Source organism: Pseudomonas sp. NPDC087185, from assembly GCF_044744955.1.
Classification (GTDB): Bacteria; Pseudomonadota; Gammaproteobacteria; order Pseudomonadales; family Pseudomonadaceae; genus Aquipseudomonas.
The window spans coordinates 565,061-677,329 of record NZ_JBIUZK010000003.1 but is presented as its reverse complement, the minus strand read 5'-3'; the positions used below and the strand labels follow the sequence as shown (position 1 = coordinate 677,329).

General features: G+C 63.8%; 104 protein-coding genes (2 of these 104 only partly in view). 53 read left to right on the top strand and 51 right to left on the bottom strand.

Annotation, left to right across the window (positions count from 1 at the left end; all coding sequences use genetic code 11):
- The 3 genes from ACIPIJ_RS13380 to ACIPIJ_RS13370 all read right to left on the bottom strand — a co-directional run.
- On the bottom strand, window positions 1–743 hold the 5' portion of the coding sequence (locus ACIPIJ_RS13380; protein ID WP_401077196.1) for a hydroxymethylglutaryl-CoA lyase. Its footprint begins 157 nt before the window's first position; the window shows 743 of its 900 coding nt (coding positions 1–743); the start codon lies at window positions 741–743; the stop codon falls past the left edge of the window.
- Window positions 744–763: 20 nt separating this feature from the next.
- On the bottom strand, window positions 764–1,162 hold the full coding sequence (locus ACIPIJ_RS13375; protein ID WP_346613064.1) for a MerR family DNA-binding transcriptional regulator: 399 nt from the start codon (window positions 1,160–1,162) through the stop codon (window positions 764–766).
- A gap of 80 nt (window positions 1,163–1,242) precedes the next feature.
- A complete protein-coding gene (locus ACIPIJ_RS13370) occupies window positions 1,243–2,121 on the bottom strand; it encodes a helix-turn-helix domain-containing protein (protein ID WP_401077195.1) in 879 nt (292 codons plus the stop codon).
- Window positions 2,122–2,252: 131 nt separating this feature from the next.
- Here ACIPIJ_RS13370 and pobA point away from each other — a divergent pair, with 131 nt between their 5' ends.
- Complete coding sequence (gene pobA / locus ACIPIJ_RS13365; protein ID WP_401077194.1) at window positions 2,253–3,440, top strand: 4-hydroxybenzoate 3-monooxygenase; 1,188 nt, start codon at window positions 2,253–2,255, stop codon at window positions 3,438–3,440.
- Here the strand turns inward: pobA and ACIPIJ_RS13360 are convergent.
- A complete protein-coding gene (locus ACIPIJ_RS13360; protein ID WP_401077192.1) occupies window positions 3,437–4,087 on the bottom strand; it encodes an ankyrin repeat domain-containing protein in 651 nt (216 codons plus the stop codon). The genes pobA and ACIPIJ_RS13360 overlap by 4 nt on opposite strands.
- 117 nt (window positions 4,088–4,204) lie before the next feature.
- Here ACIPIJ_RS13360 and ggt point away from each other — a divergent pair, with 117 nt between their 5' ends.
- The 3 genes from ggt (at window position 4,205) to ACIPIJ_RS13345 (ending at window position 7,960) form a co-directional block, all read left to right on the top strand.
- Window positions 4,205–6,004, top strand: a complete 1,800-nt coding sequence (ggt, locus tag ACIPIJ_RS13355; RefSeq protein ID WP_401077190.1) for a gamma-glutamyltransferase — start codon at window positions 4,205–4,207, stop codon at window positions 6,002–6,004.
- Between the two features lie 35 nt (window positions 6,005–6,039).
- Complete coding sequence (locus tag ACIPIJ_RS13350) at window positions 6,040–6,921, top strand: LysR substrate-binding domain-containing protein (RefSeq protein ID WP_401077188.1); 882 nt, start codon at window positions 6,040–6,042, stop codon at window positions 6,919–6,921.
- 379 nt (window positions 6,922–7,300) lie between these two features.
- On the top strand, window positions 7,301–7,960 hold the full coding sequence (locus ACIPIJ_RS13345) for a hypothetical protein (RefSeq protein ID WP_401077186.1): 660 nt from the start codon (window positions 7,301–7,303) through the stop codon (window positions 7,958–7,960).
- 22 nt (window positions 7,961–7,982) lie between these two features.
- On the opposite strand, the gene ACIPIJ_RS13340 is transcribed toward ACIPIJ_RS13345, so the two are convergent.
- The 3 genes from ACIPIJ_RS13340 to ACIPIJ_RS13330 form a co-directional block, all read right to left on the bottom strand.
- Window positions 7,983–8,702, bottom strand: a complete 720-nt coding sequence (locus ACIPIJ_RS13340; protein ID WP_401077185.1) for a TorF family putative porin — start codon at window positions 8,700–8,702, stop codon at window positions 7,983–7,985.
- Window positions 8,703–8,780: 78 nt separating this feature from the next.
- Window positions 8,781–9,158, bottom strand: coding sequence for a VOC family protein (locus tag ACIPIJ_RS13335; RefSeq protein WP_401077183.1), 378 nt, complete (start codon window positions 9,156–9,158; stop codon window positions 8,781–8,783).
- 75 nt (window positions 9,159–9,233) lie between these two features.
- Window positions 9,234–9,485, bottom strand: a complete 252-nt coding sequence (locus tag ACIPIJ_RS13330; protein WP_401077181.1) for a hypothetical protein — start codon at window positions 9,483–9,485, stop codon at window positions 9,234–9,236.
- Window positions 9,486–9,666: 181 nt separating this feature from the next.
- On the opposite strand from ACIPIJ_RS13330, the gene ACIPIJ_RS13325 reads away from it, so the two are divergent.
- Together ACIPIJ_RS13325 and ACIPIJ_RS13320 are read left to right on the top strand one after the other, a co-directional pair.
- Window positions 9,667–11,022, top strand: coding sequence for a DUF3300 domain-containing protein (locus ACIPIJ_RS13325; protein WP_401077179.1), 1,356 nt, complete (start codon window positions 9,667–9,669; stop codon window positions 11,020–11,022).
- Window positions 11,019–11,915 carry a DUF2950 domain-containing protein gene (locus ACIPIJ_RS13320; protein ID WP_401077177.1) on the top strand — a complete coding sequence of 299 codons (897 nt, stop codon included), beginning with the start codon at window positions 11,019–11,021 and terminating at the stop codon, window positions 11,913–11,915. Before ACIPIJ_RS13325 ends, ACIPIJ_RS13320 begins: the two co-directional genes overlap by 4 nt.
- A 5-nt stretch (window positions 11,916–11,920) precedes the next feature.
- Here the strand turns inward: ACIPIJ_RS13320 and ACIPIJ_RS13315 are convergent, their stop codons facing one another.
- Complete coding sequence (locus ACIPIJ_RS13315; protein WP_401077176.1) at window positions 11,921–12,775, bottom strand: LysR family transcriptional regulator; 855 nt, start codon at window positions 12,773–12,775, stop codon at window positions 11,921–11,923.
- 94 nt (window positions 12,776–12,869) lie between these two features.
- Between ACIPIJ_RS13315 and ACIPIJ_RS13310 the strand changes: the two genes are divergently transcribed.
- The 5 genes from ACIPIJ_RS13310 to ACIPIJ_RS13290 all read left to right on the top strand — a co-directional run bounded on the left by ACIPIJ_RS13310 (window position 12,870) and on the right by ACIPIJ_RS13290 (window position 18,197).
- Complete coding sequence (locus ACIPIJ_RS13310; RefSeq protein WP_401077174.1) at window positions 12,870–13,301, top strand: multidrug/biocide efflux PACE transporter; 432 nt, start codon at window positions 12,870–12,872, stop codon at window positions 13,299–13,301.
- An 88-nt stretch (window positions 13,302–13,389) separates the two neighbouring features.
- Window positions 13,390–14,283 (top strand): PA4780 family RIO1-like protein kinase, encoded by an 894-nt coding sequence (locus tag ACIPIJ_RS13305; protein WP_401077172.1) that lies wholly within the window; start codon window positions 13,390–13,392, stop codon window positions 14,281–14,283.
- A gap of 220 nt (window positions 14,284–14,503) precedes the next feature.
- Window positions 14,504–15,478 (top strand): porphobilinogen synthase, encoded by a 975-nt coding sequence (gene hemB / locus ACIPIJ_RS13300; protein WP_401077170.1) that lies wholly within the window; start codon window positions 14,504–14,506, stop codon window positions 15,476–15,478.
- 314 nt (window positions 15,479–15,792) lie between these two features.
- Window positions 15,793–17,295: a glycine betaine/L-proline transporter ProP gene (gene proP / locus ACIPIJ_RS13295; protein WP_401077169.1), complete on the top strand. Its 1,503-nt coding sequence runs from the start codon at window positions 15,793–15,795 to the stop codon at window positions 17,293–17,295.
- Between the two features lie 197 nt (window positions 17,296–17,492).
- Complete coding sequence (locus ACIPIJ_RS13290; RefSeq protein WP_401077167.1) at window positions 17,493–18,197, top strand: SDR family oxidoreductase; 705 nt, start codon at window positions 17,493–17,495, stop codon at window positions 18,195–18,197.
- Here ACIPIJ_RS13290 and ACIPIJ_RS13285 read toward each other — a convergent pair whose 3' ends face one another.
- The 4 genes from ACIPIJ_RS13285 to ACIPIJ_RS13270 form a co-directional block, all read right to left on the bottom strand.
- Entirely contained in the window at window positions 18,198–18,815 is a 618-nt protein-coding gene (locus tag ACIPIJ_RS13285; RefSeq protein WP_401077165.1) for a riboflavin synthase subunit alpha, read from the bottom strand. It abuts the gene before it with no gap.
- Window positions 18,816–18,990: 175 nt separating this feature from the next.
- The gene (locus ACIPIJ_RS13280) at window positions 18,991–21,975 is read right to left on the bottom strand and encodes an autotransporter domain-containing protein (RefSeq protein ID WP_401077163.1); all 2,985 of its coding nucleotides are present in this window, start codon (window positions 21,973–21,975) and stop codon (window positions 18,991–18,993) included.
- A 114-nt stretch (window positions 21,976–22,089) separates the two neighbouring features.
- Complete coding sequence (treS, locus tag ACIPIJ_RS13275) at window positions 22,090–24,156, bottom strand: maltose alpha-D-glucosyltransferase (protein ID WP_401077161.1); 2,067 nt, start codon at window positions 24,154–24,156, stop codon at window positions 22,090–22,092.
- A 131-nt stretch (window positions 24,157–24,287) separates the two neighbouring features.
- Window positions 24,288–25,205, bottom strand: a complete 918-nt coding sequence (locus ACIPIJ_RS13270; protein WP_401077159.1) for a LysR family transcriptional regulator — start codon at window positions 25,203–25,205, stop codon at window positions 24,288–24,290.
- A 119-nt stretch (window positions 25,206–25,324) separates the two neighbouring features.
- Here ACIPIJ_RS13270 and ACIPIJ_RS13265 point away from each other — a divergent pair, with 119 nt between their 5' ends.
- The 3 genes from ACIPIJ_RS13265 (at window position 25,325) to ACIPIJ_RS13255 (ending at window position 28,031) form a co-directional block, all read left to right on the top strand.
- The gene (locus ACIPIJ_RS13265; protein WP_401077157.1) at window positions 25,325–26,083 is read left to right on the top strand and encodes a 5-oxoprolinase subunit PxpA; all 759 of its coding nucleotides are present in this window, start codon (window positions 25,325–25,327) and stop codon (window positions 26,081–26,083) included.
- A gap of 92 nt (window positions 26,084–26,175) precedes the next feature.
- Window positions 26,176–27,063 carry an allophanate hydrolase subunit 1 gene (locus ACIPIJ_RS13260; RefSeq protein ID WP_401077155.1) on the top strand — a complete coding sequence of 296 codons (888 nt, stop codon included), beginning with the start codon at window positions 26,176–26,178 and terminating at the stop codon, window positions 27,061–27,063.
- Entirely contained in the window at window positions 27,060–28,031 is a 972-nt protein-coding gene (locus tag ACIPIJ_RS13255; protein ID WP_401077153.1) for a biotin-dependent carboxyltransferase family protein, read from the top strand. The genes ACIPIJ_RS13260 and ACIPIJ_RS13255 overlap by 4 nt, the downstream gene beginning before the upstream one ends.
- A 107-nt stretch (window positions 28,032–28,138) precedes the next feature.
- Here ACIPIJ_RS13255 and ACIPIJ_RS13250 read toward each other — a convergent pair whose 3' ends face one another.
- From ACIPIJ_RS13250 to ACIPIJ_RS13240, 3 genes are all read right to left on the bottom strand, one after another.
- Entirely contained in the window at window positions 28,139–30,253 is a 2,115-nt protein-coding gene (locus tag ACIPIJ_RS13250) for a TonB-dependent siderophore receptor (protein WP_401077570.1), read from the bottom strand.
- 226 nt (window positions 30,254–30,479) lie between these two features.
- A complete protein-coding gene (locus ACIPIJ_RS13245) occupies window positions 30,480–31,322 on the bottom strand; it encodes a TIGR03915 family putative DNA repair protein (protein WP_401077151.1) in 843 nt (280 codons plus the stop codon).
- On the bottom strand, window positions 31,313–32,533 hold the full coding sequence (locus ACIPIJ_RS13240) for a putative DNA modification/repair radical SAM protein (RefSeq protein WP_401077149.1): 1,221 nt from the start codon (window positions 32,531–32,533) through the stop codon (window positions 31,313–31,315). The genes ACIPIJ_RS13245 and ACIPIJ_RS13240 overlap by 10 nt, the downstream gene beginning before the upstream one ends.
- 159 nt (window positions 32,534–32,692) lie before the next feature.
- Between ACIPIJ_RS13240 and mqo the strand changes: the two genes are divergently transcribed.
- Complete coding sequence (mqo, locus tag ACIPIJ_RS13235) at window positions 32,693–34,273, top strand: malate dehydrogenase (quinone) (RefSeq protein WP_401077147.1); 1,581 nt, start codon at window positions 32,693–32,695, stop codon at window positions 34,271–34,273.
- 204 nt (window positions 34,274–34,477) lie between these two features.
- Entirely contained in the window at window positions 34,478–35,524 is a 1,047-nt protein-coding gene (locus ACIPIJ_RS13230; protein ID WP_401077145.1) for a class I SAM-dependent methyltransferase, read from the top strand.
- A gap of 53 nt (window positions 35,525–35,577) precedes the next feature.
- Here the strand turns inward: ACIPIJ_RS13230 and ACIPIJ_RS13225 are convergent, their stop codons facing one another.
- Both ACIPIJ_RS13225 and nspC read right to left on the bottom strand, forming a co-directional pair.
- Complete coding sequence (locus tag ACIPIJ_RS13225; RefSeq protein ID WP_401077144.1) at window positions 35,578–36,822, bottom strand: saccharopine dehydrogenase family protein; 1,245 nt, start codon at window positions 36,820–36,822, stop codon at window positions 35,578–35,580.
- Between the two features lie 32 nt (window positions 36,823–36,854).
- On the bottom strand, window positions 36,855–37,952 hold the full coding sequence (nspC, locus tag ACIPIJ_RS13220; protein ID WP_401077142.1) for a carboxynorspermidine decarboxylase: 1,098 nt from the start codon (window positions 37,950–37,952) through the stop codon (window positions 36,855–36,857).
- A gap of 236 nt (window positions 37,953–38,188) precedes the next feature.
- On the opposite strand from nspC, the gene ACIPIJ_RS13215 reads away from it, so the two are divergent.
- Window positions 38,189–38,647, top strand: a complete 459-nt coding sequence (locus ACIPIJ_RS13215) for a metallophosphoesterase family protein (RefSeq protein WP_401077140.1) — start codon at window positions 38,189–38,191, stop codon at window positions 38,645–38,647.
- A 52-nt stretch (window positions 38,648–38,699) separates the two neighbouring features.
- On the opposite strand, the gene ACIPIJ_RS13210 is transcribed toward ACIPIJ_RS13215, so the two are convergent.
- The 6 genes from ACIPIJ_RS13210 to ACIPIJ_RS13185 all read right to left on the bottom strand — a co-directional run bounded on the left by ACIPIJ_RS13210 (window position 38,700) and on the right by ACIPIJ_RS13185 (window position 46,432).
- Entirely contained in the window at window positions 38,700–39,617 is a 918-nt protein-coding gene (locus ACIPIJ_RS13210) for a pyridoxal-phosphate dependent enzyme (RefSeq protein ID WP_401077138.1), read from the bottom strand.
- A 141-nt stretch (window positions 39,618–39,758) separates the two neighbouring features.
- Window positions 39,759–41,462 carry an amidase gene (locus tag ACIPIJ_RS13205; protein ID WP_401077136.1) on the bottom strand — a complete coding sequence of 568 codons (1,704 nt, stop codon included), beginning with the start codon at window positions 41,460–41,462 and terminating at the stop codon, window positions 39,759–39,761.
- A gap of 138 nt (window positions 41,463–41,600) precedes the next feature.
- Window positions 41,601–42,440, bottom strand: coding sequence for a glutathione-dependent disulfide-bond oxidoreductase (gene yghU / locus ACIPIJ_RS13200; protein WP_401077134.1), 840 nt, complete (start codon window positions 42,438–42,440; stop codon window positions 41,601–41,603).
- 155 nt (window positions 42,441–42,595) lie between these two features.
- Window positions 42,596–43,801 carry an NAD(P)/FAD-dependent oxidoreductase gene (locus ACIPIJ_RS13195; RefSeq protein ID WP_401077132.1) on the bottom strand — a complete coding sequence of 402 codons (1,206 nt, stop codon included), beginning with the start codon at window positions 43,799–43,801 and terminating at the stop codon, window positions 42,596–42,598.
- 83 nt (window positions 43,802–43,884) lie between these two features.
- Entirely contained in the window at window positions 43,885–44,940 is a 1,056-nt protein-coding gene (locus tag ACIPIJ_RS13190) for a GlxA family transcriptional regulator (protein WP_401077130.1), read from the bottom strand.
- 94 nt (window positions 44,941–45,034) lie between these two features.
- A complete protein-coding gene (locus tag ACIPIJ_RS13185; protein ID WP_401077129.1) occupies window positions 45,035–46,432 on the bottom strand; it encodes a purine-cytosine permease family protein in 1,398 nt (465 codons plus the stop codon).
- A gap of 233 nt (window positions 46,433–46,665) precedes the next feature.
- Here ACIPIJ_RS13185 and ACIPIJ_RS13180 point away from each other — a divergent pair, with 233 nt between their 5' ends.
- The 4 genes from ACIPIJ_RS13180 to ACIPIJ_RS13165 all read left to right on the top strand — a co-directional run bounded on the left by ACIPIJ_RS13180 (window position 46,666) and on the right by ACIPIJ_RS13165 (window position 48,699).
- Complete coding sequence (locus tag ACIPIJ_RS13180; RefSeq protein ID WP_401077127.1) at window positions 46,666–47,553, top strand: EamA family transporter; 888 nt, start codon at window positions 46,666–46,668, stop codon at window positions 47,551–47,553.
- A 52-nt stretch (window positions 47,554–47,605) separates the two neighbouring features.
- The gene (locus tag ACIPIJ_RS13175) at window positions 47,606–47,926 is read left to right on the top strand and encodes a YbjQ family protein (RefSeq protein WP_401077125.1); all 321 of its coding nucleotides are present in this window, start codon (window positions 47,606–47,608) and stop codon (window positions 47,924–47,926) included.
- 140 nt (window positions 47,927–48,066) lie between these two features.
- On the top strand, window positions 48,067–48,255 hold the full coding sequence (locus tag ACIPIJ_RS13170) for a hypothetical protein (protein WP_401077123.1): 189 nt from the start codon (window positions 48,067–48,069) through the stop codon (window positions 48,253–48,255).
- Window positions 48,256–48,399: 144 nt separating this feature from the next.
- Window positions 48,400–48,699, top strand: coding sequence for a hypothetical protein (locus ACIPIJ_RS13165; protein WP_401077122.1), 300 nt, complete (start codon window positions 48,400–48,402; stop codon window positions 48,697–48,699).
- A gap of 57 nt (window positions 48,700–48,756) precedes the next feature.
- Here ACIPIJ_RS13165 and ACIPIJ_RS13160 read toward each other — a convergent pair whose 3' ends face one another.
- Together ACIPIJ_RS13160 and ampC are read right to left on the bottom strand one after the other, a co-directional pair.
- Window positions 48,757–49,089, bottom strand: coding sequence for a hypothetical protein (locus tag ACIPIJ_RS13160; protein WP_400803356.1), 333 nt, complete (start codon window positions 49,087–49,089; stop codon window positions 48,757–48,759).
- A 300-nt stretch (window positions 49,090–49,389) separates the two neighbouring features.
- Window positions 49,390–50,538, bottom strand: a complete 1,149-nt coding sequence (gene ampC, locus ACIPIJ_RS13155; RefSeq protein WP_401077120.1) for a class C beta-lactamase — start codon at window positions 50,536–50,538, stop codon at window positions 49,390–49,392.
- A gap of 119 nt (window positions 50,539–50,657) precedes the next feature.
- On the opposite strand from ampC, the gene ACIPIJ_RS13150 reads away from it, so the two are divergent.
- Window positions 50,658–51,650: a bile acid:sodium symporter family protein gene (locus tag ACIPIJ_RS13150; RefSeq protein ID WP_401077118.1), complete on the top strand. Its 993-nt coding sequence runs from the start codon at window positions 50,658–50,660 to the stop codon at window positions 51,648–51,650.
- Between the two features lie 61 nt (window positions 51,651–51,711).
- Here the strand turns inward: ACIPIJ_RS13150 and ACIPIJ_RS13145 are convergent, their stop codons facing one another.
- Together ACIPIJ_RS13145 and ACIPIJ_RS13140 are read right to left on the bottom strand one after the other, a co-directional pair.
- Window positions 51,712–52,305 carry a DUF4157 domain-containing protein gene (locus ACIPIJ_RS13145; RefSeq protein WP_401077117.1) on the bottom strand — a complete coding sequence of 198 codons (594 nt, stop codon included), beginning with the start codon at window positions 52,303–52,305 and terminating at the stop codon, window positions 51,712–51,714.
- Window positions 52,292–52,855, bottom strand: a complete 564-nt coding sequence (locus ACIPIJ_RS13140) for a TetR/AcrR family transcriptional regulator (protein ID WP_401077115.1) — start codon at window positions 52,853–52,855, stop codon at window positions 52,292–52,294. The genes ACIPIJ_RS13145 and ACIPIJ_RS13140 overlap by 14 nt, the downstream gene beginning before the upstream one ends.
- A gap of 88 nt (window positions 52,856–52,943) precedes the next feature.
- On the opposite strand from ACIPIJ_RS13140, the gene ACIPIJ_RS13135 reads away from it, so the two are divergent.
- Both ACIPIJ_RS13135 and ACIPIJ_RS13130 read left to right on the top strand, forming a co-directional pair.
- Window positions 52,944–53,675 (top strand): SDR family oxidoreductase, encoded by a 732-nt coding sequence (locus ACIPIJ_RS13135; RefSeq protein WP_401077113.1) that lies wholly within the window; start codon window positions 52,944–52,946, stop codon window positions 53,673–53,675.
- A gap of 28 nt (window positions 53,676–53,703) precedes the next feature.
- Window positions 53,704–54,297 (top strand): 2-hydroxychromene-2-carboxylate isomerase, encoded by a 594-nt coding sequence (locus ACIPIJ_RS13130; protein WP_401077111.1) that lies wholly within the window; start codon window positions 53,704–53,706, stop codon window positions 54,295–54,297.
- 69 nt (window positions 54,298–54,366) lie between these two features.
- Here the strand turns inward: ACIPIJ_RS13130 and ACIPIJ_RS13125 are convergent, their stop codons facing one another.
- From ACIPIJ_RS13125 to ACIPIJ_RS13110, 4 genes are all read right to left on the bottom strand, one after another.
- Window positions 54,367–54,912, bottom strand: a complete 546-nt coding sequence (locus ACIPIJ_RS13125) for a cupin domain-containing protein (protein ID WP_401077109.1) — start codon at window positions 54,910–54,912, stop codon at window positions 54,367–54,369.
- Between the two features lie 76 nt (window positions 54,913–54,988).
- A complete protein-coding gene (locus ACIPIJ_RS13120; protein ID WP_401077108.1) occupies window positions 54,989–56,194 on the bottom strand; it encodes an MFS transporter in 1,206 nt (401 codons plus the stop codon).
- An 86-nt stretch (window positions 56,195–56,280) separates the two neighbouring features.
- A complete protein-coding gene (locus ACIPIJ_RS13115; RefSeq protein WP_401077106.1) occupies window positions 56,281–56,814 on the bottom strand; it encodes a cytochrome b in 534 nt (177 codons plus the stop codon).
- Window positions 56,811–57,857: a catalase family peroxidase gene (locus tag ACIPIJ_RS13110; RefSeq protein WP_401077105.1), complete on the bottom strand. Its 1,047-nt coding sequence runs from the start codon at window positions 57,855–57,857 to the stop codon at window positions 56,811–56,813. The genes ACIPIJ_RS13115 and ACIPIJ_RS13110 overlap by 4 nt, the downstream gene beginning before the upstream one ends.
- A gap of 130 nt (window positions 57,858–57,987) precedes the next feature.
- Between ACIPIJ_RS13110 and ACIPIJ_RS13105 the strand changes: the two genes are divergently transcribed.
- Window positions 57,988–58,509, top strand: a complete 522-nt coding sequence (locus ACIPIJ_RS13105) for a sigma-70 family RNA polymerase sigma factor (RefSeq protein ID WP_401077103.1) — start codon at window positions 57,988–57,990, stop codon at window positions 58,507–58,509.
- Window positions 58,506–59,258 carry an anti-sigma factor family protein gene (locus tag ACIPIJ_RS13100; protein ID WP_401077101.1) on the top strand — a complete coding sequence of 251 codons (753 nt, stop codon included), beginning with the start codon at window positions 58,506–58,508 and terminating at the stop codon, window positions 59,256–59,258. Before ACIPIJ_RS13105 ends, ACIPIJ_RS13100 begins: the two co-directional genes overlap by 4 nt.
- A gap of 194 nt (window positions 59,259–59,452) precedes the next feature.
- Here the strand turns inward: ACIPIJ_RS13100 and xthA are convergent, their stop codons facing one another.
- The gene (gene xthA, locus ACIPIJ_RS13095; RefSeq protein ID WP_401077099.1) at window positions 59,453–60,265 is read right to left on the bottom strand and encodes an exodeoxyribonuclease III; all 813 of its coding nucleotides are present in this window, start codon (window positions 60,263–60,265) and stop codon (window positions 59,453–59,455) included.
- Between the two features lie 163 nt (window positions 60,266–60,428).
- Here xthA and ACIPIJ_RS13090 point away from each other — a divergent pair, with 163 nt between their 5' ends.
- Genes ACIPIJ_RS13090 through ACIPIJ_RS13080 form a run of 3 tightly spaced genes read left to right on the top strand, consistent with a single transcriptional unit; the run spans window position 60,429 to window position 66,536 of the window.
- Complete coding sequence (locus ACIPIJ_RS13090) at window positions 60,429–61,079, top strand: GNAT family N-acetyltransferase (RefSeq protein ID WP_401077097.1); 651 nt, start codon at window positions 60,429–60,431, stop codon at window positions 61,077–61,079.
- 43 nt (window positions 61,080–61,122) lie between these two features.
- Window positions 61,123–62,865, top strand: a complete 1,743-nt coding sequence (locus ACIPIJ_RS13085; protein WP_401077569.1) for an autotransporter assembly complex family protein — start codon at window positions 61,123–61,125, stop codon at window positions 62,863–62,865.
- Window positions 62,862–66,536, top strand: a complete 3,675-nt coding sequence (locus ACIPIJ_RS13080; protein WP_401077095.1) for a translocation/assembly module TamB domain-containing protein — start codon at window positions 62,862–62,864, stop codon at window positions 66,534–66,536. The genes ACIPIJ_RS13085 and ACIPIJ_RS13080 overlap by 4 nt, the downstream gene beginning before the upstream one ends.
- A 65-nt stretch (window positions 66,537–66,601) precedes the next feature.
- On the opposite strand, the gene ACIPIJ_RS13075 is transcribed toward ACIPIJ_RS13080, so the two are convergent.
- Window positions 66,602–66,982, bottom strand: a complete 381-nt coding sequence (locus ACIPIJ_RS13075; protein ID WP_401077093.1) for a Mor transcription activator family protein — start codon at window positions 66,980–66,982, stop codon at window positions 66,602–66,604.
- Window positions 66,983–67,514: 532 nt separating this feature from the next.
- Between ACIPIJ_RS13075 and ACIPIJ_RS13070 the strand changes: the two genes are divergently transcribed.
- Window positions 67,515–67,703, top strand: a complete 189-nt coding sequence (locus tag ACIPIJ_RS13070; protein WP_401077092.1) for a hypothetical protein — start codon at window positions 67,515–67,517, stop codon at window positions 67,701–67,703.
- Window positions 67,704–67,739: 36 nt separating this feature from the next.
- Here ACIPIJ_RS13070 and ACIPIJ_RS13065 read toward each other — a convergent pair whose 3' ends face one another.
- Window positions 67,740–68,114 (bottom strand): fe2+ zn2+ uptake regulation protein, encoded by a 375-nt coding sequence (locus ACIPIJ_RS13065; RefSeq protein ID WP_401077091.1) that lies wholly within the window; start codon window positions 68,112–68,114, stop codon window positions 67,740–67,742.
- A 198-nt stretch (window positions 68,115–68,312) separates the two neighbouring features.
- On the opposite strand from ACIPIJ_RS13065, the gene ACIPIJ_RS13060 reads away from it, so the two are divergent.
- Entirely contained in the window at window positions 68,313–70,625 is a 2,313-nt protein-coding gene (locus tag ACIPIJ_RS13060; protein ID WP_401077089.1) for an acylase, read from the top strand.
- A gap of 131 nt (window positions 70,626–70,756) precedes the next feature.
- Here the strand turns inward: ACIPIJ_RS13060 and ACIPIJ_RS13055 are convergent, their stop codons facing one another.
- Both ACIPIJ_RS13055 and ACIPIJ_RS13050 read right to left on the bottom strand, forming a co-directional pair.
- Window positions 70,757–71,479: a UDP-2,3-diacylglucosamine diphosphatase gene (locus ACIPIJ_RS13055; RefSeq protein WP_401077088.1), complete on the bottom strand. Its 723-nt coding sequence runs from the start codon at window positions 71,477–71,479 to the stop codon at window positions 70,757–70,759.
- Entirely contained in the window at window positions 71,476–71,979 is a 504-nt protein-coding gene (locus ACIPIJ_RS13050) for a peptidylprolyl isomerase (protein ID WP_401077087.1), read from the bottom strand. Before ACIPIJ_RS13050 ends, ACIPIJ_RS13055 begins: the two co-directional genes overlap by 4 nt.
- Before the next feature lie 248 nt (window positions 71,980–72,227).
- On the opposite strand from ACIPIJ_RS13050, the gene ACIPIJ_RS13045 reads away from it, so the two are divergent.
- Complete coding sequence (locus ACIPIJ_RS13045; protein ID WP_401077085.1) at window positions 72,228–73,931, top strand: glutamine--tRNA ligase/YqeY domain fusion protein; 1,704 nt, start codon at window positions 72,228–72,230, stop codon at window positions 73,929–73,931.
- Window positions 73,932–73,940: 9 nt separating this feature from the next.
- Window positions 73,941–75,323: a cysteine--tRNA ligase gene (gene cysS, locus ACIPIJ_RS13040; RefSeq protein WP_401077083.1), complete on the top strand. Its 1,383-nt coding sequence runs from the start codon at window positions 73,941–73,943 to the stop codon at window positions 75,321–75,323.
- Between the two features lie 35 nt (window positions 75,324–75,358).
- Here cysS and ACIPIJ_RS13035 read toward each other — a convergent pair whose 3' ends face one another.
- The 5 genes from ACIPIJ_RS13035 to ACIPIJ_RS13015 form a co-directional block, all read right to left on the bottom strand.
- A complete protein-coding gene (locus ACIPIJ_RS13035) occupies window positions 75,359–76,750 on the bottom strand; it encodes a sensor histidine kinase (protein WP_401077081.1) in 1,392 nt (463 codons plus the stop codon).
- Window positions 76,728–77,408, bottom strand: a complete 681-nt coding sequence (locus ACIPIJ_RS13030; RefSeq protein WP_400803408.1) for a response regulator transcription factor — start codon at window positions 77,406–77,408, stop codon at window positions 76,728–76,730. Before ACIPIJ_RS13030 ends, ACIPIJ_RS13035 begins: the two co-directional genes overlap by 23 nt.
- A 147-nt stretch (window positions 77,409–77,555) precedes the next feature.
- Window positions 77,556–78,575 (bottom strand): branched-chain amino acid aminotransferase, encoded by a 1,020-nt coding sequence (locus ACIPIJ_RS13025; RefSeq protein ID WP_401077080.1) that lies wholly within the window; start codon window positions 78,573–78,575, stop codon window positions 77,556–77,558.
- 144 nt (window positions 78,576–78,719) lie between these two features.
- A complete protein-coding gene (locus tag ACIPIJ_RS13020; protein WP_401077078.1) occupies window positions 78,720–79,079 on the bottom strand; it encodes a hypothetical protein in 360 nt (119 codons plus the stop codon).
- The gene (locus ACIPIJ_RS13015; RefSeq protein WP_401077076.1) at window positions 79,076–79,453 is read right to left on the bottom strand and encodes a glyoxalase superfamily protein; all 378 of its coding nucleotides are present in this window, start codon (window positions 79,451–79,453) and stop codon (window positions 79,076–79,078) included. The genes ACIPIJ_RS13020 and ACIPIJ_RS13015 overlap by 4 nt, the downstream gene beginning before the upstream one ends.
- A gap of 329 nt (window positions 79,454–79,782) precedes the next feature.
- Here ACIPIJ_RS13015 and ACIPIJ_RS13010 point away from each other — a divergent pair, with 329 nt between their 5' ends.
- Genes ACIPIJ_RS13010 through ureG form a run of 8 tightly spaced genes read left to right on the top strand, consistent with a single transcriptional unit; the run spans window position 79,783 to window position 85,342 of the window.
- Window positions 79,783–80,616 carry an urease accessory protein UreD gene (locus ACIPIJ_RS13010; protein WP_401077074.1) on the top strand — a complete coding sequence of 278 codons (834 nt, stop codon included), beginning with the start codon at window positions 79,783–79,785 and terminating at the stop codon, window positions 80,614–80,616.
- Window positions 80,617–80,625: 9 nt separating this feature from the next.
- The gene (locus ACIPIJ_RS13005) at window positions 80,626–80,928 is read left to right on the top strand and encodes an urease subunit gamma (RefSeq protein WP_012314275.1); all 303 of its coding nucleotides are present in this window, start codon (window positions 80,626–80,628) and stop codon (window positions 80,926–80,928) included.
- A gap of 19 nt (window positions 80,929–80,947) precedes the next feature.
- The gene (locus tag ACIPIJ_RS13000) at window positions 80,948–81,265 is read left to right on the top strand and encodes an urease subunit beta (protein WP_401077568.1); all 318 of its coding nucleotides are present in this window, start codon (window positions 80,948–80,950) and stop codon (window positions 81,263–81,265) included.
- The gene (gene ureC / locus ACIPIJ_RS12995) at window positions 81,262–82,965 is read left to right on the top strand and encodes an urease subunit alpha (RefSeq protein ID WP_401077072.1); all 1,704 of its coding nucleotides are present in this window, start codon (window positions 81,262–81,264) and stop codon (window positions 82,963–82,965) included. The genes ACIPIJ_RS13000 and ureC overlap by 4 nt, the downstream gene beginning before the upstream one ends.
- Window positions 82,966–82,975: 10 nt before the next feature.
- Window positions 82,976–83,467 carry an urease accessory protein UreE gene (gene ureE, locus ACIPIJ_RS12990; RefSeq protein ID WP_401077070.1) on the top strand — a complete coding sequence of 164 codons (492 nt, stop codon included), beginning with the start codon at window positions 82,976–82,978 and terminating at the stop codon, window positions 83,465–83,467.
- 20 nt (window positions 83,468–83,487) lie between these two features.
- Window positions 83,488–84,033 (top strand): HupE/UreJ family protein, encoded by a 546-nt coding sequence (locus ACIPIJ_RS12985; protein ID WP_401077068.1) that lies wholly within the window; start codon window positions 83,488–83,490, stop codon window positions 84,031–84,033.
- Window positions 84,033–84,707, top strand: coding sequence for an urease accessory protein UreF (locus tag ACIPIJ_RS12980; RefSeq protein WP_401077067.1), 675 nt, complete (start codon window positions 84,033–84,035; stop codon window positions 84,705–84,707). The genes ACIPIJ_RS12985 and ACIPIJ_RS12980 overlap by 1 nt, the downstream gene beginning before the upstream one ends.
- Before the next feature lie 11 nt (window positions 84,708–84,718).
- The gene (gene ureG, locus ACIPIJ_RS12975; protein WP_008093751.1) at window positions 84,719–85,342 is read left to right on the top strand and encodes an urease accessory protein UreG; all 624 of its coding nucleotides are present in this window, start codon (window positions 84,719–84,721) and stop codon (window positions 85,340–85,342) included.
- A gap of 5 nt (window positions 85,343–85,347) precedes the next feature.
- On the opposite strand, the gene ACIPIJ_RS12970 is transcribed toward ureG, so the two are convergent.
- Window positions 85,348–86,076 (bottom strand): DUF899 domain-containing protein, encoded by a 729-nt coding sequence (locus ACIPIJ_RS12970; RefSeq protein WP_401077065.1) that lies wholly within the window; start codon window positions 86,074–86,076, stop codon window positions 85,348–85,350.
- 174 nt (window positions 86,077–86,250) lie between these two features.
- Window positions 86,251–86,910 carry an HAD family hydrolase gene (locus ACIPIJ_RS12965; RefSeq protein WP_401077064.1) on the bottom strand — a complete coding sequence of 220 codons (660 nt, stop codon included), beginning with the start codon at window positions 86,908–86,910 and terminating at the stop codon, window positions 86,251–86,253.
- Between the two features lie 94 nt (window positions 86,911–87,004).
- On the opposite strand from ACIPIJ_RS12965, the gene lexA reads away from it, so the two are divergent.
- The 4 genes from lexA to ACIPIJ_RS12945 are packed head-to-tail and all read left to right on the top strand — an operon-like array spanning window position 87,005 to window position 92,744.
- Window positions 87,005–87,622: a transcriptional repressor LexA gene (lexA, locus tag ACIPIJ_RS12960; protein ID WP_401077062.1), complete on the top strand. Its 618-nt coding sequence runs from the start codon at window positions 87,005–87,007 to the stop codon at window positions 87,620–87,622.
- Complete coding sequence (imuA, locus tag ACIPIJ_RS12955; protein WP_401077061.1) at window positions 87,622–88,242, top strand: translesion DNA synthesis-associated protein ImuA; 621 nt, start codon at window positions 87,622–87,624, stop codon at window positions 88,240–88,242. Before lexA ends, imuA begins: the two co-directional genes overlap by 1 nt.
- 6 nt (window positions 88,243–88,248) lie before the next feature.
- Entirely contained in the window at window positions 88,249–89,667 is a 1,419-nt protein-coding gene (locus ACIPIJ_RS12950; protein ID WP_401077059.1) for a Y-family DNA polymerase, read from the top strand.
- On the top strand, window positions 89,664–92,744 hold the full coding sequence (locus tag ACIPIJ_RS12945) for an error-prone DNA polymerase (RefSeq protein ID WP_401077057.1): 3,081 nt from the start codon (window positions 89,664–89,666) through the stop codon (window positions 92,742–92,744). The genes ACIPIJ_RS12950 and ACIPIJ_RS12945 overlap by 4 nt, the downstream gene beginning before the upstream one ends.
- Before the next feature lie 51 nt (window positions 92,745–92,795).
- Here the strand turns inward: ACIPIJ_RS12945 and ACIPIJ_RS12940 are convergent, their stop codons facing one another.
- The gene (locus tag ACIPIJ_RS12940; protein ID WP_401077056.1) at window positions 92,796–93,617 is read right to left on the bottom strand and encodes an aldo/keto reductase; all 822 of its coding nucleotides are present in this window, start codon (window positions 93,615–93,617) and stop codon (window positions 92,796–92,798) included.
- The gene (locus ACIPIJ_RS12935) at window positions 93,605–94,510 is read right to left on the bottom strand and encodes a LysR family transcriptional regulator (RefSeq protein ID WP_401077054.1); all 906 of its coding nucleotides are present in this window, start codon (window positions 94,508–94,510) and stop codon (window positions 93,605–93,607) included. Before ACIPIJ_RS12935 ends, ACIPIJ_RS12940 begins: the two co-directional genes overlap by 13 nt.
- Before the next feature lie 138 nt (window positions 94,511–94,648).
- Here ACIPIJ_RS12935 and ACIPIJ_RS12930 point away from each other — a divergent pair, with 138 nt between their 5' ends.
- The 5 genes from ACIPIJ_RS12930 (at window position 94,649) to ACIPIJ_RS12910 (ending at window position 100,939) form a co-directional block, all read left to right on the top strand.
- Window positions 94,649–95,347, top strand: a complete 699-nt coding sequence (locus ACIPIJ_RS12930; RefSeq protein WP_401077052.1) for a CoA transferase subunit A — start codon at window positions 94,649–94,651, stop codon at window positions 95,345–95,347.
- Between the two features lie 35 nt (window positions 95,348–95,382).
- A complete protein-coding gene (locus tag ACIPIJ_RS12925) occupies window positions 95,383–96,039 on the top strand; it encodes a CoA transferase subunit B (protein WP_401077051.1) in 657 nt (218 codons plus the stop codon).
- A 151-nt stretch (window positions 96,040–96,190) separates the two neighbouring features.
- Window positions 96,191–97,609 carry a short-chain fatty acid transporter gene (locus tag ACIPIJ_RS12920; RefSeq protein ID WP_401077049.1) on the top strand — a complete coding sequence of 473 codons (1,419 nt, stop codon included), beginning with the start codon at window positions 96,191–96,193 and terminating at the stop codon, window positions 97,607–97,609.
- Window positions 97,610–97,768: 159 nt separating this feature from the next.
- Entirely contained in the window at window positions 97,769–99,976 is a 2,208-nt protein-coding gene (locus tag ACIPIJ_RS12915; protein WP_401077047.1) for a TonB-dependent siderophore receptor, read from the top strand.
- Window positions 99,977–100,159: 183 nt separating this feature from the next.
- Window positions 100,160–100,939, top strand: a complete 780-nt coding sequence (locus ACIPIJ_RS12910; RefSeq protein WP_401077045.1) for a helix-turn-helix domain-containing protein — start codon at window positions 100,160–100,162, stop codon at window positions 100,937–100,939.
- Here ACIPIJ_RS12910 and ACIPIJ_RS12905 read toward each other — a convergent pair.
- The gene (locus ACIPIJ_RS12905; protein ID WP_401077043.1) at window positions 100,924–101,505 is read right to left on the bottom strand and encodes a LysE family translocator; all 582 of its coding nucleotides are present in this window, start codon (window positions 101,503–101,505) and stop codon (window positions 100,924–100,926) included. The two genes, ACIPIJ_RS12910 and ACIPIJ_RS12905, sit on opposite strands and share 16 nt — an antisense overlap.
- A gap of 259 nt (window positions 101,506–101,764) precedes the next feature.
- On the opposite strand from ACIPIJ_RS12905, the gene ACIPIJ_RS12900 reads away from it, so the two are divergent.
- Window positions 101,765–103,336 carry a TerC family protein gene (locus ACIPIJ_RS12900; protein ID WP_401077041.1) on the top strand — a complete coding sequence of 524 codons (1,572 nt, stop codon included), beginning with the start codon at window positions 101,765–101,767 and terminating at the stop codon, window positions 103,334–103,336.
- Here ACIPIJ_RS12900 and rarD read toward each other — a convergent pair.
- Both rarD and ACIPIJ_RS12890 read right to left on the bottom strand, forming a co-directional pair.
- Window positions 103,299–104,186 (bottom strand): EamA family transporter RarD, encoded by an 888-nt coding sequence (rarD, locus tag ACIPIJ_RS12895; protein ID WP_401077040.1) that lies wholly within the window; start codon window positions 104,184–104,186, stop codon window positions 103,299–103,301. The genes ACIPIJ_RS12900 and rarD overlap by 38 nt on opposite strands.
- A gap of 32 nt (window positions 104,187–104,218) precedes the next feature.
- A complete protein-coding gene (locus ACIPIJ_RS12890) occupies window positions 104,219–105,805 on the bottom strand; it encodes an EAL domain-containing protein (protein ID WP_401077039.1) in 1,587 nt (528 codons plus the stop codon).
- A gap of 301 nt (window positions 105,806–106,106) precedes the next feature.
- On the opposite strand from ACIPIJ_RS12890, the gene hppD reads away from it, so the two are divergent.
- A complete protein-coding gene (gene hppD, locus ACIPIJ_RS12885; protein ID WP_401077038.1) occupies window positions 106,107–107,183 on the top strand; it encodes a 4-hydroxyphenylpyruvate dioxygenase in 1,077 nt (358 codons plus the stop codon).
- A gap of 90 nt (window positions 107,184–107,273) precedes the next feature.
- Here the strand turns inward: hppD and ACIPIJ_RS12880 are convergent, their stop codons facing one another.
- A complete protein-coding gene (locus tag ACIPIJ_RS12880; RefSeq protein ID WP_401077036.1) occupies window positions 107,274–107,954 on the bottom strand; it encodes a type 1 glutamine amidotransferase domain-containing protein in 681 nt (226 codons plus the stop codon).
- Between the two features lie 336 nt (window positions 107,955–108,290).
- Between ACIPIJ_RS12880 and ACIPIJ_RS12875 the strand changes: the two genes are divergently transcribed.
- Window positions 108,291–110,279, top strand: a complete 1,989-nt coding sequence (locus ACIPIJ_RS12875) for a response regulator (RefSeq protein ID WP_401077034.1) — start codon at window positions 108,291–108,293, stop codon at window positions 110,277–110,279.
- A gap of 6 nt (window positions 110,280–110,285) precedes the next feature.
- Here the strand turns inward: ACIPIJ_RS12875 and ACIPIJ_RS12870 are convergent, their stop codons facing one another.
- Complete coding sequence (locus tag ACIPIJ_RS12870; protein WP_401077032.1) at window positions 110,286–111,887, bottom strand: response regulator; 1,602 nt, start codon at window positions 111,885–111,887, stop codon at window positions 110,286–110,288.
- Window positions 111,888–111,981: 94 nt separating this feature from the next.
- Window positions 111,982–112,269, bottom strand: partial view of a tetratricopeptide repeat protein gene (locus tag ACIPIJ_RS12865; RefSeq protein WP_401077030.1) — the final stretch only. The gene runs 768 nt beyond the window's last position; 288 of the gene's 1,056 nt are visible here — the last part of the coding sequence; the start codon falls outside the window, past its right edge; it ends in the stop codon at window positions 111,982–111,984.

Genomic DNA, 112,269 nt, shown 5'->3' with positions numbered 1-112,269 from the left:
CCCGTGGCGCCTTTGGCGTAAGGGCAGCCCCCAAGCCCGGCTACCGAGCTGTCGAACACGCTGATGCCTTCGAGCAGGCTGGCGTAGACATTGGCCAACGCCTGGCCGTAGGTGTCATGGAAGTGGCCGGCCAGTTGCGCGCGCGGCACCAGGGTGGAAACCACGTCGAACAGCCGGCGGGTATCGCCTGCAGTGCCCGTGCCGATGGTGTCGCCCAGCGACACCTCGTAGCAGCCCATGTCATGTAGCGCCTTGGCCACCGGCGCGACCTGTACGGCACTGACCTTACCTTCATAAGGGCAGCCCAGTACGCAGGAGACGTACCCGCGTACCCGCACTCCGTGGTTGCGCGCGGCGTCCATGATGGGCTCGAAGCGCTTGAGGCTGTCGCTGATCGAGCAGTTGATGTTGCGCTGGGAAAATGCCTCGGAGGCGGCAGCGAATACGGCCACTTCCTTCACCCCGGCCGCCAGTGCGTCCTCGAAGCCACGCAGGTTCGGCGCCAAGGCGGCATAGGTAACACCTGGGCGCTGCTGGATGGCGGCGAACACGTCGGCAGAACCGGCCATCTGCGGCACCCATTTGGGCGAGACGAAACTGCCCACTTCGATGTAGGCCAGGCCAGCGTCGGTCAGGTCGTCGACCAGCCGCACCTTGTCGGCGACACTGATGGGCTGGGCTTCGTTCTGCAGGCCGTCGCGGGGGCCGACTTCGACCAGGCGGACTTTTTCGGGCAAAGGCATGGCGGGAATCCTGTGGCGGGTCAACGGTTGTCGTTATTGTTCAAGGTGGCGGCCAGGGCCTGTTCGCAGCGTTCCTGGGCGGTGTCCAGTTCCAGTTGCATCTGGTGGATGTCGAGCATCTGCTGCTCAAGCTGGGCGCGGCGCTCGGCAATTTTGCCCAGCATGCTGTTGAGCTGCTTGAGGTTGCCGCTGGTGGGGTCGTACAGCTCGATCAGCTCTCGGCATTCGGCCAACGAGAAGCCAATGCGCTTGCCGCGCAGGATCAGCTTCAGGCTGACCTTGTCGCGTGCCGAGTAGATGCGCTCCAGGCCACGGCGCTCCGGGCTGAGCAGGCCCTGTTCCTCATAGAAGCGGATAGCGCGGGTAGTGATGTCCAGCTCGCGGGACAGGTCGGAGATACTGTAGGTCTGGCTGCTCATGCTTGGGCTCGGCGTGGGGTATGGGGGTATCCTGAATGCAGGTTGACGTAAACGTCAAGATGGGCGGCGAACGCGATGCCTCAATCAGGCTGCACCGAGCGTCGATAACCATTGGGCGTCTGCCCGCTCAAGCGCTTGAAGAACCGCGCAAAGTAGGTCGGGTCACTGAACCCCAGGCTGTCCGACAGTTGCCCGATGCTCATGCGCGTGTAGATAAGGTTGCGCCGCGCCTCCAGCAGCAACCGCTGGTGCACCACCTGCAGCGCGGTCTGCCCGCTCAGTGCCCGGCACAGCTGGTTGAGCTGCAGGCTCGGGATGTTCAGCCGTGCGGCGAATGCCTCTACCGACAGGTGTTCACGGAAATGCGCTTCGACCAGGCGCAGGTACTGCCCCAGCAACTGGCGGTCGCGTTCGTCGCGGTTTCGCGGTGCCTGGCCCAGTTGCTGGCGACGGCTGATCCACACCATCAGCGCCGTCACCAGGGCCTCGAGCAGAGGCGCCCGTGCTGGTGCATGGCCCTGGTACTCCTGCTGCAGCGTCTCGATCAGTTGGCGCAGGCGCAGGCGGTCCTTGCCCAACGGGTAGCACGCCGCCTTGGCCAGCACGCCCAGTGGCGCGCCAAGGCGCTGCTCCAGGTCGGCCACCAGCGCCGTGCCGAAGGTCAGCACATGCCCCTGGATATCGGCGCTGAAGCGAAAGCCATGCACGGTCAGTGGCGGCACCACCTGGATCGCGGCTTCGCTGATGGCGCTGCGCACGCCTTCGATCTCCACCTGGGCCTGGCCACGTTGCACATACAGGAGTTGGAACAACTCGGCGTGCTGGTGCGGCTTGATCTCCCAATGGTGCAAGCGGCTACGCGCCGGGATCGATTCGCAATGCAGCAGGTCGGTGCCGGGCCAGGCCTGGTTTTCGCCGTACAGCTGGAACAACGGTACGCCGGGGAGGGTGGATTTCATGCGCGGAAGGCCTGTCCGTTAATCGAACGGTTTTTGTAAAAGTGCAGGTTTTGCATGGGATATCACACTTAATTGCACGGTGCCGACAGTAAAAATGCAAGTGCGAACCCTAATAGCACGAGACAACAACAATGAAAACTCAGGTTGCAATCATCGGGGCAGGTCCGTCCGGCCTGCTCCTCGGCCAACTGCTGTACAAGGCCGGTATCGAATCCGTGATTCTTGAACGCCAGACTCCTGAATACGTGCTCGGCCGTATTCGCGCCGGCGTGCTCGAACAAGGCACGGTCGACCTGCTGCGCGAAGCGGGCGTTGCCGAGCGCATGGACCGTGAAGGGCTGGTCCACGAAGGCGTCGAATTGCTGGTCGGTGGCCGCCGTCAGCGCCTGGACCTCAAGGGCCTGACCGGCGGCAAGACGGTCATGGTCTACGGCCAGACCGAAGTCACCCGCGACCTGATGCAGGCACGCGCGGCCAGCGGCGCGCCGATCATCTACGCCGCCAGCAATGTTCAGCCGCACGAACTGAAGGGCGAGCGGCCCTACGTCACCTACGACAAGGACGGGCAGACTCACCGCCTGGACTGCGACTACATCGCCGGTTGCGACGGCTTCCACGGCGTTTCCCGGCAGAGCATTCCCGAGGGAGTGCTCAAGCAGTACGAGCGCGTCTACCCCTTCGGCTGGCTGGGCCTGCTGTCCGACACGCCGCCGGTCAACCATGAATTGATCTACGCCCACCATGAGCGGGGTTTCGTGCTGTGCAGCCAGCGCTCGCAGACGCGCAGCCGCTACTACTTGCAGGTGCCGCTCGAAGAGCGTGTGGAAGACTGGTCCGACGAGCGCTTCTGGGGCGAGCTCAAAGCCCGTTTGCCCGAGGATGTGGCGGCGCGCCTGGTGACCGGCCCGGCGCTGGAAAAAAGCATTGCGCCGCTGCGTAGCCAGGTGGTCGAGCCGATGCAGTACGGCAATCTGTTCCTGGTCGGCGACGCTGCCCATATCGTCCCGCCCACCGGTGCCAAGGGGTTGAACCTGGCAGCCTCGGATGTCAATTACCTGTACCGGATTCTGGTCAAGGTGTACCGCGAGGGGCGTACCGATCTGCTGCAGCAATATTCACCGCTGGCGTTGCGCCGGGTGTGGAAGGGCGAGCGTTTCAGCTGGTTCATGACCCAGCTCCTGCATGATTTTGGCGGGCACAAGGATGCCTGGGACCAGAAGATGCAGGAGGCGGACCGGGAGTACTTCCTGTCGTCCGAAGCGGGGCTGGTGAATATTGCCGAGAATTATGTGGGGTTGCCGTTCGAGGACATGGCTTAACGCGCCAGCAAGGCCACCATTTCCCGATAACCGCGCTGGCGTGCATGCTCCAGTGCGGTGACCCCGTCCTTGTCGGCGATCTGCCGGTCCGCGCCCGCCGCCAGCAGGCGCCGCACGATCTCCACATGCCGCGGCCCACCATCGCCGAGGATCACGGCTTCAAGCAGCGCGGTCCAGTGCAGGCGGTTGAGGTGGTTGACGTCCACCCCTGCATCGATCAGCAATTGCACAGTTTCGACATGCCCGCGCTCGGCAGCGGGGATCAACGCCGTGCCGCCGTAGCGGTTGGTGCTCTTGAGGTCGGCGCCATGGCTCAGGGTCAGTCGCAGGATGTCATTCAGGCCACGGGCACCGGCATACAGGTAAGGGCTGTCGTCGATGTTGTCCTTGGCGTTCACATCGGCACCGGCCTCGATCAGCGCTCTGGCCGCTGCAACCTGGTTGCCATGGGTCGCCACCAGCAGTGCCGTGCGGCCCTGGTCATCGCGTTTGTCCAACGCGCCACCTTGCTCGAGCAGCTGTTGCAGGGCCGGGACGTCATCATGCGCGGCGGCAGTGTGCAGCGGGTTGTCCATGGCGGTCGTCTCGGCGTGGGCGGCAAGGCTGGTGAACAAGGCGAAGCATAGGGCGGCAAGGGGTAAACGCATGGCGAAGGCTCCTGAACGTCATCCCTGCATCCTAGAAAAAAGCCGCCAGGGGTTGAAGTTAAGAATGCGCATGACCGACAGTGCCCAGCTTAATAGTGATAGGCAGGACGCAATCCGATGACATTCCCGACGCAGATGGTCGGCGCCTTGTGCTTGGCCGCAGCCACCCGTCTGGCCTGTGCCGACCAGCTACTGCCCCCACCCCCCGAACTGCAGTCCGGCTACCGCAGTGGCCTGCAACCCGTTCTCGCCAGCCGCCACATGGTCGCTGCTGCCAACCCCTTGGCCAGCGAGGCCGGGCGCGAGATGCTACGTGCAGGCGGCAGCGCCATCGACGCGGCAATTGCCATGCAGATGGTGCTCACCCTGGTCGAACCGCAATCCAGCGGCATCGGTGGCGGGGCATTCATCCTCTATTGGGATGGCAAGCGTGTGCAGGCGTTCGATGGCCGCGAAACAGCACCGGCAACGGTGACGGAAAACCTGTTCCTGCAAGCGGACGGCACACCGCTGCCGTTCAGGGCGGCGCAGATCGGTGGGCGGTCGGTAGGCGTGCCCGGTGTGCTGCGAGCCCTGAGGCTCGCACACGACCAGCACGGCAGGCTGCCGTGGCGTGAGCTGTTTGCCCCGGCCATCGCCCTGGCGCGCAATGGCTTCCCGGTTTCCGAGCGCCTGAACACCCTGGTGGCCGGTGACCCATTCATTGCAGGTTCTCCTGCCATGGCCAGGTACTTCCTGGATGATCAGGGGCAACCGCTGGCAGTGGGCACGTTGCTACGAAACCCCGAACTCGCGCACACCTTCGAGCGCATCGCAGAACAGGGTGTCGATGCGTTCTACACCGGTGACATCGCCGAGGCGATCGTTGCCCAGGTGCGCAGGCATGCCAATGCCGGGCAGTTGTCGCTACACGATCTGCGCCAGTACCAGGCCAAGGAGCGCACGCCGCTGTGCGGCCCCTACAAGGCCTGGCAGATCTGCGGCATGCCACCGCCGTCTTCGGGCGGGGTGACCGTGCTGCAGACCCTGGGCATCCTCGATGCGCTGCAGCGCACCACGCCGCAGCGCGACCTGGCAAACCTGCCACCGAGCGTCACCTCGGCCGCCGCCCGCCTGGAGCCCGCCCCTCTGGCCGTCCACCTGATCGCCGAAGCCGAGCGGCTGGCCTACGCCGACCGTACCCAGTACCTGGCCGACAGCGACTATGTGCCGGTGCCGCTCAAGGCGCTGACCGACCCTGCGTACCTGGCCGAGCGCGCCACCCACATCGGCGACTTCAGCATGAAATACGCGCGCCCAGGCAACCCGCAGGGTGCGAACCTGGCCTTGGCCCCGGACCGCTCGCCGCTGCGTATTTCCACCTCGCACCTTTCAGCCGTGGACGACAGCGGCCAGGCCCTGGCCATGACCACCTCGGTGGAGGCCGCGTTCGGCTCGCACCTGATGGTCAAAGGCTTCCTGCTGAACAATCACCTGACCGACTTTTCCTTTATCCCGCAGGAACACGGCAAACCGGTGGCCAACCGCGTCGAGCCCGGCAAGCGGCCGCTGTCCGCCATGGCTCCCACGCTGGTATTTGCGCGCGACTCGGGCGCACTGGTGGCCAGCCTTGGCTCACCCGGCGGTTCGCAGATCATCGGTTACGTGAACAAGGCGCTGGTTGGGCTGCTGGACTGGCAGCTCGACCCGCAGCAGGCCAGCAACCTGCCAAACTTCGGCAGCCGCAACGCCGGTACCGAAGTCGAAGCTGGGCTGACAAGCCCCGAGCTGATCCGGCAACTGGCAGCGTGGGGGCATGAAGTTACCCCGATGACCATGACCAGCGGCATGCAGATCATCCAGCGTACGGCTGCAGGCTGGTTGGGGGGCGCCGACCCCCGTCGCGAAGGCGTGGCGCTCGGTGATTGGCCGTGGTAGAAGTCAATCTTGACATTCAAAAGTTGAATACATAGATGTCTATCAGCGTGAAATCGAATAGAGCCCTCTTCGACCTCGACCTGTTGCGCGCCATTGTGGTGGTGGCCGATTGCGGCAGCTTTACCACCGCCGCCGCACGCCTGCACTCGACTCAATCGACCATCAGCCAGAAAGTCCGCCGCCTCGAAGAGATGGTCGGCCACCGCCTGCTGGTGCGCGGCAACCGTGACGTGCTGCCGACCGATGCCGGGCAGACCTTGCTCGGCTATGCCCGGCATATGCTGGCTTTGAACGACCAGATGCTCGAAGCCCTGGCCGGCGCCATGGTCGGTGTCACGGTGCGCCTGGGGGTACCCGAGGACTTCGTCGGCGGGCGTACCACCAACGCGCTGTCGGCGTTCAGCCGGCTGCACCCGCAGGTCAAGCTGGAAGTCACCAGCGGCCTGTGCCGCGACCTCAGCCAGGCCTACGACAATGGCGAACTTGACCTGGTACTGCTCAAGCAGCGCCGCAACACCCGCGAAGGCGTGGCCTGCTGGCCCGAGCGCCTGCAATGGATCGACAGCGCGCGCATGCCGTCCTTCGAGCTCGACCCGATCCCACTGGTGACTTTCCCGCCGCGCGGCTTGTACCGCGAAGACATGATCAGCGCCATCGAAGGCATGGGCCGGCGCTGGCGCATCAGTTTCACCAGCTCCAGCCTCAGCGGCATTCAGGCGGCCGTGGCCGACGGCATGGGCATCAGCCTGCTGCCGCCCCGGGCGGCAACCCGTGAGCATCGTGTGATGGGGCAGGCGCAGGGGTTGCCGGAGGTGGACAGCTACGAGATCGTCATCGTCCACCGGCCGACGGCGGATGTGATGGTCAAGGCCTTGGCCGAGGTGATGACGGAGTTGCTGGCAGGGGGAGGGATCTAGGGCACCTGCCTCGTCACCGGTGTATTCAATCTTGCTCCTGTGTAACCCACGCCAAGGTCGGCGGCGTGATTTTTAGCAATACCGCCGCTTCTCGCGACATGGCGTTTGAATCTGCGAAGCCCCTGTAGGTCGATCAGTCCGCAGGCTGAGCGGACTTTATTAGGCCGAATGGACGAGCGTTGCATTGATTGGCATGAATTAGTAGCGGTGATATTGTTGTGCCTTCATTTTGGGGTGGGAATTGGGTCAGAACGTGCAGAGCTTACGCAAATGTGCAAGGGGCTTTTTTTCGAGGCTGTTTTTTTGTCACAGGCCTAAATATCTTTATCACTATTCCAAGGCGCAGGTCTCAGCAATAGGTAATGGCTTTCACTTCCAAGTGAATACCCAAGGCAGGGTATATGCTTTGGATCTCGATTTTGGGCACTCTACCGTATTGAAGCAGGACTCTCCCACATTGGTAGTGTTTACTGGCGCTGCAGTTAAGCAGTTTGTACGCCATCATGTGCTTTACCTTTTCGGATTCAAGCTGTTTTGGGGGCACTTCGTAACCCCTGACTTTGGTGATGTCCGGTTTCACAGTGTCAAGCAGCCTGTAGGGAATGTTATTGAGGTGGGCGGCTTCACAGCCTTGAATACAACAGTCAATACAAAATGCCGGTCAAAGGTCATGTGGGCAAGGCTCATTTATGCCGCGGTCTTGCTAGCGGGTCCTTCCTTTACGTTATTGGCGTATGGTGTGGGCGGAAAGGGAATTTTCGATAACCCTGCAGGTCCGCTGCCCGATCTCGAAGGGGTTTTGTTGAGTGTATTTGTGGGGTTTTTTTTAATTTCCATGCTGTCTTGGGGCAGGGAGAGCTGGTTGTTCCGTCGTTTCAAAGGGGACTTGAAACAGGCCGGATTGTTGTCGCCTCGGCCCGTGATATGGCGTTTGGTTAATGTGGTGTGGGCGTGTGCGGCGACGGGTATATGGGGTGTGTTTATAGTTATTGCCGTCTTCCTGCCATGGATTATGCTCGCGCACGGCGCTTTGAATTAGTTCCCTCGACGCTGGAGGAAGCTTAGAAGAAACTGCGCTGCGCTTTGAGCGTCACCACACTTTCGCAATAGGTGTTGATGCCTGCATAGGCATCACAGCCGCCACCGGTGAGCGTGGAGTTGCTGTAGATCAGGTTCAGGTCGATGCCCAGCCAGGGCCGCGACAGCTCCAGCGACCAGTCCGAAAACGCATCAACCTGGCTGCCATCGCCGATGGTGAAGGGGGTGCCCAGGCGATGGTGGGCGAGCTTGACGGTGAAGTCGACGTCCAACAGCGGCAGTTGGCCGAAGTCGGCGAACAAGGTGCCGGTACGGTTGTCCGGGTTGTCGCGCCAGGCACCGCCGATGCGGCTGCCCATGATCGATATGCCGCCGTACAGCGCGTAACTGTCAGGCCCGGCGATGTTCGGCTGGCTGTAGTGGATCAGGCCGACTTCGTAGCCCAGGGTACTGTCGAAATGGTGCTTGTAGCCCAGGTAGCTGTCCAGGCGCAGGGTGGAGTCGGGGGTCACGCCCATGCTCGGCGCGTACTGGCCGACGTACCATCCGCTGGGGTGGCTGAGGTCGAGCCCACCGTGAAAAGCGCCGAGCGCGCTCGGCGAAATCAGCCCTTGGGCCATGCTGCGTGAAGGCGTGGTACCGAGCTTGAAGTCGAAATCACCCAGTTGACGCTGGATCTGCTGCGCCTGCAGCACCGGGCTGAACAGCAGGGCCGCACTCAGCAACAGAAGGGGCCTGGTCATTGGTCACCGTCCTGGAAAGCTTGCGCTTGAGCGGCACAGGATACCTGGGTTGGCGAGTGGGGAAAACCACATGGCCGTTCAGAGGGGCTGGGATATCTCGATGAGGTTGAGGTCCGGGTCGCGCACGTAGACTGACAGGATCGGCCCGGTTGCACCTGTGCGCTTTACCGGTCCCTCCAGTATTGGCCATTGCGCCTGCCGCAGTTGGGTGATGACTGCTTCCAGGCTGACACTGGCGATAAAGCACAAATCGAGCGCCCCCGGCACCGGCAGGTGCGCCTTGGGCTCGAATTCCCGGCCGCGTTCATGAATATTGATTTTCTGGTTGCCGTAGCGCAACGCCAGGCGGCCGGCGCCGAAGGTTTCCAGCTGCATGCCCAGCACCCGAGTGTAGAAGTCCGTGCAGGCGTCAACGTTGGTGGTGGTGAGCACCAGGTGGTCCAAGTGATCGATCATGGCAAACTCGCTGACAGGGACTGAAGCGGTCAGTCCTCGAAGGGCCATGATAGTGCGCCCAGCCCGTCTTTCAACTCAGCCTTTGATCCCGGACTGCGTCTCGGCCACCTCGGTCACCACCTGTGGGCTGGCTGCACGCAGGATCACGCGCCTGCGCTGTTCGTATTCGTCCAGGGACAAGGCCTGGCGCTGAATGGCTTCGAGTTGCAACTGGCGGGTTTCTTCGGCGGTGTACGGGCGAAGTTCAGGGTGGCTGGCGCAACCGCTGAGCACGGCGATGGCGGTGGCGGTGGCGGCAGCGAGCAGCAGGCGGGCCGTGGTGTTCATCGGGAAGCTCCAGGATTCGGGGTTGGGCAAGTGTCGAATCGATGGAACAAGGTTATTGGGCTGGCGCCTCCAGTAGAAATTGCCGCTTTCGATAGTGACTATTGATAGGAGCAGGCACCGTGTGCAAATGCCAGCCTTTGCTAGGCTTAAGCTCCACGCGGCTTCACCTGAGGGAACTGTGATGCGAGTGCCATTGCTATGCGTGGTGTCGGCGGTGCTGTGCCTGAGTGGAGCATCGAGTTCCGCGCAGGATGAAGCCTCCCCAGCGCCCGCGCCTGCGGCGGCCGAAGCTGCACCGGCCAAGCAGGCGGTGTTCAACCAGGAGCAGCTGGACCAGATGCTGGCCCCCATCGCGCTGTATCCCGATGCGCTGCTGGCGCAGGTGCTGATGGCCGCGACCTACCCCGGCGAGGTGGCCGAAGCCGTGACCTGGTCCAAGGCCAACCCCAAGGCCCAAGGGGATGACGCCGTCAAGCAGGTGGCAAAGCAGCCTTGGGACCCCAGCGTGCAGGCCTTGGTGGCGTTTCCGCAGGTGCTGGTGGTGCTGGGGCAGGACCCAGTGTGGGTGCAGCGCCTTGGCGATGCGTTTCTGGCCCAGCCGGATGACGTGATGGGCGCAGTGCAGCGCTTGCGCCAACAGGCGAAGGCTGCTGGCAACCTGCAGAGCAACCAGTACCAGAACGTCACGGTGCAGGCCGCACCGGCAGCTGCGGCCAGCAGTGCACCCGCCAGCACCATCATCATCCAACCGGCCGACCCGCAGGTGGTTTACGTGCCCACCTACAACCCGTCCACCAGCTACGGCACTTGGGCCTATCCCGCGTCGCCGCCGGTGTATTACCCACCGTCGCCACTGTACTACGCCGGGACTGCGCTGATGGCGGGGTTGGCCTTTGGCACCGGCGTGGCCATCGTCAATTCGTTGTGGGGCGATTGCGACTGGGGGCGCAACGACATCGATATCGACGTCAATCGCTACAACAACATCAACGCCAACAACCGCATCGGCAACAACCAGAACACCTGGCAGCACAACGCCGCGCACCGCGACGGCGTACCGTACCGCGATAACCGCAGCCGCCAGCAATATGGGCGCCAGCTCAACGGCGCGAGCCAGCGCGCGGCTTTCCGGGGTGACGACGCCCAGCGTGCCCAGGCACGAGACCGCGCCCGTGCGTCGATGGACCGTGCGGGCATCGAACGGCCGGCCACCAGCAATCGCCAGGCCCGTGACCAGGTGCGAGAAGCCCAGGCCAACCGCCCGCGTACCACGGATCGCCAACAGCAAGTCAGGAGCGGCCGCGACAACCCACAGGCTCGCCAAACACTGCAGAACAGGCCGAACAACAGTGCAGGGCGGGCGCGCAACAATGCCTTCGAGGGCGTGCGTTCGCCGGCGCGCACCACGGCCCAGGTCAACCGTGGACGCACCAGCCAGTCGCTGGCCCAGCGGCCGAATACCGCGCGTGCCGCAGGGCACACTATTTCCCGGCCCAGTGCGCCGATGCGCCGCGGCGGTGGAGGAGGCCGTCGATGAACAACAAGACCATCCTCGCGGTGTGCCTGATCGCCCTGGGCAGCGCAGGGTCGGGCCTGGCTGCGGCTCAGCAGGCATTCCCGACGCCGGAGAAAGCCGTCGAGGCTTTCGTCGAGGCGCTGGGCACGGAGCATGCCGACCAGGCGCGTCTGGCGCAGTTGCTGGGCGATGACTGGCGTACCTACATCCCCCGCGAAGGCGTGCAGCGCAGCGACGTGGATGCGTTCCTGCAGCAATACCGCCAGCAGCATCAGATCGACAAGCAGGGTGATCGCCAGGCCATGTTGGCCGTCGGCAACGAGCACTGGACCTTACCCATCCCGTTGTCCCACAACGCCGACGGTTGGCGCTTTGACCTCAAGGCCGGCAGCGCCGAGATCCGCGCACGGCGCATCGGCCGCGATGAGCTTGCGGCCGTGCAGTCGCTGCTCGCCTACCACGATGCGCAGATGGACTACGCCTCGCAGGACCGCAACGGCAACGGCGCCCTGGAGTACGCCCAGCAGATATTCAGCACGCCGGGCAAGCACGACGGCCTGTTCTGGGAAGGGGAGGCGGGCGGCCAGGTCAGCCCGCTGGGCCCGCTGTTCGGCCAGGACGTGGTCGGTGACGATTGGTACGGCTACCACTTTCGCATCCTCGATGGCCAAGGCCCTTCAGCCCCGGGCGGTGCCTACAGCTACCTGATCGGTTCGCAGATGAGCCGTGGCTTCGCCATGGTCGCTTGGCCAGCCAAATACGATGACACCGGGGTGATGAGCTTCATGGTCAGCCATGACGGGCAGGTATTCGAAAAAGACTTGGGGCCGCAGGGCGACAAGCTGGCCAAGGCCATGCAGCGCTTCGACCCGGATGACAGCTGGCAAGAAGTGGCTGCCGACGCCAGTGACTGAGGCGCTCAGTGCGCCAGCAACTGTTGCACCAGCCATTGCCCGGCGGGCCCGAGTGGGTGTCGGCTTGACCAGGCCACATCCATGGCGACCCGGCGCGGGTAACCCGCCACCGGCAACTCCACCAGGCCACTGCCAAAGCGCGATACCAGCGCCTTGGGCAATTGCGCCCAGCCAAACCCGCGCACGGCGAACTCCAGCAACGTCAGGTAATCCGGCGCAGACCATGCCTGGCCGCGCCCATGGTGCAGGCTGGGGGCGTAGGTCTTGATGTACAGCTGACGCTCATTCTCCAGGTGCTGCGGCTGCACCGCCGCCCGCCTGGCCAATGGATGCCCGGTGCCGACATACACCGCGAACTCCGCCTGTTCCGGCAACCGTGCCACGGCAACGTCGGCGGGGTACTGCGGCTGCGCGGCGAGGATGCCGATGTGCGCCATGTCCTGCTGGATCATCTCGATCACATCGGCGTCCTCGGCCGGGCCGCAGCGCAGTTCGGTGTGCGGGTAGCTTTCGGCAAAGCGGCTGATCACCGCGCCCTGGAAGGTCACGCTGTAGCTGTCGGACATCACCACCGACACCAGTGGCTCTATCTGCTCGGCCAGGCGCACCGCCAGGGCATCGAGCCGGGCGCTGGCATCGAGGATAGCCTCGACCTGGCTCAGCACCTGCCGGCCCGCTGCGTTGAGCGTGGGGTGGCGGCCTGCGCGGTCGAACAACGGGCAGCCCACGTCCGCCTCGAAATTGGCGATGGCGATGCTGATGGTCGACTGGCTTTTGCGCAATTTGCGCGCCGCTGCGGAGAACGAGCCGAGGGCGGCGGCCTCGACAAAGGCGACGAGGGCTTCGGGCGAGTAGCGCATGGGTATTGATAAAACCGATAGGTGCTATGTGGTGAGTATCAGTTCCATCAAAGAAAATGTGAAGCACGAGGTCATTATCTGGATGGAAATTGCCATGAAAAAAGTCGCTTTCAAAGAACGCCTAGTCCATGCCGTTGGCTATGAAGTCTTTGCCGTGCTGCTCTGTGCGCCGCTGTTGTCCTGGATCATGGGCAAGTCGCTGGCCACGGCCGGCGGCCTGGCCGTCACCTTGTCGCTGATCGCGATGGGCTGGAACATGCTTTACAACCTGCTGGTCGACCGCTTCGTGCACACCCCACGCATCCAGTGGAGGGCGTCCACCCGGTTCGCCCACGGCCTGGGCTTCGAGGCGGGGCTGGTGGTGTTGTGCCTGCCAGTGGCGGCCTGGATGCTGGAGATTTCGTTGTGGCAGGCGCTGATGGTCGAACTGGGATTTTTCGTGATCATCCTGCCTTACACGGTGGTCTATAACTGGGCGTTCGACCGGGCCCGGCACGTGATGCTGCAGCGCCGGGCCGCCGCCTGAGCAGACAAACGAGCAAGTCGCATCAGGCTGTGAGAGGATGTCCACCATCCCAGCCATAAGGCCAGACAGGACCCCGAACACAAGCCTGATGAAGACGCCAAAACGAATCGAACCGCTGATTGAAGACGGACTGGTCGACGAAGTGTTGCGACCCTTGATGAGCGGCAAGGAAGCAGCCGTCTACGTGGTGCGTTGCGGCGCCCAGGTACGTTGCGCCAAGGTCTACAAAGAGGCCAACAAACGCAGTTTCCGCCAGGCCGCCGAGTACCAGGAAGGCCGCAAGGTGCGCAACAGCCGCCAGGCTCGGGCCATGGCCAAGGGCAGCAAGTATGGCCGTAAAGAGGCCGAGGACGCCTGGCAGAACGCCGAAGTGGCGGCGCTGTTCCGCCTGGCCAACGCCGGTGTGCGAGTGCCCAAACCTTTTGACTTCCAGGACGGTGTGCTGCTGATGGAGCTGGTCACCGACGCCGATGGCGATGCCGCGCCACGCCTGAACGACGTGCACCTGGAGGCCGAAGAAGCGCGTGAGTACCACGCCTTCGTCATTCGCCAGATCGTGCTGATGCTGTGTGCCGGGCTGGTGCATGGTGACCTGTCCGAGTTCAACGTGCTGCTGGGCCCTGATGGCCCGGTGATCATCGACCTGCCGCAGGCGGTGGATGCCGCAGGCAACAACCATGCGTTCAGCATGCTGCAGCGCGACGTGGGGAATATGGCCCACTATTTCGGGCGCTTTGCGCCGGAGCTCAAGGACACCCGCTATGCCCAGGAAATGTGGGCACTGTACGAAGCGGGTGAGCTGCGCGTGGACAGCCCGCTGACGGGCGAATTCGCCGATGACGAGCACGAAGCGGACGTGGGCGGGGTAATGCGCGAGATCGAAGCCGCGCGCTTCGATGATGCCCGCCGCCGGGCTGCCCTGGCAGAAGCCGAGCATGGGCCGGTCAAGGGCGAAGAGCCACCACCGCCTTGGTTGCAGTAATGTAGTAGCAGTACTGGCCTCATCGCCGGCAAGCCGGCTCCCACAGGGTTGCGTCGCGATGCGGTCCCTTGTGGGAGCCGGCTTGCCGGCGATGAGGCCAGATCAGCCACCGCATATTCCGGCTATTACCCGCCACGCAAGACACAATCTCGTCACCTGGCCTTTTCACTGGCGCGCAACAGGCATAAGGTGTACGCCGTCCATATTTCCTGGAGCTGTCATGTCCAACCGTTTTCCTTCCGTTCGCCCCCGCCGCCTGCGCCAGAACGAGTCCCTGCGCACGATCTTCCAGGAGACCGAATTCCGCCTCGAAGACCTGATCCTGCCGATCTTCGTCGAGGAAGGCATCGATGATTTCGTGCCGATCTCCAGCATGCCGGGGGTTAATCGCATCCCTGAGAAACTGCTGGCCCAGGAAATCGAGCGCTATGCCCGTGCCGGCATCAAGTCGGTGATGACCTTTGGCGTTTCACACAACCTGGATGCCACCGGCAGCGACACCTGGAACGAGAACGGCCTGGTCGCGCGCATGGCCCGCATCTGCAAGGACAGCGTGCCGGAAATGGTCGTGATGTCCGACACCTGCTTCTGCGAATACACCAGCCACGGCCACTGCGGCGTGCTGCACGACCACGGCGTGGACAACGACGCCACCCTGGCCAACCTGGGCAAGCAGGCGGTCATCGCCGCGGCCGCCGGTGCCGACTTCATCGCGCCGTCCGCGGCGATGGACGGCCAGGTCCAGGCGATCCGTGGTGCACTGGATGCCGCCGGGTTCCATGACACTGCGATCATGGCGTACTCCACCAAGTTCGCCTCGTCGCTCTATGGCCCGTTCCGTGAAGCGGGCGGCACCGTGCTCAAAGGTGACCGCAAGGCCTACCAGATGAACCCGATGAACCGCCGCGAGGCCGTGCGCGAGTCGTTGCTTGACGAGCAGGAAGGCGCAGACGTGCTGATGGTCAAGCCGGCCGGTGCCTACCTTGACGTGATCGCCGACATCCGCGCTGCTTCGCGCCTGCCCCTGGCGGCGTATCAGGTAAGCGGCGAGTACGCGATGATCAAGTTCGGCGGCCTGGCCGGTGCCATCGACGAAGGGCGTGTGGTGCGCGAGAGCATCGGCGCGATCAAGCGAGCGGGTGCCGACCTGATCCTGACGTACTTCGCCATGGACCTGGCGCGCGACGGGATCTGATAAGAAAGCCGCTGCAACCGCAGCGGCTTTTTTTTGCCTGAAGCGAGCGCTTAAAGCACTGCCGCTTCCCTCAAGCTCAGCGACTGGGTCTCTGGCGCCAGCACCCGCGAGCCCCCACGCCCCCCTGGCCCAGCAGCGCCAGCCCCGACCACAGGTCCGGGAACAGCTTGGGCACGACGGCATACACGGTGGCCTAATACACAAAAAATCAGTAAGCGCTGAATTATTTAGTGTCCCGTTGTATCTGATGCCTTAGAGCCACTAGCCAGCCGTTTGCTGGTCAGGGGTGAACCGTCAAGTGAAGGGACACAGGCATGAAATCTCGCAAGAAAAGCGTCAAGCCGATCGGCTTGAAAGACATCACCATCGTCGACGACGCCAAGATGCGCAAGGCGATCACCGCCGCCGCGCTGGGCAACGCGATGGAATGGTTCGACTTCGGCGTGTACGGCTTCGTCGCCTATGCCCTGGGCAAGGTGTTCTTCCCCAACGCCGACCCCAGCGTGCAGATGATCGCGGCCTTGGCCACCTTCTCGGTACCGTTCCTGATCCGCCCGCTGGGCGGGCTGTTCTTCGGTGCCCTGGGCGACAAGTTCGGCCGGCAGAAGATTCTTGCCGCAACCATCGTGATCATGTCGCTGAGCACCTTCGCCATCGGCTTGATACCGTCCTACGCCTCCATTGGCATCTGGGCGCCGATCCTGCTGCTGCTGGCGAAAATGGCCCAGGGCTTCTCGGTGGGGGGCGAGTACACCGGTGCCTCGATCTTCGTCGCCGAATACGCGCCGGACCGCAAGCGGGGCTTCCTCGGCAGCTGGCTGGACTTCGGCTCGATAGCCGGCTTCGTGCTGGGCGCCGGTGTGGTGGTGTTGATTTCCACCTTCCTCGGCGAGGAAAAATTCCTCGAGTGGGGCTGGCGCCTGCCGTTCTTCCTGGCCTTGCCGCTGGGCATTATCGGCCTCTACCTGCGCCACGCGCTGGAAGAGACCCCGGCGTTCCAGCAGCATGTCGAGAAGCTTGAGCAAGGTGACCGCGAAGGCTTGGCCTCCGGGCCCAAGGTGTCGTTCAAGGAAGTCGCCACCCAGCACTGGCGCAGCCTGGTGACTTGCATCGGCGTGGTGATCGCCACCAACGTCACCTACTACATGCTGCTCACCTACATGCCCAGCTACCTGTCGCACAACCTGCACTACAGCGAAGACCACGGCGTGCTGATCATCATCGCGATCATGGTCGGCATGCTGTTCGTGCAGCCAATCATCGGCCTGCTCAGCGACAAGTGGGGCCGGCGCCCGTTCATCATCGTTGGCAGCGTCGGCCTGTTCGTGCTGGCCATCCCGGCCTTCATGCTGATCAACAGCGGCGTGCTCGGGGTGATCTTCGCCGGCTTGCTGATCATCGCCGTGATGCTCAACTTCTTCATCGGCGTGATGGCGTCGACGCTGCCGGCGATGTTCCCCACGCACATCCGCTACAGCGCGCTGGCCAGCGCCTTCAACATCTCGGTGCTGATCGCCGGCCTGACCCCAACCCTGGCCGCATGGCTGGTGGAAAGCACCGGCGACCTGTACATGCCGGCCTACTACCTGATGGTGATTGCCGCCGTCGGCCTGATCACCGGCCTGACCATGAAGGAAACCGCCAACAAGCCGCTGCGCGGCGCTGCGCCGGCCGCCTCGGACATCGAAGAAGCCCGCGAGCTGCTGCAGGAGCACCACGACAACATCGAGCAGAAGATCGAAGACATCGACACGCAGATCGAGGAACTGGAGGCCAAGCGCAAACTGCTGGTGCAGCAGCATCCGCGTATCGAGTAGCGGTGGGCTACCCATCCAGTAGATAAACGATAGGGCTGCCGGACCGATCAGACTTCCTGAAAGGCAGCTGGCGAGCCTGGCTGGCCAATAGTTTTTCTATCGTAAAGACGAAGCTTTCCTGGCTCTCTGCCCACTCAGGCACGGTGCTAGTCTGGACCGATCACTCACGCACACTGAATGGTTGACCAGGAGGCTTCATGTCCATCGAAAAAGTAGCAATCGTGATCGCGGGGGGGAGCGGTATGGGCGCAGCGGCGGCGCGGCGCCTGGCTGCCGACGGCTTCAAGGTCGGCATCCTGTCGTCGTCGGGCAAGGGCGAGGCACTGGCCGAGGAGCTGGGCGGTATCGGTGTTACCGGCAGCAACCAGTCCAATGACGATATCCAGCGCCTGGTGGATACCGTGGTCGCCACATGGGGCCGCATTGACGTGCTGGTCAACAGCGCAGGCCACGGCCCGCGCGCGCCGATTCTGGAAATCAGCGACGAAGACTGGCACCAGGGCATGGAAACCTACCTGCTCAACGTGATCCGCCCGACCCGCCTGGTGACGCCGATCATGCAGCGTCAACAGGGTGGGGTGGTGATCAACATTTCCACCGCCTGGGCCTTCGAGCCGAGCGAGATGTTCCCCACCTCGGCAGTGTTCCGTGCAGGGCTGGCGGCGTTCAGCAAGATTTTTGCGGACAAGTACGCAGGCGACAACATCCGCATCAACAACGTGCTGCCGGGCTGGATCGACAGCCTCCCGGCCACCGACGAGCGCCGCGACAGCGTGCCGCTCAAGCGCTACGGCAGCAGCGAGGAAATCGCCGCCACCGTGGCCTTCCTGGCCAGCGATGGCGCGGCGTACATCACCGGGCAGAACATCAAGGTCGACGGCGGCATCACCCGCAGCGTCTGATCAGGTGCGCGCCAGGGTACCTTTGATCGTGCGCTCCACCACGTCGACCAGCACCAAGGTCTGGTGGTCCACTTCGATGTTGATCAGCTCGCCGGCCTGGTAGCGGGCGAAGGTAGTCTGGCGCAGGGTTTCGGGGATCAGGTTGATGGTGATCAGCGTACCTTCCACGTCGGCCACGGTCAGGCTGCAGCCGTTGACGCCGAGGAAGCCCCGCGGGAACACGTACTTGGCCCACTCAGGCGGCATGCGAAACGTGATGAAGGCGCCGGTTTCCTTGATCGACAGCTCGACGATCTCGGCGGTGGTGGCGACATGGCCGGCCATCAGGTGGCCGCCGACTTCGGCGTTCATCTTCGCCGAACGCTCGATGTTGACGCCTTGGCCTGCCTTGAAGAAGCGCAGGTTGGTGCGGTCCAGCGTGGCGGTCATGGCGTCGAATTTCACCTGGGTGCCGTCGATTTCGGTAACCGAGAGGCAAGTGCCTTCGACACTGACGCTGGCGCCGATCTTCAGATCTTCGAGCAGCTCGGGGGTGAGGTCGATGGTGAACTGGTTGTGGCCCGGGTAGGTGGTTACCGCAAGCAGAGGGCGAACGGCCTGGACGATGCCGGTGTACATGGAGAGGCTCCTGGGCTCGAAAAATGAATGCCCGGAAACTATGCCCGTAAGGCTGGGAATGCAAGTGTGCTTTCGGGCCCCTTCGCCGGCAAGCCGGCTCCCACAGAGTTCGCGGCGCTGCAAAACCTGTGGGAGCCGGCTTGCCGGCGATGAGGCCAGTCAGGACCGAGAGGGGTCAGAACCTCAACTGCCACTGCCCAACCACGGCATGGTTACGGCTATTACTGCCCAGCTCACCGCTATACCCCAACCCGAGGGTCTGCCGCGCACTCACCCCAAGGTCCAGCCCTGCCTCGACCAGCAAACTGTCGCGGTCGATCGCGCTCCCCTCGACACTGAACGCATCACCCCCTGCCAGAAACGCCTGGCGCGTGCGGCTATCGAGGCCGCCATACGTGTGCCGCCAGCCAAGGCTCGCGCGCGGGGTCAGGCTCATGCCGTTGTCCAGCTGGCCTAGATGCGCCACGCGCACCCCCAAGGAGCTGCTGAAGTTGTCCTGGGTATCGGCATCCACCGCCAGCGCGGCGTCACCGCCTTCCTCTGCGTAACTGTCGCGGTGATAACGCTGGTAGCCCAGGCTGGCGAACGGCTCGGCGCTCAGGCGGCCGCTGCCCATGGCATAGCCCAGTTCGACGAACGCCTGCTGGCTGTCGGCGTCGTAGTCACCCTTCAGGCGCTCGTCGAAGCCGCTGAAGGCCACCTCGCGCTTGCTGTCGCCGTCGTGGCGGCTGTACGCCGCGCCCAGGCGCAGGGCCAACGGGCCGCTTTGTCGTTGGGCATACACGCCGGCATGCCAGCTGCGCACGGTGCCGTCCAGGCCGGTGCTGTCCAGGCGGGTGCGTGAGTAGCCTCCCAGCACGCCCAGGCGCCAGTCGCCGCTCAGTGCCCAGTCGACACCCAGTACGCCGCCGCCGGTGCGTTGCTCCAGCGCGCTGGCACTGTGGCTGCCATCGACCTTGCCGTAGCTGCCCAGGGCCTGGGCCCAGAGGCGGCCCTGGGCGTTCGGGTCGTTGAGGTTGCGTGCCTCGCGTGGCACGCCAGTGGCGGCAAGGGCAGGGCTTTCGCCCTCGTTCAGGCCCACCTGCAAGCCAGCGCTGCTGCCCATCGATTGCAGGGCGCCGAGCATGCTGCTGCTCACCTGGGTGGTGCCGGCCAGGGTGGCAGCCGCCAAGTTGGCGGTATTGCTGCCGGCCAGTTGTTCGATGGCGTTACCGGCGCTGGCTGCGCTGCTGCCAAGCACCGCGTTGTACAGCCTGCTGTCCTGGCCGAGGCTGCCGACGCTGCGGGCCGCCGCTGCGCCGTTGCCAGTCTGGGCGTAGTGCTCGAAGGCAATGTCGTTGCGTGTGTAGGCCAGGCCGACCGAAGTGCTGGTGTAGCTCAGGGTCGGGGTGAGGAAGGCGTAGTCGCTGGTCACCTGGGCGAAGGTGCCGTTGACGGTGCTGGCAGTCAGCACCGTGTACTGGCTCTGCCACGGGTACTGGCCAGGGGTTGGCTGCACGCGCAGGGTGGCGCCGCCGAGGTTGGCGGTGCCGCTGACGGCGATCGGTGCGCTGCTGCCATCGGCATTCACGCCGTACACCAGGCTTGCGCCCTGGCCGAAACTCAGGTCGCCATTGACCTGGGCCACGCCAAGGCCCGTGTGGGTCTGCAGGGTGCCGTCAACCTGCAGGCCGCCGACCGCGCCGCCACCGGCATAGGTGGCACCCTGTTCAACGTGCATCTGGCCCAGGATGCTGCCCTGGTTGACCAGCGTCGCGCCGCTGGCTACCACGCCGCCTTGGCTGAAGTCGTCGACACTGGTCAGGGTCCAGCTGCCGCCTGTAACGTGCAGCGTCTCGAAGTTGCGGCTGTTGCCGAAGCTGCCGGTACCGTCGAGGGTCACGCTGTCATTGCCCTCACCGCCATCGACCAGGCCGTTGAACACGCCGCCGGTCTCGATCACCAGGCTGTCGTTGCCTGCGCCCATGCTCAGGGCCAAGCCATCGCCGCCGCTGATGCTGCCGCTGTTGATCACAGTGTCGTCGTAGTCGCCAATCAGCTTGATGCCGAAACCGCCTTCGCCTTCGATGCGGCCGGCGTTGCTGATCTGGGTGGCCGCTACGCCGGCGCCCTCGGCACCGTCGTCGACCAGGATGCCGTTGTCGACGCTGCGAATCACGCCGCTGGCGGTGTTGACGATTGTCCCGCCACCCATGGCGATGCCTTCGCTGCCGTTCGGCCGGCCGCCGCTGTCGACACCTTTGGCGCCCAGGCCCTGGATGGTGCCGGCGTTGTAGATGTGGCCGATCAGGTCGATGTCGACGCCATCGCCGTCACCGTTGAGCTTGCGGTCGGCGATGGCACCGGTGATGGTGCCGTAGTTGTACACCGTGCCGCTGCCGTCGGAGCCGAAGCCCGAGCCGTTGCGGCCGGTAATGCTGGCGCCTGCATAGTTGTAGAGGGTGGCGTCGGTCTTCAGGTCGACGCCATGACGGTCGGCGCTGATGGTGCCGTAGTTATGCACGGTGACGCCGGTCGAAGTGCCGATCTTGATCCCGTCGTACTTCTGGTCCAGCCCATTCTTGTCCTGCGCGGCGGTGTCGGTGTAGATCAGCCCGTAGTTGGTCACGGTGGCGTTGGAGCCGGTCTTGATCGCGTCGTTGCCCACCGCATGGATCACGCCGCTGGCCTGGTTGACCAGGGTGGTGGTGAAGGCCGGATTGTTCAGGGTTTCCAGGTCGATGGCCTGGCCTTCGACGGTCGATTCGATCGTGCCGGCGTTGACGATCTGCAGGCTGCCGCCCGCCGTCGGGTTGGTCTGGAAGCGCAGGCCATCGTTGGTGCCCAGAATCTGTGCACCCGCCTGGTTGGTGATCACATAGTGGCTGAGGTCTTCACCCTCGTCCTTGGTGTCGATGCCGCGGCCGTCGGTGGAGCGGATGATGCCGGCGTTGTCGACGCTGAGGGTGGCGCCGCTGGTGTGTTTGGGCAGGATCACGCCGTCGTCGTCGCGGGCCACGATGCTGCCCTGTGAGGTGACCTTGAGGGTGTCTGACTTTTTCAGTTCCAGCGTGTCGGTAGTGGCGCTGTTGATCAGATAGTCTTTGGCCAGTGCGGCAGGGGCGAGGGCGGCGCAGGCCAGTGCGATGCACAGGGCCAGGCGGGTGGGCGTGAAGGGCATTGGGCGACCGTGGTTATTGTTCAGGGGCGCCCAATATGGCCATTGGATATTACGGTTTTATGGAGTCAGTGCCGGCGTCTTCGCGGGCAGGCCCGCGAAGAAGGCGTAACCTGCTCAGACATGGCCACTGCTGTTCACGATCCTCAGGCACAGCGCTTCATAAGGGTCCAGGTTCACCACTAGCCGCCCATCCTCGGTCAGGTCGCCCTCGACCGTCTCGTTGATCATGTCCACCACCGTGCCCGGCGTGAAACCGGTCAGCAGCAGCTCTTCGGCGATCACCTCCTGGCCGAAGTTCAGCGCGCTAATCTGGATGCCGCGCCCGGCCGGCAGCTCGTGCACCATCACCAGCAAACCTGGGCTGCTGACCTCGGGCACCAGCACCTGGCGGCTACTGGCAATGCCGTAGGCCTGGCGCACGGCGAGCAGTTTCTTTACCTTGCTGGCAAACGAATCGGCGTTTTCCAGCTGGCTGTCGAGGCTGCCGTACAGCGAGCGGGCGCGGGGCATCCCGCGTACCGACGCCTCGGCCTGCGGCGCGAGCCCGGCCAGGTCGTAGCCGCCACGGTGGATCCAGCGGGTATCGCCATCCACCATCTTGTCCGCCACCGATTCAGCCGGCAGTGGCAGGGCGCCGACCAGGTCCCAGCCGGAAAACGCGAGCACACCCGGCTGCATGGCGTTGTACATCACCAGCAACAGGTGCACCTTCTGGATCAGCTCGATATCCGCCGGGCCTATCTGCTCCAGGTCGCGGATGCCCAGCGCGGCGGTGATCAGGCTGGCGGTCGTGCAGGAGATGCCATTGGTGACGAAGCGCAGGTTATAGGGCGCATGCTCACCGGACAGGCGTTCGTAGATTTCTTCACGGATGTGCTCGCGCAAAATATTGCCGGGCAGGGTCTGGCCCTTGAACAAATACATGTCATGGGCGTGCAAGGTCCAGAAGTGCACCAGCTCGACGGTGAGTTCATCGTGGTTCTGCAGGGCGTGAATCAACGACGCCGGGTCGATGCCCAAACCATGCATTTCCTTGAGCATCAGGCGCAGGAACTCGGTGTCACCCGTCAGCAGGGCATGCTGGTAAGCCGGGCGGGTGATGAAGTCATACGACAGGTCGGCGCCACCCTTGGACATCTGCGCGATGTCGTCCAGGGTCAGGTTGAGTTCCTGGAAGCTGAAGCCGCCGGCCTTGCGGATCATCCCGCCGATGATCTGGTTGCCAACGATCGACAGCGGGTGGCTTTCCGACCAGGCGGTCCCGCTGGCGCGGGTCTCGACCCCGAGAAAACCATTGGCATCCAGGCGCAGGCCGCGCGCGCCCAGGCAGTCGAGGGCGTGCAGGGCATCGCCGATAATCATTTGCTGGGCGGCAAAGCTTGGGTCGAGCCAGTTGAGCGACGGCTGGCCCTCCTTGAAATAGTGCAGGTACACCCAGCGCCGGGTCTTGCCGTCGACGCCGGTGATCGGCGGCGTGACACTCCAGTCGGTTTCCTTGACGCCAGGCTCGAAGAATATCACCCGCTGCAACTGGCCGACGATGTAGTGGCGCGCCTTGAGCTCATCGCACTGCGCCGGCAGCAGGTTGACTGCATCGCGGCCTGGCGGCACGTCGGGCAGCAGTGGCCAGTCCTCCTCGCGTATCTCGACCATGTGGTAAAGCCCGGGGTAGGCACCACAGGCCAGCTCGGCCAGGCGAAAATCCGCGCCTTTGCCGGTGTGCGAGGGGATCAGGTCGTCGATGGTCACGGCATTGTGCGCGGCGGCCATGCGGCTCATCTGCACCAGCTCCTGCTCGCTGCCGTAGAGGGGGTCGATGTCGAAGCTGATGCGGTCGAAGTTGCCATCGACACTGGGCGTGAAGTCGCGCCCGCGCACGCCGCCGGATTGCTTGATGGGGCCGGTGTGAATACCCTGCACCCCCATTTCCGACAGGCGCTTCCACAAGGCTTCGTGGGCCAGTGCAGCGAGCACCGAGCAGCCTTCGGGCGCAATGATGGCGTCGGGGTAGACAGTCAGCCAGACCGAGGCGATATCGGTGGCGCGGCGCGGTTGGGCTTCGGCGTACGGGTTGAGCCACAGGCGTGACTGGCCGGAGTACAGCCGCGCCCGCTCCTGCGAGGCCTTGAGCATGGAGCGGTCTTCGAGCCACTTGACGTATGACGGGTCGGGTTGAGTCATTTCGCGTCCTCTCTGCGTGTCGGCACCGGCTCAAGGTATGACGGCATTGCACGCTGAACGTTCGGCTGACGTCAGTGACGGCCCTTTTGTGGGTAAACCCGCTCCCACCGCAACCGTGCAGCCACCCCTGATCAACGCCGGGCCGACAGCTGCTGCGGCGCCAGGAAGGCATCGTGGAAGTAGTTGCGCAGCGCCTGCATCGCTGGGCTGAACGCGCGCTCGCGGTGCCACGCCAACCCCACGCTCATGGGCGTTACCGGGTCGCTGATGGTGACGGTTTCGATGCGCTTGCCTTCCAGTGACCAGGGCCGATGCACCAGGTCCGACAGGATCGCCACGCCGCTGCCATTGGCAACCATGCTGCGCACCGCCTCTACCGAGCTGGTGCGCACGCGCACGCGGGGCCGTTCGCCGGCCAATTCCCAGTAACGCATGGCGCTCTGCTCGGCTTCATCCACGGTGAGCAGGATGAACGGCTCACGGGCGACATCGGCCAGGCTGACGGCTGAGCGTTCGCACAGTGCATGGTGGCTGGGCAGCCACAGCCGACGCTCGGAGTTGAACAGGGTTTCCGAGACGATGTCCGGGTGGGTGAGGTTGGCGGTCAGCACCACGGCCATGTCGAAACGGCCTTCCAGCAGGCCTTGTTCGATGGCGCTGCGCTCCTGCTCGTGGACCTCCAGCGTTACATCCGGGTGCCAGTGCTCAAGGCGCTGCAGGTGGTGCGGCAGGAAGTAGCCGATCACCGTGTAGCTCGCCGCCAGGCGCAGCAGGCCACTGGCGCGCACGTCGGGCAGCGGGCTGTTGAGCGCGTCGTCGACACTGCGCAGGATCACATAGGCACGGTTGAGAAAGTGCCGACCCGCGTCGGTCAGGTTCATGCCCTGGGCCGAGCGCTGAAACAACAGCACCCCCAGCATTGCCTCCAGCTCCTTGATTGCGGTGGTCACCGCCGACTGGGAAATGTTGAGGTGGATCGCCGCTTGTGAAATCTGGCCGATCTCGGCGGTGGCGACAAAATAACGGACTTGGCGCAAGGTCAACGACACGAGAATACTCCAAGGTATCTGTTTTTCAGAAGACACCCTATCTGTTTATAGATCTTCCCAAGGGGCTGGGGAGAATCTAACGTGGCCTTAACACCGTCACAAGTACCCGGAGAGCAGGCATGCAGGCAGTAGACTTCAACTCGGACATGGGCGAGGGCTTCGGCCCGTGGACCATCGGCGACGGTGTCGACAACGAACTGATGGCCTTCATCAGCTCGGCCAATGTCGCCACCGGCTTCCATGCCGGCGACCCCGGCACCATGCGCCGCACCGTCGAACGCGCCAAGGCACTGGGCGTGGCGGTCGGCGCCCACCCGGGCTTTCGTGACCTGGTCGGTTTCGGCCGCCGGCACATCAATGCCCCGGCCCAGGAGCTGGTCGACGACATGCTTTATCAACTGGGCGCGCTGCGTGAAATCGCCCGTGCGCAGGGCGTGCGCCTGCAGCACATCAAACCGCACGGTGCGCTGTACATGCACCTGGCCCGCGACGAAGAAGCCGCGCGGTTGCTGGTGCAGAACCTGCGAGTGATCGAGCCTGAGCTGCTGCTGTACTGCATGCCCGGCTCGGTGATCTGCCGCGTTGCCCAGGAACTGGGCCAGCCGGTGGTGCGCGAGTTCTACGCGGACCGCGAATACGACCTCAGCGGCTCCATCGTCTTTACCCGCAATGTGCGTGGCTACGAACCGCAGGCGGTCGCTGAGCGTGTGCTGCGCGCCTGCCGCGAAGGCGTGGTGCGCACGGTCGAAGGGCAGGACCTGGCCATCGCGTTCGATTCCATTTGCCTGCACAGCGATACCCCTGGCGCACTCTGTCTGGTCGAGGCCACCCGTGCGGCACTGGATGCTGCCGGCATCGCGGTGCGCACGCCGCGCTGAGTTTCACGGGCACCCGGTGCTCAGACACCGGTACCCCAGCACAGCATTGTTTTTGCCTGCCTTACGATAACGATTCCAAAAAAGGAGCAGACATGGCCGAGCCGCTTGCCAGTACCCCGATCCGCTACAGCTTCGGTGCCGACGAGCACCTGTTTGCCGAGGTCAGCGACAGCATGTCGCTGGAGGCTTTCTTCAAGGGCATGGCCGTCACCCGCGCGGTGGAGCGCCTGGCGCTTGAAGGCGTGCTCGATATCTGCCTGGCCAACGCCTCGTTCCAGATCCGTTTCGACCCCGACCGCATTGCCCCCGAAGCCCTGCTCGAGGCCGTGCGCGGCGCCGAAGCCGGGGCTGTCGCCGAGCGCTCGTTGCACACCCGCATCATCGAGATCCCGGTGCTGTACAACGACCCCTGGACGCATGAAACCTTGATGCGTTTTCGCGACCGCCACCAGGACCCGCACAGCACCGACCTGGAATACGCCGCGCGCATCAACGGCCTGGCCGACGTCGAAGCGTTCATCGCCGCGCACAGTGGCGCGCCGTGGTTCGTGTCGATGGTCGGCTTCGTTGCCGGCCTGCCGTTCATGTTCCAGATGGTCGAGCGCGAGCGCCAGTTGCAGGTGCCCAAGTACCTGCGCCCACGCACCGACACGCCGAAGCTGACCCTCGGCCACGGTGGTTGCTTCGGTTGCATCTACTCGGTGCGCGGGGCAGGGGGCTACCAGATGTTCGGCGTCACCCCGGCACCGATCTACGACCCGCAGCAGTCCCTGAATTACCTGAAAGAGCACATGGTGTTCTTCCGCCCAGGCGACATCGTGCAGTTCAAGCCCATCGATCGCCAGGCCTACGACCAGGCGGTGGCGGATGTCGAGGACGGCCGCTTCGACCTGCGCGTTCGCCCGGTGGAATTCTCCCTGGATGCATTCCTCGCCGACCCGGTCGGCTATCCCAAGTCGCTGCAGGAGGTGCTGGCATGATCAAGGTACGCAAACCTGGCCTGGCGACCACGGTGCAGGACCTAGGCCGCGAAGGCTATTACCACCTCGGTATCCCACCGTCCGGCGCGCTCGATCAGTATGCCTTGTGCGCGGCCAATCAGTTGGTCGGCAACCCGGCAGGTGCGGCTGGGCTCGAGTGTGCGCTGGTGGGACCGGAGCTTGAATTTACCCAGGACGCCTTGGTGGCGGTCTGCGGCGCGCAGATGCCGGCGCTGCTCGATGGCCGTGAGCAGCGGCCTGATACCGCATTCGCCGTCAGGGCCGGGCAGGTGCTGCGCTTTGCCTTCCCCACGGCAGGGGCGCGTGCCTACATTGCAGTAGCGGGCGGTATCGATGTGCCGCAGGTGCTGGGCAGCCGGTCTACGTACGCGTTGGGCGCGCTCGGCGGTTACCACGGGCGCAAGCTGGTGGCCGGTGATGTGCTGCCGGTCGGCGTGCCCAGCGGCAAGACCCGTGCCGGTGCCAGCTTGCCGATGGCCCTGCGCCAGGCATTGGGCGGTGAAGTGGTGTTGCGGGTGGGGCCGGGCTTGTACTTCCATCGCCTGACCGAAGCGGCGGCGAAAAGCTTCTTCACCGATGCCTGGACCGTCGGTTCCGAAGCTGATCGGATTGGTTACCGCTACCGGGGCGGTAGCGCATTGGGTTTCCAGCCGCGTGAGCAGCCGTTTGGTGCGGGATCGGACCCTTCAAACATCGTCGACAGCTGCTACCCGATCGGTTCGATCCAGGTGCCGGCCGGGCTGGAGCCGATCATTCTGCACCGTGATGCGGTGTCGGGTGGGGGGTATGCCATGATCGGTACGGTGATCAGTGCGGACCTGGACTTGATCGGGCAGATGCAGCCGAACCAGCAGGCGCGGTTCTTGCCTGTGAGCATGGATCAGGCGCTGGAGGCGCGGCGGTCGTACAAGAAGAAATTGGGGTGTCTGGGCAAGTTGTTCAGCTGAATGTGTCGCTTCACGGGCCTCATCGCGGGCAAGCCTTCCTACAAGGGCGGTAGGGCGCCTGTAGGAGCCGGCTTGCCGGCGATGGGCTGCAGGGCAGCCCCTGGGCCTTAGAAACTGTACTTGGCCGTCAGCATCATGTTGCGCGGTGCGCCCCAGGTGTCGCCCGCATAGCTCACCGAGCTGGCCACTGCCGAGTAGTACTTGCGATCAAACACGTTGTTGGCGTTGAGCTGCAGGTCCAGGTTCTTGTTGACCTGGTAGCCGGCCATCAGGTCGGTGACCGCATACGAACCCTGGATCAAGCGGTACTCGCTGCCATCGGCAACCGTGAAATCGTTGTAGATGCGGCTCTGCCAGGCAATGTTGCCACCGACGCGCAACTTCTCCAGTGGGCCTTCGAAGCGGTAGGTGGTGGTCAGTTTGAACATGTGCTCCGGGGTATCGGTGTCGAAGCGCTGGTTCACGTTGCCCGGGTTGGCAGCGTCCTTGATGGTGTGGGCGCGGGCATAGGTGTAGCCGGCACCCACCTGCCAGTTACGGGTCAGTGCACCTTGCAGTTCCATGTCGATACCTTGGCTGCGCACCTCGCCGGAGGCGACGTAGCAGTTGGTAGGGTCGACACACCCGGCCAGGTCCGTCTGCGAGACGGCGCGGTTTTCCTGGTCGATACGGAACAATGCAATGCTGGCGTTCAATGCGCCGTCGAAATACTCGCCCTTCACACCGATCTCATAGTTCTTGCCGTCGATCGGCTTGACCGGGCTGCCGGAGGCATCCTTGTAGCTCTGCGGGTTGAAGATGTCGCTGTAGCTGACATACACCGAGTGGTGGTCGTCCAGGTCGTAGATCAGGCCGGCGAAGCGGGTGACATTGCGGGTGACCTTGTAGTCGGCGGTGGCGCTTTCCTTGTTGTCATAGTCGTACCAGTCCAGCCGGCCACCGAGGATGAGTTTCAGCGGGTCTGCCAGGCTCAGGCGGGTGGTCATGTACACGCCTTCCTGGGTGGTGACTTCGCGGGTGTTGCCGGTGTGCACGAAGTTCGGCTTGCCGGCATTGAGCGGCCAGTTGGTGTCGTATGGGCTGTAGTTGCGCGTGTCCATGTCGTAGATGCGCTTGCTGGCACCCACCACCAGTTCGTGGGTGCGGCCGAAGGCTTCGAATGGGCCGCTGACGAAGCCATCCACGCCGGCCTGGTTTTCCTGGTGCTTGGACTGGTAGGCGGTGCGCGACAGCGGTGCATCCAGCCCGGCCCAGCGCGACTGGTAGGAACCGGTGAAGGTGGCGTCCTGCTGGGAATAGTTGGCGTTGACCTGCAGCTTCCAGTCGTTGGCCAGGCGCTGGCGCACTTCGGCGAAGACGGTATTGATCTCCTGGTCCTTGTTCTCCCAGTCGCTGCCTGGGTTGTAAGAACGCGAGAAGCCCATGTGGTGTCCGTCCAGCGCCGTGGGCATGGCGCCCCAGAAGTAATTGGTCTTGTCCTTCTGATGAGAGAAACCGAGGGTCAGCGTGGTGTCTTCGGACAGGTCTGCCTCGGTGACGGCGTAGAACAGGCCGTGGTCTTCCTCCACATCGTCGACAAAACTGTTGGCATCACGGTAGGACGCCACCACCCGGCCACGCAGCGTGCCGCTGTCGTTGAGCGGGCTGGAGGCATCGATTTCACCGCGGTAGTTGTCCCAGCTGCCGGCGGCGCCGGTCAGGGTGACCTTCTGCTCGGCCAGCGGGCGCTTGCGCACCAGGTTGATCGCCGCCGAGGGGTTGCCGGAGCCGGTCACCAGGCCTGTCGCACCCCGCACGATCTCGACGCGGTCGAACATGGCCAGGTTGGGTTGCGCGCCGACCGTCCAGCCTTGGTAGCCACTGGGGATGCCGTCGTACATCAGGTTGTCGATGTCGAAGCCACGCGAAGAATAGGCCTGCCGACCAGGGCCATTGGAATAGTCGAGGTACAGCCCCGGCGTTGCCTTGACCACGTCGTTGATGCTGGTCATCGCCTGGTCGTCCATGCGCTGGCGGGTCATCACGGTGACCGCCTGCGGGGTTTCACGCAGGCTCAGCGGCAGCTTGGTGGCCGTTGACATGGAACCGGTGGTGTAGGATTTAGAGCCCTCGGTTGTGCTGCCCAGCTGGTTGGAGCTGATCTCGGTGGCGCCCAGTTCCAGGGTGGCTGGCTGGTCGTCTTCGGCCAGGGCCGGGGCGACGATGGCCATGCACACGGCCATGGCGAGCAGGTTGCGGGCGGGGAAGGGGCGCGTGGGCGCGAGAGACGACGGCATGAGGGGCGGGTTCCTGTGCGCTGCTAAACGTTATTGAAAGTATGTATGAGAACGATTAGCAATTAGTGTGTCAGGATTTGTCGCCCCGTGAAAGTCTGGTATGCCAGATTTTTTACGTTTTTTTCACATTCGTGGCGCGCAGTAGAGCAGCTGCCGCCAGTGGCGACCCCCTTCAGGGCGCCGAACGGGTGATCTGCTTGCCTCGCTGACCAGCGACTTCAACCGCTTGACCGTCGCGTTGCTTACCCTGACGGGCCAACCCTTCAAGCTGTGGAATCAGCATCCCCTCCGGCAAATGCCGCCAGAAGCGCCCGGGCATGTGCAGGCGCAGGGCATCCGGATTGAGGCGGGCGGGGTTGAAGGTATGTCGGTAGTAGGTACGCCATAATTCGGCACCTGGGTCATCGGCATTGCGAGCCCATTCCCGCCAATTTTGCGGACAATTGCGCTGATAATCGAAAGCCTGGCCATCGAATCGAATGCCGTCCTGCGGCGTGGCAATCAACCAGCGCTGGCGCCCCAAGCGGTCGGCGAAGTGCCCGCTGGCACTGTGCAGAATGTCATGGGCCGGCTCGTGATAAGCCACCAGGTCCAGTTGCAACTGTTCGGCAAGTGCATCCGGTAACGGCACAAACCGCACGAACGCATGCAGGTGGTGCGCTTCGCGGCTGACCTGCTTGATGCGCCGGTGCAGTTCGCTGCCCAGGCGGTCACCGGCGAGCATCGCCGTGCGGTCTCCATGGGCAACGCGCCAGAGCACTTCGTACAGCAGGTTCCAGCGCTGCTCGCCACGGTAGCGCGCGGCCTGCTCCAGCAGGCTCAACAGCGCTGCTGGCACCTTGGCACGGAAAGGGCCAGGGGCGTCAGGCAGCGCTGTCGGTACCGCCAAGAGGTCGTCGATAGGGCCCTGTACCCAGCTCACCTGAGCCGGGTCGATGCCGTGGCCAAGCAGCGTACGGGCCTGGTCACGCCAGGTGGCGAAAAGGTCGTCGCACTCGAGCGCGATCACCCCCACAACCCCATCTGCACCGGGGCTTGCGGCTCACGCAGGCGCGCCCGCAGCAGGCCGCTGCGCAGTTCCCCCTGGGCCGGGCGATAGTCGCTGGTGATGATGAACGGCCGCGCCTTGTCGAGCACGCAGCGCAGCTGGATCAGGTCATCGTAGCGCACCCGCCGTTCGCGGCGCAGCGCCACCAGCCGCTGCACGCTGCGCAGGCCGATGCCGGGGATGCGGGCTAGCAGCGCGGGTTCGGCGCGGTTCACATCCAGCGGGAACACCTCGCGGTTGGCCAGCGCCCAGGCCAGCTTCGGGTCGATGTCCAAGGCCAGGTTGCCGGCCTCGCCAAGCAGCTCGCCAGCCTGGTAGCCGTAGCCGCGCAACAGGAAGTCTGCCTGGTACAGCCGGTGCTCGCGCAGCAGCGGCGGGGCCGCCAGCGGCACGCTGCCAGGGCTGTCGGGGATCGGGCTGAAGGCCGAGTAATACACGCGCTTGAGCCCGTAGCCCCGGTACAGCGACTCGGCGTTGCGCAGCAGCGTGCTGTCGTCGGTGGCATCGGCCCCGACGATCACTTGGGTGCTCTGCCCAGCAGGGGTGAAGCGCGGCGCTTTCGGTTCACCGGCCACGGCCTGCTGGCCCTGGTGGATGACCGCCATGGCCTGGCGAATGGTGTGTGCGTGCTTTTCCGGGGCCAGGCGCTTGAGGCTGGCATCGGTGGGCAGTTCGATGTTGACGCTGAGGCGGTCGGCCAGGCGCCCGGCTTCTTCGATCAGCAGCGGGTCGGCGTCGGGAATGGTCTTGAGGTGAATATAGCCGCGGAAGTTGTGCGTCTCGCGCAGCAGGCGAGCCACACGGATTAACTGCTCCATGGTGTAGTCGGCCGAGCGGATGATGCCCGAGCTGAGGAACAGGCCACTGATGCAGTTGCGCCGGTAGAAGTCCAAGGTCAGGCGCACCACTTCCTCGGGCGTGAAGCGCGCCCGCGGCACGTTGCTGGAGCGACGATTGACGCAGTATTGGCAGTCGTACAGGCAGAAGTTGGTCAGCAGCACCTTGAGCAGCGAGACGCAACGGCCGTCAGGGGTGTAGCTGTGGCAGATGCCCATGCCATCGGTAGCGCCCAGGCCTTCACTGCCGCGCGAGCTGCGTTTCGGTGCGCCGCTGCTGGCGCAGGAGGCGTCATACTTGGCGGCGTCGGCAAGGATCCCGAGCTTGGCGATGAGTTGCATGGGGTTGTCTCGCTGTACTGATTATTCATACAGTATTTTGAGACGCCGCTGATTGCAAGAGGCGGCGATCGACGGCGCCCGAACAAGGCCCATACCCGAGCAAATCCGTCAGCTAAGCTTGTGCTGGACTTTACGAACAGCAACGCAGCGGGAGAGAACATGAACATCACGCACAAGTCGAAGCTTGCCCTGGCTGGCCTGATGCTGACTTTCGGCATGCTCAACGCCCAGGCGGCCGAGAGCAAGAAGGTCGATGTGCTGCTGGTGGGCGGGGGCATCATGAGCTCGACCCTGGCGGTCTGGCTCAACGAGCTGGAGCCAGGCTGGTCGATGCAGATGGTCGAACGGCTGGACAAGGTCGCCGAGGAAAGCTCCAACGGCTGGAACAACGCCGGTACCGGCCACTCGGCGCTGGCAGAACTCAATTACACCCCGGAAAAAGACGGCAAGATCGACATCAGCAAGGCGGTGGAGATCAACGAGTCGTTCCAGATCACCCGCCAGTTCCTCGCCTGGCAGGTCAAGCAGGGCGTGCTGAAGAACCCGCATTCCTTCATCAACACCACCCCGCACATGAGCTTCGTCTGGGGCGATGACAACATCCGTTTCCTGAAAAAACGCTACGAGGCATTGCAAGCCAGCCCGCTGTTCAAACCCATGCAGTACTCCGAGGACCACGCACAGATCACCAAATGGGTGCCGTTGATGATGGCGGGCCGCGACCCCAACCAGAAGCTGGCCGTGACCTGGACGCCGATCGGCACCGACGTCAACTTCGGCGAGATCACCCGCCAGTACGTGGGTTATCTGCAGACCCGGCCGAACTTCGACCTGAAGCTGTCCAGCGAGGTCGAAAGCATCAGCCGTAACGATGACGGCTCGTGGCATGTCGAGTACAAGAACCTGAAGGACGGCAACAAGGCCAGCACCGATGCCAAGTTCCTGTTCATCGGCGCCGGCGGCGCGGCACTGCCGTTGCTGCAGAAATCGGGCATCGATGAAGCCAAGGATTATGCTGGCTTCCCGGTGGGCGGCTCGTTCCTGGTGACCGACAACCCGGCCATCGCCCAGCAGCACATGGCCAAGGCCTACGGCATTGCCGCGTCCGGCGCGCCGCCGATGTCGGTACCGCACCTGGACACCCGCGTGCTCGACGGCAAGCGGATGATCCTGTTCGGGCCGTTTGCGACCTTCTCAACCAAATTCCTCAAGCAGGGCTCGCTGCTCGACCTGTTCGCCAGCGTGAGTGTGCACAACACCTGGCCGATGGTACGGGTGGGGTTGCGCGAGTTCGACCTGGTGCAGTACCTGATCGGCCAGGTGCTGCAATCGGATGACGATCGTTTCGAAGCCTTGCGCACTTACTTCCCGGAGGCGAAGAAGGAAGACTGGCGCCTGTGGCAGGCCGGGCAGCGGGTGCAGATCATCAAGAAGGACGACAGCCAGGGCGGTGTGCTCAAACTGGGCACTGAAGTGGTGACGTCCAAGGATGGCAGCATTGCCGGCCTGCTCGGGGCGTCGCCGGGCGCTTCGACGGCGCCGCCGATCATGCTCGACCTGATGGGCAAGGTGTTCAAGGACAAGCTGGCTTCGCCGGACTGGCAGGCCAAGATCAAACAGATCATTCCGTCTTATGGTCTGCGCCTGAATGATCATCCCGACGAGGTGCTGAAGGAGTGGGCGTATACCAATGAGGTGCTGCAACTGAACCCGGCGGGCGCGGGTATGGATGCACAGTAGCGTGGTCGCTCGTGGGCTCGCCTCGGTATTTTCATCGGTAACGTGAATCGAGCGCCGCCCGCGCGGCGCTCGAACTAAATCTAAACTTACAAACAGCCCGCCGCTGCTCTCATTGCGGCGAGCCCCCACCATTCATCCGACCACCGCTACCCCGGACCGGACATCCCTCGCTGACGGTGGCCTTCTTGCAGAGGAGGGCAGGTCATGGACGAGGCAAGGCTCCACGATTTCATGGGCAAGCTGGTCGGCGACATGGGCGCTGCGGCGACCCTGGCCAATGTGATTCTCGGCGACGAGCTGGGGTTGTACCGTGCCATGGCCGACAGCCAACCGACAACTCCCGAAGCGCTCGCGGCCAAGACCGGCTGCCACCCGCGGCTGGTGCGCGAATGGCTCAACGCCCAGGCGGCGTCGGGCTACATGGTGCATGAGCAGGGCAGTTTCGTGCTGCCCGAGGAACAGGCCATGGCATTGGCGCTGGAGGATTCACCGGCCTACATGGCCGGTGGCGCGGCGGTGGTGGCTGCGCTGTTCCACGACAAGGACAAGCTGGTGGCGGCCATGCGCGGTGACGGCGGGCTGGCCTGGGGCGACCATCACCCGTGCATGTTCAGCGGCACCGAGCGGTTCTTCCGGCCCGGTTACCGCACCTTCTTGGTGGCGGACTGGCTGCCGGCGCTTGAGGGTGTGGTCGGCAAGCTGCAGGCAGGTGCCAAGGTGGCGGATGTCGGTTGCGGGCATGGAGCTTCGACGCTGGTGATGGCCCAGGCGTTTCCGGCATCGACGTTCATCGGCTACGACTACCACGCGCCGTCAATCGCCACCGCCAGCGAGCGCGCGCGCGAGGCGGGGCTGGCGCAGCGGGTAAGCTTCCAGCAGGCTTCAGCCAAGGACTACCCAGGGCATGACCATGACCTGGTGTGCTTCTTCGATTGCCTGCATGACATGGGCGACCCGGTCGGCGCTGCCCGGCATGCCTACCAGGCGTTGAAGGCCGACGGTACGGTGATGCTGGTGGAACCCTATGCCGAAGATTCGCTGGACGGCAACCTGACGCCGGTCGGGCGCCTGTTCTATGCCGCCTCGACGTTTATTTGCACGCCGAATTCGCTGTCGCAGGAAGTGGGGCTGGGCTTGGGCGCGCAGGCCGGGGAGGCGCGCTTGCGGGCGGTGTTCGAGGAGGCGGGGTTCAGGCAGTTTCGGCGGGCGACGCAGACGCCGTTCAACCTCATTCTCGAAGCCCGGAAGTAGCCGGTTCAGGCAAAAAGAAGGGGCGCCCTAATGGCGCCCCTTCGTCTTGCTGCTTAGGCCTCAGCGTCCCATGGACGATCGCCTTTTTCATCTTTCACACGGGTCGGCAGGCCCATGACGTCCAGCGCCTTGAGGAACGGCTCGGCTGGCAGCTCCTCGACGTTGACCATGCGCTTGGCATCCCACTCGCCACGGGCGACCAGCAGGGCCGCAGCCACTGGCGGTACACCGGCGGTGTAGGAGATACCCTGGCTGTCGGTCTCGGCGTAGGCTTCTTCGTGGTCGGCCACGTTGTAGATGAACACTTCGCGCGGCTGACCATCCTTGGTGCCCTTGACCAGGTCACCGATGCAGGTCTTGCCGGTGTAGCCCGGGGCCAGCGACGCCGGGTCTGGCAGCACGGCCTTGACTACCTTCAGCGGTACCACTTCCAGGCCCTCGGCGGTCTTGACCGGCTGCTCGGAGAGCAGGCCAAGGTTTTTCAGCACGGTGAACACATTGATGTAGTGCTCGCCGAAGCTCATCCAGAAGCGCACGTTCGGTACGTTCAGGTTCTTCGAGATCGAATGGACCTCGTCGTGCCCCGTCAGGTACAGGTTTTGCGAGCCAACCACCGGCAGGTCGTCGGTACGCTTGACTTCGAACATGGTGTTGCTGGTCCACTGGCTGTTCTGCCAGCTCCAGACTTGCCCGGTGAACTCACGGAAGTTGATTTCCGGGTCGAAGTTGGTGGCGAAGTACTTGCCATGCGAACCGGCATTGACGTCGAGAATGTCGATCGAATCAATGCTGTCGAAATACTGTTGCTGCGCAAGTTTTGCGTAGCTGTTCACCACACCCGGGTCGAAACCGACGCCGAGAATGGCGGTAATGTTCTTTTCTTGGCACTCTTCGAGGTGTTTCCACTCGTAGTTGCCGTACCACGGCGGGGTCTCGCAGATCTTGCCCGGCTCTTCGTGGATGGCGGTGTCCAGGTAGGCGACACCGGTATCGATGCAGGCACGCAGCACCGACATGTTGAGGAAGGCGGAGCCCACGTTGATCACGATCTGCGATTCGGTCTCGCGGATCAGGGCCTTGGTTGTCTCGACATCGAGGGCATTGAGCGAGAAGGCCTGGATGTCGGCGGGTACCTTGAGGCTACCCTTGGCCTTGACGCTGTCGATGATGGCCTGGCATTTGGAGATGTTCCGCGACGCAATGGCAATACGACCGAGTTCGTCGTTATGCTGCGCGCACTTGTGGGCCACCACCTTGGCGACACCTCCTGCACCAATGATAAGAACGTTCTTCTTCAATTTATCCCTTGCTCCTTACTTGAAAGCCGGTCTTACGACAGGCTGGAAACGTAGTCTTCGAAACCAAACTCGCGCACCACTTCGACGCTGCCGTCGAGCTGCTTGACCGCGATGGATGGCATTTTCAGACCGTTGAACCAGTTTTTCTTGACCATCGTGTAACCCGCCGTGTCGATGAACGACAGGCGATCGCCGATAGCCAGCGGGCGGTCGAATTGATACTCGCCGAAGATGTCACCGGCCAGGCACGATTTGCCACAGACCATGTAGGTGTGCTCGCCATCGTTGGGGGCCATCTTGGCGTTGAGGCGGTAGATCAGCAGGTCGAGCAGGTGCGCTTCGATCGAGCTGTCGACCACGGCCAGGTGCTTGCCGTTGTACAGGGTGTCGAGCACTGTCACTTCCAGCGAGGCGCTGTTGGTGATGGCGGCTTCGCCCGGCTCCAGGTAGACCTGTACGCCGTATTGTTCCGAGAAGGCTTTGAGGCGCGCGCAGAACGCATCGACGGCATAGCCTTCGCCAGTGAAGTGGATGCCGCCACCCAGGCTGACCCACTCGACCTTGTGCAGCAGGTGGCCAAAGCGCTCTTCGATGTGCGTGAGCATCTTGTCGAACAGGCCGAAGTCACCGTTCTCGCAGTTGTTGTGGAACATGAAGCCGGAGATCTGCTCGATGACTTTTTCGATCTTCTCCGGGTCCCATTCGCCAAGGCGGCTGAACGGGCGGGCCGGGTCGGCCAGCAGGTAGTCGGAGCTGCTCACCTGCGGGTTGACGCGCAGGCCGCGCACCTTGCCTTCGGATTGTTCGGCGAAGCGCTGCAGCTGGCCGATCGAGTTGAAGATGATCTTGTCGCAGTTCTCGAGCATCTCCTCGACTTCGTCGTCGGCCCACGCCACGCTGTAGGCATGGGTCTCACCGGCGAACTTCTGGCGGCCAAGCTTGAGCTCGAACAGCGACGAAGAGGTGGTGCCGTCCATGTACTGCTGCATCAGGTCGAACACCGACCAGGTGGCGAAGCACTTCAGGGCGAGCAGCGCCTTGGCACCGGAGTGTTCGCGCACGTAGGCGATCTTCTCCATGTTGCTCAGCAGCTTGGTTTTATCGATGAGGTAGTACGGCGTCTTGATCATTTAAAGGCCCCCGGCCAGGCCGGCCAAAAAAAGGACACGCATTGTGCCTTCACTTGCCGCATATCGAAAGGGTGAGATATGCATTTCGTCGCGGTGTTTGCCGTTGGGCGGGAATTTATCCGTTTGCGGCGGGCTCATTGCAACAGGGCTGTGTGAACATCCTAATCACCGGCTGCGCAGAGGAAGGAGAATCCGATGAGTAGCTGTTACCGATCAGGCGCGTACAGGAGCGATGCATGAAGGTTGGCGTAATCTCCGACACCCACGGCTTGCTGCGCCCAGAGGCGGTAGAGGCGCTGCTCGGCTGCGAGTTGATTGTGCATGCGGGGGATATCGGCAAACCCGAGGTCATCGAGGTGCTCGAGGCACTGGCACCGTTGCAGATCGTGCGGGGCAACAACGATGTGAAACTGCCTTGGGCGGCGCAGTTGGCCGATGCGTTGCGCTTCGAGATGGGCGGCTGGCAGACGTTGCTGGTGCACGACATTGCCGATGTGCCGGCCGACCTGGATGAGGCGGTGCGGGTAGTGATTACCGGTCACTCGCACAAGCCGCTGATCGACTGGCGGGACGGGCGGCTCTATCTCAACCCAGGGAGTGCGGGGCCTCGGCGGTTCAAGTTGGCGGTGACGGTGGCGGTGATCGAGATCGAGGGGGAGAGGCTGGTACCGCGGATCATTCGGTTGCTGGATTGACAGTTCCGGCCTCATCGCGGGCTTGCCCGCGATGAGGCCGGGACAGGCAATATCAGTCGACCTGCTTCAACCACGCCTGGATCTGCCCCAGCGTCGCCGTCGCGCCCCCGCAAACCACGATCAGCACATTGCTGTAATCAGCCAGCTGCTGCGCGTTGTAAGCCACCGCCAGTGCCGCCCCGCAGGCCGGCTCCACCAGCACCCGATGGTCCGCCAGAAACCGCTCGCACGCCTCGAGCGCTGCGCGATCACTGACCAGAACACTCTGCACCGGGTGTTCGCGCGTGCATGCCAAGGCCTGGTCGGCAACACGCTTGGCGCCCAGCGAGGTCGCTACCGAAGCCAGGCGTTCCAGCTCCACCGGATGCCCTGCTTGCACTGCAGCATGCAGCGAGGCTGCGCCTTGGGTCTCCACCGCCAATACCGGCACATCATCCCAGCCATTGCGCTTGAGCCCTTCGACCACACCACTGAGCAGGCCGCCGCCGCCCACCGACAGCACCACCGCATCGGGCTTGTAGCCGGTAGCGGCGACTTCATCGACCAGGCTCGCATGCCCCGCCCACAGCAGCGGGTCATCGAACGGGTGGATGAAGGCATCGTGCGGCCCGACCAGGGTTTGTGCCAGCGCGTTGGCCTCCTGCCACGAACTGCCATGCACCACTACCTTGGCGTCTTCCTGGTGCAATAGTTCCTTGGCCCGCGCCGTGGTGGTTTCCGGCACCACCACGGTCACCGGCACGCCCAGTTTGCGGCCTGCGTAGGCCACCGCCAGGCCGGCGTTGCCACCCGACGAAGAAACGAAGTGGCGCGCGCCACGGGCATGGTGGACTTCGCAGGCATGGCCCACCCCGCGCAGCTTGAACGAGCCACAAGGCTGCAAGGCGTCGAGCTTGAGCCAGACGGCACAGCCGGCGGCCTGCGACAGCGGGCGGGATTCGATCAGGGGGGTGTGGATATGCAGGGTCATCGTGTCGCTCCATGCTTCAGTTAGAGCTCGATGGTAACGCGGGCGGCGAGAGGTATGTCGTTGAATGTGCGGTGAAGTTGAAATCGAGCGCCGCGCGGGCGGCGCTCGATATTCGCAACGGCGCAAATCTTCAGCGCAAAATCACCCCAAAGCAGGTGTACGCGGCGGGATCACGCGGCGCGAGCCGGTCGCCTCGAAGGCTGCGGCAAAGCGCAACAGGTTGTTGTCGCTGTAGGCGCGGCCAGCGAAGGTCAGGCCTGCGGGCATGCCGATGTCGGCCATCACACCCATTGGCACCGTCACGGTCGGCACGCCCAGGTGGCGGATGGCGAGGTTGCCGTTGGCCACCCAGATACCGTTGCTCCAGGCGATATCCGCCGACGCCGGGTTGACGTCGGCATCGGCTGGGCCCACGTCTGCCACGGTGGGGAACAGCACCGCGTCCAGGCCTTGGGCGTCCATCCAGTCTTCGAGGTCCAGCTTGCGGGTTTTTTCCAGCCCGCGCAGGCCGTCGGGCAGGGTTTCGATCTGGTCCCAGGCCTTCAGGCCGCGCTTGGCCATGTTGACGTATTCGTCCATGCCGGCGGCCAGGTCGTCCTCACGGTTGGGCAGCGTGCCGGGGTCGTGGGGGAAGATCTGCGGGCCATCGACGTCCGCCAGGCGGTTGAGCGTGGGGTCGTTGTTGGCGCGCAGGAAATCGTCGAAGCCCCAGCCGGACAGTTCCCACAGCTCGTCGTGGAGAAATTCCTTGCTGACGATGCCACGGTTGTACACGGTCGGTGCACCCGGGCGGTCACCTTCGCAGTTGGACACCAGCGGGAAGTCCACTTCCAGCACCTCGGCACCGGCTGCTTCCAGGGCCTGGCGGGCTTGCTGCCACAGCGCGATGACGGTAGCGCGGGTGTTGATGCGCTGGCCGGTCGGGCCACCGATGCCGGGCTTCTCGGAAGTGCCGGCTTCAGGGTCGGCATTGATGTACATGCGCGGCACCCCGAAACGCTTGCCCTTGAGGGCGCTGGCGTCGACGGCCAGCGCCAGGTAAGAGGCCGGGCGTACCGAGGAGGCGGGCGGGATCGGTACCCAAGGCTGCAGGCGCCACAGGTCGCCGCGCTTGTCAGTATCGTCGGCGACCACGACATCGAGAATTTCCAGCAGGTCGGCCATGGTGCGGGCATAAGGCACCACGACGTCCATGGTCGGTGTCAGCGGCCAGTTGCCGCGCACCGAGATCACCCCGCGCGATGGGGTGTAGGCGCACAGGCCGTTGTTCGATGCAGGGCCACGGCCGCTCGACCAGGTTTCCTCGGCCAGGCCGAAGGCGCTGAAGCTGGCGGCAGTGGCGGTACCGGCGCCGTTGGACGAGCCGGAGGCGAACGGTGCGGTCAGGTAGTTGGCGTTGTACGGGCTTTCGGCACGGCCGTAGACGCCACGCTGCATGCCACCGTTGGCCATGGGCGGCATGTTGGTCTTGCCCAGGCAGATGGCGCCGCCGGCACGCAGGCGCTCGACGGTGAACGCGTCGCGCTGGGCGACCAGGTGCTTGAACGCCGGGCTACCGGAGGCGGCAGTCAGGCCCTTGACCAGGTAGCTGTCCTTGGCGGTGTAAGGGATGCCGTCCAGCGGGCCGAGCAGTTCGCCACGGGCGCGGCGGGCGTCGGAGGCTTCGGCCTCCTTGAGCGCTTCTGGGTTGCGCACTACCACGGCGTTCAGGGCGGTGGCGGTGTTGGCTCCATCGTAGGCGTCGATACGCGCCAGGTAGGCCTGGACCAGCTCGACCGCCGTCGTGCGGCCCGCTTCGAGCGCGTCGCGCAGCTCGGCAATGGAAACCTCGGTTACCTCGATCATGCTTTCACCAAAAATTGTGCAGGTGGGGGCTTTTGCGAGGAGTGTACAAGAAGGGCACGGGGGAAGCAGGTTTGCGCGGGGGCAAATGGATTTTTGCAACGGGGCATTGTCGGGGCCGCACGGCGGCCCCTTTTGGTATCAGTCCAGATCGGCGGCTGAATGCCGTTCTGGCACTTGGCTGTGTTCGTCGCCCCAGGTCCGATTGACGCGTGTCCCCCGTTGCACGGCCGGCCGCTGGGCAATTTCCTCGGCCCAACGCTGCACGTGCGGGTATTCGTGCACCGCAAGAAACGCTGCGGCGTCATACAGGTTGCCGCGCACCAGCTGGCCATACCAGGGCCACACGGCGATATCGGCGATACTGTATTCGTCGCCACCGAGGTAGCGGCTTTCGGCCAGGCGGCGCTCAAGCACGTCCAGCTGACGTTTGGCCTCCATGGTGAAGCGGTTGATGGCGTATTCGATCTTTTCCGGCGCATACACATAGAAGTGGCCAAAGCCACCGCCCAGGTAGGGGGCCGAGCCCATCTGCCAGAACAGCCAGTTCAGGCTTTCGGTACGCGCGGCGGCTGCCTTGGGCAGGAACGCGCCGAACTTTTCGGCCAGGTACAGCAGGATCGAGCCCGACTCGAACACCCGCACTGGCGGCTCGACGCTGCGATCAAGCAGGGCGGGGATCTTTGAATTGGGGTTGACCCCCACGAAGCCGCTGGAAAACTGATCGCCTTCACCGATGCGGATCAGCCAGGCGTCGTACTCGGCGCCGCTGTGGCCAAGGGCAAGCAATTCTTCGAGCAGAAGGGTGACCTTCACGCCGTTGGGGGTGGCCAGGGAGTAGAGCTGCAGCGGCTGTTTGCCGACGGGCAGATCCTTGTCATGGGTAGGGCCGGCGATCGGGCGGTTGATGCTGGCGAACTGGCCGCCGGAGGCTGCGTCGTTGCGCCATACCGTTGGCGGGACGTAGGGATGCTTGCTCATGCCTGGAACTCCTTCAAGGGCGCAATGCGGTCACGTTCAGACGTTGACCTGCATCTATGCCATGGGTTCTGTGCGATGTGCAAATGCATTGGTTGCATCGAGCCTTGGCTGTTGTGGGCGCCGGTTTGCCGGCCCCCACAGCCAAGCAGCGGTAGTCAGGCCACCGGAATGGTCGGGTCTGCCGCTGCCAGGGCCGCCGCGCGGTCGTTGGCCGCCGGCGGGTAGATCCAGACCGAGTTGATCTGCGACTTCAGCGCCTTGGCCTCGGCCTTGTCAGTTGGCGGGGACACCGTGCGCTCCCAGCCCTCGGTATACACCGCGCCCCAGGCGCCAAGGTCGAGGCAGGTTACATACTTGGGTTGGCTGTAGGTCATCGGCGCCACGCCGATCAGCTCGGCCACGGCATTGTTGCCCGCATACCGGCCCAGCGGAATGGCATGCTGGCAGGACATCACCGCATAGTTGCCCGCTTCATCGCACGCCGCGTAGGCCACGTCACCGGCCGCATACACCGCATCGTTGCCTTTGACCTTGAGGTTGCCGTCCACATGCAAGCGGCCTTGGCGGTCGCGTTCGCCGTTGATCTGCCCGGTCAGCGGGTTGGCCTTGAAGCCCACGGTCCACACTACCGTGCTTGCCTCGATGCGTTGGCCGTTGTCCAGCAGCACCCCGTCGCGATCCACCGAGGCGACCGTGGCGCCGCAGATCCATTCGATGCCCAGCGCTTCGCAGGCTTTTTCGATGGCCGGGCGAATGCCGTCGCCCAGCGCGGCACCGATCTTCGCGCCGCGGTCGATCACCACCACGCGCAACTGCGCCTGTTCGCCGAGGATGGCACGCAAGCGCGCCGGCAATTCGGTCGCTGTCTCGATGCCGGTGAAGCCGCCACCGGCCACTACCACGGTATTGCGCGCAGGGGTATCCGGCTGGTTGGCCAACGACTTGAGGTGCGCTTCAAGGCGCGCGGCGCTGTCGATCTTGTCGACATCGAAGACGTGCTCGATGCCGACCATGGCTGGCCGGTTGAGCACGCTGCCGCAGGCCATGATCAGGCGGTCGTAGCCCAGGCTGCACTCGGTGCCGCTCTCGGTGCGGTAGCTCACCCGCTTATGGTCTTCATCGATATGGAACGCGGTGCCTTGCACGAAACGCACGTTCACCGCGTCGAACAGTTCCTGCAGCGGGGCGGCCATGGTGTGCACCTCGGGTTCGTAGAAGCGTGGGCGCACGTGCAGTTCAGGCTGTGGCGCCAGCAGCGTCACCTCGACATCCGTACGGCCGTGCAGGTCCAATTGGCGGACCGCGCTGAGCGCGCTCCACAGGCCGGCGAAGCCTGCGCCAATGATCAGGATATTTTTCATCGTTGTGCTCCTGGAAGGTCCGGATAGAACAAGGTAGCCCTTGTTTGCAGGCAACGATGCTACGGGCGACGAAGCAACACGCCCTAGGCCAAAGAACCCTGAATTTCGGCCAGCGGCACGCTGCGGGCGAAGCGTGCGCGGTAGTCGCGCGGGGTGACTGCCAGGTGGCGCTGGAAGGCCAGGCGCATGCGCTCTTCGCTGCCGAAGCCGCACTGCCGGGCGACCTGCTCGACCTGGCTGTTGGTGTTTTCCAGCTGGCGCCGTGCCGCTTCCAGGCGGAACACCTCGATGGCCTTGGCCGGGGTGCGGCCGGTCTTTAGCTTGTAGACCCGGGTGAAGTTGCGCAGGCTCATGTGCGCCTGTTCGGCCAGGCGCTCGACGGTCAGCAGGGGGTCGCCAAGGTGGTCGTTGAGCCACAGGTGCAGCGCTTCGAACTCAGCGCAGTCCTGGCCCTGCAGCTTGAGCAGTTCGCTGAACTGCGCCTGGCCGCCGGGGCGCTTGAGGAAAACCACCAGCTCGCGCGCCACTTGCATCGCCACTTCGCGGCCACAGTCCAGCTCGACCAGCGCCAGTGCCATGTCGATGCCGGCACTCACACCCGCAGAGGTCCACACTGTGCCCTGTTGGACGAAGATTGATTCGTGGTCCACCTGCACCGCTGGGAAGTCGCGGCGCAACACCTCGCACATGGCCCAATGGGTGGCGGCGCGGCGGCCGTCGAGCAGGCCGGCGCTGGCCAGCAGGAAGGTGCCGCTGCACACCGATGCGGTGCGCCTGGCCTGCAGGCTGGCCCGTCGCAGCCAGGCCACCAGAGGACCGTGGCCAGGGAGGGCGCGGAGGATGTCCGGGGCACCGGGCACGATCAGCGTATCGACGGCCTGGGCCATGACGTCATCCAGGCGCTCGGTGGCCACGGTCAGGCCTTCGGCGGTTGGCTGCAGGCCACCGTCGAGGCTGGCGGTGTGCAGGCGATAGCCCGGCAAGCCGCGTTCGGCCATGGCCTTGGTGGCGGCCCAGAACACGGTTTGCGCGCCGCTGAGGTCAAGCAGGCCCATGGCCGGGTAAGCGACGAAGACCACCACCCGGGGATGGTCGACGGGTAGCAGAGGCGGGTCGAGCTGGTCAGCGATGTCGGTCATGGTCACGGCCTGATCTGAAACCCGCCAACGGCTGGCAAACAATCCGCTTGTATCATACATGCCAGCCCCCGATGAGTTCATGTCGCCTGAGCGGTCAGCGTGCTTGCGGCACGATCATGCTGGTCGGTGCTTCGGCGGCGCGGTGGCGCGCCACGCAGTAGTACAGCACGCTCGGCACAACCAGGCCGATCAGCCAGGACACGTCCACGCCACCCAGGTGCGCGACCATGGGGCCGGTGTACAGCTTGGTGTCGATGAACGGCATCTGGATCAGCACGCCCACCGTGTAGACGCTGATGCCAGGCCAGTTCCAGCGGCCATAGCGGCCCTCGGGGTCGGCCAGGGCTGGGATGTCGTAGCGTTCCGTGGTGATGAAGTAGTAGTCCACCAGGTTGACCGCGCTCCAGGGCACGAAGAAGGTCAGCAGGAACAGAATGAACGACTTGAACGCACTGAGGAACGAGTGCTGGCCAAGCAAGGCCACCAGGGTAGCGGCGCCGACGATGGCAAGGACGAACACCAGGCGTTGGGTGCGGCTGATCGCCAGGTGGCCACGAAAGCCGCTGATGATGGTGGCGATGCACATGAAGCTGCCATAGGAATTAAGCGTCGAGATGGTCACCTTGCCAAAGGCAATGCAGAAGTACAGCAGCGCTGCGGTGGTGCCGGCGCCGCCAAGGCCGACGATGTAGGCCACTTCGCGCCCGGTGAACTGGCCACCGGCGATGGCTGCGGCGAACACCCCGAGGATCATCGAGGCCTGGGCGCCGATCACCGAGCCCAGGCCGGCGGCGAGGAAGGTCCTGACCGGCGAGGTGCTGCTCGGCAGGTAGCGCGAATAGTCGGCGACGTAGGGGCCGAAGGCAATCTGCCAGGACGCGGCGAGCGAGACTGCCAGCAGGAACGATGCCCAGCTGAAATGGCGGTTGTCGAGCAACTGGCCGATGTCGGCGATCATCAGGATGCGGCTGAACAGGTAAACGAAGGCAATGATGCCGAGCACGCTGGCGACCCGGCCGATCCAGTGGATGACCCGGTAGCCGGCCAGGGTGGCGAGCACTATCACTGCAGCGAAGATCAGGATGCCGGTGCTGTCGCTGACACTCAGCAACTGGCCGATCGCCTGCCCGGACAACACCGTGCCGGTGGCGGTGAACCCCATGTACATCAGGCACACCAGCACCATCGGGATGGCCGCGCCATACACACCGAACTGCACCCGGCTGGAGATCATCTGCGGTAAGCCCAGGCGCGGGCCCTGGGCGGCGTGCAGGGCCATGACCGCGCCGCCGACCACTTGCCCCAGCAGCAGGCCGATCAGCGACCAGAACACATCGCCACCCAGCACCACGGCCAGTGCACCGGTAACGATGGCGGTAATTTGCAGGTTGGCTCCAAGCCACAGGGTGAACTGGCTGTACACCCGTCCATGGCGTTCAGTTTCGGGGATGTAGTCAATCGAGCGCCGCTCGAGCACGGATTTGCTGGACATTGAGGGCTCCGCTTCATTGTTTTTGTGTCAGGGAGGAAGCCATTGGCGGGACGTGGCGCTATGGCGCTTGGCGATATGATCATGTCTATACAAGCTCGGTCAAGCGGCGCCATTTCCGCCATTACACCGGGACTGTTGCGCAAGGGTTGGTCGCAACTGTGCTGGTCCTTGCCGAAAAAATAGCCTTATGCTGTTACGAAATATGTCTAGAACGCCAGAAGAAGGAAGTTGCAATGCCGCTCAAGGACCTGCTGATCGCCCTGGTGGTGATCGTCGCCTGGGGAGTCAATTTCGTGGTCATCAAAGTGGGCCTCGATGGCCTGCCGCCGATGCTGCTGGGGGCATTGCGCTTTCTGCTGGTGGCTTTTCCGGCGATCCTTCTGGTCAAGCGGCCGAAGCTGCCTTGGAGCTGGCTGATTGCATACGGTGCGACCATCTCTTTGGGCCAGTTCGCCTTTCTGTTCCAGGCCATGTACAGCGGCATGCCGCCGGGGCTGGCTTCGCTGGTGCTGCAGTCTCAGGCCTTCTTCACCCTGGGCTTCGCCGCGCTGTTTCTAGGTGAACGCTTGCGCATGGCGAGCGTGCTGGGGCTGCTGGTGGCGGCCAGTGGCCTGGCGCTGATCGGCAGCGAAGACAGCGGGCATGTACCACTGGTGGCGCTAATGCTCACCTTGTGCGCGGGTGCCATGTGGGGCATGGGCAACATCATCACGCGCCGTTTCGGCTCGGTGGACCTGGTGGCGCTGGTGATCTGGGGCGGGTTGATTCCGCCGCTGCCGTTCCTGGCCTTGTCGTGGTGGCTGGAAGGGCCGGAGCGTATTGGCCATGCCCTGGCCAATATCTCCTGGAGTTCGGTATTGGCGCTTATTTACCTGGCGTTCGTCGCCACCATGCTGGGCTACAGCCTGTGGAGCAAGCTGCTGTCGCGCCACCCGGCGGGCAAGGTGGCACCGTTCTCTTTATTGGTGCCGGTGATTGGCTTGAGTGCTTCGGCCTGGTTGCTGGGCGAGCGGCTGACTGCGGTGCAGGGGTGGGGCGCGTTGCTGGTCATGCTCGGGTTGCTGGTCAATGTGTTCGGGCCGAAGCTGGGGCAGCGGCTGCGGGCGGCGAGCGCAAGTTGATCGACGCTTTTGTTAGACTTGGCCTCTTTTGCCAAGCCAACGGAGCTTCCCGATGATCATCACCACCACCAGCCAGCTCGAAGGCCGCCCGATTGCCGAATACCTGGGCGTGGTCAGCTCCGAATCGGTGCAGGGCATCAACTTCGTGCGTGATTTTTTTGCACGCTTTCGCGACTTCTTCGGCGGCCGCTCACAGACCTTGGAAAGCGCGTTGCGCCAGGCCCGTGAGCAGGCCACGGAAGAATTGCAGGCACGGGCGCGAAAGTTGCAGGCCGATGCCGTTGTGGGTGTCGATTTCGAAATTAGCATGCCCTCGGTGAACGGCGGCATGGTCGTGGTGTTCGCCACGGGCACGGCTGTGCGCCTGAAATAAGGCGAAGTGCCACTGGTCGGTTCTGGTGCTTTTGGCCGGGCAGTCCGCATATGACCGGCTAGTCTCACTTTCACAGGTCGCGTTTTTCCAGGCAAAACCTCTGCTTGCCGGCGCGGTCGCCACTGAAGGGAGAACAGGGCATGAGTGAGTCCTTTTTCGAAGACATGAACGATGCGTTCCCGATCAACAGCCAGGTGCGTTGTGGTCAGGCGGCCTTCCGCCTGGGCTTCGCACACATGACCCTGGACGATTCGGAACAGCTGCAGCCGGCACATCTGCAGCGCAGCAAAAAGGGCCGCTTCACGCCGCGGGTGCCACCGAAAAAGTGATCCCGTTCACACAACCCCGCCCAGTGGCGGGGTTTTTGTTGGCTTGGGTTGATCCTGCTCATGGCATCGATGGGTAGCACTCGCCGAATCGATGCCGCTGTGGTTTTCTGGTGCGGTATATCAGGAAAAGAGGATTGTTTTTCCATGCGAGTCAGGGAAGAGACCTATTGGCAGTGGGCCGATGCGCAACTGCACAGCCGCAGCCACGACGAAGCACTGAGTGACGGCACCACCCTCGATGTACAAGTGCGCCTGTCGCGGCTCGGCGCCACGCAATTGTTCCTCGGGGTGTATGGCCAGGACGGCAGGGCGTTGCTTGAGGAGTATTATCCGGCGCGCCCTGGCGAAACCATGACCCGCGCGCTGGTGTGGGGTGTCGACCGCGCCAGGGCGCTGGCGACGGGGGCGCTGGCGTTGCCGCAATGCCAGCGTCGGCAGGCATGAAAAAGCCCGGCCTATGCGGGCCGGGCTCAGGAAGTGGTGTGGCTGCTCAATGACGCATCAGTTGAGCGGCTCGATCACCTTGACTGCCTGCCGCTCACGGGCGGCGGGCCATTCTTGTTGCAGGGTCTGCAGCACGCGGCCGACGAACTCGGTGTCGGCGGCGGCTTTCTTGCCGACGTAGCCCTGGCCACGGCGGTAGACCTTGAAGCGGGCGCGCATGCTCGGCAGGTGCGCTTCGAATTCATCTTCGACCGTGTTCGGCGGCAGGCGGTCCAGGCGCACCTCGCCGGTCTGGTTGACCCACAGCAGGTGGTCGTCAAGGCTGTCCTTGCGTGCGGCGAACAGCTGAGCCAGTTGGTCGATGGTCGGATTGTTGTTCAAGTTCATCATAAAGCCCCCATTACCCATTTTTTTGTTGGTGATTTTCACAGTTGGCGCTACAGCATGTAGCGCGCTACCAAGGCTGCTACAGCAGCATCGCAACAGGGGCTTTCTCACGCTGCCTTTTGGACAGTTCCCTCTCCACGGACGGCCTGCGTTACCGCGCAAGCCGTCTGGAACACCCTTGCCACCGCTCCCGATCAGGGAGACGGCTTCATCATGCCCAAGGGCGATCAGCGGCGTCAATCGTTTTGTAGTGAATATTTTTTGTCACTACATCTTGTCGGACAATCCAGCTTGCAGTGTGTTTCAGTGGTCGATAAGGGACAGGATCTGGTAGGCGGCCCGCACACGTTCTTCGTTGGGATAATTGCGGTTGGCGAGCAGAACGATGGCCCTGCCTTCGGACGGAATGAACGCGGCATAGGCCCCGAAACCACCGGTGGAGCCGGTCTTGTTGTACCAGGCTGCCGGCAAGGTGGGCAGGGTTGGATTCAGGCGTTGGGTAGGCTGAGGCTCACGGATGAGCCGTGGGCTGTTGCCATCGACCAGCGTGTCGAGCGTGGCGGGGTAGGGGTAGCGTTCCCAACCCAGGCCTTGGGTCATTGCACCGACCTGGAAGTAGCCTGCCTGGGTAATGGCGGCCGCTTTGCGCAAGGCGGGGGGCAACTCGGCCGGCTGCATGTGCAGGCGCACGTAGCGCAGCAGGTCGCTGGCACTGGTCTTGATGCCGTAGGCCTCATCGGCGTACGGCCCGGGGTTGACACGGGCCGGGCGGTCTTGCGCATCGTAACCCTGAGCGTAGAGGCCTTGGGCGCTTGCCGGGACCTGCAGGTAGGTATGCGTGAGGCCCATCTGCGGCAACACGTCCTGGGTCATCAGCTCGGCAAACGGCCGCTGCTGCGCGCGTGCAGCCAGGTCGCCAAAAAGCCCAAGGCTGGCGTTCGAATAACAGCGTTGGGTGCCGTGCTCGGCGCGTGTCTGCCACGTGCGGAAAAACGCCAGGGTCTGCTCGGCGGTCTGTACCGCGTCGGGGAGCTGCAACGGCAGGCAATCGGCGCTGTAGGCGCCAAGTTCGAGCACGCTGGCCTTGCCCAGCGGTGTGCCAGCCAGGGCAGGCTGGTAGCGCTGAGCCGGCGCGTCGAGGTCGAGCTTGCCCTGGGCGCTGGCCAAGGCGGCGAGGGTGGCAGTGTAGGTCTTGCTCAGTGAGCCGATCTCGAACAGCGTGTCGGCGGTAACGGGTTGCCCGTTCGCCTTGTTGGCCACGCCATAGCTGAAGTAGTGAGTCTGGCCATTAGCGTACAGGGCCACGGCCATGCCGGCGATGCCCTGCTCCTGCATCAGCGGGCGGATGATGGTGTCGACCCGCGCTTGCAGAGGGTCGGCGGCGTGCGCACCGAGGGTTGCCAAGGCCAGGGCCGTGGCGACAGTGAATGGCGCAAGATGAACGAGGGGCATGCAGGCGTCCTTTTCAGGTATGTGTCCGTTGAGCGACACCGGTGGGGGTTCCGGCGTTAGCAGGAAAGAGCTTCAGACCTTATCGTCTGCCCTTGCTCAACAACAAGATGGAAACGGTTATGAAATATTTGCGCATGTTGTTCGACAACTTCACTCTGGCGTTGCTCGGGGTGGTGTTGATCGCCACCGTGCTGCCCTGCTCGGGCGACGGCGCGGTGTATTTCGGCTGGCTGACCAACCTGGCCATCGGCCTGCTGTTCTTCCTGCACGGTGCCAAACTGTCGCGCGAGGCGATTATCGCCGGTGCCGGGCACTGGCGCCTGCACCTGTTGGTGTTCTCCTGCACCTTCGTGCTGTTCCCGTTGCTGGGCCTGGCATTCAAGCCGCTGTTCGTGCCGCTGGTGGGCAACGAGCTGTACCTCGGCGTGTTGTACCTGTGCGCCTTGCCCGCCACCGTCCAGTCGGCGATTGCCTTCACCTCACTGGCCCGTGGCAACGTGCCGGCAGCCATTTGCAGCGCTGCGGCCTCCAGCCTGATCGGTATCTTCCTGACCCCGCTGCTGGTGATGATGTTGCTGGGCGCCAGTGGCGACACCGGCTCTGGCCTGGATGCGGTGCTGAAGATCACCCTGCAGCTGCTGGTGCCCTTCGTCGCCGGGCAGGTCGCGCGGCGCTGGATCGGAGCCTGGGTCAAGCGCAATGCGCGCTGGCTCAAGGTGGTGGACCAAGGTTCGATCCTGCTGGTGGTCTACACCGCGTTCAGCGAGGCGGTGGTCACCGGCTTGTGGCATACGGTATCGCCACAGCATCTGGCGGGCCTGTTCGCCGTCTGCGGCATTCTGCTGGCCGTGGTGCTGTTCGGTACGCGCCTGTTGGGCAAGGTGCTCGGCTTCAGCCTGGAAGACCGCATCACCATCCTGTTTGCCGGTTCCAAGAAGAGCCTGGCGACCGGCGTGCCGATGGCGCAGGTGCTATTCGTGGGCAGTGGCATCGGCGCGATGATCTTGCCGTTGATGCTGTTCCATCAGATCCAGCTGATGGTGTGTGCGGTGCTGGCACAGCGGTACGCCAGCCGGGTGGAGGAAGGTGAAGCTTCTACGGTTTCCTCCTGAGCCTTTTGAGCTGTTTGCACCGGCTTTTTTGCGGGTAAGCCTGTGAAGAGGCCGGTGCGGGCTACCGAGCCTGCCCTGAACTGCGCTCGCGCAGGGCCTTGCCCACCTCGGCTTCGATCGTGTAAGCCGGCCCCTCCAGCGCCTCATGGTTGCGCGTATAGCGCCGGGCGAACTCCTCCACCCCCAGCGCCTGATACTGCTGCACATGCTTGAGCTCGTGCGCCCACAGCGCCACGTTGTCTTCGGCATCGCTGGCATGGCGGAAGATGATCGTGTCGATCAGCGTTACCGCGTTCACATCCGGGTTCTGCAGCATGGCGTTGGCAGCGCTGATCTGCTGTTCGTCGCCCACCCGGTACCGCGCGGCATCGAGCACGGCAAAGTCATACCACGGTTCGAGTTGGGCGCGGATGTGCAGCGGGATCGGCTCGCTGCCGCTAGCGGTTGCCTCGTCGCGAGCCTGGCGCAGGGCGAACGCCAGGCTGCTGGAGGCCATCACCTCGACGTCCTTGAGCACCTGGCCGGCCTGCCCCGGGTCGATGGGAGCGCAGAAGCAACCCATCAGGCAGACCTGGAATTGCCCCGGGGGGCAAGCCTGTTCAGCGAATGTCGTCGTACTCAGCAACAACCCACACAACAGGCTAGCGGCTCTCATTCAAGGCCCTGTCGACGACGCTGCGGCTGGCTTCAAGTACCTGGGTCTGAACCGCCTCGCTGGCCAGCATGCGCCCCACCACCAGTGCCCCGACGCACTGGCTGATCAACGCCCAGGCCAGTGTTTCATCCTCCAGCGTCTGGCTCCAGGCGTCATGCAGGGCCACCAGCCAATGCTCGGCTTCTTCGCGCACCGGTCGTTCGGCCCGAGCAATCTCTACGCCCAACGGCGGCAGCGGGCAGCCGCCCTCGGCGTTGTGCAGGTGTGCCAGGCTCAGGTACTGCTGCAGGCAACGCGCCAGGCGTTCGCGGTTGGCGCCTTCGTTGGCCAGGCGCGACAGCGGGCTGTTGCAGAGTTCCTGGCGGACCACTTCGGTAAACAGGTCATCCTTGGACGGGAAGTGGTTGTAGAACGCGCCGCCGGTCAGGCCGATGGCCTTCATCAGCCCGGCGACGCCGGTGCTGGCAAAGCCGCCGCGCTTGGCCAGTGCGCCGCTGCTGGCTAGCAGCTTGTCACGGGTCTGTTGCTTGTGGTCAGTGGAGTAGCGCACCGGGAACCTCTTTGCGCGGGCTTGACGATGGCAGTGATCGTAACATAGCGTTCGTTTACTAAACGATCATTCATCAATGGAGGCGCGCATGACAGAACAACAAAAAGTGGTGCTGGTAATTGGTGCGGGGGATGCCACCGGTGGGGAGATCGCCAAGCGGTTTGCCCGTGAAGGGTATATCGCCTGTGTGACCCGGCGCCAGGCTGAAAAGCTGCAGCCCCTGGTGGACGAGATCCGCGCTGCAGGCGGGCAGGCCCATGGCTTTGGCTCCGATGCGCGCAAGGAAGAGGACGTTGCCGCGCTGGTTGAGACCATCGAGCGCGATATTGGCCCGATCGAAGCCTTCGTCTTCAATATCGGCGCCAATGTGCCCTGCAGCATTCTCGAGGAAACGCCGCGTAAATACTTCAAGATCTGGGAAATGGCCTGCTTTGCCGGTTTTCTCACTGCCCAGGCGGTGGCGCGGCGCATGGTGGGGCGTGAGCGCGGGACCCTCCTGTTCACCGGTGCCACTGCCGGCACCCGCGGGGCAGCGGGCTTTGCCGCCTTCGCCGGGGCCAAGCACGGCCTGCGCGCACTGGCGCAGAGCATGGCGCGGGAACTGGGGCCGCGAAACATCCACGTTGCCCATGTGGTCGTGGACGGCGCCATCGACACCGCTTTCATCCGTGACAGTTTTCCCGACCGCTACGCCCTCAAGGATCAGGACGGCATCCTCGACCCTGCACACATTGCCGACAGCTACTGGTTCCTGCACGCACAGCCGCGCGATGCCTGGACCTTCGAACTGGACCTGCGCCCGTGGATGGAGCGTTGGTAAGCCCTGACTCATCAAAGGAGTGTGTTGCATGAGCAAAACCGTCGAATTCTTCTTCGATCTGGGTAGCCCCGCCAGTTACCTGGCCTGGACGCAGCTGCCCGCCCTGTGCGCCCGCCATGGCGCAACACTGCGTTATCGGCCGATGTTGCTTGGAGGGGTGTTTCACGCCACGGGCAATGCGTCGCCCGCGATGATCCCCGCCAAAGGGCGCTACATGTTCACCGACCTCGGTCGCTATGCCATGCGCTATGGCGTGCCGTTCGGGCTGCCGCCGGGTTTTCCGATGAATACCCTTGCCTTGATGCGGGGTGTGATCGGCATGCAATTACGCTCCCCGGAACGCTTCGAGGCGTTGCTGGCGGCACTGTTCAACGGGTTATGGGCGCAACGCCGCAATCTCGCGGATGCCACGGTACTGGATCAGGTGCTTGGCGAGGCCGGTTTCGATCCGACAGAGCTGCAGGCTTTGGCGAGTGACGGTGACGTGAAGGCGGCGCTCAAGGAGGCGACTGAGGAAGCGGTGGAGCGCGGTGTGTTTGGTGCGCCGACCTGTTTTGTCGAGGGGCAGATGTACTTCGGTCAGGATCGGCTGGACTTCGTCGAGGATGCACTGAGCCAGTAAGTGCGTGCATGGCAGGCCCGACCTCTTCGCGGGCTTGCCCACGAAGAGGTCGGTAGGCTCATCGCCAGATCAGAAGTTGGCCGGGGTGTTGGCGCTGATGATTTCCGCCTCGTCCTGGCCAATGTTCTTGAAGCTGTGCGGCAAGGTAGTGGGGATGTAGTAGCCATCGCCGGAGTTGAGGATGCTGACCTGGCCATCGACCCACAGCTCCACGGTGCCACGGGTAACCAGCCCGCATTCCTCGCCCTCGGCATGCACGATCGGCTCGCCCGAATCGGCGCCCGGTGCGTACAGCTCACGCAGCATGCGCATCTGCCGTGCCTCGACACTGGCGCCGACCAGCAGCATGCGCAGGCCATTGCGGCCCAGGTCCGGCTGCTCGCTGGCGCGGAACACGAAGCGCTCTTCCCGTACCGGCTCATCGAAGCTGAAGAACTCCGCCAGGGACATCGGGATCCCTTCGAGCAGTTTTTTCAGGGAGCTGACCGAGGGGCTGACGCGGTTCTGTTCAATCTGCGAGATCGTCGAGTTGGTCAGCCCGCTGCGACGGGCCAATTCCCGCTGGGAAAGGCTGTTGCGTTCACGCACCAGTTTGAGTCGTGTCCCTGTGTCCATAGCCGCCTTGTAATCAGAGGTGTTAAAAATAATGAGCGCATTAAAACACACTCTGCACGCTTGCGCGCTGTGCTTGTCAGGCGCGTTGGTCGCGTGGCATCGGCCACAGGCCGACCAGCAATAACAGCAGCGCCACCGCAAGGAACGGCAGGCGCGGGTCGAGGGCGTAGACCAGCGTCCCGGCCAACGGGCCAATGACGGCCCCCATGCCTTGCACGGCGCCGATTGAGCCGGCTGTGGCGCCCTGTTCGGATGCCTGCATGGCATTGGCCGCCAGCGCCGAGAACGACGGGAATACAAAACCCATGCCGGCAGCGGCGACGAAGTAGCAGCCCCACAGCCACGGTGCGCTGGTGGCCAGCGCGCCAGCCGCAAAGCCCAAAGCGGACACCGTGGCGCCGACGCGGATCATTTTCAGCGGTGGCCACTCCAGTTGGCGCAGGATCACCTGCGACAGGATCAGCGCCACCCCCACCGTGGTCAGGGCGATGCCTGCCGTTTGGGCCGCCTGCGCCGGGCCCAGGTGCAAGCGATCGAGGGCGAAGAAACCGACGATGATCTGCGACACGGTCACACTGAGCATCGCGCTGAAGGCCACCAGCAGCGGTCGGCGCAGGCGCGGGTCGCTCAGACGCACCGGGCTCGGCGCATGGCTGACAGCCAATGGTTGTGGCTTGAGCTTGAACAGCAGCACCAGGAATGCGCTGGCGGGCAGCAGCGACATCACATGGAACGGCAGGCTCAGGCTGTGCCGTGCCAGCAGTGCTGCCAGCGCCGGCCCCAGCACCAGGCCGACGGCGTTGGCTGCGCCCAGCGAGGCCATGGCCCGCGCCCGCTGTTGCGGTGCGACATGGTCGGCGATCAGCGCATTGCATCCCACCGGAATGGCCGCATAGAAGGCGCCGATGCAACCCCGCGCGATCATCAGCCCGACAAACGCCAAGGTCGCCCCTGGCAACCACCGCAGGGCGCCTTCGACGAACAAGCACAGCACCCAGTAGGCCACGGTGAAGCCGGCAGTACCCAGCAACAGGACCCGCCGCCGGCCCAGCCGGTCGGCGGCGCGGCCCCACGGGCGTGCCAGCAACACCCAGACCACGCCGGCCACGGTCACCGCGGCGCCGGCTTGCCAGGTGGCCATGCCGAGCAGGCGGGCGATGGGGCCGATCAGCGCCACGAAGGCCATCATCGACATGGTGCAGGCCATGGTGGCCAGTAGCAGTGGTCGCAAGTCCAGGGTACTGGCGGGGGTCAGGGTGGCAGGTTCCTTTGCAGCATTCATTGGGCAGTCCAGGCAAGGTAAGCAGAAGGCGCTCATGTTAATGAGAGTATTTATCGTTTGTCGACCTTGCCCTGGACCACATGCCATCACGCGTTGCGGCGCAGGGGGCCAGGCCACATGCTACGCAACACCCCGTCCCGGCGCACCAGTGCATGCATCAGTGCCGCGCCCAGGTGCACCAGCACCGTAGCGAACAGCAGGTAGCCCGCCCAGCCGTGGGCCTGGCGCAGCACCGCATACAACTGCAGGTCATGCGGGGCGATTGCGGGCAGTTGCAGGGGGCGTGGATAACCGCCTGCGGACAACATCGCCCAGCCCAGCAGCGGCATGCCCAGCATCAAAGCGTAGAGCAGCAGGTGCGAGGCGCCCGCCGCGATGCGCTGCAGTGGGGGCAGGTCGTGTGGCAGGGGCGGATGAGGCAGCGTCAGGCGCAGGCCGATGCGCACGATCACCAGCAACAGCAGGGCCAGGCCGGTGGCCTTGTGCAGCTCGACGAGCAGTGGATGGCGCAGCGACAAGTCGCCCACCATGCTCACGCCAATGAACAGCATGGCCACGATCAGAATCGCCATCAGCCAGTGCAGCAGACGGGCCAGCGGGTGGAAGGCTTGGGGTTTCATGGCTGGGCTCCTGTGCCGAGCGATTCGCGGCTGCGGCGGTTGAAGGATTCCGAATAGGCTGCCGAGCGGGCGGCGAGGATCGGGTCATCGGACGCTTGGATGCCAGATGGCAGGATCAGCGGGTCGAAGTTCAGGTCACGGCAGGCACCTTGCTCGGGGGCGTCCACCTGTTCGATGACCAAGGTGCCGGCATCGACAGTGCGTCGTTCGGCGGGCCAGGGGTGGGCGGGGTCGTTCTGCGGGTCGCCGGGGTTGGCCAGGACCAGGCGCAGGGTCCAGCGCAACGGCCCTTGGGCCAGGCGCTGTTGCAGGTCATGTTGCAGGAACTGTTTGTCGTCGACCTGGCCGGGCAGGGCGGCGAAAGGCGCCTGAGGCTCAAGCTGCCAACGCACGGGATGGGCAGCGCCGGCGGCATCGATCAGGCGGAACGCGTTGATGCTGTGGTATTGGGTGCTGGCGAAGCTGTCGCTGGGTGTGTAGCTGGCCGCCCATTGGCGGAACGCCGCGCTCTCCGGGTGCGCGGCAAAGAACGCCTGCAGTTTTGCCGGGTCCGGTTTGCCGGTGGCCGGGGCTGGCGCACTGGCCAGTACCTGGTCGTAGAACCCTTCTGGCGTGCTTACCGCCAGTACTGGCGGGTTGTTCATTCCCGTGCGCCACACCTGACCATCGTCGGTGCTCAGCTGGATCGCCAGGCTGCGCACCGGTACCCCGGTGTCCGGGGCGAACGGGTTGGCGCCGCCGATGGCGAAACGGCCGATCACCGGCACGCGGTCCTGGCTGAACGCACGCGCTGTCGACAGTGCGGCGGCCTGGCCGCTGGGCTGGAAGTAGCCGCTGACGCACAGGCCCTTGGCGTGATTTTTACGGTACCCCGGGTAGTGGCCTGCCTGGGCCTCGAAGGTGTCGATGATGCGCTGCGGGGTCAGTTGCGGCCCGCCGATCCAGCCGGCGGTATAGGCAAAGCCGGCGCCCAGGGCCAGCATCACGGCGCCGATACCGGCCAGGCGCAGGGCCTTGGCCGGGCCGTGCAAAGGTGAGTTCATGGTGTTCGTCCGGTTCAGTGAAGATGCGGGTACGACGGGGCAGGGAAAAACTTATTCCCTCGGTGGGAATAGATTTTGTTGCCGGGCGTCTGCCCCATACACTGAATAACCCCGAAGCCGGTACCTTGCCATGCACGACCTGGACGAACAGCAGTGGCGTGAGCTGCTACAGCGCCTGCGCCGCTTTGCCTTGTGGCTGACCCGCGAGCCAGGCAGTGCCGACGACCTGGTGCAGGGCACCGTCGAGCGCGCCCTGAGCCGCAGCAGCCAGCAACGCGACGCTGATGCGCTGCGCGCCTGGTTGTTCACCATCCTTTACCGGCTGTTTCTCGATGGCAAGCGCCGCGAGCGCCTGCACGCGCGTTGGCTGGCGTGGTTCGGCCGCGCCGAGCAGGAAGATGAACCGGTTGGCGGCAATGTCGAGAACATCGTGCTGGCCCAAGCCGACCTGCAGGCCTTCGCCCAGTTGTCGACCGAACAGCGCGCCTTGCTGTTGCTGGTCAGTATCGAGGGGCTGAGCTACAAGGAGGCCGCCCAGGCGCTGCAAATTCCCATCGGCACCGTGATGTCGCGCTTGTCCCGTGCCCGTGCCGCCTTGCGTGAACTGACCGAGGGCAACCCCCAGCCCCCGGCCTTGCGGAGATTGAAATGACTCGCCTGATTCCCAGCGAAGACGAACTGCATGCCTACGTCGATGACCGGCTCGCGCCGCCGCGCCGTGCCGAGGTGCAGGCCTGGCTTGCGGCCAACCCGCAGGAAGCCGCGCGCATCGACGCCTGGCGCAACGATGCCCGGCGCTTGCGGGCGGCGCTGGCAGGGTTTGGCGAACGCCCTGGTGCTCCACAACTCGACCTGGGCCACGTGCAGCGGCGTTTACGGCAACGTCGGCAGCGGCGTTTTGCTTCCGCAGCGGCCTTGCTGCTGGCCCTGGGCGTGGGTGGGCTGGGTGGCTGGCAGGCGCGGCAAGTGACGTTGGTTGGCAACGCGCTGCCGATGGCCGATGCTGTCCAGGCGCACCGTTTGTTTGCCGGCAGTGAAGCACTGGATATACAGGCCAGTGACCCTACGCAGTTGCGCGACTGGCTTGGCAGGCACTTCAACCGGGTGGGGCAATTACCGGACTTGACCGGGTACGGCTTCCAGCCCGTGGGCGCGCGGTTGCTCAGCAACGAGCAGGGCCCGGCGGCCTTGCTGGTGTTCCAGGACCGCAATGGCCAGCGCATCAGCCTGTTCTTGCGTTCGCCAGGCGAACACTATGAGCGCATGCCGCAGGGGCAGCGGGTCGATGGGCAGCTGGAGGCGCGGTATTGGTCGCACGGGGCGTACAACTTTGCGCTGGTCAGCGCGGCGGATGATGTGCGCGGAGCGGGGGTTGGGGAAGCGTTGCGTCTGGGGCTTTAGGCACTGTACGAATGTATCCGCACTTGCCCCTACTGCGTTGAAGCGTGGCTCGGAATGCTCATGTACGCCCGTACAGTCGTGTGCGTCCCCGGCCGTTCCTCGCCACGTTTCGCCTGGTCTGGCGTTCGCGCATATTTCATACAGACCCGAGCCACCCACTTCGCGGCGAACCCGCGAAGTGGGTGGCTCGATGATCAGCTCAGCTCCAGCCAGATCGGTGCATGGTCCGAAGGCTTCTCCATCCCGCGCAGGTCATAGTCCACGCCCGCCGCCTTGATCCGCGGCACCAGGTGCTGCGACGCCATGATCAGGTCGATGCGCAAGCCACGTTTGGGCTCGTCCTCGAAGCCGCGGCTGCGGTAGTCGAACCAGCTGAAGCGGTCCGCGACTTCCGGGTGCAGGTGGCGGAAGCTGTCCACCAGGCCCCAGCCCTTCAGGCGCTCCATCCACTCGCGCTCTTCGGGCAGGAAGCTGCATTTTCCGGTTTTCAGCCAGCGCTTGGCGTTGTCCGGCCCGATGCCGATGTCGCAGTCCTGGGGCGAGATGTTCATGTCGCCCATCACCAGCACCGGCTGGTCGTTCTTGAACTGCCCCTCAAGCAGCGCCTGCAGGTCGCTGTAGAAGCGCTGCTTGGCCGGGAACTTGGTGGGGTGGTCGCGGCTTTCGCCCTGCGGGAAATAGCCATTCATGACGGTAATCGGCGTGCCGTCGGCATCGGCGAAAGTGCCCCAGATGAAGCGGCGCTGGGCGTCTTCTTCATCGGTGGCAAAACCTTTGAACAGGCTCAGCGGTGGCTGGCGCGAAAGCAGGGCGACACCATAGTGGCCTTTCTGGCCGTGGTAGTGCACGTGGTAGCCCAGGGCCTCGACGTCGGCCAGGGGGAACTGATCGTCGCTGACCTTGGTTTCCTGCAGGCCGATCACGTCCGGCTGGTGCTTTTCGATCAGCGCCGCCAGCTGGTGCGGGCGGGCTCGCAGGCCGTTGATATTGAAACAGACGATCTTCATGGAAAGACAATCCTGGTAAAAGGCCGGATGCTAGCCGACATCGGCGTCCATCACCAGCGTGGCAGCTGGGTGCCGGCACTGCTAACGTGCTCTGTGAGGTGAACGAAGCGCTGTGGGGCACCTCCAAGGCACTGTATGCCCTATTCCAGGAGGACTGCCCGCCATGCCCGAAGCCACTGCCGCCCAGGCTCGCATCTGCTCGCTCGATGACGGCTACAGCCGTGAGGCACGCTCGCTGCTGTACAACGCCTACCGCCACGAGCCAACCTTTGCCTATATCTTCGAAGCCCAGCGCCCTGGCTACGAACGGCGTTTGCGGGTCATGGTGCGCGAATGGGTGCGCCAGCATTTCTATCTGCAGTTGCCAGCCATCGGCCTGTTGCTGGATGACCGCCTGATCGCGCTGGCGCTGATCGTCCCGCCGCAGCGCAGGTTGGGCGTGGCCGACAGTTGGGCCTGGCGCCTGCGGATGTTACTGGGCACCGGCCAGCGCTGTACCCGCCGCTACATGGACTACCAGGCAGCGCTGTCGAGCTGCCTGCCGACGGACCAGGTGCACATGCTGCCGCTGCTGGGCGTGCACCCGCAGTTCCGTGGCAAGCACTACGGTGAACAATTGCTACAGGCAGTGCACGACTGGTGTGCGGAAGACCCCAACACCCATGGCGTGGTGCTGGACTCGGGCAACGAGCACTATCTGGCATTTTATGAGCGCCAGGGCTATGAAGAGATAGGTGAGGTGGCTGTAGGGCCAATCCGAGAGAGGGTGTTCTTTCATCCCAATCCGGTGTCATCCTTGTCCTCAATTGCCTGACAGGCGGCTCCCTTGAGCGCCTGGCTCTGGTAGCATGCGCCGCATGACGTATTCAGGAAGACTCACCTGGGGCCTGGTATTCTGGGCCGCCAGTTTCGCAGCATGGGGCCAGAGCGAGTTGCTGGTGCAGGTAAAACCAGCCAACAAGGCGCTCAAGGCCAATGTCGAAGGCTACATCGGCACCCTTGGAAACCGCGATGAAGAGGCGCTGCTGCGCTTCAGCCGCGGGGCGCAGGAGCAGGCGCGCAAAGCCGCGCAAGCACTTGGCTACTATCAGGCGCAGATCGATACCGAGGTCAAGCCGCCCGCCAAGGCCGACCAGCACGCAACGCTGATCATCCACATCGACCCTGGCGAGCCTGTGAGGCTGCGCAACGTCACCGTGCGCATCGAAGGGCCGGCCAGCGAGATGAAGGCATTCCGCGTACCCGACAGCAAGGCGCTGCGCGCTGGGGAACAACTCAACCATGGGTTGTACGAGGACGCCAAGCGGCTGATCCAGAACCAGGCCTCACGCTACGGCTTTTTCAGCGGCCGCTTCAGCCGCCAGCGCCTGTCGGTCGACCCGCAGGCCGGGGTGGCCGATATCGAGCTGATCTACCAGAGCGGTCCGCGCTATCGCCTGGGAGCGGTCAGGTTCAGTGGTGATACGCCGCTGGATGAGGACCTGCTGCAACGCATGGTCTCATTCAAGCCTGGCACCCCTTACGATTCCGAACTGATCGCCGAACTCAACAACGACCTGCAATCTAGCGGCTATTTCGAGGGCGTGCGGGTCGATGCCGCACCTACCGCCGCCGTGGCCGAGCAAATCCCGGTGGACGTGCGCCTCGATACCCGCAAGCCCAGAACCATGGGCCTGGGCCTGGGTTTCTCGACCGACGTCGGCCCTCGTGGCAAGGCCAACTGGACGCGTCACTGGGTCAACCCCCAAGGCCACAGCTATGGCTGGGAAACCGAACTGTCGGCGCCCCGGCAGAACGTAGGCCTGTGGTACGACGTGCCCCTCGACCCACCCCTGACCGACAAGCTGCGCTTCGCCGGCGGCTACCAGAACGAAGAGATCGCCGGCACCGACACCCTCAGCAAGCTGCTGACAGTGGGCCCCGAGTGGCACAGCAAACTGCCCAGCGGCTGGCAGCGGGTGATCTCGCTCAAGTACCAGCGTGAAGAGTACCGCTTGGGCGACGACTCAGGCTTGAGCAACCTGTTGATGCCGGGTGTGAGTTTCTCCTACCTGCGCAGCGACAACCGCATCGACCCGCACAACGGCTACCGCCTGCAGTTCGATACCCAGGTGGCCAAGGAAGGGCTGGTTTCCGACACCAACCTGCTGCACGGCAACGTGCTGCTCAAAGGCCTGACCACCCTCGGTCACAACCACCGCTTGCTCGGCCGGGTGCAGTTTGGTGGCAGCGCCACCAACGGTTACAAGAACAACATCCCGCCGTCGTTGCGCTTCTTCGCCGGTGGTGACCAGAGCGTACGGGGTTACGACTACCAGACGCTGTCGCCGAAAAACAGCGACGGCGACCGCATCGGTGGCCGCTACCTGGTGGCCGGCAGTGTCGAGTACCAGTATTCGCTGACCGATAAGTGGCGTGTGGCGACCTTCGTCGACCAGGGTAATTCATTCAATACACTGGAACTGCCCAGCCTCAAGACCGGGGTTGGCTTCGGTGTGCGCTGGGTATCGCCGGTCGGGCCGTTGCGCCTGGACCTGGCCAAGGCCCTCGACGACGACGGTGGTATTCGCCTGCACTTCTCCATGGGGCCTGAGCTGTGATGCGTGTGTTCAAATTCATTCTGCTGGGTGTGCTCGGCAGCGTGCTGCTGGTGGCCCTGGCCCTGGGCATGTTGCTCGGCACCGAAGGCGGAAGCCGTTGGCTGCTGGCGCGCGTGCCGGGGCTGGAGGTCAACGACTTTCAGGGGCGTCTGGCGGGCAGTTGGCAGGCCAGTCGCTTGAGCTGGGTCGACGCTGGCAACCGGGTTGAAGTGCAGGCACCGTTGCTTAACTGGTCGCCCGCCTGCTTGCTGCGTGCCACGTTGTGCATCAATCAGCTGCACGCCCAGCGCATCGACATGGCCTTTGCGCCAAGCGATCAACCTGCCGAGAGCGGCCCGTTGCAATTGCCGGCGTTGCGGCTGCCGGTGGCGATCGAGTTGGGTGAAGTCAAGGTGGGCCAGTTGCGCCTCGATGGCAGCGACTTGCTCGGTGATCTGCACCTGGCGGCGCACTGGACGACCACCGGGCTGCGAGTCGATAGCCTGCAGTTGCAGCGCGATGATCTGCAGCTGAACCTGCAGGGGGACGTGCAGCCCGAGGGCGACTGGCCGGTGCAGCTTCAGGGGCAGGTGCAATTGCCAGCGGTGGAAGGCCAGGCCTGGCAATTGGCGCTGACCGCCAAAGGTGAGTTGCAGAAAAGCCTCGAACTCGACGCGACCAGCAGCGGCTATCTCAATGCCCGGCTGACCGGCGAGTTGCAAGCCTTGGCCGAGCATCTGCCGGCAACGTTGCAGATCCGATCCGACAGCTTCAAGCCTGCGGCATCGCTGCCGGACACGCTGCAACTAAACCAGCTCAAGCTCGATGCCAAGGGCGACTTGCTCAAGGGGTATCAGCTGTCGGGCAGTGCCAGCCTGCCGGCCGAGCAGGCACCGATTGCCCTGGTCCTGGCGGGCAAGGTCGATGCCAAGGGCGCAAAGCTGGATGCCCTGGACCTCTCCGCAAGTGATACCCAGCGGGTCAAGCTGCAGGCCAGCGCCGACTGGCAGCAGGGCCTGGTGGCCGATGCCCGACTCGACTGGCAAGATTTCCCCTGGTTGCGCCTGTATCCGTTGGAGACGCCACCAGAAGTCACGGTCAAGCGCTTCAATGCCCAGGTGCAATACCGTGATGGCAATTACCAAGGTACGTTCCACGGCGACCTCGACGGCCCTGCCGGGGCGTTCACCCTGGCCAGCCCGTTCGAGGGCGACTTGGGCCAGGCCCGTTTGCCACAGCTCGCCCTCACGGCGGGGCAAGGCAAAGCCGCGGGCAGTGTGGCCGTGCGCTTTGCCGATACCCTGGCCTGGGATGTCGACCTGCAGTTGTCGGCACTCGACCCGGCCTTCTGGCTGGCCGAATTGCCCGGCACCTTGGCTGGCCCCTTGCGCAGCAAAGGTGAAATGAAGGGCGAGCAGCTGACCCTCGACGCGCAGCTTGACCTCAAGGGCCGCCTGCGTGGCCAGCCGGCAGTACTCAAGGTCGAGGCGCAAGGAGCCGGGCAGACCTGGACCCTCGGCGCCCTCGCGGTGCAGCTGGGCGACAACCGCATCAACGGCAGTGGCAGCCTGCAGCAGCGGCTGGCAGGCCGCGTCGATCTCGACTTGCCGCGCCTGGGCCAACTGTGGCCGGGGCTGCAAGGGCAGGCCAAAGGCAGGCTGGACCTCAGCGGCACGCTCACTGCTCCCCAGGGCACCCTGACACTGCAGGGCCAGCAACTGGCTCAGGAGGAGAACCGCATTCAGCGCCTGGACCTGGATGCGCGCCTGGACAATGCCCAGCGCGGCGTTGTCGACCTCAAGGCCAACGGTATCCGCCTGGGCGACACCGTACTGGGCACCTTGCGCGCCAACGGCAAGGGCGATATCCGCCAGCAGGCCTTGACCCTTGGCCTCGATGGGCCGCAGTTGAAACTCGACCTGGGGCTGGATGGCCAGCTGAGCAAGGGCGACTGGCGTGGCCGCCTGGCCAGTGGCAGCGTCCAGGCCGGCGGCCAGGCTTGGCAGCTGCAGGCACCGGCACGCCTGCAACGGCTGGCCAGCGGTCAGCTGGACTTTGGCGCGCACTGCTGGCGTTCCGGTCAGGCGAGTTTGTGTGGCGAAGATCAGCGCCTTGCGCCCGAGCCGCGCCTGCGCTACCACCTCAAGCAGTTCCCGCTCGACAGCCTGGCCCAATGGCTGCCGAAAGATTTCGCCTGGCAGGGCCTGCTCAATGCGGACGTCAACCTGGACATTCCGGCCAGCGGCCCCAAAGGCACCTTCAGCGTCGATGCCAGTGGCGGCACGCTGAGGGTGCGCGACAACGGGCGCTGGATCGATTTCCCTTACCAGGCCTTGCGCCTGGACAGCACCCTGGCGCCGCGTCGTATCGATACACGTTTGAGTTTTCGTGGCGAGCGCCTCGGTGAACTGAACCTAGACGCCCGCATCGATCCGCTGGGCAAGGACAAGCCGCTGTCGGGTAATTTCCGTCTTGCCGGCCTGGACCTGTCGATTGCCCGGCCGTTCGTCCCTATGGTCGAGCGCCTGACCGGGCAATTGAATGGCAGCGGCCGGTTGACCGGCACCTTGCTGGCCCCGCAAGTCAACGGCAACCTCATGCTCAGCGGTGGCGAAGTCAGTGGCGCCGAGCTGCCGGTCAGTTTGAAGGAACTGTCGCTGCAGGCGCTGATCGCTGGCGAGCAGGTGCAGCTCAATGGCAACTGGCGCAGCGGCGAGGTGGGCCGTGGCCAACTGGCCGGCCATCTGACCTGGGGCCAGGCCCTGGGCATGGACCTGCGCTTGCAGGGCCAGCAGTTGCCGGTCACCGTCGAACCCTACGCAACGCTCGAAGTAGCGCCGGACCTTACCCTGCGCCTGATCGACGACAAACTGGCGGTCACCGGCAAGGTGTTGGTACCCAAAGGCAAGATCACCGTGCGTGAGTTGCCGCCGTCGACCGTCAAGGTGTCGGATGACACCGTCATCGTCGGCCATCAGACGGAGGAGGGCAAAGCGCCCATGGCGATGGCCATGGACATCGATGTGCAGGTGGGGCAAGACAAGCTGTCGTTCAGTGGCTTCGGCCTGACCGCCAACCTGCTCGGCCATGTGCACATCGGCGACAATATGGACACGCGCGGCGAGCTGAGCCTGGCCGACGGCCGCTACCGGGCCTATGGGCAACGCTTGACCATTCGCCGCGCGCGCCTCTTGTTCGCCGGGCCCATCGATCAGCCCTACCTGGATATCGAAGCTATTCGTCAGGTCGATGATGTGATCGCGGGTATTCGCTTGAGTGGCAACGCCGAACAACCCACTACCAAGGTGTTTTCGGAGCCGGCCATGAGCCAGGAACAAGCGTTGTCTTACCTGGTGCTGGGTCGCCCGCTGAGCACCTCAAGCGAAGACAACAACATGCTGGCACAGGCTGCCCTGGGGCTGGGGCTGGCTGGCAGTGCTGGAGTCACCGGCAGCCTGGCGTCTAGCCTGGGCATCGATGACTTCCAGTTGGACACCGAAGGCTCCGGCAACACCACCAGTGTGGTGGCCAGCGGCAACCTGACCGAAAAGCTGAGCCTGCGTTACGGGGTGGGAGTGTTCGAGCCGGCCAACACCATCGCACTGCGCTACAAACTGAGCAAGAAGGTTTACCTGGAGGCGGCCAGCGGGCTGGCGAGTTCACTGGATATCTTCTACAAACGCGATTTCTGAGAGCCACCGTTGGCGCACGGTGGCGGCCGCATTTGACGCGTTGGAGTCGGGCGTGCGCGGTGCAGTTAGCGGGCGCAGGGCTCCTGACGGCGGATGTTTCCAATCTGACGCAGGCTCAGGCCGTACTTGTCAGCCAGCAGGCTGCGCGACAAGCCGTCGGCGCTCTCCTTCTGGATTTGCAGATTGCGCAGTTGCCGCAGGAAATGATCGGCCTTGGGGATTTCCAGGGCCACGCCGGCAAAACGCTTGATCAGGGCGTCGAGCGCCTCGCGAGGGAGGACGTCGGCGAGCTTGGTTCGCTCGCGGTGCTTGGGAATGTATTTTGGCCTGCCACCGTACACGCAGGTCAGCTGGTAGGCGTTTTCGATACCGATGCATTCAATCAGCGCCTGCAGCGAATGGGGTAGCTGGCTGATGTCGATGGCTGTTAGATCTGGCAATTCCATGTGAGGCTCCCTCGCGCGAGATGGGGCGCGATGTTTTGAAGATCCGTGATAGCGGGTCAGCGATGGCCAGCGGCGGGCTGTCGTTGGCAGGACTGGATTGTCTGTGAGTGGCAAAGGCTGTCGCTAGGTGGCAATTGGGCTGGTGCTTGTAGCCTTGGTAGGCAGAACTTGCAGGCATTAATTTCGCTGCATGTAGGACATCGCTTCAGTGGTGCCCCGCAAGCCCTGATTTTTCATTACGTCACTTTTCATGAGCCAAATGGGTGCCTGCACCCTCATGCGCAAGGGGAGCTGCTAATCAAGGGGAGGGACTGCTACCTGTCCAGGGCATGGGCAGGGAGGGGGGGGCGTAACCCGATGAGAGGGCGAATTGGAGCCCGGTGGCTCCAGTCTGGGCGGCAATCCAACCGCAACGCTTTCAGCCCTGGGCTGCTCCGCAAAGCAGGAAATGCAGCGCCGAAGGGCGCCGGCGTTGTATCATTGCCGCGGCTCGCTGCGAGCCAATTGCCCCCGATGTTGCAAGGACATTTCAATGACACACGTGCAGCGCCTTAAATATTCACTCCTGATCATCCTGGTGGTGCTGGGCCTCATGCTGGGCCTCTCTCACCTGCAGAAGCAGGGCACGATCACTGAGCAGACCTTCCAGATGCTGGCCATCGCCATTGCGGTGGTGGTGGTCGTGATCAACGGGATTCTACGGCGCAAGGTCAAGCCCTGACCCGTGCCGGCCGGCCAGTGCTGGCCGGCCCTGCGTTCAACGCGGCGCGGGTTGCTCGAGCACGGCGCGCGCTTGCGGGTTGAGGCTGTAGCACTTGTCGCTGCCGAGGCTGATCACGCCTTCCGCGCACAGCCGCTTGAGCACTTCGCGCACGCTCAGGAACGACAGCGGAATGTCCAGTTGCTCGAGTTGCGCGTGCACACCGCGCACGCCAATACTGCGGCCGGTGCGGCCAGCGCTGTGCAGGGCATCGATCACCTTCAGGCGGATCAGGCTGGTGCGCAGGCCATAGGTGCGCAGCAGCTCGCGAATCTGTTCGTTACCGACACGCTCTTCCCCGCAGGCGTCCTGTCCATTGGTCGCCTTGGCCGGGGCGCGCCCGGTCTGCAATGTGGGTTGCGGGTTGTACATGTGAATGCTCCTTTTCGTGGACTATCCCGAAATATGGGTGCCTCACTTACTAGGACGAATGAGAACGGAAAATCTGCAGAATTTGTGCGAAAAAGTTTCGTTGCTGTTCATGAAGACGATTCAGCCGCCCGTCCTGCGTAAAATTTTCATCCATCCGTTCGTCTGATCGGGAATGATCCCTGAATCCGAGGAATGCCTGTGTTCTCTATTTCGCGTCCCCTGACCTGCGCGAGCCTGGCGGCTGCGTTGGTCGCCTCCAGCATTGCCGTGCAGGCGCGGGAAACCAGTACTGATGTGAGCGCGCAGATCCGCCGGACCAGTTTTGGCGTGCCGCATATCGTGGCCAAGGATGAGCGTGGCCTCGGTTACGGCATTGGCTATGCCTATGCCCAGGACAACCTGTGCCTGCTGGCCAACGAGGTGCTGACCGTCAACGGGGAACGCTCGCGCTACTTCGGCGCGCAAGGCAAGACCGTCGAACAGCGCGGCAACCTGGCCAGCGACGTATTTTTTACCTGGCTCAATTCGCCGGCCGCAGTGAGCGGCTTTCTCCAGGCCCAACCTGCCCCGGTGCGTGACTTGCTGGAGGGCTATGCCAGCGGCTTCAACCGCGCGCTTGCCGAGCGTCGTGGTCAGGGGTTGCCGGCGGAGTGCGGGGATGGCGAATGGCTGCGGCCGATCACCAGCCTGGACCTGATCAAGCTGACCCGGCGCTTGCTGGCGGAGGGCGGCCTGGGCCAGTTCGTCGAGGCACTGGCGGCCGCGCAGCCGCCGCAATTGGCGAGCCAGCACGCGATGCCGGCGTTTGGCCCGGCACTGGCCCTGCAGCAACGCTTCGCTTCCGAGCGCGGCAGCAACGCCGTTGCGGTGGGCGCAGAACGCTCGGCCAATGGCCGTGGCCTGCTGCTGGCCAACCCGCATTTTCCCTGGATGGGTGGTATGCGTTTCTACCAGATGCAATTGACCATCCCCGGCCAACTGGATGTGATGGGCGCCGCGTTGCCCGGCTTGCCGGTGGTGAACATCGGTTTCAACCGGCACCTGGCCTGGACCCACACCGTGGACACCTCCAAGCACTTTACCCTCTACCGTTTGCAGCTGGACCCCAAAGACCCGACCCGCTACTTGCTCGATGGCAAGTCATTGCCGCTGGCCAAGCAGGCCGTGAGCGTCACGGTCAAGGCCGCTGATGGCACGCTGAGCCAAGTCGAGCGGCAGATCTACAGCTCCAACTTCGGGCCGGTGGTGCAGTGGCCCGGCCGTCTTGACTGGGACAACAAAGCAGCCTACAGCCTGCGTGACGCCAACCTGGACAACACCCGGGTGCTGCAGCAGTGGTATCGCATCAACCGGGCCGATAGCCTGGATGCCCTCAAGGGTTCGGTCGAGCAGCTGCAAGGCATCCCTTGGGTCAATACGTTGGCCGTCGATGCTGGTGGCCGAGCGCTGTACCTGAACCAATCGGTGGTGCCGTATGTGGACCAACAGTTGTTGAGCCAGTGCAGCAACCCAGCGGCGCAAGGGCCGTTGGTGGTGCTTGACGGCTCGCGCAGCGCCTGCCAATGGAAGGTGGATGCGCAGGCGGCGCAGCCTGGTATCTTCCCGGCCCACCGGTTGCCGAGCCTTGAGCGCGACGATTTCGTGCAGAGCTCCAACGACCCGGCCTGGATGACCAACCCGGCCCAGCCGTTGACCGGCTACTCGCCGCTCATCAGCCGCAGCGACCAACCCCTGGGCATGCGCGGGCGCTTCGCCTTGGCGCGCCTGCAAGGCAATGCCAAGCTCGGCGTGCAAGACCTGCAAGACATGGTGATGGATGACGAGGTCTACCTGGCCAGCCTGCTGCTGCCGGACCTGCTGCAATGGTGCAAAGGCGCCGAGGCCGACCTGCAGGCGCTGTGCACAAGCCTGGCAAGTTGGAATGGCAAGGCTGACCTGAACAGCGGTATTGGCTGGGTGCATTTCCAGAATATCGTCCAGGCATTGGCCAAGCACCCAGAAAGCTGGCGAGTGGCTTTTGACCCTGCAGACCCCCAGCACACCCCGCGCGGGTTGGCGGTTGAACAGGCGGCGGTGCGCACGTTGCTGCGCGAAGCGGCGCTGGCTTCAGTGCAGCAGGTAGCCAAGGCCGGTGTTGCTGAAGACAGCCGTTGGGGGCAGATCCAGCAGGCGGCCGACGGCACGCCGGTGCCGGGTGGTCCGCAGGGGTTGGGGGTGTACAACGCGATCTACAGTGTGCCGCATGGGCCAGGCAAGCGCCTGGTGGTCAGCGGTACCAGTTACTTGCAGCTGGTCAGCTTTACCGACAAAGGGCCGCAGGCGCGGGGATTGTTGGCCTTCTCACAGTCCAGCGAAGCCGCTTCGGCGCATTCGGGCGACCAGACCAAGGCGTTTTCGGCCAAGCAGTTGGCGCCGATTCCGTTCACCGAGGCGCAGATCAAGGCTGACCCTGAATACCGACAGTATGTGATCAGTGAGCGGGACAAGGGGACGGTAGCGCGCCAGCCCTGAGTTGTAATCTGCACCGCTCTCATCGCCGGCAAGCCGGCTCCCACAGGTAAACCGCTGCTCTTGCGAACAGTAGAGTGCCTTGTGGGCGCCGCCTTGCCGGCGATGAGGCCGGAACGACAAAGCGATCGGTTTCAGGAAAACTCGAACGGCTCCAGCTGAAAGCCCTGCGTATCCACCTGCAAGGTCCAGCCGCGACGGTCCCAATCGCCCAACACGATGCGCCGGGCAGGCTCACCGTTGACCACCAGCTTGTGTATCGCGGGCCGGTGGGTGTGGCCATGCACCAGCGTTTTCACACCGTGCGCCGCCATGACCTTTGGCACTTCCTCCGGCGTGACGTCGACGATTTCGGTCGCCTTCATGCGCGTTTGTGCGCGGCTTTCGCTGCGCAGCTTGCGTGCCAGTTTCTGTCGGGTGGGCAGCGGCAGGTGCCGCAAAATCCACAGGCTCAACCGGTTACGCAGGTAACGGCGCATTTTCATGTAGGCCACGTCACGGGTGCACAGGGTGTCACCGTGCATCAGCAACACCTGTTCGCCGCCGAGCGTGATCACGCTCGGGTCGGCCAGCAGGGTGCAGCCGGCGGCCTTGCAGAACGCCTCGCCAATCAGAAAATCACGGTTACCGTGCATCAGATAGATTGCCGTGCCACTGTCGCTCAGCTGGCGCAAGGCCTGGCAGATCGACTGCTGGAACGGTGTCATGGCGTCGTCGCCGATCCACGCTTCGAAGAAGTCGCCAAGGATGTACAACGCCTTGGCGTGGCGTGCGCGGCCGTCGAGCAGATCAAGAAACGCCCGGGTAATGTCCGGGCGTTCTTCTTGCAGGTGCAGATCAGAGATCAGCAGTATCACTCAATGATCTCGGCTTTCTCGATGATCACGTCGTCCTTCGGCACGTCCTGGTGGCCAGCCTTGGAGCCGGTGGCGACCTTTTCGATGGCGTCGACGACTTCAGTGCCTTCGACCACTTCACCGAATACCGCGTAGCCCCAGCCCTGGGTGTTCTTGCCGCTGTGGTTGAGGAAGTCGTTGTCCGAAGCATTGATGAAGAACTGCGCGGAGGCCGAGTGCGGGTCCATGGTGCGGGCCATGGCAATGGTGTACTTGTTGTTCTTCAGGCCGTTGTCGGCTTCGTTCTGGATGCTCGGACGCTTATCACGCTTCTCGTTCATGCCCGGTTCGAAACCGCCGCCCTGGATCATGAAACCTTTGATCACACGGTGGAACACGGTGTTGGTGAAGTGGCCGGCTTTGACGTACTCGATGAAGTTGGCGACGGTCACCGGCGCCTTCTCGGCATTCAGTTGCAGGACGATGTCGCCGTGGTTGGTGCTCAGTTTGACTTTGGACATGCTGAAATTCGCTCTTTCATGGCATTCGGGAATTAGGGTGCGCAGTGCGCCTGTAGTCACCTGACGCAGGATCGGGCGACCGCGACACATGGCGCGCACTGGCCATTTTGCCAGCCTGCGGCAAAAAGCTGCGATAAATCACGGCAGTTTGTCCGGGCCCGGCTGTCAGCAGCTTGACTGCTTCGGCTATGATAGGCCCTTTGATTCAATCGGCCTACCCAGGCCGGACACGTGCATTCAAGGATCCTATGAGCAAGCCCACTGCCGACAACGCGCCCAACGCCGCTGCCAAAGGCGCCCCCGCCGTCCCTGCGAACTTCCTGCGGCCGATCATCCAGGCCGACCTGGACTCGGGCAAGCACACCAGCATCGTCACTCGTTTCCCGCCGGAGCCCAATGGCTACCTGCACATCGGCCATGCCAAGTCGATCTGCGTCAACTTCGGCCTGGCCAAGGAGTTCGGCGGCGTCTGCCACCTGCGCTTCGACGACACCAACCCGGCCAAGGAAGACCAGGAATACATCGACGCCATCCAGAGCGACGTCAAATGGCTGGGCTTCGACTGGGCCGGCGACGTGCGTTATGCCTCCAACTACTTCGACCAGCTGCACGACTGGGCCGTTGAACTGATCAAGCGTGGCAAGGCCTATGTCTGCGACCTGACCCCTGATCAAGCCAAGGAGTACCGTGGCAGCCTGACCGAGCCTGGCAAGAACAGCCCGTTCCGCGAGCGTAGCGTCGAAGAGAACCTCGACCTGTTCGCACGCATGAAGGCCGGTGAGTTCAAGGATGGCGAGCGCGTGCTGCGCGCCAAGATCGACATGGCCTCGCCGAACATGAACCTGCGCGACCCGATCCTGTACCGCATCCGCCACGCCCACCACCACCAGACCGGTGACAAGTGGTGCATCTACCCGAACTACGACTTCACCCATGGTCAGTCCGACGCCATCGAGGGCATCACTCACTCGATCTGCACCCTGGAGTTCGAAGGCCATCGCCCGCTGTACGACTGGTTCCTCGACAACCTGCCGGTCCCGGCGCACCCGCGCCAGTACGAGTTCAGCCGCCTGAACCTGAACTACACCATCACCTCCAAGCGCAAGCTCAAGCAACTGGTCGACGAAAAGCACGTCAGCGCCTGGGACGACCCGCGCATGTCGACCCTGTCGGGCTTCCGCCGCCGTGGCTACACCCCGGCCTCGATCCGCAACTTCTGCGAGATGGTCGGCACCAACCGTTCCGACGGCGTGGTCGACATGTCGATGCTCGAATTCAGCATCCGTGACGACCTCGACCGCACGGCGCCGCGCGCCATGTGCGTGCTGCGCCCGTTGAAAGTGGTGATCACCAACTACCCGGAAGGCCAGGTCGAGCAGCTCGAACTGCCGCGCCACCCGAAGGAAGACATGGGCGTGCGCGTGTTGCCGTTCGCCCGCGAGCTGTACATCGACCGCGACGATTTCATGGAGGCGCCGCCCAAGGGCTACAAGCGCCTGGAACCGGCCGGTGAAGTGCGCCTGCGCGGCAGCTACGTGATCCGTGCCGACGAGGCGATCAAGGATGCCGACGGCAACATTGTCGAGCTGCGCTGCTCGTACGACCCGGACACCCTGGGCAAGAACCCCGAGGGCCGCAAGGTCAAGGGCGTGATCCACTGGGTGCCGGCAGACGCCAGCGTCGAATGTGAAGTACGCCTGTACGACCGCCTGTTCCGCTCGCCGAACCCGGAAAAGGCCGAGGAGGGCGCCAGCTTCCTCGACAACATCAACCCGGATTCCCTGCAAGTGCTGACCGGTTGCCGCGCCGAGCCGTCGCTGGGCCAGGCGCAGCCTGAAGACCGCTTCCAGTTCGAGCGCGAAGGCTACTTCTGCGCCGACCTCAAGGACAGCCAGCCGGGCCGCCCGGTGTTCAACCGCACCGTCACCCTGCGTGACTCCTGGGGCAGCTAAGGAACCGCCGTGCTTACCATCTACAACACGCTGAGCAAAACCAAGGAAGCCTTCAAGCCGCTCGATGGCAACAAGGTGCGCATGTACGTCTGCGGCATGACCGTGTACGACTACTGCCACCTGGGCCACGGCCGCAGCATGGTGGCCTTCGACCTGGTCACCCGCTGGCTGCGCAAGAGCGGCTATGAGCTGACCTACGTGCGCAACATCACCGACATCGACGACAAGATCATCAACCGGGCCAACGAGAACGGCGAAACGTTCGACGCGCTGACCGCCCGCATGATCGATGCGATGCACGAGGACGAGCGCCGCCTGAACATCCTCAAACCGGACCTGGAGCCGCGTGCCACCGACCATATCGCCGGCATGCACGCGATGATCCAGACCTTGATCGACAAGGGTTACGCCTACGCACCGGGCAATGGCGACGTGTACTACCGCGTCGGCAAGTTCGTCGGCTACGGCAAGCTGTCGCGCAAGAAAATCGAAGACCTGCGCATCGGTGCCCGCATCGAAGTCGACGAAGCCAAGCAAGACCCGCTCGACTTCGTGCTGTGGAAGGGCGTCAAGCCGGGCGAGCCCTACTGGGATTCGCCGTGGGGCCCGGGCCGTCCGGGCTGGCATATCGAGTGCTCGGTGATGTCCACCTGCTGCCTGGGCGAGAGCTTCGACATCCACGGTGGCGGCAGCGACCTGGAGTTCCCGCATCACGAGAACGAGATCGCGCAGAGCGAAGCGGCCACTGGCAAGCAATACGCCAACGCCTGGATGCACTGCGGCATGATCCGTATCAATGGCGAGAAGATGTCCAAGTCGTTGAACAACTTCTTCACCATCCGTGACGTGCTCGATGTGTACCACCCGGAGGTGGTGCGTTACCTGCTGGTGGCCAGCCACTACCGCAGCGCCATCAACTACTCCGAAGACAGCCTGCGTGATGCCAAGGGCGCCCTCGAGCGGTTCTATCACGCACTGCGCGGCCTGCCGCGCGTGGCGGCCAAGGGTGGCGAGGCGTTTGTAGAGCGTTTCAGCGTGGCGATGAACGATGACTTCGGCACCCCGGAAGCCTGCGCCGTGCTGTTCGACCTGGTGCGCGAGATCAACCGCCTACGCGACAGCGACCCGGAGGCTGCTGCTGGCCTGGCCGGTCGCCTGCGTGAGCTGGGTGATGTGCTGGGTGTGCTGCAGCTGGAGGCCGATGATTTCCTGCGTGCAGGGGCTGAAGGCAAGGTCGATGCGGCTGAAGTCGAAGCCTTGATCCAGGCGCGCCTGCAGGCGCGGACAGACAAGAACTGGGCCGAGTCCGACCGTATCCGTGACCAGCTGACCGCCATGGGCGTGGTGCTGGAAGACAGCAAGGGTGCGACTACCTGGCGTCTGGCTGACTGACTGATGCAGCTGGGGCCGCTTTGCGGCCCCGGGCTTTACTTGACGGGCCCAGCCAGCGGGCAATGCAACACCAGCTTCGCCCCACCCAACTCACTTTCGCCAATCTCCAGCCCAAACCCATGCAGGTCGACGATCGCCGCAACGATCGACAACCCCAGCCCGAACCCCGCATGGCGGTGGCCTTCCTCGCTGCGATAGAACCGCTTCAGCACTGCAGTTCGCTCTTCTTCGGGAATCCCCGGCCCACTGTCCTCGATGGCAATATGCACGCCCGCATCATCCTGGCTCGCCGTGATGCCCACCCGTCCGCCTTCAGGCGTGAACTTGATGGCATTGCCCACCAGGTTGGCCAATGCCTCGAAGAGTAACTCACGGTCCCCATGCAATGCCGGCAATTGCGCAGGCTGCTGCAGGTTCAGGCGAATGCTGCCGTCTTCGGCCAGCGGCAGGTAAAAATCGTGCAACTCCACCAGCAAATCATGCGGGTCCAGCTGAACGAAGCCGGCTCGACGCTGGCGGTCCTCCAGCTCACTGATGCGCAATAACCCGCGAAAACGCGCCATCAGGGTATCGGTTTCGCCAATCGCCTGGTCCAGCGCCTCGGCTTGTGGTGAGTCCACCGCGCTTTGCTGGCGAATGCGGTACAGCTGCGCGCGCAGGCGGGTCAGCGGCGTGCGCAGGTCGTGGGCAATGTTGTCGCACACGCCTTTGACCTCGTGCATCAGCCGTTCGATACGGTCGAGCATGGCGTTGACGATAGCGGCCAGCATGTCCAGTTCGTCACGCCGCGCCGACAGCGGCAGGCGATGGGTCAGGTCACCGGCGACAATCAGCTCGGCTTGGGCCTGAATCGCGCGGATGCGCTTGAGCGGCCTGCGTCGCAGCAGGTACCAGCCGGCAAAACCTGGTATCAAAGTCAGGGAGATGCCCCACAGCAACGCATCTAGGATGATGCGGGTCACCACGAACAGCGAGCCATTGTCGCGAAAGAGCACCAGCCAGCGGCCATCCTGCACCTTGATCGCAACCGCATCGCAGCTGTCACGCGGCATGTGCGGGTCATCGGCGTCCAGGCAGCGCTTGAGTTCATGCACCTTGCCGTCCATGCCAAGCTCCGGCGGAATGGCACGGATGCGCCCGCCGATCGGGTTGAGCTGTGCATCGAACAGGCCGTAGGCGTCGAAGGCGCGCTCCTCGAATGCCTGGCTGGCGATCAGGGCGTCGTCCAGTTGCTTGCCGCTCATGTGCGCGAACAGGTGCTGGCGCTGCAGCATCGAGTGGCGGGTGAGCTTGTTCAGGTAACTGGAAACCTCAAAGTACAGCACCCCCATGAGGATGCTGCTCCAGGCCACGAAGAGGAAGCTGTACAGCGCCAGCAGGCGGCTGGTCGAGGAGCTCCAGCCCTTAGACGGGTTCAGCAATGGCATAGCCGGAGCCCCGTACGGTACGGATCAGCGGCGACTGCCCGGGGGAATCGATCTTCTTGCGCAGGCGGCCGATGTGCACGTCGATCAGGTTGGTACCGGGGTCGAAGTGGTAGCCCCAGACTTCCTCGAAGATCATCATCCGGGTGATCACCTGGCCGCTGTGGCGCATCAGGTATTCCAGCAGTTTGTACTCGGTCGGCAGCAGGTTGAGCGTCTGCTCGCCGCGGCGGGCTTCGTGGCTGATCAGGTCCAGCTGCAGGTCGGCAACCTGCAGGCGGGTCTGGGTCATCGGCACGCTGTTGCGCCGCAGCAGCACTTCGACCCGGGCGGCCATTTCGTCGGAGGCGAACGGCTTGGTCAGGTAATCATCGCCGCCGGCGCGCAGGCCACGCACGCGCTCATCGACATCGGACAGGGCACTGATCATCAGAATCGGCGTGGCGATTTTCAGATTGCGCAGGGTGGTGACGATCGTCAGGCCATCGACTTCGGGCAGCATGCGGTCCAGGGTGATCAGGTCGTAGCCGCCGGCAATAGCCTTGGCCAGGCCTTCGCGGCCATTGTCGGCCCAATCCACATCCAGACCGTGGCTGGAAAGTTCGGCGACGATTTCCTGGCCGGTGACGGCGTCGTCTTCGATGGTCAGTACGCGTGGCATGCTCGTTCCTGGGCGTCTATGGGAGACTTGATTGTGCCAAAGAATAGCCAAACGGCGATTTAAGAAAAATTCATCTACCACCGCCTGAAAACAAAACGGGGCATGCCAGCGTCTGGCATGCCCCGTTTTTCAGCGTGGCGCGGCCGCTCAGACGACCTTGACGATCCAGCCGGCTGGCGCTTCGACGTCGCCGCTCTGGATGCCGGTCAGCTCGTTGTAGAGCTTCTGGGTGACGGGGCCGACTTTTTCCAGGTCGTGGAACACGTGCAGCTTGCCGTTGAACTCGATGCCACCGATCGGGGTGATCACGGCGGCAGTGCCGCAGGCACCGGCTTCGATGAAGCGGTCGAGTTTGTTGATTTCGACATCGCCTTCGATCACGGTCAGGCCCAGGCGCGAGGACGCCAGTTCCATCAGCGACAGGCGGGTGATGCCTGGCAGTACCGACGCCGATTTCGGAGTGACGAATTCGTTGTTGGCCGTGATGCCGAAGAAGTTGGCCGAACCGACTTCCTCGATCTTGGTGTGGGTCAGCGGATCGAGGTAGATGGCGTCGGCGAAGTTGGCTTTCTTGGCTTCAGCGCCCGGCTGCAAGCTGGCAGCGTAGTTGCCGCCGACCTTGGCCGCGCCGGTACCTTGCGGGGCCGCACGGTCGAAGCTGGAGATCTGGAAGTTGTGCGGCTTCATGCCACCTTTGAAGTACGAGCCAACCGGGATGGCGAATACCGAGAAGATGAACTCAGGGGCGGTGCGCACGCCGATGTTGTCGCCGGTACCGATCACGAACGGGCGCAGGTACAGAGCGCCCTTGCCGTGCGGCGGGACGAACTTCTCGTTGGCCTTGACCACTTGCTTGCACGCCTCGATGAACACATCGGTCGGCACGTGCGGCATCAGCAGGCGCGCGCAGCTGCGCTGCATGCGGGCGGCGTTCTGGTCAGGGCGGAACAGGTTGATCGAGCCGTCCTTGCAACGATAGGCCTTGAGGCCTTCGAAGCACTGCTGGCCATAGTGCAGGGCCGTGGAGCCTTCACTGATGTGCAGCACGTTGTCTTCAGTCAGGGTGCCTTTGTCCCACTCACCATTGCGCCATACGGACAGGTAGCGTTTGTCGGTCTTGATGTAGTCGAAACCCAGCTTGTCCCAGTTAATGCTTTCGTTACTCATGACACCCTCGATTGTCTTGCAGGTGCCCGATCGCTCGGGCTGCTGTTATATGCGCACCTCGCCACGATAATACATCCGTCGCGGATCGGGAACGGCCAGTCACGAATTGGCCGCTATCTGCCGGATTTCCGAGGGTTGTTGGCATCAGCGCCCCTGCAATCGCCGGTTCCAGTCGCCGGCGTGGCTGCGTGCGCAGGCTTCTTCACTGTCAAAGCGCACATGCCATGCGGGGTGATCAAGGCTGACACCGGCCTCGTCAAGCGCCTGGCAGGTCAACTTGACCATGCGTGCCTTGGTGTCGCCCGCAAGCGCCGCGGCCTTGTCGGCTTCGCGCTCGAACACCCAGGTAATGCGCAGGCTGGTTGGAAATTCGTCAGGGTCCAGGCGGTGAGTCAACCAGCGGAACCCGACAATTTCTGCCTTGGCGGTTTCGCAGGCATCCGTCAGGCAGGCGACCAGTTCGCGCTCGAGGCGCGCCAGTTCGCGTTTGCCCAGGGCTTTCATTGCGTGGCCTCGTCGTCGATCTGCTGGCAGAAGCGCAGCAAGTTGCCGAACGGGTCGCGGATCTGCATCTGCAGGCCCCAGTCGACGCGCTCGGCCTGCGGGCGCGCGTAGCCGTACTGTTTATCCAGCAACTCGCGCTCCAGCGCCAGCAAATCCTCGGTGCGGGCGAATACAGTCGAGCCTGGGCAGGCGTCGCCGTGATGCTCGCTCAAGTGCAGGATCAGCCCGTCGCGGTGGATTTGCGCATACAGCGGCAGGTCCGGGCTGAAGCGGTGCTCCCAGTCCAGGCTGAAGCCGAGGAAATCGAGGTAGAACTCCTTGGCCTTGTCGACCGAGAAGATGCGCAGAACGGGGATGGCAGGGGCGAGGGGCATGGCGATTCCTTGGCCGTGGGCGATAGGTAACGAGGTCGCAGTCTACGGTTTGTGCCGGCTGGCTGTCTTGTGCGGCGTCTGGCGATGCCGGGGTGGCTGAGCACCGAAACAGGGCCCAGTCCCGCCCTCGTATCGTGCGTAATCTGCCGGTATGCCCCATGCCAGAGCCTCTGCGAAAATATTTCATGCGCCTTCACCTGCGTAGTTGGCCCGCAAACTGCTATATCCCAGCCAATCGAATTTGATCGAGTGGTCAGGCCTGCAGCACATCGGTGCCTTGCGCTGATGCTCGTAACGGCCGCCGGGCCACGAATATCAGGGGCTATAGGATGTTGCTGGCAGAGCGCCTCGAACACACTGAACAGGACGCAGGCTGGAGCGCCCACTTGCAGTTGCGCTTCGTCGAACGCAGTGGCGTGACCCGCCTTGGTGCGCGTCGGCATTTCGGCCCGCTTTTGGTGCAGCGCCCGTTCTACCCAGAAGGCGCACCGTGCCACGTTTATGTGCTGCACCCGCCTGGCGGCATCGTCGCCGGTGACCGCCTGGAGCTGGATATTCACCTGGAACCCGGCAGCCATGCGCTGCTGACCATGCCGGGTGCCAGCAAGTTCTACCGCAGCATTGGCCCTACCGCATGGCTGACCCAGCGCTTTCACCTGCAAGCTGGCAGCACACTGGAGTGGCTGCCACAGGACAGCATTTTCTTTTCCGGCGCCCGTGCCAGCCTCGACAGCCGCTTCACCCTCGAGCCCGGCGCCCGTTTGCTGGCCTGGGAAACCCTGTGCCTCGGGCGCCCGGTAATGGGCGAACGTTTCGAACAGGGCGCCCTGGACAGCCGCCTGTGTATCGAACTGCCTGACGACCCCGGCTTGCACGAGCGCCTGCGCATCATCGGCGGCCAACTCGACAAACTCGGCGGGCACCCGCTGCTCGCGACTTTTTGCGCATACCCGGCAGACCCGTCCGTACTGGAACAGGTGCGGCCCCTGCTCGATGAACTCGACACGCCCGCAGGCGCGACCCTGCTCGGTTCGCTGCTGGTGATCCGCCTGCTCGACCACGACAACCAACACTTGCAACACACCCTGCAGCGCCTCTGGCACGTGCTGCGGCCGGCCGTTCTCGGCCTGCCGGCGTGCCCGCCGCGCATCTGGGCCACCTGAGAGAGCGCCATGGAGCTGACCCCAAGAGAGAAAGACAAACTGCTGCTGTTCACCGCCGCGCTGCTGGCGGAACGGCGCTTGGCCCGTGGCCTCAAGCTCAACTACCCGGAAGCGGTGGCGTTGATCAGTGCCGCAGTGCTCGAAGGCGCCCGCGATGGCCGCACGGTGGCTGAGCTGATGAGCCTGGGCCGCGAAGTGATCGGCCGCGAGCAGGTCATGGACGGTGTGCCCGAGATGCTCCATGACGTGCAGGTCGAGGCCACGTTCCCCGACGGCACCAAGCTGGTGACCGTGCATGACCCCATCGTCTGACTTGGCCGAGGAGCCCAGCATGATCCCAGGTGAAATCCAGACCGCCGCCGGCGACATCGAACTCAACGTCGGCCGTGAAACGGTCAGCGTCAGCGTTGCCAACCATGGCGACCGGCCGGTGCAGGTCGGTTCGCATTACCACTTTTATGAAGTCAACGACGCGCTGGTGTTTGATCGCGAGCCGAGCCGCGGCTTTCGCCTCGACATCCCGGCAGGCACCGCCGTGCGCTTCGAACCCGGCCAATCACGTACCGTGCAGCTGGTGGCCTATGCGGGCAAACGCGAGGTCTACGGCTTCCAGGGCAAGGTGATGGGCGCACTGGAGGGCAGGGCATGAGCCGTATTTCACGCCGCGCCTATGCCGACATGTTCGGCCCCACCGTCGGCGACCGGGTGCGCCTGGCCGACACCGCGCTGTGGGTGGAGGTGGAGAAGGATTTCACCGTCTATGGCGAAGAGGTCAAGTTCGGCGGCGGCAAGGTGATCCGCGATGGTATGGGGCAGGGCCAGATGCTCGCCGCCGAGGCCATGGACCTGGTGCTCACCAACGCCCTGATCATCGACCACTGGGGCATCGTCAAGGCCGACATCGGCGTCAAGCACGGGCGTATCGCCGCCATCGGCAAAGCCGGTAACCCTGACGTGCAGCCGGGTGTCACCGTTCCCGTCGGCCCCGGCACCGAAGTGATCGCGGCCGAAGGCAAGATCGTCACCGCCGGCGGCATCGACTCGCACATCCACTTCATCTGTCCGCAACAGGTGGAAGAAGCGCTGACCAGTGGCGTCACCACCTTCATCGGCGGTGGCACCGGGCCGGCCACGGGCACCAATGCCACCACGTGTACCCCTGGCCCGTGGTACCTGGCGCGGATGCTCCAGGCTGCCGACTGCCTGCCGATCAACATTGGCCTGCTGGGCAAGGGCAATGCCTCGCGCCCCGAGGCGCTGCGCGAGCAGATCGCCGCGGGAGCGGTAGGGCTCAAGCTGCATGAAGACTGGGGTTCGACCCCGGCCGCCATCGACTGTTGCCTGGGCGTGGCCGAGGAGATGGATATCCAGGTGGCGATCCACACCGATACCCTCAACGAATCCGGCTGCATCGAAGACACCCTGGCCGCCATCGGCGACCGCACCATCCATACCTTCCACACCGAAGGCGCCGGCGGCGGCCATGCGCCGGACATCATCCGTGCGGCGGGGCAGGCCAACGTGCTGCCGTCGTCAACCAACCCGACCCTGCCGTACACGGTCAACACGGTCGACGAGCACCTGGACATGCTCATGGTCTGCCACCACCTGGACCCGAGCATCGCCGAGGACGTGGCCTTTGCCGAGTCGCGCATCCGCCGCGAAACCATTGCTGCCGAGGACATCCTCCACGACATGGGCGCCTTCGCCATGACCTCGTCCGACTCGCAGGCCATGGGCCGGGTCGGCGAAGTGGTGCTGCGCACCTGGCAGGTCGCGCACCAGATGAAAGTGCGCCGCGGCCCACTGGCGCCGGACAGCAGCTACAGCGACAACTTCCGGGTCAAGCGCTACATCGCCAAGTACACCCTCAACCCGGCGCTGACCCATGGCATCGCCCATGAAGTCGGCTCGGTAGAGGTCGGCAAGCTGGCCGACCTGGTGCTGTGGGCGCCGGCGTTCTTTGCGGTCAAGCCGGCCCTGGTCATCAAGGGTGGGATGATCGTCACCGCGCCCATGGGCGACATCAACGGCTCGATCCCAACGCCACAGCCGGTGCACTACCGGCCGATGTTCGGCGCCCTGGGCGCGGCCCGCCATGCCACGCGCATGACCTTCCTGCCCCAGGCCGCCATGGACCGAGGCCTGGCCCAGGAACTGGGGCTGCAGAGCCTGATCGGCGTGGCCCACGGCTGCCGTCGCGTGCGCAAGGCCGACATGGTCCACAACACCTTGCAACCGGTGATCGAAGTCGATTCGCAGACCTACCAGGTGCGTGCCGACGGTGAATTGCTGGTCTGTGAACCGGCCCGCGAACTGCCGCTGGCCCAGCGTTATTTCCTGTTCTGAAGGAGTGAAGATGATTGTCCTGAACCGCCGCATCGCTGAATCCGACACGATCACCGGCAGTGTGACCCTGGACGTCGACAGCCGCATCAAGAGCCGCCTGCGGGTAACCCTCGACGATGGCCGCGAGGCCGGCCTGATGCTCGAACGCGGCCACCTGCTGCGCGGCGGCGAGCTGCTCGCCGACGCCAGCGGCAGCCAGGTGGTGCGCGTGCTTGCGGCACCGGAAGCAGTGTCGACGGTGCGCTGCAGCGACCCGCACCTGCTGGCGCGCGCCGCCTACCACCTGGGCAACCGCCACGTACCGCTGCAGATCGAGCCCGGCCTGCTGCGCTACCAGCACGACTACGTGCTGGACGACATGCTGCGGGGCCTGGGCTTGACCGTGGAGGCCGAGCAGGCGCCGTTCGAGCCAGAAGCCGGGGCCTACCAGAGCGCTCCGCACGGCCACAGCCATGGCCACGCCAACGACCATCCGTTCGTGCGCCTGCCAGCCCATTCCTGAACTGCCCCTAGGAACCCACAATGAAAAAGACGCTCGCCCTTGTCTTGCTGATGGTCGCACTGCCGGCCTTCGCCCACCCAGGCCATGACAGCAACCCGCTGCACGACGGCCTGCTGCACCCGCTGACCGGCCTTGACCACCTGCTGATGCTGCTGGGCACCGGCGTGCTGGCTGCCTTGACCCGACGCAACCTGAGCCTGCCGCTGGCGACCCTGGCAGCCATGTTCGCGGGCGCCGTGGCTGGCCACCTGTTCGGCGGCGTGCTGGGCATGGAAACCGTCATCGCCGTGTCCGTGCTGGTGGCTGCTGCCGCTGTGCTGCTGCCCAGCCGCCAGGCGCTGCTGGCCTTGGCGATGCCGGTATTTGCCCTGTTCCATGGCTGGGCGCATGGCGTGGAAGCCACGCCCAGCGCCTTCTGGCTGTTCAGCGCCGGCTTCGTCACCGTCAGCGGTCTGCTGCTGGTAGTGGGCTTTGCGGTCGGCTGCCTGCTGCGCCGCCACAGTGGCCTGCAGAAAGCCTTCGGTGGCGGCCTGCTGGCCGGTGCCGCCCTGGTGCTGGCCGGTTGATGAACAGCGACCTGGCACTGTTGCGCCTACTGCAGCTGGCCAGCCCCGGCCTGCCGGTGGGAGGCTTCACCTACTCGCAAGGCCTGGAGTGGGCCGTGGAGGCTGGCTGGGTGCGTGACATCGAAGGCTTCAGCGCCTGGCAGCGCGAGCAGATGCACGACACCCTCGCTTACCTGGATTGGCCGCTCCTGGCGCGCCTCTACTACGCCTGTCAGGCCAACGATGCCGAGGCGTTTGCGCGCTGGAGCCGCTTTCTGCTGGCCAACCGCGAAACCGCCGAGCTACGCCTGGAAGAGCAGCAGCGGGGCGCGGCCCTGGCGCGCTTGCTCGATGGTTGGCAACTGGGCCAGGACCCGGCCTGGCGCAACAGCCTCGAACTCAGCCAGCTGGGCGGCATGGCTTGGCTGGCCGTGCACTGGTCGATCCCGCTGCGCCAGCTGGCCCTTGGGCATGCCTTCGCCTGGCTGGAGGGGGCGGTGATGGCCGGGGTCAAGCTGGTGCCGTTCGGCCAGCAGGCGGCCCAGACGCTGCTGCGTGACCTGGGCGAAACGTTGCCCGAGGTCATCGATCAGGCCTTGGCCCTTGGCGACGATCAGCTCGGCGGCGGCCTGCCGCTGCTGGCCATTGCTTCATCACGTCACGAAACCCAATACACCCGTTTGTTCCGTTCTTGAGGACTGCCAACATGCAAAGCTATCAGCAACCCCTGCGCGTCGGTGTCGGCGGCCCGGTCGGCTCCGGCAAGACCGCGCTGCTCGAATGCCTGTGCAAGGCCATGCGTGATCACTACCAGATCGCCGTGGTCACCAATGACATCTATACCAAGGAAGACCAGCGCATCCTCACCGAGGCCGGCGCCCTGGAGCCCGAGCGCATCGTCGGCGTCGAGACCGGCGGCTGCCCGCACACCGCCATCCGCGAAGATGCCTCGATGAACCTGGCTGCCGTGGAGGGGCTGGCGCGTAAGTTCGGTAACCTCGAAGTGATCTTCGTGGAAAGCGGCGGTGACAACCTCAGCGCCACGTTCAGCCCGGAACTGGCCGACCTGACCATCTACGTCATCGACGTCGCAGAAGGCGAGAAGATCCCACGCAAGGGCGGCCCCGGCATCACCAAGTCGGACTTCCTGGTGATCAACAAGACCGACCTGGCACCTTATGTCGGTGCTTCGCTGGAGGTGATGGAGCGCGATACCCAGCGCATGCGCCCGCAGCGCCCGTGGACCTTCAGCAACCTGAAGAAAGGCGAAGGCCTACAGGCGGTGATCGACTTCATCGTCGAGCGCGGCATGCTGGGTGTGAGGGGCTGACTCGATCACTCATGGCAGCAGTGCGGCTTCCCGGTTTGCCCTTCGTAGCGATCGTGATGCCGCACCCAGTCCATGGTGCCTTGTTCGTTGCGCCCCAACGGCGCAAGGTCGAGGAAGTTGTAGGTATTGACCAGTATGTCCAGCCCGCGGGCATAGGTGGAATAGGTGTGATAGACCGCGCCGTCGTGGTCACGGTAGAAAGCGCTCAAGCCCGGTAGTTCGCTCTCATCGCCGCTATAGGGCGCGTAGTTGTATTGCCGCGCGCCTTGGTTGCCGACACTCACGCCAAGGTCTTCATTGAAGCCGCTGCCGCTCGACGAGTACCAGGGGAAGCGCCAGCCCATGCGTTGGCGAAATGCCTGGAACTCGGGGTAGGGCGCGCGCGACACGGCCACCAGCGAGACGTCGTGATGGGCCAAATGCAGGTTGGCACCGTCGAAGTGGTCGGCGAGGAACGAGCAGCCAGGGCAACCTTCGCTCCAGCCTTCGGCGAACATGAAGTGATAGACCAGCAACTGGCTACGCCCGGCGAACAGGTCGGCCAAGGCCAGTTCACCGTCCGGGCCGTGGAAGCGGTAGGGTTGCTCAACCTTGACCCAGGGCAGCGCGCGACGGGCAGCGGCCAGTTCGTCGCGCTGGTGGGTGAAGGCCTTTTCGTGCAACCAGAGTTGGCGGCGGGCGGCCAGCCATTGATCGCGCGAGACGATAACGTGTTTTGCATCGGGGGTGCTCATGGGACTGACTCCGCGAGGGGGTTCAGTCCATGGTCGAATGGCGAGGGTAAGGATTCGACAGCGTCAGCGCGCGTGCGACAAACGGTAGTTGGCTGTATGGCCATTTCAAAAGGCTGGCACGGGTATCGCCCCAGCCTTAAACAATTTGCCAGTCAGGTGCAGGGTTGGAGGGCCTCAACCGTGCAGGGTTTCGATCAGTTCCCACAATCGCAGGTCATTGAAGTCGTTCACCACCAGCCGCGCCCCGGCTGCCATCAAGCGCTCCGGCGTCTGGGTGGTGGCGATGCCCACGGTGAAGATCCCGGCGCCGCTCGCCGCAGCCACCCCGGGCAGCGAGTCCTCAAACGCCAGCGCCTCGCCGGCCAAAGCCTCCAAGCATTGCAGCCCGGTCAGGTAGGGCAGTGGGTCGGGCTTGGGCCGCGCCAGCTCCTCGGCCACCAGCACGTGCTCGAACCGTGCCCCCAGCCCCATGGCGTTGAGCATGTGCTCGGCATTCAACCGGGGGGCATTGGTCACCACGCACACCCCCACATCCCAGGCCTGGGCATGGTCCAGCAGGCGCAACAGCCCGGGCATCGGCTTGAGCTCGGGCGCCAGTTCACGGAACAACGCCTCCTTGCGCTCGGCCAATGCCTGGCATTGCGCCTCATCGGCTTGTGGAAACAGCTCGGCAAACAATTCGCCATTGGCTCGGCCACTGACTTGGGCATCGAATTGTTGCTGGGTCAGTTCACGGCCATCGTATTCGTGCAGCAATTGGCGGAAAGCCTGCAAATGCAGGGTGTCGGTGTCGGTCAAGGTTCCATCGAGATCGAACAGCAGGGCAGTCAGCATCAGGTATCCAGGTATTGAAGAAACAAAAGCCTGGGGATGATAGCGAAACCGGACGATGAAGGGGGCTGTTCAGTGTGCTCTAAAAAGAGTACAAATGTGCTCCATGAACACTCTGACTCCCAAACGCCAGGCAATCCTCGCGTTCATTCGCGAACGGATTACCGACCACGGCCAGCCACCGAGCCTGGCCGACATCGCCAGCCGCTTCGGTTTCGCCTCGCGCAGCGTGGCGCGCAAGCACATCACCGCGCTGTGTCAGGCCGGCTACATCGACGTCACGCCCAACCAGGCGCGGGGCATTCGCCTGGCCGAGCCACTGCGCCGCCCTGAAATCCTCGAAGTGCCGGTGCTCGGCCAGGTGGCGGCAGGTGCCCCCATCGGCCCCGACCTGGGGATCCACGAGCAACTGCTGCTTGACCCCAGCCTGTTCCGCCGGACGCCGGACTATCTGCTCAAGGTGCGCGGCGATTCGATGGTCGATGACGGCATCTTCGACGGTGACCTGGTGGGTATCCGCCAGCAGGGTGATGCGCGTGACGGCCAGATCGTCGTCGCGCGCCTGGACGGTGAAGTCACGATCAAGCGCCTGCAACGCCAAGCCGGCGGCTACCGGCTGTTGCCGCGCAACCCGGCCTATGCGCCGATCGATGTCGGGCCCGAGCGCGAGTTCTTCATCGAAGGCGTGTTCTGCGGCCTGTTGAGGCGTGACTGATGGGCGCGGTAGTCGATCTCGATCGGCTGCTGGATCAGCGCCAGGTCTGGCGCGGTCGGCAGGCCCAGGCGCGGCCGAGCGGGTTGCAGCCAACGGGCCATGCCGTGCTTGACCAACGGCTGCCGGACGGCGGCTGGCCTGTAGCGGCGCTCAGCGAGTTGCTGCTGGCAAGCCCCGGCTGCGGCGAGCTGCAATTGCTATGGCCCACCTTGGCTCGGCTGACCGCCGAAGGCGGGCGCGTGGTGCTCGTCGCACCCCCGTTCATACCTTTCGCGCCAGCCTGGCAAGCGGCGGGCGTTGATTTGCGCTGGCTGGTCCAGGTCGATGCCGAACAGGCCGACGTGCTCTGGGCTGCCGAACAATGCCTGCGTTCTGGCAGTTGCGCTGCCGTGTTGTGCTGGCCGGAGCGTGCCGATGATCGTGCTCTGCGGCGGCTGCAGGTGGCGGCTGAAACGGGCCAGGCGCTGGCGTTTGCCTGCCGACCACAGCAGGCCGCGCACAACCCTTCGCCGGCTGCGCTGCGTATCGCCATCGACACCCGGCCCGCGCAATGGCGTGTGCTCAAGTGCCGGGGGGGTATGCCCCCGGCGACTGCTATCGCCTGCCCTGGGCGGGGCTGATGCAGCATGCTCTGGGCCTGCATTCTCCTGCCGCAGCTGGCGCTGGACGCGATCCTGCGCGAGCGCGACGGTGCCGATGCACCGCTGGTACTGATCGGCGGGCCGGTGCAGCGTCGGGTGTTGCAGGCCGTCAACCCGGCTGCGGCAGCGCTCGGCTTGCGCGCCGGGCAAACCCTGACGGCCGCGCGCGCGCTGGCCGACGGGTTCAACTGCGTCGAAGCCGACCCTGCACGTATCGAACAGTTGCAACAACTGCTCGCGGCCTGGGCCTATCGCTACAGTGCCCAGGTCAGCCTGCACTACCCACGCGCCGTGCTGCTGGAGGTGGGCTCCAGCCTGCAACTGTTCGGCCCATGGCCGTTGTTCGAGGCGCGACTGCGTGAGGAGCTGGCAGCACTTGGCTTGCGCCAGCGCATCGTCCTGGCCACCAACCCGGTGGCGGCGCGCATGCTTGCCAACGGTCATGATGGCCTGGCGCTGACGTGTGCCGAGCAAACCCGCGCTGCGCTGGCGCGGATGCCTATCGCGCGGGTGGGGCTGCCCAAGGTGTCGGCCGAGGCTTTTGCCCGCATGGGCCTGCATCAGCTGGGCCAGGTGCTTGCCCTGCCGCGCGATGCCTTGGCCAGGCGTTTCTGCGCGCAGGTGCAACTGCACCTGGACCAGTTGCTTGGCCTGCGCACCTTGGGGCTGGATTTTTACCAACCGCCGGACCGCTTCGAATCGCGGCTGGCGCTCAATTTCGACGTCGAATCGCACCAGGCGCTGCTGTTCCCGCTGCGGCGCATGCTCAACGACCTGGCTGCCTTTCTGGCCGGGCGTGATTGCGGCGTCCAGCGCTTCTGCCTGCACCTGGAGCACGCCGATGGGCCGGACACCTTGTTGCAGGTTGGCCTGCTGGCTGCCGAGCGTGATGCGGCGATGTTGTTCGAGCTGGCACGTGGTCGTCTGGAACCGCTGCGCATCCCGGCGCCGGTGCGCAATCTGCGCCTGGTCGCCGAAGACTTGCCACCGTTCGTGCCCCAGCACCAGGCCTTGTTCGACCCACGTGCCCAGCAAGCCCAGCCTTGGGAGCAATTGCGCGAGCGCTTGCGTGCGCGCCTGGGCGACGAGGCGGTCAAGGGCCTGCGCGCCGAAGCCGACCACCGCCCCGAATGCGCCTGGCAGCTCGCCGATCAAGGCGCTCGAAGCAGCCAGCCAGGGGTGCACGGGAGCCGCCCTGGCTGGCTGCTGGCCCAGCCTAAGGCGCTGGATACCAACGGCCACACGCTGCTTGGGCAGGCCGAGCGCATCGAGTCGGGCTGGTGGGATGGCGGCGACGTACGCCGCGACTACTACCGCATCGAAACCCGCGAAGGCCTACGTGGTTGGGCCTATCGCGACCTCGCGCAACCCGGCCCGCTGTGGCTGCAGGGTTGGTTCGCATGAGCACGCCGGGCTACGCCGAACTGCAGTGCTTGTCCAACTTCAGTTTCCAGCGCGGTGCTTCCAGCGCCGAGGAGTTGTTCCAGCGCGCGCGGGAGCAGGGCTACCAAGCCCTGGCTATTACTGATGAGTGCACCCTGGCCGGTATCGTACGTGCATGGCAGGCGGCCAAGTCGCAGCAGTTGCGCTTGATCGTAGGCAGTGAAGTGCGCCTCCAGGATGGCCCGAGACTGGTGCTGCTGGTGGAGAACCTCACGGGTTACCAGAACCTGTGTGCCTTGATCACCCGCGCGCGAAGGCGTGCGCAGAAGGGCGATTACCAGTTGTTCAGCGACGACCTGCTTCAGCACCACCAAGGGCTGCTGGCGTTGTGGCTTGCCGAGGCGCCCAGCGACCCGGCACCGGGCCAATGGTTGCAGGCCTTGTTTGGCGAGCGGCTATGGCTGGGCGTGCAGCTGCATCGCGGCAGCGATGACGACAATCACCTTGCTCAACTGCGCGGCCTGGCGAAGCAGTTGGGCATCCGCGCCGTGGCCTGTGGCGACGTGCATATGCATGTTCGGGGCCGGCGTGCCTTGCAGGATTGCATGACCGCCATCCGCCAGCACTGCAGCGTCGCCGAGGCTGGGCGTTTCCTGTTCGCCAATGGCGAGCGCCACCTGCGCACACTGGAACAACTGGCCGAGCTTTATCCGCCCGACTTGATGGCAGAAACCCTCAGCATTGCCGAGCGTTGCCAGTTCGACCTGGGCGAATTGCAATACCAGTACCCGCGTGAGCTGGTGCCAGAGGGCCAAACACCTGGCAGCTGGTTGCGCGAGCTGTGCGAGCGTGGCCTGCCGCTGCGCTGGCCGTCGGGGCCGAGCGACAAGGTGCGGGAAGTGCTGACGAAAGAACTCGCGCTGATCGAGGAACTGGGTTACGAGAGCTACTTCCTGACCGTGCACGATATCGTCGCCTTTGCCCGCAGCCAGCACATCCTCTGCCAGGGCCGAGGCTCGGCGGCCAACTCGGTGGTGTGCTTCGTGCTTGGCATCACCGAACTCGACCCGATGGAGCATCGGCTGCTGTTCGAACGTTTCTTGTCCCGTGAGCGCAACGAGCCACCGGATATCGACGTGGACTTCGAGCACGACCGCCGCGAAGAAGTGATCCAGTACGTGTTCCGCCGTTATGGCCGGCACCGCGCAGCGCTCACCGCCGTGGTCAACACCTACCACGCTGCCGGCGCGGTACGTGATGTGGCGCGCGTGCTTGGCTTGCCCGCCGATCAGGTGGATGCCCTGGCCAAATGCTGCGGCCGCTGGAGCGATCGCATCCCGGATGAGCAACGCCTGCTCGAGGCCGGCTTCGAGCCAGGCAGCCCTTCGTTGCGGCGCATCCTGGTGCTGGCGGCGCAACTGATCGGCTTCCCGCGTCACCTGTCCCAGCACCCCGGGGGTTTCGTCATCTCCGAACAGCCACTGGACCATCTTGTACCGGTGGAGAACGCCGCCATGGCTGAGCGCACGGTCATCCAGTGGGACAAGGACGACCTGGACATGGTCGGCCTGCTCAAGGTGGATGTGCTCGCCCTGGGCATGCTCAGCGCCTTGCGCCGCTGTTTCGACCTGCTGCAACACCACCGTGGCCGGCACCTGACCCTGGCGACCATCCCCAGTGAAGACCCGGCCACCTACGCGATGATCAGCCGCGCCGAAACCATGGGGGTGTTCCAGATCGAATCGCGGGCGCAAATGGCCATGCTGCCGCGGCTCAAGCCTACGACCTTCTACGATCTGGTGATCGAGGTGGCCATCGTGCGCCCGGGGCCGATCCAGGGTGACATGGTGCACCCCTACCTGCGCAGGCGGCTGAAGCAGGAGCCTGTCACCTACCCATCGCTCAAGCTCAAGGAGGTGTTCGAACGCACCTTGGGGGTGCCGTTGTTCCAGGAGCAGGTGATGGAGCTGGCCATGGTCGCCGCCGACTACAGCCCCGGCGAGGCCGACCAACTGCGCCGCAGCATGGCCGCCTGGAAGCGCCATGGCGGCCTGGAACCACACCGCGAGCGGCTGGTCCAGGGCATGCTGCGCAATGGTTACGACCTGGCCTTTGCCGAGCGCATCTTCGAGCAGATCAAAGGCTTTGGCAGCTACGGCTTCCCCGAGTCGCACGCGGCCAGTTTTGCCCTGCTGTGTTATGCCAGCAGCTGGCTCAAATGCCATGAGCCGGCGATCTTCACCTGCGCACTGATCAACAGCTGGCCGATGGGGTTCTACAGCCCCGACCAACTGCTGCAGGAGGCGCGGCGTCAGGAGATCGAGGTGCGGCCGGTGGATGTGCTCCATAGCCAGTGGGATTGCACCCTGGAGCCTGTCGCAGAGGGTCGCTTGGCCATTCGCCTGGGGTTGCGGCAGATTCGCGGTTTCGCCGAAGCCGATGCCCGGCGGTTGGAAGAGGCGAGGGCGGTCAGGCCGTGGCGCGATGTCGAAGACTTGTGCTTGCGTGCCAGCCTGGATAGGAGGGCCCGTGCTTGCCTGGCCGATGCCGGCGCTTTACGGGCCCTGGCTCGCGACCGCCACCAGGCACGTTGGCAGGTGGCTGCCGTGCAGGCGCAGTTACCGTTGTTTGCCGAGGTCGAGGCGGTACCTGAGGTGGCCGTGGCATTGCCTGCGCCGACCGTTGGCGAGGACCTGGTGGCCGATTACCAAACCCTGGGCACGACGCTCGGCCCACATCCATTGACGTTGTTGCGTCCGCGCTTGCGGGCGCTGGGTTGTCGCAGTTCGCGCGAGCTGGCGGACGTCGAGCATGGCGATGCGCTTGCCGTGGCCGGGCTGGTGGTGGGGCGGCAGCGGCCGCAGACGGCCAGTGGAGTGACCTTCGTTACCCTTGAAGATGAGTTCGGCATGGTCAATGTGGTGGTCTGGCGCGAACTGGCCGAGCGGCAGCGGCGGGCGCTGGTGGGGTCGCAACTGCTCAAGGTGAGTGGGCGGCTGGAGCAGCAAAACGGCGTTCGGCACCTGATTGCGCGGCGGCTGGAAGATGTCAGCCCGTTGCTGCAAGGGCTGGATGTTCGTAGCCGGGATTTTCACTGAGCCTACTGGCCGCTTCGCGGGCAAGCCTGCGAAGCGGCCATTGAAAAACTGTCAGACCATCGCCAGGTGCTGCTTGCGCGTCGGCGCCGGAAACGCCCGATCAATCGCTCTCAAGTCCTCGCTGGTCAAGGCCAATGCCCCCGCCGCTGCATTCAAGCGCACATGCTCGGGCGCCACCGCCTTGGGAATGGCAACTACCCCATCATCACGCGTGACCCAGGCCAGACTGACCTGCGCCGGCGTTGCCCCATGCCGCTCGGCAATCTCGGCCATGACCGGGTGCTGCAACAGCCGCCCAGCCTGGGCCAGCGGGCAGTAGGCCATCGTCGGCAAGCCGCGTTGGCGGCTCCACGGCAACAGGTCGAACTCGATGCCACGCTGCGCCGGGTTGTACAGCACCTGATTGGTGGCGCAATCGGCGTTGTGCAGTTCGCGCAGGTCGTCGACATCGAAGTTGGAAACGCCCCAGCGCCGGATCTTGCCCTGTTCGCGCAATCGCTCGAACGCCTCGACAGTCTCTTCCAACGGGTATTGGCCGCGCCAGTGCAGCAAGTACAGGTCGATGACGTCGGTGCCCAGGCGTTTCAGGCTACGTTCGCAGGCCGCAGGCACACCGCGCTGGCTGGCATTGTGCGGGTACACCTTGCTGATCAGGAATACCTGGTCGCGCCGCCCGGCGATGGCCTGGCCGACCACTTCCTCGGCGCCGCCTTCGGCATACATCTCGGCGGTGTCGATCAGGTTCATGCCCAGGTCGATGCCTTGCTGCAGTGCAGCAACCTCGGCTGGCCTGCGCGCCGGGTCTTCACCCATGTACCAAGTGCCCTGGCCAATGGCGGGCACCTCGCTACCTGCCAGTTTCACGTATCGCATGTCACCTCCGGGGGCTGGGTGTGGGAAAGCAGTACTTCAAGCAGCGCCTGCGCTGCCGTGGAGAGTTTGTGGTCGCCCAGGGCGATCACCCCGATGCGCCGTTCGACGGCGGGCTCGACCAACGTGATGCAGCGCGCGCCAAGTTCCTGCATCTGGTTGATGCACAGCGCCGGCACCGCGCTGACACCCAGGCCGCTGGCGACCATGCGGCCGACGGTCGACAGCTGGTGGCTTTCGAACGCCACCGCCAGTTTGCCGTGCAGCGCCGCGACGTTCTGTTCCAGCAGCAGGCGCACCGCCGAAGGGCGCTGCAGGGCGATGAAATCCTCGGCCAGCAATTGCGCCCAGCTGACTTCGGCTTGCAACGTCAAAGGTGAGTCGGCGGGCACAACCGCGACAAAGCGGTCCATGTACAGCGGGTAAAAGCGCAGGCCTTCGGTGTTTTCCGGTTCGAAGCCGATGCCCAGTTCGACGCGGCGGTGGCGCACCAGTTCCAGTACCTGTTCGTTGATCACGTCGTGCACCGTGACGTTGACCTTCGGGTAGCGCTGGCGAAACACCTTCAGCGAGTGCGGCAGCAGGTTGCCGGCGAAGGCCGGCATGGCCGCGACGGACACCCGCCCCAGCTGCAGGGTGAAGCGCTGGCGCAGCATCTCTTCGGTGTCGTCCCAGTCGGCCAGCAGGCGCCGGGCCAGTGGCAACAGCACTTCGCCTTCGGCGGTCAGGCTGACGCTGCGGGTGGTGCGAGTAAGCAGGGCGCCGCCGAGGTTGTCCTCCAGCGCCTTGATGGTGAGGCTCAACGCCGGTTGGGATACATGCAGATGCTCACCGGCCTGGGCAAAACTCTGGTACTTGGCCACGGCGACGAAGGCGCGCAGTTGCTTGACGTTCATGGCGGGCTCACGGTTATTTTGAAAAAGTTATCAATCGATGATGAAAACAAAATTAACAAATCAGTCGCCAACGGTGAAGATGCAGGCACACGCTCACCGACAGCCTCGTCGGTCAACAACTACAAAAGGCGGATCAGCATGGCCGGACTGGACAAGCGCGTAGCAACCTATGAACAGGCCCTCGAAGGCCTGACCGACAACATGACGGTACTGGCCGGCGGCTTCGGCCTGTGCGGCATCCCGGAAAACCTCATCGCCGAAATCAAGCGCCGTGGCGTCAAGGGCCTGACCGTGGTCTCCAACAACTGCGGCGTCGACGGCTTCGGCCTGGGCGTTCTGCTGGAAGACCGGCAGATCCGCAAGATGATCGCTTCCTACGTTGGCGAAAACGCCGAATTCGAACGCCAGCTGCTCAGCGGCGAACTGGACGTCGAACTGACCCCCCAGGGCACCCTGGCCGAGAAAATGCGCGCGGGCGGTGCCGGCATCCCGGCCTTCTACACCGCCACCGGCTACGGCACCCCGGTCGCCGACGGCAAGGAAGTGCGCGAGTTCAAGGGCCGCAAGTACATCCTCGAAGAGTCCATCACCGGCGACTTCGCCATCGTCAAGGGCTGGAAGGCCGACCACTACGGCAACGTGGTGTACCGCAACACCGCGCAAAACTTCAACCCGCTGGCCGCCACCGCCGGCAAGATCACCGTGGTCGAAGTGGAAGAAATCGTCGAGCCTGGCGTGCTGCTGCCCAGCGAAATCCACACCCCGGGGATCTTCGTCGACCGAGTGATTGTCGGCACCTTCGAAAAACGCATCGAAAAGCGCACCGTCAAGGCCTGAGCGCCGTCCTCCAGAACAACAAAGAGATCCTGACCATGGCACTGACCCGCGAACAGATGGCGCAACGCGTCGCCCGTGAACTGAAGGACGGCTACTACGTCAACCTCGGTATCGGCATCCCGACCCTGGTGGCCAACTATGTACCGGCCGACATGGATGTGATGCTGCAGTCGGAGAACGGCCTGCTCGGCATGGGCGAGTTCCCCACCGAGAGCACCATCGACGCCGACATGATCAACGCCGGCAAGCAGACAGTTACCGCGCGCCGCGGCGCTTCGATCTTTGACTCGGCGCAATCCTTCGCCATGATCCGTGGCGGCCACGTCGACCTCACCGTGCTGGGTGCCTTCGAGGTGGACGTGGAGGGAAACATCGCCTCGTGGATGATCCCCGGCAAGCTGGTCAAGGGCATGGGCGGCGCCATGGACCTGGTGGCCGGTGCCGAGAACATCATCGTCACCATGACCCACGCCTCCAAGGATGGCGAGTCCAAGCTGCTGCCGCGCTGCAGCCTGCCGCTGACCGGCGCCGGCTGCATTCGCAAGGTACTGACCGACCTGGCCTACCTGGAGATCGAGGACGGCGCCTTCATCCTGCGCGAAACAGCGCCGGGGGTAAGCGTTGAGGAGATCATCGAGAAAACCGCCGGCAAGCTGATCGTGCCGGACAATGTGAAGGAAATGACCTTCTAAAACCCTCCACCGACCCTGTGGGAGCGGGCTTTTCCCGCGAATGCTTTGGTGAGCCCACCATCGTATTCGCGGGAAAAGCCCGCTCCCACAGGGTTTTGTGCTTTTAGCTCGATACTGTTCCAACCCATAAAACCAATAAAAGGAAGTGACCGTGGCCGCTGATATCCAAGACAGCCGCTCCGCCCGTTTTGCCTTGCGCTGCTCAAACTGGGCCGAGCGCTGGTTCCCCGACTCGTGGGTGTTCGCCGCCCTGGCAGTGATGCTAGTGAGCCTCGGTGCCCTGGCCATGGGCGCCAAACCCACCGACACTGCCAAGGCCTTTGGCGATGGCTTCTGGAGCCTGATCCCGTTCACCATGCAGATGGCCTTCGTGGTCATCGGTGGCTATGTGGTGGCCAGCTCGCCGCCTGCCGCACGGCTGATCGACCGCCTGGCGCGGGTGCCGAACAACGGCCGCTCGGCAGTGTGCTGGGTGGCGCTGATCTCGATGCTGGCCTCGTTGCTCAACTGGGGCCTGTCGCTGGTGTTCGGCGGCCTGCTGGTACGCGCGCTGGCGCGCCGCAGCGACCTGAAGATGGACTACCGCGCCGCCGGTGCCGCCGCCTACCTGGGCCTCGGTGCGGTGTGGGCGCTGGGCCTGTCGTCTTCGGCGGCGCAGTTGCAGGCCAACCCGGCCAGCCTGCCGCCGTCGATCCTGTCGATCACCGGGGTGATTCCGTTCACCGAAACCATCTTCCTCTGGCAGTCCGGGGTCATGCTGGCGGCACTGGTCATCGTCTCGCTGGTGATTGCCTACGCCACCGCACCCGGCCCGAACAGCGCACGCAGTGCAGAAGACTGCGGCGTTGACCCCAGCTTCACGGCGCCGCCCGCACCCCAGCGCACTCGCCCAGGCGAATGGCTGGAGTACAGCCCGATCCTGATCCTGCTGATGGTCGCCCTGGCCGGCGGCTGGTTGTACCAGGAGTTCGCCACCAAACCTGCGATCACCGCGATCTCCGGCCTGAACACCTACAACCTGCTGTTCATCATGCTCGGTGCCTTGCTGCACTGGCGCCCGCGCAGCTTCCTCGATGCCGTGGCGCGTGCGGTGCCGACCACCACCGGTGTGCTGATCCAGTTCCCGCTGTACGGCTCGATCGCCGCCATCCTCACCCAGGTGAAAGGTGTCGACGAACAGACCCTGGCCCACCACATTTCGCTGTTCTTCACCCAGATCGCCACCCATGACACCTATGCCGTGCTGATGGGCGTGTACTCGGCGGTGCTGGGCTTCTTCATCCCGTCGGGTGGTGGCAAGTGGATCATCGAGGCGCCCTACGTGATGCTGGTGGCCAACGACCTGCAGTACCACCTGGGCTGGGCGGTGCAGATCTACAACGCGGCCGAAGCGTTGCCCAACCTGATCAACCCGTTCTACATGCTGCCGCTGCTGGGTGTGCTGGGGCTCAAGGCGCGGGACCTGATCGGTTTCTCGTTCGTCCAACTGCTGGTGCACGTGCCGTTGGTGCTGGTGCTGCTGTGGGCGTTGGGCACGACATTGCAGTATGTGCCGCCGGTCATGCCTTGAATTGACGGGTCGCTGTACACAGAAGGGCGGCTGAACACCGCCCTTCTTTACGTTTTGCTGACAAATCGATAACGATTCCCATACGAGATTCGTTTTCATGTGAATGCCAAGCAACGGCAGCCATGGATTTTCATCGAACGTACAAGGAGTAAGGCAGCGATGTTCGCGCCCATCAACCGTTCCACGACCCTGACCCTCGGCCTGTGTGCCACCCTCTTAGGTTCGGCCGAAACCCAGGCAGAGGAGGGGGTACTGGAACTCGGCTCCACCGAAATCCTCGCCCAGGGCCTGGGCAGCACCACCGAGAACAGCGGCTCCTACACCACCGGCAGCATGAGCACAGCCACGCGCCTGAATCTGTCGATCAAGGAAACCCCGCAATCGGTCTCGGTCATCACCCGCCAACAGCTCGACGACTTCCAGCTCGACAGCCTGTCCGAAGCGCTGGCCCATGTCACCGGCGTGACCGTGCAGCGCAACGACTCTGAGCGGCCGACCTATTTTTCGCGCGGCTACGCGATCAACAACTTCCAGATCGACGGGATGCTCAACACCTTCTCCGGGCTGAAGTCGGACTCCGACACCATCATTTACGACCGTATCGAAGTGGTGCGCGGCGCTACCGGCCTGACCACCGGCGCGGGCGACCCCTCCGGCACCATCGCCATGGTGCGCAAGCGCCCCACCCACCAGTTGGCAGTCAAGAGCGGGGTCAGCGCCGGCAGCTACGACAACTACTACAGCTACCTGGACGTCGGCGGCCCGCTGGGCTGGGACGGGCGCCTGCGCGGGCGCACGGTGCTGGCCTACCGCGACAGCAAGTCCTACATGGACAAGTACGCTAGCCAACGTGAAGTGGCCTACGGCATCCTCGAAGCCGACCTGACCGACAGCACGGTGCTGGCGGTGGGCTACGACTACCAGAACAAGGATGTGCAGGGGGCCTCGTGGGGCACGGTGCCTTATTGGAACGCCGAAGGCGGCAAGGCCGACCTGCCGCGGTCCACCAACATGTCGGCGCCCTGGTCGTCCTGGCCGCTGAAAGACAAGACGGCCTTCATCACCCTCGACCAGCGGTTGGCCAATGACTGGCTGCTGAAGGCGGCCTACACCCACCGAGAGAGCGATACCGACGGCAAGGTCTACTACGGCGGCAGTGGTTTCCCCGCCGCCGACCGCAGCGGCATGGGCGCCTATATCAGCCACTTCTCCGGCGAAGAGAAGATGGATGCGCTGGACCTCAACCTGGCTGGCCCTTACCAACTGTTCGGTCGCAGCCATGACTTCATGGTCGGCTACGGCGTTTCCGAGCGCCGCAACCGCGCGCCGGCCTTTGCCGGGCGCAACGACCCGGTTGGCTACAACGCGATTCCCGACTGGAAGTACATGGGCAGCATCGCCAAGTTCAGCGACTACGACACCGGCCTGGACTCATCGCGCTCGAACATCAAGCAGAAAGCCGGCTACATCGCCACGCGCCTCAACCCGACCGACCGCGTGCACTTCGTGCTCGGTAGCCGCTATGGCAGCTGGGAAACCGAAAGCAAGTCCTGGTCCTATGACAGCAACCTGGCGGTCACCCGCAGCACGCGCAGTGAACAGACCCAGAACGACCAGTGGACGCCGTACGCCGGGGTGCTCTATGACCTGTCCGAGCAGTACACCGTGTATGCCAGCTATGCCGATATCTTCAACCCGCAGACGGTGCGCGACGTCGACGAGAAATACCTGGAACCCATCGTGGGCAAGGTCTACGAAGTCGGCCTCAAAGGCGGCTTGCTGGACGACCGCTTGAACCTCAGCACCGCGGTGTTTCGCAGCAAGCAGGACAACGTCGCCGAGCAGGACGACTCGGTGCCGCCAGGGCCCAATGGCGAGATCTACTACAAGTCCGGTGGCAAGGGCGTGGTGGTCGAAGGTTTCGAAGCCGAGATTGCCGGCGAACTGGCGCCTGGCTGGCAGATGAGCCTGGGCTACAGCTACACCCACGCCGCGACGGGTGACAAACAGCGCAAGAATACCGAGCAACCCCTGAACCTGGTGCGGTTCTCCACCACCTACACGTTGACCCCGGCGTTGACCGTGGGTGGCACCGTGGATTGGCAGAGCGACAACTACAAGGCCGCCAGCCGGCCGGTAGGGCGCAATGCGGAAGGCAAGATCATCACCGTCGCCGACACCATCAGCCAGAAGGCCTTCTCGGTGGTCGGGCTGATGGCGCGCTACCGCTTCGACGAGCACCTGTCGGCATCGCTGAACGTGAAAAACCTGTTCGACGAGCACTACTACAACAACCTGGGGTTCTATAACGGCGTGTACCACGGTGAGCCACGCACGATGATGGTGAGCCTGGACTGGACGCTGTAATCCCGACAGCGCCGCCGCAGCCGATCACGACATTGCCATCGCCCACCGATGCGGTGCTTAGTAACGCCTTGAAGTTCAAAGAGGCGCAGACCGGTGCTGTACAATCTGCAACGCAATGGCGGTTCACCCCTGAATGCGTAATCATGCACGGCAGTATCGGCAGTGGCGAGTGAGGGCAGGGTCATGATCGAGGTATCGCGGTTCTGGCGGGAGCCGGCCTTGCCCTTCGTCGAAGCCCGGCGCGTGGGGGATGGGCGCAAGGTGTGCTATGCCGCCCATTCCCACGAGAGTTTCTCGATTGGGGTGATCACCGGGGGGCGTAGCAGCTACCTGAGCGGTCACAGCCAGGTGGAAGTGACTGCAGGGACCACGGTGCTGATGAACCCGGGTGTGGTTCACACCTGTAACCCGATTGCGGGGCAGGCGTGGTCGTACCTGATGATGTTCGTCGATTGGCAATGGTTACAGGCGCTGGGTTTTGCGCTGCCAACGCAAACCTGCAGCACCTCGTCTGCGTTGTACAGCAGATTGCTGCACCTGTTTGCCGACCTGTTCGATGGCGAGCTGAAGGATCGGGAAGGGCGCTTGGCGAGCTTTTTCAACGAACTGCCAGGCTATCTGCAGGCCATTCCCGTCGAAATGCCTGCCGAGCACCCGCGCTTGCAGGCGGCAGCGGCGTTCATTCGCGCCCACCGCCTCGACCCGCTGACGCTGGAGGACATCTGTGCTGCCAGCGGCTTGTCGCGGTCCTACCTGATCCGCGCCTTTGGCCAGCGTTTTGGCCTGACGCCCCATGGGTACCTGCTCGATCAGCGCGTGCAGCACGCCCGGGCGCAACTGCGCAGGGGGCGGGCGATTGCCGAGGTGGCGCTGGAGGCGGGGTTTGCCGACCAGGCGCACCTGCAGCGGGTGTTCAAGCAGCACCTGGCGACCACGCCGGGGCATTATCAAATGACCAGGTAGCCGGCACTGATAACCAGCAGCAGCGCAAGGCTACGATTGAGCAACCGCATATACCGCCGCTCACTCACATATTCCCGAATGACGCTACCGGCCCACGCCCAACTGGCCACTGAAACAAAACAGATCGGCCCATAGATCCCGGTGAACAACCACAGCAGCTGTTGCTCGCCGCCGGTATAGGCACCCACGCCTGCCACCGCCGCCAGCCAGGCCTTGGGGTTCAGCCACTGCATTGCCGCGCCCTGCCAGGCCGAGGGTGCGCGTTGCCCGCGCTCGCTGCCCAGCTGGCCGTCGTCCCAGGCCAGCTTCCACGCCATGTACAGCAGAAACACCACGCCGCCCGCCTGCAGCGCCATGCCCAGCAACTGCCAGCGCGTCAACGCTGCATGCACGCCCAGGCCAACGAGCGCCAGCAGCAGGCAGAAGCCCAGCGTTGCCCCCGCGACATGTGCAAGGCTTGCGCGCAGCCCGTGTCGCGCGCCACTGCCAAGGGCGACGATATTGACCGGGCCGGGGGATATCGAGGCCGCCAGTGCGAATGCAGCCATGGAAAGGGACAGGCTCATCGGGGTATTCCAGGTGAAGGACGATGGCCGTCATCGTGTGCCTGGGCTGATTCCACAGTATTGAAGAAAAGTCCCCTAAACGTTTTTACAGCTTTTGTAATAGTTTTGCGCTATCAGAAAAACCTGCTGTGCTTGTAGGATCATTTCCCCAATTTTCTATTCAGGTCCCTATGAGCACCTTCGCGGAGCCCCCCAGTTTTCGGCCGTCCCGGCCATCCTTCCAGCGTCCTGGTGACGCGTCCTTCGTGAGTACCCGCTAATGGAATGGCTAGCTGACCCCACGGCCTGGCTAGGCCTGTTGACGCTTATCGTCCTCGAGCTGGTACTGGGTATCGACAACCTGGTGTTCATCGCGATCCTGGCAGACAAGCTGCCGCCGCATCAGCGCGACCGCGCACGGGTGATCGGCCTGAGCCTGGCGCTGATCATGCGGCTGGGCCTGCTGGCCAGTATCTCGTGGATGGTCACCCTGACCGCGCCGTTGATCGACGTGTTCGGCAAGAGCTTCTCGGGCCGTGACCTGATCATGCTGTTCGGTGGTGTGTTCCTGTTGTTCAAGGCCACCATGGAATTGCACGAACGCTTGGAAGGCCATGTCACCCAGGCCAGTGGTACGCTGCGCCATGCCGCGTTCTGGCCGATCGTGGCGCAGATCGTCGTGCTCGACGCGGTGTTCTCGCTCGATGCGGTCATTACCGCCGTGGGCATGGTCGAAGAGCTGTCGATCATGATGATCGCGGTCATCTTCTCGATCGGTATCATGATCGTCGCCAGCAAGCCGCTGACCCGCTTCGTCAACGCCCACCCGACCGTGATCATGCTCTGCCTGGGCTTCCTGATGATGATCGGTTTCAGCTTGACTGCCGAAGGCCTGGGCTTCCATATCCCGAAAGGCTATCTGTACGCGGCCATCGGTTTCTCGATCCTCATCGAGCTGTTCAACCAGTTGGCCCGTGCCCGCCGCAAGCGCAGCCTGCAGCAGCACAGGCCACTGCGTGAGCGCACTGCACATGCTGTCTTGCGTCTGCTGGGCGGCCGCCGGGTCGAGGCTGACGAGGTGGGCGAAGAAATTGCCGACCTGGTCGAAGGTGGCGAGGAACATGTGCTGTTCGACCGCCGCGAGCGGGTGATGATCAGCGGTGTGCTAAACCTCGCCGAGCGGCCGATCCGCACGGTGATGACTGCCCGGGCCGAAGTCGATGTCATCGACTTGGCTCTGCCAGCCGCTGCGATTACCGAGGCCCTGGCCCATTCACCGTACTCGCGCCTGCCACTGATCCGCGATGGCCGTATCGATGAGCCGCTGGGCTTCGTGCACAAGAAGGAGCTGCTCAAGGAGTTGCTGTCGGGCAATCAGCCTGACCTTGAACGCATGGCCCACGCACCTTTGAACCTGCTGGAGAGCTTCAGCATCCTCAACGCCCTGGAACAGATGCGCAGCCAGTCGACGCACATCGCCTTCGTGGTCAACGAGTTCGGTGATTTCACCGGCCTGTTGACCATGACCGACATCCTCGAGTCGATCGCTGGCGAGCTACCCGATGCCAGCGAGGTCGAAGGCCCCGGCATCGTCGAAGAGGCGGACGGCTTTGTGGTCAGCGGCGCGCTGAACCTCAGCCAGGTGCAGGCACGAACCGGTTTCTGCGCCCGCGCCACCGAGGACTACCAAACCCTGGCGGGCCTGGTGATGAGCCTGCTGGACCGCCTGCCAGTGGTCGGTGACTGCCTGGCCTGGAACGGCTGGAGCATGACCGTGGTAGCGGTGGAGGAGCGGCGGGTGCGCCAGGTGCGCCTTACACCGAACGCCGACGCTGACGCATCAGGTGCCTGAAGCCTTCGAGCACCAGCACCAGCACCGCGGCCCAGATCGGCAGGTATGTCAGCCACTGATCCGGGCCGATGGTCTCGCCCAGTAGCAGCGCCACGCCTACCAGCAGCACCGGCTCGACGTAGCTGAGCAGGCCAAACAGGCTGAATGGCAACAGCCGGCTGGCCAGCACGTAGGCGATCAGCGCGCAGGCACTGATCGCCCCGAGCAGGGGAATCAACCCGTACAGGCCGGGGTGCTGGAGCAGGTCGGCGCTCGACAGCGGCCCCTGGATCACGAAGTACAGGGCCCAAGGCAGCAGCAGGCACATGTCGCACCACAAGCCACCCAGGTGGTCGGTGCGGCAGCGCCGACGCAACACGAAGTAGATCGGGTAACCGATCATCACCAGCATGGTCTCCCAGGCAAAGCTGCCGTTCTGGTAAAGTTCGTGGCCCACACCCAGCGCCGCGCAGCTCACCGCGACCTTTTGCAGGCGTGACAGGCGCTCGCCATACACCAGGCGGCCAGTCAGTACCATAGCCAGTGGCAGCAGGAAGTAACCCATCGACACTTCCAGGCTGCGCCCATGCAGCGGCGCCCAGAGAAACAGCCACAACTGCACCCCCATCAACCACGAGGTGCCGACCATGCCCAGCAGCAGCAGGGGCGTCTGGCGCACGCGCCCGAGCAGATCGCCGACCCGCTTCCAGTCTTTGCTGACCAGCATGAACAGCGTCAGGCAGGGCAAGGTCAGCAGTGTGCGCCAGCCAAAGATCTCTTCGCCATCAAGCGGCGTGAGCAGGGAGGTATAGAAGTACATCACGGCGAACAGGCAGGACGCCGTGACCGAACAGAGAATGCCTTTTGACACGAATGCCTCGAACAGGGGGATGAGCGGGTGGATCAGCCGCGCATGATCTCAGGGGGCGCGTCTTGCGGCAACCGCGCGACGCCTGGGCGGGTGGCCAACGCTTGCAGGAACTCGGCGGCGGGCATGGGGCGACCGAACAGATAGCCCTGCTGGAAGTGCACGCCGTGCCGGGCCAGATAGTCACGCTGGGCTTCGGTCTCGACGCCTTCGGCAACGATGCCCAGGCCCAGCTTGGCGGACAGTTCGATGATGCTGTCGAGGATGTGTTGCGACAGCGCATCGCCACCGATCATCGCCACGAAGCTCTGGTCGATCTTGAGGTAATCCACGTTGAACTGGCGCAGGTAATTGAGGCTGGACTGGCCGGTACCGAAGTCGTCCAAGGCGATCATCACGCCCATTTCATGCAGCTTTTCAAACAGCTCCAGGGTAACCGGGGACGCCTCGACCAACTTGCGCTCGGTCAGCTCCAGTGTCAGCACCACACGCCCGGGCGGAAATTGCCGAAGAAAGGTCTGGCAGTCGTCGATGAGGTTCAGGTCACGGCAATGGTCGGCGGTGATGTTGACACTGATATGGAAGCCATCCTCCATCAATGCCGCGTAGGGTGCCAGGCTTTGCGCGGTGTGCAGCATCAGCGCGCGTGTCATGTCGACGATCTGCCCGCTGTGTTCGGCATAGGGGATGAACAGGTCGGGGCGTACCAGCCCCTCATGGGGATGGTTCCAGCGCATCAGGACTTCGGCGCCGGACCAACGGTAATCGCCTTTGCGCACCACGGGCTGGAAGTACGGCAGAAACTCGTCGGCCTCCAAGGCGCGGCGCAGTTCGGCGCGTGGCGAGTTGGCGCGGCGGATCTGCCAGCGGCATACGGTACCTGCCACCACACCCAGCAACAGCAGCAGGCTGAGCAGGGGCGGGTAATGGCTGCGCAGCAGTTCGCCGCGCTTGTCGGCGGCATAACCGCCCTGCACGCTGAACGGGTAGCGGGTGGAACCCAAGGTAGCTTGGGCGACGACCGCGGCGGGTGGCTGGCCTTGATGCACGACGCCTTCTTTGCCTATCCAGGCATTGCCGACGCGCAGTTGCAACTGCTCGTCGGGGCCGATCAAGCGCAGCGCAGTCAGCAAATGGTCGCCATCCACGGTGGTGATGGCGCCGCGGTCGCCTTCGCTGGCGCGGTACACCAGCAACGCGTGGCCCGGCGTCACCGAGTTGCCATCCATCAGCCATAGCGTGCCATCGGTGTAGTCGCTGGCATCGACGGGTTCATCGAATTCGCCGAACAACGAGGTGCAATACAAGGTGTTTTGCCGGAACAGATTGGTCGAGCGGACAAAGGCATTGCGCGTGACCTGGCCGCGCAGCGCCAGCTGGGCCTGCTCGCACGGCCTGCCTGCCAGTGGCAGCAGGGCGTCGGCAGCCGTGGCGAGGTTGTCCAGGATATGTTCGACCTGCTCCACTACCTGACGTGTGGTGGCCTGGCTGCTGGCGCGCAGTTCGCGCTCGATTTGCCAGTTGATCACCAGCAGGCCGAACACCAGCGGCAATACGCCGACTACCCAGGGGAGGAGGGCGCGCCAACTCCAGCGGGCAGTCCGTTTAACCGTGAGAGGCATGCTGGCCTAATCTTCATGAAGGGAGACGTTTTGAGGATAGCCGTTTGTCGGAACAGGTGGCGAACTAATGCGCGACAAAGATATTTACGCAATGTAGAATCGATTTACGAATACAACAATAAGGTCCTTCTTCGTTGAAGGGTCAATTCCACCGAGAATGGATCCCTATGACTAACCATGGGTTCAAGCTGATCATTGGTGACTTCCTCGCCCGCAGCGTGCGCGGCATCCCGTGCGCCCCGCCGTTTGTGTTCCACATCCCACGCATTCAATAATTTTCGCTGCAGATGAGGACACGAACATGGCTGATATCTTCGACAACCCAATGGGCCTGATGGGCTTCGAGTTCATTGAACTGGCTTCGCCGACCCCTGGCGTTCTGGAGCCCGTGCTTCAGATTCTCGGTTTTACCAAGGTAGCCACCCACCGCTCCAAAGAAGTGCACCTGTACCGTCAGGGCGGTATCAACCTGATCCTCAACAACGAGCCCAAGAGCATCGCCTCCTATTTTGCCGCCGAGCATGGCCCGTCGGTGTGCGGCATGGCCTTCCGTGTGCGCAACGCCCATGAAGCTTATGCCCGTGCCCTGGAGTTGGGTGCTCAGCCGGTCGAAATCGAAACCGGGCCGATGGAGCTACGCCTGCCGGCGATCAAGGGGATTGGCGGCGCGCCGCTGTACCTGATTGATCGCTTTGAAGAAGGCAGCTCGATCTACGACATTGACTTCAACTTCATCGAAGGTGTCGACCGTAACCCGGTGGGGGCGGGGTTGAAGATCATCGACCACCTGACCCACAACGTCTATCGCGGGCGCATGGCCTACTGGGCCGGGTTCTACGAGAAACTGTTCAACTTCCGCGAAATTCGCTATTTCGACATCAAGGGTGAGTACACCGGGCTGACCTCCAAGGCCATGACCGCCCCGGACGGCATGATCCGCATTCCGCTGAACGAAGAATCGTCCAAGGGCGCGGGGCAAATCGAAGAGTTCCTGATGCAGTTCAATGGCGAGGGCATTCAGCACGTGGCCTTCCTCACCGACGACCTGATCAAGACCTGGGACGCGCTCAAGGGCTACGGCATGCGCTTCATGACCGCGCCACCACAGACGTATTACGAAATGCTCGAAGAGCGCCTGCCGGGCCACGGTGAGCCCGTCGACCAATTGCAAGCCCGTGGCATTCTGCTCGACGGCGCATCCGAACCGGGTGACAAGCGCCTGTTGTTGCAGATCTTCTCTGCAACCCTGCTTGGCCCGGTGTTCTTCGAATTTATCCAGCGCAAGGGTGACGATGGCTTTGGCGAGGGCAACTTCAAGGCGCTGTTCGAGTCCATCGAACGCGACCAGGTGCGCCGCGGCGTGCTCAACGTAGAATAAGTGCAAGGTAGCGCCGTCACACCTGCTTGGCGGCGTTACCCCGTGGATTGCGTTGGACCCTGAACGCTATCACACGGTCGATTTTATCCCTCACCCAATTGCGTCTATTACTGATTGCGCGAGTTTGGCAGTGGATTGAGGGTTCTGTCCTGTGATCAACCGCTCATCACGGACCACAAAGGACTCCCAGGGTTCTTTATGCTTGCTGTAGATACCCCCGCGCGCGCCCAGTTCATTTTCCGTCAAAAATGGCACCACACTCTCCAGCTCGGCCAGTTTTTCCTCGATGTTGGAAAAGCCGGTAACCTGACGGTCCTTGAGCAACAGCCGGTTATCGCTGAGCTTGATGTTCAACAAGCCGACGACGCCATGGCATACCGCGGCAACAACGCCGTTGTTTTCGTAGATCTTGCGGGCCAGGTCTTGAAGCGCCCGGTCATCGGGGAAGTCCCACATCACACCGTGGCCACCGGTGTAATAAATCGCGCAGTATTCGTCGGCCTTGACCTGGCCGGGGCTTAGCGAAGATCCCAGACGCTTCATGAACGATTTGTCGTCGTAGTATTGCCAGTCTAGCTCTGGAGCCATCTGCAGGCTGTGCGGATCGATTGGCACGTAACCGCCGGTGGGGCTGACATAGTCGACTGCATACCCCGCTTTTTGCACCTCATCGACGAAATGTACTGCTTCACCCAGCCATAAACCGGTGGCGCGTTTCAGGCCCGGATACTTGGCGGTATTGGTCAGCACCACCAGAATCTTCTTGCTCATCACTACACTCCTGTCTGTAGTCAAACGGGAAAGTCAGTCCATGGAGCAGGGAAACCTAAACAGCATAGCTGTGGTTTACCGGCATGCCATGCACTGGTGGCGCTGTGCTAGTGTTGCTGAGGCCGGTTTGCGTGCAGATGCTAAGTGTCTGACTGCGAGCCTGTTCACACTGCGGTTATTGCGGCGGCGTACCGTGCAGCAGATGATGCGCAACCCCTCATTACCCAGATCAAAGGTGGAATCACTTCATTGGGCGCTAATGGCATTTCGCATGTACCGCCGCCACGCGGCGTCCAACTGTCCCCTGACGTGGAATCGGCAGGCGGCATGGGCGGCATGGGCGACAGGATCGCGCGGTTCGACTGGCGGCAAACGGGGCCTGGCCCGCTGCCGCATTGGCCGGCGTCGTTGCGCATCGCGGTCAACATGATGCTGCTGTCGCCGTTCCCCAGCGCTGTGGTGTGGGGGCCAGGCATGACCGTCATCCACAATGACGCCTATAGGACATTGCTGGCTGGCCTGGAGCATGCCTTGGGGAGGGGGTTCGATACGCTTTGGGAGAGTGCCTGGAGCGATATAGGCCCTTGGGTATTCAAGGCGCTCGAAGGGCGCTCCAGCTTCGTCGAAGATCAGCCACTGTCGATCGAGTGCACGACAACCGGTGTACAGGCCTGGTATGCCTTCAGTTACACGCCCATCCGTGACGAGCAACACGAGGTAAGCGGTTTTCTGCATACCGTGATCGAAACCACCGCCAGCGTCGATGCGCATTACAAATGGCGCGAGCAGGCGCAAACCTTCGAGCGGCAGATCAAACGCTACATGGATGACCGCGAATACATGTGGCGCTTGTCCCGCGATGCCATGATGATCGTCACGCGCGACCTCAAGTTGCAGGCCGCCAACCCGGCCTGGCACCGCATTCTGGGCTGGAGTGAGCAACAGGCCAGGGATTTGCCGATTCTGCAACTGATACATCCTGCAGACTGGGCCGAGGTGGAAGTGGCGGTGATCGGTGTCGCGCGCGATCAGGTTGCCGAACCCTTCGAAACCCGCATGCGCCATGCAGAGGGTCACTACCGCTGGTTGCGTTGGAATACCAGCTTCGACGGCACGCTGCTGACCGCTGTCGGGCGTGATATTACCGAGGACCGCGAAGAGGCCATGCGTCAGTCCGAAGCCCTGTTGTGCAACACCCAGCGGCTGGACGCAGCGGGCCACCTGGCGGGGGGGATGGCGCATGAGATGAACAACCTGTTGTCGGGTATCAGTGGCAGCCTGGAGCTGCTGCAGCGGCGCCTGGACCAAGGGCGGACAGAGCGCATCGGCGACTATGTGGAGCTGGCCCGCGACTCGGTGCAGCGGGCCATGGGCCTGACTCACCGCCTGTTGGCGTTTTCCCGTCATCAACCGCTTGCGCCCAAGCCTCTGGACATGAACAGCCAGCTGTCGCACATGGAGCCACTGTTGCGCCAGGCGCTCGGGGCGGAAATGCGCTTGAACTGGGAAATGGACGTCGAGCCGTGGGTCGTCTGCCTCGACATAGCCCAGCTGGAAAACAGCCTGGTGAACCTGTGTGCCAATGCGCGCGAAGCCTGCATGGGGCGCGGTAACCTGACCATCCGTACGTTCAATACGCGCCTGGCCAGCGCATTCCCTGACGAGGGCGGCTTGCCCGCCGGTGACTACCTTGCCCTCCATGTGATGGACGATGGCCATGGCATGCCGGCCGAAGATGTGGCCAGGGCATTCGAGCCGTTTTTCACCAGCAAACCCATGGGGCGTGGTTCGGGGCTGGGGCTGCCCATGGTCCACGGCTTTGTGGGCCAGTCCGGCGGTTACATCTGGCTTGAGTCGGCGCCAGGCCAGGGGGTAAAGGTCTGCATGCTGTTTCCTCGTTGTTACCAGGCGATATCGCCAGCGCCCACGCCCCCTCAGCCGCAGGCCTCGCAGGCGAACGGGCAGCGCCTGCTGTTGGTCGACGATGAGCATAATCTGCGCTTGCTCATGCGTGAGTCGCTTCGCGAGCGGGGCTTCGAGGTGTGTGACGTGACCGATGCCAATTCTGCGCTGCAGCGGTTCCGCCACGATGGCCCCTTCGACCTGGTGATCACCGACATCGGCTTGCCAGGGGGCTTCAGCGGGCGCCAAGTGGCCAAGGCGATGCGCATGATCAAGCCGGAACAGAAGATTCTCTTCATCACCGGTTATACCGACCCTCCGTTGGAGCAGCAGCTTCTCGAGATGCCGGGCACGGCGCTGCTGCTCAAGCCGTTCGAGCTGGCAACCTTGGGCAATCAGGCCATGCTGATGCTGGCCGAATAAGCCGGTTCAGCCCTCACCGAGCATATGCGCGACTTGTGCCTGCAGACGCTTGAGTTCGAACGGTTTGCAGATCAGCTGCATACCCGGGCCAAGAAACCCCTCGCGCGCCATTGCCGTTTCGGCGTATCCGGTGATGAACAGCACCGGCAGGTGTGGGCGCAAGGTGCGGGCAATCTCCGCCAGCTGTCGGCCATTCATGCCCGGCAACCCCACGTCAGTCACTAGCAGGTCGATCGCCTGCGGTGAGCGCAACACCTGTAACGCCTCGCTGGCATTGCAGGTACTGCGGCAGGGAAAGCCATATTCCTGCAAGCCCTGACACAACAGTTGGCGCACATGCGGGTCATCTTCCACGAGCAGCACATTGTGGCCATTGCCCTTGGCTACCGTGGGCGGTGAGGGTGCCTGCGCTTGCGCCTGGTCGTGATGCCGCGGCAGGTACAGGTCCACGCGGGTGCCTTGGCCTATTCGGCTGTTCAACACCACGTGACCTTGGGATTGCTTGCTGAAGCCGTACACCATGGACAACCCCAGGCCAATACCCTGGCCTACCGGCTTGGTGCTGAAGAACGGCTCGAAGGCGTGTTCCAAGGTGATTTCCGACATGCCCTGGCCTTCATCGATGATACTCAGGCACGCATAATCTCCCTCGGCCAGGCCGCCGCTGGCACAGTGCTGCGCGTCTATCTGCCGGTTACTGGCCTCGACACGCAGCACACCGCCACTGGGCATGGCCTCGCAGGCATTAATGAGCAGGTTATCCACGGCCTCATGCAATTGGCTACCGTCGGCTTGAACCGGCCATAGGTCTGCGGGCACCTTCAACTGCAGCACCACAGCATGCTCCAGCACCGCTTCCAGCCGGCCGGCCTGCAACAATGCCTGCAAGTCGATGCGTTGACTGTGCAGCGATTGCCTTGACGAAAACGCCAGCAGGCGATGGGTGAGCCGGGCTGCACGTGCCACCGCCTCCTGGCCCATGTGCAGGAGGGCATCGACACCTTTGGTGCTCCCTTGCTTGAGGCGTCGGTCAATCAGTTCAAAGCTGCCGCCAATGCTGGTCAGCAAGTTGTTGAAGTCGTGCGCCACACCCCCGGCCAGTTGGCCGATCGCTTCCATTTTGCGGGTCTGGTGCTGGGCCAGTTCGGCGGTCTGCTGGACCTGGCTGCGTGCGTCCAGGCGTTGCTGCAGGTCAAGCAATTGGTCACGCGCCAGGTACTGGCGGCGGCGGTGGCGCAAGGCGAGCTTGATCAGTTCCAGCAACTGGTCTTCCTCGAACGGAATGGCCAGCAGTGTCAAATTCCCCAATGGATGATCAGCGGATGCCGAAGCGTGTGGTGTTTGGGTCAGCAGCACGATCGGTAAATCCGACCAAGGCGGTTGCTGGTCAATGAACCCCTGCAACAGCTCGCTTTGGCCGCTGTTCAACGTGTGTTCAGCAATGATTGCCAGCCCTGCACCTTCTCCAAGCCCGTCTCGCAGGTTGGCGATATCGCGTGAACACAGGCAATCGATCCCCGCACTCGCCAGGAACTTCGAGGTGTCCGTGGCGAGTTGCGTGGGTGCCAGGATCAGGGCACGTTCGTCCAGCGACAGCGAGCTGGCCAATGCGATTCTCCTTGAGGGCACTGCCGTGCTTGGCCATGCCATTAGTGGTCCGATACCCACTGGACCACAGGCACTCACCCAGGGTTCAACGCTTCTACAGCCCTTGCTGCAAGAACGGATCGTCCGGGTTCTGCCGCTCGAGTTCGGCCAGCAGCACCTGGACATTCTGCAACTGCCCGGTTTCTTTCCAGTACTGGATCAACAGTACCCGTGCCCGGCGGTTGGCCGGTTGTCGGCTGAGCAAGGTTTCAAGCTGCTTCTGCGCGGCATCGGATTGCTCGAGGTCGTGCAGGGTAACGGCCAGGGTGTAGCGATAATCGGCATTGTCCGGGTCCAGCTCGACCGCCCGCGACAGGGCGAGCAGGGCGTACTCGCGTTGCGC

Coding starts and splice junctions, on each gene's coding strand:
- ACIPIJ_RS13180 (WP_401077127.1), top strand. CDS start 46,666: ATGCCGCTCAAGGACCTGCTGATCGCCCTGGTGGTGATCGTCGCCTGG.
- ACIPIJ_RS13335 (WP_401077183.1), bottom strand. CDS start 9,158: ATGATCGATCACTTGGACCACCTGGTGCTCACCACCACCAACGTTGAC.
- ACIPIJ_RS13010 (WP_401077074.1), top strand. CDS start 79,783: ATGTTGCTGGCAGAGCGCCTCGAACACACTGAACAGGACGCAGGCTGG.
- ggt (WP_401077190.1), top strand. CDS start 4,205: ATGACATTCCCGACGCAGATGGTCGGCGCCTTGTGCTTGGCCGCAGCC.
- ACIPIJ_RS12905 (WP_401077043.1), bottom strand. CDS start 101,505: ATGAGCCTGTCCCTTTCCATGGCTGCATTCGCACTGGCGGCCTCGATA.
- ACIPIJ_RS13375 (WP_346613064.1), bottom strand. CDS start 1,162: ATGAGCAGCCAGACCTACAGTATCTCCGACCTGTCCCGCGAGCTGGAC.
- ACIPIJ_RS13115 (WP_401077106.1), bottom strand. CDS start 56,814: ATGAAACCCCAAGCCTTCCACCCGCTGGCCCGTCTGCTGCACTGGCTG.
- ACIPIJ_RS12980 (WP_401077067.1), top strand. CDS start 84,033: ATGAACAGCGACCTGGCACTGTTGCGCCTACTGCAGCTGGCCAGCCCC.
- ACIPIJ_RS13255 (WP_401077153.1), top strand. CDS start 27,060: ATGATCAAGGTACGCAAACCTGGCCTGGCGACCACGGTGCAGGACCTA.
- ACIPIJ_RS13310 (WP_401077174.1), top strand. CDS start 12,870: ATGAAAAAAGTCGCTTTCAAAGAACGCCTAGTCCATGCCGTTGGCTAT.
- ACIPIJ_RS13000 (WP_401077568.1), top strand. CDS start 80,948: ATGATCCCAGGTGAAATCCAGACCGCCGCCGGCGACATCGAACTCAAC.
- ampC (WP_401077120.1), bottom strand. CDS start 50,538: ATGCCCCTCGTTCATCTTGCGCCATTCACTGTCGCCACGGCCCTGGCC.
- pobA (WP_401077194.1), top strand. CDS start 2,253: ATGAAAACTCAGGTTGCAATCATCGGGGCAGGTCCGTCCGGCCTGCTC.
- ACIPIJ_RS13170 (WP_401077123.1), top strand. CDS start 48,067: ATGAGTGAGTCCTTTTTCGAAGACATGAACGATGCGTTCCCGATCAAC.
- ACIPIJ_RS13035 (WP_401077081.1), bottom strand. CDS start 76,750: ATGCCATTGCTGAACCCGTCTAAGGGCTGGAGCTCCTCGACCAGCCGC.
- ACIPIJ_RS13265 (WP_401077157.1), top strand. CDS start 25,325: ATGCAGGCAGTAGACTTCAACTCGGACATGGGCGAGGGCTTCGGCCCG.
- ACIPIJ_RS13110 (WP_401077105.1), bottom strand. CDS start 57,857: ATGAACTCACCTTTGCACGGCCCGGCCAAGGCCCTGCGCCTGGCCGGT.
- ACIPIJ_RS12875 (WP_401077034.1), top strand. CDS start 108,291: ATGGGCGACAGGATCGCGCGGTTCGACTGGCGGCAAACGGGGCCTGGC.
- yghU (WP_401077134.1), bottom strand. CDS start 42,440: ATGAGCAAGCATCCCTACGTCCCGCCAACGGTATGGCGCAACGACGCA.
- proP (WP_401077169.1), top strand. CDS start 15,793: ATGAAATCTCGCAAGAAAAGCGTCAAGCCGATCGGCTTGAAAGACATC.
- ACIPIJ_RS13030 (WP_400803408.1), bottom strand. CDS start 77,408: ATGCCACGCGTACTGACCATCGAAGACGACGCCGTCACCGGCCAGGAA.
- ACIPIJ_RS12935 (WP_401077054.1), bottom strand. CDS start 94,510: ATGAACGTCAAGCAACTGCGCGCCTTCGTCGCCGTGGCCAAGTACCAG.
- ACIPIJ_RS13145 (WP_401077117.1), bottom strand. CDS start 52,305: ATGAGAGCCGCTAGCCTGTTGTGTGGGTTGTTGCTGAGTACGACGACA.
- ACIPIJ_RS13305 (WP_401077172.1), top strand. CDS start 13,390: ATGAAGACGCCAAAACGAATCGAACCGCTGATTGAAGACGGACTGGTC.
- ACIPIJ_RS13090 (WP_401077097.1), top strand. CDS start 60,429: ATGCCCGAAGCCACTGCCGCCCAGGCTCGCATCTGCTCGCTCGATGAC.
- ACIPIJ_RS13210 (WP_401077138.1), bottom strand. CDS start 39,617: ATGACCCTGCATATCCACACCCCCCTGATCGAATCCCGCCCGCTGTCG.
- ACIPIJ_RS13215 (WP_401077140.1), top strand. CDS start 38,189: ATGAAGGTTGGCGTAATCTCCGACACCCACGGCTTGCTGCGCCCAGAG.
- ACIPIJ_RS13280 (WP_401077163.1), bottom strand. CDS start 21,975: ATGCCCTTCACGCCCACCCGCCTGGCCCTGTGCATCGCACTGGCCTGC.
- ACIPIJ_RS13260 (WP_401077155.1), top strand. CDS start 26,176: ATGGCCGAGCCGCTTGCCAGTACCCCGATCCGCTACAGCTTCGGTGCC.
- ACIPIJ_RS13165 (WP_401077122.1), top strand. CDS start 48,400: ATGCGAGTCAGGGAAGAGACCTATTGGCAGTGGGCCGATGCGCAACTG.
- ACIPIJ_RS13150 (WP_401077118.1), top strand. CDS start 50,658: ATGAAATATTTGCGCATGTTGTTCGACAACTTCACTCTGGCGTTGCTC.
- ACIPIJ_RS13130 (WP_401077111.1), top strand. CDS start 53,704: ATGAGCAAAACCGTCGAATTCTTCTTCGATCTGGGTAGCCCCGCCAGT.
- ureG (WP_008093751.1), top strand. CDS start 84,719: ATGCAAAGCTATCAGCAACCCCTGCGCGTCGGTGTCGGCGGCCCGGTC.
- ACIPIJ_RS13330 (WP_401077181.1), bottom strand. CDS start 9,485: ATGAACACCACGGCCCGCCTGCTGCTCGCTGCCGCCACCGCCACCGCC.
- ACIPIJ_RS13135 (WP_401077113.1), top strand. CDS start 52,944: ATGACAGAACAACAAAAAGTGGTGCTGGTAATTGGTGCGGGGGATGCC.
- ACIPIJ_RS13195 (WP_401077132.1), bottom strand. CDS start 43,801: ATGAAAAATATCCTGATCATTGGCGCAGGCTTCGCCGGCCTGTGGAGC.
- ACIPIJ_RS13240 (WP_401077149.1), bottom strand. CDS start 32,533: ATGCAACTCATCGCCAAGCTCGGGATCCTTGCCGACGCCGCCAAGTAT.
- ACIPIJ_RS13100 (WP_401077101.1), top strand. CDS start 58,506: ATGACTCGCCTGATTCCCAGCGAAGACGAACTGCATGCCTACGTCGAT.
- ACIPIJ_RS12970 (WP_401077065.1), bottom strand. CDS start 86,076: ATGAGCACCCCCGATGCAAAACACGTTATCGTCTCGCGCGATCAATGG.
- xthA (WP_401077099.1), bottom strand. CDS start 60,265: ATGAAGATCGTCTGTTTCAATATCAACGGCCTGCGAGCCCGCCCGCAC.
- ACIPIJ_RS13360 (WP_401077192.1), bottom strand. CDS start 4,087: ATGCGTTTACCCCTTGCCGCCCTATGCTTCGCCTTGTTCACCAGCCTT.
- ACIPIJ_RS13185 (WP_401077129.1), bottom strand. CDS start 46,432: ATGTCCAGCAAATCCGTGCTCGAGCGGCGCTCGATTGACTACATCCCC.
- ACIPIJ_RS13205 (WP_401077136.1), bottom strand. CDS start 41,462: ATGATCGAGGTAACCGAGGTTTCCATTGCCGAGCTGCGCGACGCGCTC.
- ACIPIJ_RS13175 (WP_401077125.1), top strand. CDS start 47,606: ATGATCATCACCACCACCAGCCAGCTCGAAGGCCGCCCGATTGCCGAA.
- ACIPIJ_RS12880 (WP_401077036.1), bottom strand. CDS start 107,954: ATGAGCAAGAAGATTCTGGTGGTGCTGACCAATACCGCCAAGTATCCG.
- treS (WP_401077161.1), bottom strand. CDS start 24,156: ATGACTCAACCCGACCCGTCATACGTCAAGTGGCTCGAAGACCGCTCC.
- ACIPIJ_RS12925 (WP_401077051.1), top strand. CDS start 95,383: ATGGCACTGACCCGCGAACAGATGGCGCAACGCGTCGCCCGTGAACTG.
- ACIPIJ_RS13340 (WP_401077185.1), bottom strand. CDS start 8,702: ATGACCAGGCCCCTTCTGTTGCTGAGTGCGGCCCTGCTGTTCAGCCCG.
- nspC (WP_401077142.1), bottom strand. CDS start 37,952: ATGATCAAGACGCCGTACTACCTCATCGATAAAACCAAGCTGCTGAGC.
- lexA (WP_401077062.1), top strand. CDS start 87,005: ATGTGCTCCATGAACACTCTGACTCCCAAACGCCAGGCAATCCTCGCG.
- ACIPIJ_RS13370 (WP_401077195.1), bottom strand. CDS start 2,121: ATGAAATCCACCCTCCCCGGCGTACCGTTGTTCCAGCTGTACGGCGAA.
- ACIPIJ_RS13125 (WP_401077109.1), bottom strand. CDS start 54,912: ATGGACACAGGGACACGACTCAAACTGGTGCGTGAACGCAACAGCCTT.
- ACIPIJ_RS13065 (WP_401077091.1), bottom strand. CDS start 68,114: ATGTACAACCCGCAACCCACATTGCAGACCGGGCGCGCCCCGGCCAAG.
- ACIPIJ_RS13315 (WP_401077176.1), bottom strand. CDS start 12,775: ATGCGCTACTCGCCCGAAGCCCTCGTCGCCTTTGTCGAGGCCGCCGCC.
- ACIPIJ_RS13050 (WP_401077087.1), bottom strand. CDS start 71,979: ATGTCCAAAGTCAAACTGAGCACCAACCACGGCGACATCGTCCTGCAA.
- ACIPIJ_RS13160 (WP_400803356.1), bottom strand. CDS start 49,089: ATGATGAACTTGAACAACAATCCGACCATCGACCAACTGGCTCAGCTG.
- ACIPIJ_RS12890 (WP_401077039.1), bottom strand. CDS start 105,805: ATGCCTCTCACGGTTAAACGGACTGCCCGCTGGAGTTGGCGCGCCCTC.
- ureE (WP_401077070.1), top strand. CDS start 82,976: ATGATTGTCCTGAACCGCCGCATCGCTGAATCCGACACGATCACCGGC.
- imuA (WP_401077061.1), top strand. CDS start 87,622: ATGGGCGCGGTAGTCGATCTCGATCGGCTGCTGGATCAGCGCCAGGTC.
- ACIPIJ_RS13070 (WP_401077092.1), top strand. CDS start 67,515: ATGACACACGTGCAGCGCCTTAAATATTCACTCCTGATCATCCTGGTG.
- ACIPIJ_RS13085 (WP_401077569.1), top strand. CDS start 61,123: ATGACGTATTCAGGAAGACTCACCTGGGGCCTGGTATTCTGGGCCGCC.
- mqo (WP_401077147.1), top strand. CDS start 32,693: ATGAACATCACGCACAAGTCGAAGCTTGCCCTGGCTGGCCTGATGCTG.
- ACIPIJ_RS13250 (WP_401077570.1), bottom strand. CDS start 30,253: ATGGCCGTGTGCATGGCCATCGTCGCCCCGGCCCTGGCCGAAGACGAC.
- ACIPIJ_RS12915 (WP_401077047.1), top strand. CDS start 97,769: ATGTTCGCGCCCATCAACCGTTCCACGACCCTGACCCTCGGCCTGTGT.
- ACIPIJ_RS13290 (WP_401077167.1), top strand. CDS start 17,493: ATGTCCATCGAAAAAGTAGCAATCGTGATCGCGGGGGGGAGCGGTATG.
- ACIPIJ_RS13285 (WP_401077165.1), bottom strand. CDS start 18,815: ATGTACACCGGCATCGTCCAGGCCGTTCGCCCTCTGCTTGCGGTAACC.
- ACIPIJ_RS13350 (WP_401077188.1), top strand. CDS start 6,040: ATGTCTATCAGCGTGAAATCGAATAGAGCCCTCTTCGACCTCGACCTG.
- ACIPIJ_RS13120 (WP_401077108.1), bottom strand. CDS start 56,194: ATGAATGCTGCAAAGGAACCTGCCACCCTGACCCCCGCCAGTACCCTG.
- ACIPIJ_RS12985 (WP_401077068.1), top strand. CDS start 83,488: ATGAAAAAGACGCTCGCCCTTGTCTTGCTGATGGTCGCACTGCCGGCC.
- hppD (WP_401077038.1), top strand. CDS start 106,107: ATGGCTGATATCTTCGACAACCCAATGGGCCTGATGGGCTTCGAGTTC.
- ACIPIJ_RS13075 (WP_401077093.1), bottom strand. CDS start 66,982: ATGGAATTGCCAGATCTAACAGCCATCGACATCAGCCAGCTACCCCAT.
- ACIPIJ_RS13105 (WP_401077103.1), top strand. CDS start 57,988: ATGCACGACCTGGACGAACAGCAGTGGCGTGAGCTGCTACAGCGCCTG.
- ACIPIJ_RS13230 (WP_401077145.1), top strand. CDS start 34,478: ATGGACGAGGCAAGGCTCCACGATTTCATGGGCAAGCTGGTCGGCGAC.
- ureC (WP_401077072.1), top strand. CDS start 81,262: ATGAGCCGTATTTCACGCCGCGCCTATGCCGACATGTTCGGCCCCACC.
- ACIPIJ_RS13190 (WP_401077130.1), bottom strand. CDS start 44,940: ATGACCGACATCGCTGACCAGCTCGACCCGCCTCTGCTACCCGTCGAC.
- ACIPIJ_RS13015 (WP_401077076.1), bottom strand. CDS start 79,453: ATGCCCCTCGCCCCTGCCATCCCCGTTCTGCGCATCTTCTCGGTCGAC.
- ACIPIJ_RS12900 (WP_401077041.1), top strand. CDS start 101,765: ATGGAATGGCTAGCTGACCCCACGGCCTGGCTAGGCCTGTTGACGCTT.
- ACIPIJ_RS13025 (WP_401077080.1), bottom strand. CDS start 78,575: ATGAGTAACGAAAGCATTAACTGGGACAAGCTGGGTTTCGACTACATC.
- ACIPIJ_RS13320 (WP_401077177.1), top strand. CDS start 11,019: ATGAACAACAAGACCATCCTCGCGGTGTGCCTGATCGCCCTGGGCAGC.
- ACIPIJ_RS13005 (WP_012314275.1), top strand. CDS start 80,626: ATGGAGCTGACCCCAAGAGAGAAAGACAAACTGCTGCTGTTCACCGCC.
- hemB (WP_401077170.1), top strand. CDS start 14,504: ATGTCCAACCGTTTTCCTTCCGTTCGCCCCCGCCGCCTGCGCCAGAAC.
- ACIPIJ_RS12965 (WP_401077064.1), bottom strand. CDS start 86,910: ATGCTGACTGCCCTGCTGTTCGATCTCGATGGAACCTTGACCGACACC.
- ACIPIJ_RS12910 (WP_401077045.1), top strand. CDS start 100,160: ATGATCGAGGTATCGCGGTTCTGGCGGGAGCCGGCCTTGCCCTTCGTC.
- ACIPIJ_RS13020 (WP_401077078.1), bottom strand. CDS start 79,079: ATGAAAGCCCTGGGCAAACGCGAACTGGCGCGCCTCGAGCGCGAACTG.
- ACIPIJ_RS12930 (WP_401077052.1), top strand. CDS start 94,649: ATGGCCGGACTGGACAAGCGCGTAGCAACCTATGAACAGGCCCTCGAA.
- ACIPIJ_RS12945 (WP_401077057.1), top strand. CDS start 89,664: ATGAGCACGCCGGGCTACGCCGAACTGCAGTGCTTGTCCAACTTCAGT.
- ACIPIJ_RS12950 (WP_401077059.1), top strand. CDS start 88,249: ATGCTCTGGGCCTGCATTCTCCTGCCGCAGCTGGCGCTGGACGCGATC.
- ACIPIJ_RS13045 (WP_401077085.1), top strand. CDS start 72,228: ATGAGCAAGCCCACTGCCGACAACGCGCCCAACGCCGCTGCCAAAGGC.
- ACIPIJ_RS13325 (WP_401077179.1), top strand. CDS start 9,667: ATGCGAGTGCCATTGCTATGCGTGGTGTCGGCGGTGCTGTGCCTGAGT.
- ACIPIJ_RS12940 (WP_401077056.1), bottom strand. CDS start 93,617: ATGCGATACGTGAAACTGGCAGGTAGCGAGGTGCCCGCCATTGGCCAG.